Source organism: Photobacterium iliopiscarium (genome assembly GCF_003026395.1).
GTDB classification, from domain to species: Bacteria; Pseudomonadota; Gammaproteobacteria; order Enterobacterales; family Vibrionaceae; genus Photobacterium; species Photobacterium iliopiscarium.
Genome location: NZ_PYOO01000011.1, coordinates 1 through 115,343 on the forward strand (window position 1 = coordinate 1; position 115,343 = coordinate 115,343).

Here is a 115,343-nt window from a genome sequence, read left to right on the forward strand (position 1 = left end):
GAGATTATGCGGTATTAGCTATCGTTTCCAATAGTTATCCCCCACATCAGGGTATATTCCCAGGCATTACTCACCCGTCCGCCGCTCGTCAGCATTGATAGCAAGCTATCAATCTGTTACCGCTCGACTTGCATGTGTTAGGCCTGCCGCCAGCGTTCAATCTGAGCCATGATCAAACTCTTCAATTAAAGTTTTGTTGTTTCTTTCGAAACGGCTCAATAAATACTGACTTTAATACCAACTCTTTATAAATAAAGAATGTAATTTTAAAGCTTTTTATCATTTAAAAAATGATAATTAAATAACTGTGCCAAACAATCTTCTCTATAAATAGATTAGGTTATTTGTATTGGTCACTCAGTTTATTGATAAATCTTTCGACTTAACTATTCAGTGAGTGCCCACACAGATTGCATGGTCAAATTGTTAAAGAACATCCTGATTTCGTTGCTAGCCAATGACTTGCTCCGTATCAGTGAGGTCGCATTATAGAGACTTCGATCACATTGGCAAGCGTTAATTTTCAAAAATATCAAAAAAAATGCGCCTTAGTACAGACAGTAACCAAATTTTAAAGATGCGATTTAAAAGGCATCATTAATCTTCTTTTCTATACTTGTAAACTTGCATTAATGAATGGCCTATTTATAACAAAAAGATAAACACGCTGTATAAATAGAACAAAAATGTCAAAATATTCACTAAATAAGAACAAAAACACATAAATAGCAGCAATGCTTTGTTAAAAAAACTTAAATTCACACAACAATAAAAACAGTAAAAACAATTGGTAATAAAAAGGTAACTTATAAATACTAATTATTCATATCTTATTGGTATGATAAATTCCCTCATGTCATATAATGGTGACATGCGTCACAAACAAAGCTAGTCCTTATGTTAGGATTCAGCCCTTTCATTAATTGGCATTTCATTTGCCTCTTTAATTATAATTGAAAGTTATACAGGATTTTCTATGACAAACCAGAATCGCATCCTTCTGACGTGGATAAGCTTCTTATCCTATGCCCTAACTGGATCTCTGATTATCGTCACCGGTATCGTTATGGGAGATATTGCCAAGTATTTTGATTTACCAATATCAAGCATGAGCAATACGTTCACTTTCCTTAATACCGGTATTTTAATCTCTATCTTCCTTAATGTTTGGTTGATGGAAATTGTTCCCCTCAAACGCCAGCTCATTTTTGGTTTCATTCTCATGCTATTAGCAATTCTTGGCCTTATGTTTGGTCATAATATTGCTATTTTCTCTGGCTGTATGTTTGTTTTAGGTGTTGTGAGTGGTATTACCATGTCAATTGGTACTTATTTAATCACTCATATTTATGATGGCAAGGAACGAGGTTCACGCTTACTATTTACTGATTCATTTTTCAGTATGGCGGGTATGATTTTTCCTATCATTTCTGCAGCAGTATTAGCACATCACATGCAATGGTATTGGGTATACGCTGCAATTGGTGTTATCTACCTTGCTATTTTCATCTTAACCTTGATGTCTACCTTCCCTGTATTAGGAAAAGATGCGCCTCAAGAAGCGGCAACGAATGAACCAAAAGAAAAATGGGGATTGGGTGTTCTATTCTTAGCGATTGCAGCTTTATGTTACATCTTAGGGCAACTTGGCTTTATTTCTTGGATCCCTGAATACGCAACTAAAAGATTAGGCTTATCTATTAGTAGTGCAAGCCAATTGGTAAGTTACTTCTGGGGTGCTTATATGATTGGTATGTGGATTTTCAGTGTCTTGCTAAAGAAATTCGACCTTCATTATTTTGTGGTTGTTTTATCAGGCTTGGCAACAGTACTAATGTATCTATTTAATAAAGATACTGATCCACATAATCTTATCTACATTATTTCAGCGCTTGGCTTTATCAGTAGTGCTATTTATACCACTATTATTACCTTAGGCTCACAGCAAACTAAAGTATCCTCACCAAAATTAGTTAACTTTATTCTGCTATGCGGCACGATTGGTACAATGTTAACTTTCGTTGTAACGAGCCCTATCGTTAAAAACTATGGCACACATGCTGCTTTAGTTACCGCGAATGCTCTTTATGCTGCTGTGTTTGTTATGTGTGTATTAGTTGGTTTTGTTACCAAACACCGTATCAATAGTCACGATGGTCACTAATAAAAAATAGCATAATAAAAAAGCCTCATCTTTGAGGCTTTTTTTATAATCAAATAAAAGCAGCGATAAGGCTGCTTTTATTCATTCATTAATTATTGTTATTAGGACGCATTGATGGGAATAAAATCACATCACGAATAGTATGTGCGTTAGTAAATAACATCACTAAGCGATCAATACCAATCCCTTCACCTGCTGTTGGCGGTAAACCAAACTCTAGTGCTCGAATATAATCTTCGTCATACTGCATTGCTTCGTCATCGCCAGCGTCTTTAGCGTCCATCTGTGCTTTAAAACGAGCATCTTGGTCTTCTGCATCATTAAGCTCAGAGAAGCCATTCGCAACTTCACGACCACCAACAAAAAACTCAAACCGATCAGTTAAGAATGAATCTTCATTACTGCGACGTGCTAATGGAGAAATGTCAGCAGGGTAGCCAGTAATAAAGGTCGGTTGAATTAGCTGAGGTTCAGCCGTTTCACCAAAGATTTCCTCTAATAACTGACCGCAAGTCCAGAATGTTTCAACCGTTAAGCCAACTTCACGAGCAATATCTGCCATTAATTCACGATTTTTAACATCATCATAAGTTAACGCTTGAATACGTGCATTGTCTTTAGTGTAGTACTGAATTGCCGCTAGCATTGTCATACGAGTATAAGGACCATTAAACTCAATAACATGTTCACCATAAGGTAATGCGGTATTACCACAAAGATCTTTAGCAATTGAACTTAATAAGCTTTCTGTAAAATCAATCAAATCATTGTAATCAGAATACGCCATGTAGAATTCCATCATGGTAAATTCTGGATTATGGCGTGGTGATAAACCTTCATTACGGAAGTTACGGTTAATTTCAAACACACGCTCAAAACCACCAACAACTAAACGCTTTAAGTAAAGCTCAGGCGCGATACGAAGGTACATATCAATATCTAACGCATTATGGTGCGTCACAAAAGGTCGAGCAGATGCACCGCCAGCAATCGGGTGCATCATTGGTGTTTCAACTTCCATAAATTGTTGTTTGATCATGAATTGACGAATCGCAGCAACCACTTTTGAACGCATAATCATGGTATTGCGTGATTCTTCATTAATGATCAAATCAACATAACGTTGACGGTAACGTTGTTCTTGATCTGTTAGGCCATGGTATTTTTCAGGTAATGGACGCAATGCTTTAGTTTGTAATTCATACTGATCCATATTGACATAGAGTTCACCACGATCTGAACGGTGTAACTGGCCTTTCACACCAATAATGTCGCCAATATCTAACCCATGATATTGTTCTTTTAATTGTTCTTGAACTTGCTTATCTGCATAAACTTGAATTCGACCAGAGACATCTTGTAATACAAGGAATGGACCACGTTTAGCCATAATACGACCAGCGACAGCTGTTGTATAAGTAGTATTAATTAAATCTTCCTTCGATTTATTCTCGTATTCGCTAATTAATTCATTGGCTAATTTCAATCGACGAAAAGTATTAGGGTGACCATTAGCTTTGCTTGATTTACGAATATGATCAAGTTTTGCTCGACGTTCTGCAATGAGCCTGTTTTCATCAACTTCAATATCTAACATAATATGCCTTCGTCTATTAATCGTTTTATAAAATGTATGTAATCGAATATTTATTTAAAAAAAATATATTTATAATCCAATTACGGGCTTTCTTTAAAATAAATAATCACAAAATAAAAAACGTGATGAACATCACAAAATACTGTAAATTGGTTAATTATTTTATTTTCTCAATTAAAAATGAAATATGAAATTACCATTAACGCTAGAATAATAAATACCATCTATATATAAAAGCAAATAATATAGAATTAATTTCATCACAATAATTAACAGAATTAAAACAAAATGGCTTGGGTAAATTATAAAATTAATAACTGGTTATTAATCACAACAGAAAACTGTTTATATAAATCAGGGAAAAATTATATTCTCGAACCTAGAATAACTAAATTATTAGCATTTTTAGCTCAACATCAAGGTATTGTATTTACACGAGATGAATTAATTGAAAATGTTTGGGATGGTGCAGTTGTTAGTGAGCAAGTAGTAACACAATCTATTTTTGAATTACGCAAAACACTAAAAAAAATGGATGAAGATCATTGGATTATTACTATACCTAAACGAGGTTATAAACTTGATATCGACGTACAACAAATATATGTCGATCCTAATACGGGTTTTAAACTAGAAGAGTTTCACTCGTCACACGAGCATACAAATGATACTTTAATACATGCTTCGTTCCCTGCGGGCCCTATGACTCGTGCTTTTAACGAAACATCAAAAGAAACTCCGTCGGTTACAGTCAATAACTCAAATACGATCAAGTGGAATCATTGGTTTTTTGATTTCTGCATTTTAACTATGCTATTGATAACTATACTATTCATAAGCTGGAGCAATGAAAAGGTTGTTCTTCCTATCTCGGTATTAAACCCACGCTTAATTCACATTGAATCACCACCACAATCTGCAGATAATCAACTTTCTTCAATCGCTAATATAATAAAAGATTCGTTGTTTACATCTACAAATTATATCAGTAGTTTTAGCACTCAACCTAATGCGGGAAAAACACTCTCTTTATATGTAAATCAGCAACACCAACTGCATATTGAATTATTTAATAATATTTCACAAACAATTATGTTACAAAAAAACATTCATATCGATCGTAATAATGCTTACACCGTAATTAATGGTCTACTTAATGAATTAATACAATCTCTAAATTATAATCACAAAAGTATTAACAACAACCTCAGTTTTACGAATACGAATACATTATATAACTATCTAGAATTACCGAGTGCCATCAATAATGACGGCAATGCTAATATGCATTACATTGATAGCATAAATAAACTCATTAAATCGAATCCTTATAATAGTTATTTATTAGCAAAGAGATATATTGCTTATTCAATTATGCTTACTATTAATAATAAAGAAACATCTATGCCTATATTAATGAATTATGGCAAAGCATTAGAAAAAAGCATTACCAATAACCCACTATTTCTTTCTAGCGAAATATATAACGCATTAGCACTTCATAATCTTTATCAAGGTGATTTAGTTGAATCTGAACATTATTTATCACTTGCTGCATTACAATCTAAACAAAATACAGCATTAGGTTATATTTTATTAGGAAAAATAAGTCAGCTTACCCATAGAACAAAACAAGCTGATGAATTCTATAGTATGGCTATGTATTTAGATCCTTCAAAAGAAACACTACAACTCTGTGAAAAATTGGTTTTCATATCACAAATACACACATCTAAATCCACGCCTCGGCATTAAAATATAAAACGATGAAATGAACCTTTTTTGTATGTTCTATTTTTTATAACTACGGTGATTTTTAATCAAATACATCTCCTCACTATTTATATATTTCCACTCGTTTTTACTATTGGTCTGAATAATGACGTTACATAAACGATTTAATTAGTGATAACTCAACCATTATATGAATTATGAAACGATCATTATTTAATTGATAAATAAATTATTTTTTCACATACCATTTAAGCTATTGATTATTAAGGCATCAAAAATAAAATAAATTAAAAAAAAACAAAATTATTATTTTTCAATCTTTGAGTAGAAGGTTATTTAATTAACTTTCCTATCTGCTGTAGATTAAATCGAAGTTATTCGACATTGATGATAACTAAAGCAAAACATAGTCATTATCACTGTCGTTAAATATGTTTAACCACATGAAATATTATTATATTTTTTGGAGATTGTTGCATGTCATCCGATACGTCAAAAAAAATAGGCTTAGTTGCCTGTACTGGTGTTGTAGCTGGTAACATGATGGGTAGTGGTATTGCTCTATTGCCCTCGACATTGGCAAAAGTAGGTTCTATATCTATTTATAGCTGGATTATTTGTTTAATTGGCGCGTTATCATTAGCTTTTGTTTACGCTCGCTTAGCAACCAATAACCCACAAGAAGGCGGCCCAATCGCATACGCTGGTGAAGTTTCTCCTGCTTTTGGTTTCCAAACAGGTGTACTTTACTACCACGCAAACTGGATTGGTAACCTTGCAATTGCAATTACTGGGGTGTCATACCTTTCTGTGTTCTTCCCAATTTTGAATAACACTATTCCAGCGGCGATTGCTACTATTGCTTCAGTATGGATATTTACCATTATAAACTTGCTTGGTGGTTCTTGGGTAAGTCGCTTATGTACTCTAGGTTTAGTCTTAATACTAGTACCGATTGTGGGTACTGCGGTTGTTGGTTGGGGGCATTTTGATGCGACAACTTACATGCAAAACTGGAATACATCACACAGCTCAAATTCACACGCAATTGTAAGTGCAGTATTAATTACTTTATGGTCATTTGTAGGTGTTGAATCGGCTGCCGTCTCATCTGGTATGGTGAAAAATCCGAAAAAAACCGTTCCACTAGCAACCTTACTCGGTACGATTATTGCCGGTGTTATCTATATCCTATCAACCCAAGTTATTGCTGGTATGTTCCCAGCGTCTGAAGTTGCCGCTTCTGGTGCACCATTTGCACTAGCGACAACAGCAATCTTCGGAGCTTGGACTGCGCCATTTGTTGCAGCATTTACCGCTTTAGCGTGCTTTACATCTCTAGGTTCTTGGATGATGTTAGTCGGCGAGGCAGGCAAACGTGCAGCTCGTGACGGTAACTTCCCCGCTGTTTTTGGTGAAACAGACAAAAATGGTGTTGCGAAAAAAGGCTTAGTGCTTGCTTCTATCATGATGACTATCCTTATGATTGCTATCACGCTATTTAGCTCAAGTGACAGTCATGCATCTAACCTATTTGATATTTTAACCTCAGATGCAGTGTTACTAACTATGCTGCCTTACTTCTACTCTGCGGTTAACTTAATTCGTTACGAAGGTATGACAACGCGCAATGTGTTTGTAATGTTATTTGCAGGTGTTGCATGTATCTTCTGTTTCATCGCCCTTATCGGTGCTGATCCATCTGCATTAGCTGCAACTTTCGTTGTTTCACTTGCTATCTTCATGTTCTACGCTCGTAAACTTGGTTTCCGCCAACACTTACAATTAGAACAACAAGAGCAAGCAAACAAAGTCGCACAATCACACTAAATATAAATCCTCTTAAATATTATCAAGGCGCACGATTACACCTCCCAAATTGGAGTGGTGCGCCTTTGTTTACCTTGGAGATATTCAACAATGAATACCATTGCAATATTAAATAATTTAGGCGTATTTTTCAAAAAATACCCAGTACAAGAATTAGAACAAGCATTAGCAACTCGTGGTTATAAAGTTGTCTATCCAGTTGATGACAAAGATTTAATTAAACTACTTGAAATGAACCCTCGTATCAGTGGTGTTATTTTTGACTGGGATACATATTCATTAGATTTATGCCAACAAATTAACCAAATTAACGAAAAACTACCGTTATATGCATTTGCTAATGAGCATTCGACTTTAGATATTAATTTAGCGGATCTTCGCTTAAATATTTACTTCTTTGAATATTGCCTTGGTAGTGCTTCTGATATTGCACATAAAATTGAGCAAGCAACTGAAGACTACAAAGACAGTATTCTACCGCCACTAACAAAAGCATTATTTAACTACGTTGATGAAGCTAAATATACTTTCTGTACACCTGGTCACATGTCAGGTACGGCATTCAACAAGAGCCCTGTCGGCAGTATCTTCTACGATTTTTATGGTGCGAATACCTTCAAGGCTGATATTTCAATTTCAATGCCAGAACTCGGTTCACTATTAGATCACTCAGGTCCACACAAAGAAGCTGAAGAGTACATTGCGCGTACGTTTAACGCTGATCGTTCTTACATTGTGACTAACGGTACATCAACTGCCAACAAAATTGTGGGTATGTTCTCAGCACCGGCTGGTAGCACAGTATTGATTGACCGTAACTGTCATAAATCATTAACTCATATGATGATGATGACCGATGTTGTGCCAATTTATTTCCGCCCAACACGTAATGCTTACGGTATTTTAGGTGGCATTCCTAAGAGTGAATTTAGCCGCGAAGTGATTGCAGAGAAAGTAGCTAACACACCAGGCGCAACTAAACCTGGCTATGCGGTTATTACTAACTCAACTTATGACGGTTTGTTCTATAACACCCAATTTATCAAAGAATCATTGGATACTAAGTTCATTCACTTTGATAGTGCTTGGGTACCTTACACTAACTTTAACCCTATTTACGAAGGTAAGTGTGGTATGAGTGGTGAAGCAATGCCGGGTAAAGTGTTCTATGAAACACAATCAACTCATAAATTATTGGCAGCATTCTCACAAGCATCAATGATCCATGTGAAAGGTCAATTGGAAGAAGAATCTTTCAACGAAGCCTTTATGATGCATACTTCAACCTCACCACAATACGGTATTGTGGCGTCAGCTGAAATTTCTGCAGCAATGATGCACGGCAACGCAGGTCGTCGTTTAATTCAAGATTCAATCGATCGCGCTATTCGTTTCCGTAAAGAAATCAAAAAATTACGTTCAGAATGTGACGGTTGGTTCTTTGATGTATGGCAACCAGAAAACATCGATACCACTGAATGTTGGAACCTAAAACCAAATGAGAAATGGCATGGTTTCAAAAATATCGATGAAGATCATATGTTCCTTGATCCAATCAAGATCACACTGCTAACACCAGGAATGAACGAAGACGGCGAACTTGATGCTTCAGGTATTCCTGCATCACTTGTTGCTAAATTCCTTGATCAACATGGTATCGTCGTAGAAAAAACAGGTCCATATAGCCTATTATTCTTGTTCTCTATCGGTATCGATAAGCCAAAAGCAATGCAGCTACTACGTGCTCTAACTGAGTTTAAACGTGGTTATGATCGTAATATGACCATTAAGTCATTCTTACCAGCATTATTTAAAGAAGATCCTCAATTCTACACCAATATGCGTGTGCAAGATCTTGCTCAAGGTATTCACGACTTAACCGTTAAATACCAATTACCAGATCTAATGTACAAAGCGTTTGATGTGTTACCAGAAATGAAGATGACACCACATGATGCATGGCAACAAGAGCTACGCGGCGAAGTGCGTGAGATCCCATTAGCTGAAATGGTTAATGAAATCAGTGCCAATATGATCTTGCCTTACCCTCCAGGTGTACCTGTAGTGCTTCCTGGTGAAATGGTAACAGAGCAATCTCGCCCAGTATTAGATTTCCTTGAGATGCTATGTGAAATTGGTAATCACTTCCCAGGCTTTGAAACAGACATTCACGGTGTTTACAACGTTGATGGTGTATACAAAGTGAAAGTGATCAAACAGTAATATCGACTCTCGATACAACGACGATTAGGGCATGCTTTGAGCATGCCTTTTTTTTAATTATTTTGTTATCACTCTAACAAAAATGCATTCTAAAAAGGTATAAAGTGTCATATCACTGATTTTAAAGCAGAACATTGAAATGTTTAAAAAACATCTGTTAGCCTTAGCATGCATCTGTATTAGCCCTGCTGCTATTGCTAGCCCTTCGGTACCACAGTCATCAAACACTATCAGCTATAACTTGTTTCTCATTCCTAGTCATGCCGTTGATAAAACCGTATCCACCATCAGTAACCAACTTAAACAACAGCAATTGTCATCACTTTATAGCCAAGGCTTTCTGCCACATATCACCCTTTATTTAACTGAATATCCAGCTAAAAATCTCAACTTACTCAAACAACAAGCACAGCAACTGGCAAACCAATGGCACAGTTTTGATTTAACGCTAGATCACATTCAGCGTACTAAAGGAAATTGGTTAATGCTTGATGTTAACAATACACCTGAGTTACAACGATTAGCCGATACCGCAGCAATAATGGTGGCCCCACTTCGAACCATGGATCCAAAAATTCCGACATGGGTAAGCCACTATCCTGAAAAATTAGCTGCATTTCAGCGCTATGGCAGTCCCAATGTATTCATGAATTTTGAACCTCATATAACCTTGTTACCTCAAACTGATCCGCAAAAACTGACTCAATTTATGGCAAATTATGGTGCTCAGTTTCAACCTATGCATTTTAAAGCACTCGGTATTGGCATCGCCGCCGTTAATAGTAATGGTCAAGCAAAAGCAGAGATTGCAAGTTACTCGTTTCCTAAATAGCAGCCACAAAAAAAGCTTCAATCAACGATTGAAGCTTTTTTAAATGACAATATTAAAGACAAACAAAGGTAGTGATTACTCACATTCTTCTTCGTTAATATCCATTAATCGAGCTCGGCGTAATTCAGCCTCTGCCATCACTGCATTGATTTCAGCCATTAAGCCATCAATATCAGCATCAACCTCGCTTTCAATATACACACCCGTTAATTCTGTCTCTGGGGTTAATGTACCCGCTTGAAATAATGCCCACATTTCTTTGCCGTATTGAGTTTCAAGTACTTCTGGCGCATAACGACCATAATAATGGGCCATGTTATTAACATCACGCTCAAACATCCATTTAGCATTATTATTTGCAGAAGCATCTACCGCTTGGGGTAAATCAATAATTACAGGGCCTTGACCATCCACCAGCACATTAAATTCAGATAAGTCGCCATGAATAAGGCCGATACATAACATACGCTTGATATACTCTATCATTAGCGCATGATCTCGTAAGGCTTGATCTTTGGTTAACGTAATATCATTTAAACGTGGAGCGACAGCGCCATCAGCATCTGTAATCAGCTCCATCAATAACACCCCGTCAAAACAACCATAAGGGATTGGCGCACGTACATCGGCTTTTAGCAACAATGACAGTGCATCAACTTCAGCCTGCTGCCACACTTTTTCTTGCTCATCTCGCCCAAATTTAGAACCTTTTTCCATTGCGCGAGCACGACGACTATTGCGCACTTTACGCCCTTCACGGTAAGTCACCGCTTTTTTAAAGCTACGCTGGTCAATTTCTTTATAGACTTTAGCACAACAAATTTTACCACCACTGCGAACAACATACACAGAGGCTTCTTTACCGCTCATCAGTTGAGATAAAACGTCATCAATAAGACCATCTTCAACGAGGGGTTGTAATCGTGGAGGAATCTTCATTACACCTACATTTACCAGTAACTAGGAATATACCTGTTTATAATATCGCATTATCGCTAGCTGAAATTTTTTAACAAGTATTGATGAGTGGTTATTTAGTAACTAACCCATTAACCATAAAGACCAGTACAGAAATATTCGCACTAAAAAATAGAATATTAAACTTAAAAAACAATAAGATAAAACATTAAAAATACTTTATCAACAACCACTATGGTCAACGTTTTAAATATAATCAATAAATAAAGATAATCAGTAAAGGAATAACAAGGGGACTTAAACCCGCTTTCCTTTGATTGATGACAAGGTGAAAAGCGAACTTAAGAAAGTTGGAATAATGATGAGGCAAAAAAAAAGCCTCAATCTTACGATTAAGGCTTTTCTCTGAAATTTGGTGCCCGAGGTCGGACTTGAACCGACACTCCCGAAGGAAACGGATTTTGAATCCGTCGTGTATACCAATTTCACCACTCGGGCTTATGGCGGCTATTATACGTATATCGTATTGATGTGCAAGCGTTAATCCATACAATTTACCACATCAAATATTAAGCGTTGTTTTTTTAATCTTAAATGATTTTATTGATGATAATCAAACCACTACATAATAAAAGTCATGAACATATTTTGTAGCAATTTTGTGCGTTCATTCGTATTTAATTTACTGTTACACTGCCGATCAGAAGGATTTGCTTAGCCATTATGGATACTGGAACCGTCATGCAGAAAAAGAAACCGCAACACACTTCCGTTTCACACCAATACCCGAGCTTATTGCGTCGCCTCGGCGCTTGGCTCTACGATACGCTTATTGTCTCGGCTATTTTAATCATTGCAGGTGCAGTTGCGATGGCGATTGTTGCCGCTTTACTTGCTATTGGTATTCTCTCTTTAGGCGATTACCAAGATGCCAGCGACTATTTGATGTCAAATCCTACAGCAAGCATGTTATATAGCGCTTACCTTGCTATCGTTATTATTGGTTTTTATAGCTATTTTTGGACTCAGGCAGGACAAACATTAGGAATGCGAGCATGGAAACTAAAACTTCAAAATGAAGATGGCTCACCCATTAAAATCACACAAGCCCTTATTCGCATTGCAACTTCAGCATTTGGTTTAGGTAACTTACTGGCGTTTAATAATACGCGCCGTTCAATGCAAGATATCATGGCCGAATGCGAAATGGTCGTAACAGAAAAAGTACATTAAAATATAATAGCCGCGACATAAGACCTCATAAAAAAGGAGCCTCTCGGCTCCTTTTTTAATCGCTATAATTTACGTTGCAGCAAATAAATAGTGATGGCTAAAAACACCAGACTAGGCGCGAGAGCCCCAACGACCGGAGGTAAATTATAGACTAAGCTCATCGGTCCAAACACTTCATTGGAAATATAAAATGCAAATCCAAAGATAACCCCAGATAACACCCGAGCCCCCATCGTCACCGAACGTAATGGCCCAAAGACAAATGACAATGCTAATAGCATCATTACCGCAATGGATACAGGTTGCAGTGCTTTTCGCCAAAATGCGAGTTCATAACGCATTGCATCTTGCTTAGATTCTTTCAGATAACCGACATAATCATATAATCCAGACAGTGATAACTCTTCTGGTTTCACTGTAACAACCGCTAACTTATCTGGCGTTAGTGTGGTTTGCCATTTCTTAGTGTCGTAATGAGTATTGGTAATCTGTGCCTTATTGGTCATATCCGTCATAGTGACATCATGCATTGTCCAACCAAGCTTAACGTCATAAGTTGCTGTTTTAGCCGATACCACATCAAGTAATTTATCTTGGCTATTAAATTGCCAAATATTAACCACATCAATTTGGTTTTTATCATGTACGCGGCCGAGATAAATAAAGTCGTTATCATCTTTTGCCCACACACCACTTTGAACCGATAGCATACTGCCGCCACTGATCCATAACGCGCGCAGCTCACGGGCTGATTTTTGTGCTTGAGGTGCGCCCCATTGCCCCAGTAACGTCACAATGATCATTAATGGCACAGCGGTTTTCAGAGTAGATAATCCAATATCTAACTTAGAAAAACCCGCCGCTTGCATCACCACCAGCTCAGAGCTTGAAGCTAACATGCCTAAACCAATCAACGCGCCAAGTAATACTGCCATTGGGAAAAATGTCACAATATCTTGTGGCATGGATAACAACACAAAATACAAAGCTTTCAGTAGGTCATAACTGCCTTGACCGACTTTACGTAACTGCTCAACATATTTAATGATGGCAGATAATCCTACCAACGTTGATAACGTTAATGCTGATGTTGCGATAATAGTTCGGCCAATATACCAGTCGAGAATTTTAAACATTAACCACGTCTCCGTAATTTATCTTTGAGGCGTCGAATCGGTAAACTATCCCAGCTATTTAAAGCGATTGCGATCAATAACGTGCCAATATTAATCGGCCACATTCCCATCCACCCAGGAATAAAACCATCTTCAATCGCAGATTTTGCGGATGATATTGCTAGGAAATACGCTAAATAAATTAATACTGCTGGCGCTAATTTAGCAAATCGTCCTTGACGAGGGTTAACCGCAGATAACGGCACCACAATCATGACTAATAATGGAATACATAAAATTAACGATAATCGCCATTGCAATTCAGCGGTTGCCGCTAAGCTTGGATCTTTTAATAATTCAGCCGTTGTTTTCGCTTCCCAATCACGAGAGCCTTGTTTTACTTTACGTTGACCAATTAACGCTTGGTAATTATCAAACTGTGTAATGGCATAATTCAATTTAGTGGGTACACCTTCATAACGGGTACCTTGCTGTAAGTCTAACATTTGACGACCGTCAGCTTGTTCGGTAACAAAACCACGATCAGCCACCATCACACTCGGTTGTAATGAATCTTGCGCTTTTAATTGAGCAATAAACACTTTATGTAATTTGGAACCTTTGTCCGTAATATCATTAACAAATACCACCCCTGAGCCATTAGGTGCCATTTGGAATGTTCCTTTGACCAGCATATTTAAACCCGGATCAGCCTTAGCTTGATCGGTAATCTGTTCAATTTTATTTTGAGCCCACGGCGCAACCCATAATGCATTGGCGGTTGCTATCGAGCCCGTAATTAAAGCTAATGCTAATGCGGCACGAATAAGAAATTTATTCCCCATGCCAGTAGCACTCATTACCGTAATTTCACTTTCAGCGTATAAACGACCAAAAGTTAGCAAAATACCAATATATAAACTCAGCGGTAACATCAGCAATGCCATTGCTGGAATAGAAAGCCCCATTAAAGTCACAATGAGATCACTCGGAATCGAACCATCCGTCGCTTGTGCTAAAATGCGAATGAACTTTTGGCTAATAAAGACAAGAAAAAGCACAAAAAGTACTGCTAATTGGCTTTTTACTGTCTCTCTCGTCAAATACCTAACAATAATCACGCGTTATATTCCCATAGAAAACTTGTTTTTTTGATGTAATCACTATAGTTTTTGGTTAAATTAGTTATTTTTTTATCTTTCGGCTGAATGTAAGTCTGCGCTTTAAGCCTATACCGAAATCTCGGCAGAGCAAGCAAGTGTGGTATTATCTAACATTTAGCGTTAATTGTCTTTATAGGATGTTAGGAGTACGCATGGAGTTCAGTGTCAAAAGCGGTAGCCCCGAAAAACAGCGCAGTGCGTGTATTGTCGTGGGCGTATTTGAACCACGTCGCCTCTCTCCAATCGCGGAACAGCTAGACAAAATTAGTGATGGCTACATTAGCTCATTATTACGTCGTGGTGACCTTGAAGGAAAACCAGGACAGATGTTGTTATTACATCATGTTCCTAACGTATTGTCAGAACGAGTACTACTTGTTGGTTGTGGTAAAGAGCGAGAGCTTGATGAACGCCAATACAAACAAATCATCAAAAAAACCATCAGTACGCTCAATGAAACCGGTTCAATGGAAGCGGTATGTTTCCTAACCGAGTTACATGTTAAAGGTCGCGATACCTACTGGAAAGTACGTCAAGCAGTAGAAACAACCAAAGATAGCCTTTATACCTTTAACCAGTTTAAAAGTAACAAGCCAGAGACGCGCCGTCCACTACGCAAGTTAGTTTTTAATGTACCCACTCGCCGTGAGCTTTCTTTGGGCGAACGTGCGATTGCGCATGGTCTTGCTATTTCTTCAGGCGTTAAAGCCAGTAAAGACCTTGGCAATATGCCACCTAACGTTGCCAATCCTGCTTATTTAGCCTCACAGGCACGTCGTTTAGCGGATGATTTTGAAACCGTTAGTACTAAAATCATTGGCGAACAAGAAATGGCAACCTTAGGTATGACATCATACCTTGCTGTTGGCCAAGGTTCTAAAAACGAAGCCATGATGTCAGTGATTGAATACAAAGGCCATCCTGATCCTGAAACCAAACCCATTGTTCTTGTGGGTAAAGGTTTAACGTTTGATTCAGGCGGTATTTCTATCAAGCCTGGCGCACAAATGGATGAGATGAAGTACGACATGTGTGGTGCTGCCTCTGTATTTGGTACCATGAAAGCGTTAGCAAAACTGAACCTACCGATTAATGTTGTCGGTATACTGGCTGGTTGTGAAAATATGCCTGGTGGCGGTGCTTACCGTCCTGGTGATATTTTAACCACCATGTCAGGTCAAACGGTTGAAGTGTTAAATACCGATGCCGAAGGCCGTTTAGTGTTATGTGATGCATTAACCTACGTTGAGCGTTTTGAGCCTGAATGTGTGGTTGATGTAGCCACATTAACTGGCGCATGTGTAGTGGCGCTTGGTCATCATATTAGTGGCTTAATGGGCAACCATAATCCATTAGCACATGAACTTATTAATGCGTCAGAACAAGCGGGTGATCGTGCTTGGCGTCTACCGATGAGTGATGAGTACCAAGAGCAAATTGCTAGCCCATTTGCTGATATGGCGAACTTAGGTACACCAGGAGCGGGCTCTATCACTGCTGGTTGTTTCTTGTCGCGTTTTACCAAGAAATACAACTGGGCTCACCTTGATATTGCAGGTACGGCTTGGAAAGGTGGCGCGGCGAAAGGCTCAACCGGACGTCCAGTCCCATTGCTGGTCCAATTCCTACTCAATCGAGCAGGCCAAGAGATTGTCGAATAAGACACTCAGAAAAGGGCCTTTGGCCCTTTTCTTTTAGGACATTAATTTATGACTCATGCTACGTTTTATATATTAGATGATAAGCAAGATGACACTGATCGTAATTTTCAGTGGCATTTTGCTTGTCGTTGCGCAGCCATGAGTTACCGTCAAGGGTTACGAGTTTACTTACTTGCAGCAGACAAACAACAAGCAGAACAAATAGATGAATATCTATGGCAACAAGATCCCGACAACTTTATCCCTCACAATTTACTTGGAGAAGGACCAAGAGGAGGATCACCGGTTGAAATTGGTTGGCCTGGTTTACGCTATAGCGGACACCGCGCAGTATTAATTAATTTAGCCGAAATTGTCGCAAATTTTGCGGTTAGCTTTGCACAAGTGGTAGACTTTGTCCCTTGCGACGAAACGCTCAAACAGCAGGCGCGCGAGCGTTACAAGGCTTATCGCCTTGCTGGCATTCAAATTACGACTGCCAATGCTGTTATTGAGACGCCTTAATTCCACATAGAATAGAATCCTTCTAAGAGCGCTATGGAAAAGACATACAACCCACAATCAATTGAACAAGCGCTTTATCAGCGCTGGGAAGAGGCTGGCTACTTTAAGCCTCATGGTGATACATCTAAAGATGCTTACAGCATTATGATCCCGCCACCAAACGTCACAGGCAGCCTACACATGGGCCACGCGTTCCAGGATACCATTATGGATACCCTGATTCGTTGTGAGCGTATGAAAGGTAAAAATACCCTATGGCAGGTTGGTACAGACCACGCAGGTATTGCTACCCAAATGGTTGTGGAGCGTAAGATCGCTGCTGAAGAAGGCAAAACTAAACACGACTACGGCCGTGATGCTTTCATCGATAAGATCTGGGAATGGAAAAACGAATCTGGTGGCACTATCACCAAACAGCTTCGTCGCCTTGGCGCATCAGTAGACTGGGATCGTGAGCGCTTCACGATGGATGACGGTCTATCAAATGCAGTTCAAGAAGTTTTCGTTCGCCTTTACCAAGAAGATCTACTTTACCGTGGTAAGCGCCTAGTTAACTGGGATCCAAAACTACACACAGCAATCTCTGACATCGAAGTTGAAAACAAAGATGTTAAAGGCTACATGTGGCACTTCCGTTACCCACTTGCTGATGGCGTACAAACAGCAGACGGTAAAGACTACATTGTGGTTGCAACAACCCGTCCAGAAACCATGCTGGGTGATACAGGCGTTGCAGTAAACCCTGAAGATCCACGTTACAAAGATCTGATCGGCAAAGAAATCATTCTACCTATCATTGGCCGTCGCATCCCTATTTTAGGTGATGAACATGCGGACATGGATAAAGGTACAGGTTGTGTAAAAATCACCCCTGCACACGATTTCAATGACTACGAAGTAGGCAAGCGTCATAGCCTACCGATGATCAACATCCTAACTTTTAACGCTGACATTCGTGATGCGGCGGAAGTATTCACCACCAATGGTGAAGAAAGTGATGTTTACAGCACTGAAATCCCAGCTAAATACCAAGGTATGGAGCGTTTTGCAGCGCGTAAAGCTATCGTTGCTGAATTTGACGAGCTTGGTCTACTAGAAGAAATTAAAGATCATGATCTAACCATTCCTTATGGTGATCGTGGTGGCGTAGTTATCGAACCAATGCTAACCGCACAATGGTACGTTCGCGCAGCACCATTAGCTGAACCTGCTATTCAAGCTGTTGAAAACGGCGATATCCAATTTGTCCCTAAGCAGTACGAAAACATGTACTTCTCTTGGATGCGTGATATTCAAGATTGGTGTATTTCTCGTCAACTTTGGTGGGGTCACCGCATTCCAGCTTGGTACGATAACGACGGTAATGTTTACGTTGGCCGTAACGAAGATGAAGTACGTGAGAAACACAATCTAGCGCCAGTTGTGGTACTAAACCAAGACAACGACGTACTTGATACATGGTTCTCTTCAGCGCTATGGACATTTGGTACGCAAGGCTGGCCAGAAAATACCCCTGATCTTCAAACCTTCCACCCATCTGATGTGTTGGTAACCGGTTTTGACATCATCTTCTTCTGGGTTGCGCGTATGATCATGATGACCATGCACTTCTGTAAAGATGAAGACGGCAAAGCACAAGTACCATTTAAAACTGTTTACGTAACCGGTCTTATCCGTGACGAAAACGGCGATAAAATGTCTAAGTCTAAGGGTAACGTAATTGACCCTATCGACATGATCGATGGTATTGATCTTGAGTCTCTAGTAGAGAAGCGTTGTGGCAACATGATGCAACCTCAACTAGCCGCGAAGATCGAAAAAGCGACCCGTAAGACATTTGAAGCAGGTATTGAACCTTACGGTACCGATGCCCTACGTTTCACCCTTGCTGCAATGGCTTCGACTGGCCGTGACATCAACTGGGACATGAAGCGTCTTGAGGGTTACCGCAACTTCTGTAACAAGCTATGGAACGCAAGCCGTTACGTACTAATGAACACAGAAGATCAAGATTGTGGTTTCGCTACCGATAGCGTTCTTGAGTACTCAGTGGCTGACAAGTGGATTGAATCACAATTCCAACTAGCCGCGAAAGATTTTAATGCTCACATTGATAATTTCCGTTTAGATATGGCTGCCGGTGTACTTTATGAGTTCATCTGGAACCAATTCTGTGACTGGTACCTAGAGCTAACAAAACCGGTTCTATGGAAAGGCACTGAAGCACAACAACGTGCAACGCGCCATACGCTAATCACCGTACTTGAGAAGACATTACGTCTTGCGCATCCAGTATTACCTTACATCACTGAATCAATCTGGCAGAGCGTTAAGCCACTGGTTGACGGTGTTGAAGGTGAAACCATCATGAATCAGGCATTGCCTCAGTTTGATGAAGCGCAATTCAATCAAGCAGCAATTACTGACATTGAATTTGTTAAGGCATTTATCACAAGTATTCGTAACTTACGTGCAGAATACGATATCGCGCCAAGCAAACCACTATCAGTAATGCTAAAAGTTGCAGATGCTAACGATGCAACTCGTGTTGAAGCAAACCTAACAGTACTTAAATCTCTGGCTAAACTTGAAGAAGTTAAAGTATTGGCTGACGGTGAAGCAACACCTGCTTGTGCAACAGCACTTGTAGGTAAATCTGAGTTAATGATCCCAATGGCGGGTCTGATTGATAAAGATGCTGAACTGGCACGTTTAGATAAAGAAATTGCGAAAATGGCAGGCGAAATCAAACGTACTGCTGGCAAACTAAGTAACGAAGGTTTCGTTGCTAAAGCGCCTGAAATCGTAATTACTAAAGAACGTGAAAAACTAGCGGGTTATGAAGAAACACTGGTTAAACTTACCGAGCAAAAAGCAACTATTGCTGCGCTATAAGTAATCGTTAATCATATCAATAAAAACCGACGTTTCGACGTCGGTTTTTTTTATTCTACAATTTATGGCACTCAGACAAAGATAAAAAACATTCACCAACAATAGCTTTTAACTATTGGTGACATATAAAATACCAAATTTACCTATTGAACTAAGTTTGTAATACTCATTACATCAAATTAATGAGATTAACCTTATGAAGAAGACCCTTAGTTTTGCCATTATCCATTTTACCGTTGCTTTTAGTTTGGCATTTCTCTTAACGGGAAACTTTTTGATTGGTGGCTTAATCGCTTTAATCGAACCCATGGTCAATACCGTTGCTTTCTACTTCCATGAGAAAGTATGGCAAACCAAAAAGCTCATTCAAACTCAACATTCCTCACCAAGTAAAAAGACAATCAGTTTCGCTATATTGCATTTTAGTGTCGCTTTTACAGTGGTGTATTTACTAACCGGTGATTTACTGATTGGTGGCACAATGGCGATGATTGAACCCACAATTAACACATTGGCTTATTACCTTCACGAGCGAGTGTGGCAAAAAAAGCAACACCATCAAAATCCGCCTCAACAATTAATGTCGATGATGGTGTGTTTACACCATTAAGATAGCAAAAAACCCTGCTTGTTAAATGACATCACATCAATAACAAACAGGGTTTATTTACTTGTATTATTAGTTGCTAATACTATGACTTACGAATAAACAGGCGACTAATAACTTTGTTTAAGGTGATAAACCCGTAAACCTTGCACCACGTCATCATAACTTGCTGAGCCAATGTATTTAATTTGACGTTGGTGTTCTGGTACTAGCGTGAAACTTGAATCTTCAAATCGCCCTTCGCCTTCAAATTCCAAATGCACAAAGAAAGCGGGTTTACTGCTACTTAGCATCACCACTATCTCATTATTGTGCTCTGCAACTTCAAACCGTAAATCAGGACAAGCTAACTCACAATATTTAGGGCGCGCTGGAAACCACGTGTTTTCAATTAATTGCTGACCACTATGTAAATGTACATGGAAGAAACCATCTTGTTCATGGCCCTCTAAATCTTCATTTAGCCATTCCCATACGATCTTAGTTGAGTCAGCTTCTAAATATTGCGCAATTGGCTCACGATAAAGAATTTCCCCTTCCCAGCTTTGCCATACCACTTCGCCTTTTAACTCGGTATTTTTACGGCCATCATTAACGAGGTGTAATTTAAGCCCTTGTTGATCACGAGTAAACGTGGCGATTTGCGGCGCAAAGAAGCGCCGCGCATGGTAATGCAATTGTTTCCAACGGCCGCTGTATTCTAATGATGACCATGAGCTCACAGGCCAGCAATCATTTAATTGCCAAAACAACATTCCACGGTTAATCGGTTTTTGAGTACGCCAATACTCAGCCGCTGTTTTCACCGCCAATGCTTGTTGCACTTGCGATAAATACAGCATATTGACAAAACCATTTGGAAAACGAAAATAGCGGGTAAACATCTCGGTAATAACCGAATTACCATGACTGCTTTTCTGATGATTTTCAAAACTTGGCGAGCTTATATTCCAATCTTGTTCAGGTAAGAAACTCTTTACCGTTGGCAATGATGGCCAAGATTGAAATCCAAATTCAGAACAAAAACGTGGTGTAACTTGCAGGTAAGCATCAAATTCTTTACCGCTATCCCACACATCCCAACAGTGCATGTCACCCCGAAGAGGATCATGATGCCACGTATCGATAATGTCTAATTCACCGTTACATGGTGAACTCGCCCAAAAACGACGTGATGGATCTTCACGTTCAACCACCTCAGCTAAGGTACGATTGAGACGATCGTAATTAAGCAGATGCTTCTCACGATATTGACGCGATTCAGGATCACGATTAATCGCCCCTAGCACTTCATTATCACCGCACCACAACGCTAAACTTGGATGATCTTTTAAACGTCGAACTTGATATTCAACTTCTTGTTCAACTTCTGCAATAAAATCAGGGGTTGATGGGTACAGCGCATTAGCAAACATCAAATCTTGCCAAACAAGCAGCCCCAATTCATCACAGATATTATAAAAAATGTCTTTTTCATACATGCCACCGCCCCACACTCGCAGCATGTTCATGTTGGCCGCTGCGGCATCAGTTAATAAACTACGGTAACGCTGTTCACTCATTCGCGCAGGCATAGCATCCAGAGGGATCCAATTCGCACCACGGGCAGAAATAGGCACATCATTGACCATTACCACCATACTTTGGCCGTGATCATCATCTTCAGTGATTAATTCTAACTTGCGTAAACCAATTTGCTTGGTGATCGCAACACCATCAGCTTCAAGAGCCAATTTATACAACCGCTGTTTACCGTAACCCGCAGGCCACCAATGACGCGGATTATCAATGCGGAAAATAACACTGGCTTTGGTTGCTTCACGATCAAGCGTTAGACAAAAGGTTTGTCCATCAAAAGTAACCGACGCATTAGCCAGTCCTTTTTCAGAAACAACTTCATAATGTAAAGTAACCGCTAACTCACACTCTTGTTGATTCCATTTCTGTTTAGTTGCTAAATGACTAATGCGTACATGCTCAATAGGCTGTAGCACAATATCACCATAGACGCCCAAAACAGACAGACAAATACTCCAATCCCAACCACTATGAAACTGTGGTTTACGCAGCGTATTCATAAATGGAATTTGGTTATTACCCTTTGCCCACGGTACTGGGAACGGTAATTTATCTGCACGGCTTTTAGCTTCTAAATCCGCACGATGTAACACAATTTCAATGCGGTTAGTGCCAACTTGCAAACAGCTTAATACATCCACCTTATGGCGCATGAACATATTCGTAAAGTCAGCAACGGTATGACCATTAATGCGAATCTCAGCTACCGTATCAAGCTGATTTAATACCAAATCCATGGCATTACACGTCAGTTGTTCGGCAGTTAATTCAAAGTGGCGGCTGACAATCCAGTCGCACTCACCGACCCACTGAACTTTTTTTTCATTGGTTGCCCAATAAGGATCAGGGATCTCTTCGGCTGCATATAATGCCGAGTGAACATCGCCCGGCAAATCAATATGAAGGTCTTGAATTGCAGGACGTTGAATACACGCAAGCAACCATTGGCCATTAAGTGAGATTGTCATCAATCACTCCAATACTGAAGCTATTCAGTATGATTTAAATTTGTGAGGCTAAACGGAAAGATTTACACGCGTCGTGATTACAGACAGTGATCACGGGTAAATTTCTATTATATCGTAAATATCAAACGTTGATATCACAGCCAAAAAGTAGAAAAAGCCAGCAAAATGCCGGCTTTTTAAAATAGAGTGGTGTTATGACGATTTATTCTTCGTCTTCGCTCTCTTCATCATCATCTTCGTCAGATTCGAAGTAAGTACCCCAACCGTCATAATCGATGCTGTGCTTGTCAGCCAATATAATTAACTTTTCAGCTTGCTCATCAATAAGCTCAGCGTTGAGTGCTGATTCCATTACGGCATCAAAACATACAACCTTGCCGCCGCCATCTTCAGGATCAAGTTCTAGTTCTTCAGCTTCTAAAACATTAAAACCAAGTTTAAATGCTTCAACTGCCGCAGCTTCTAGTTCTTCAAATGTGTCTGCAGAGAAATGGTGCTCAATGGTGTAAAGCGCCTCTGGCTCACTGCCATCTTCAAGTAATGCGGCAATAATTTCGCGCGTTTCTTCTTTTTGCTCTGCAATCAATTCTGCGTAAGACATGGTATCACTCCACCTATGGAATAAATTTGCTGGCAAATATCGCATGGTTTGCACTCAATTACCATATGTTACGCATATGCCAAGCCTAAATTGATCTTAATCAACCGTTGGTGAATTAACATCAATGCTAAAAAAAACTGTCACAATGCATAATATTCCATGCGTATTCAGGTTATTATTGAGCAATAACCGTCGCGTAAGCCCTTCTATTGATCTTGTATCATCATTATTCGCATAGCCACCCATTTTTTTTACACTAATATCCTTCATTGAAAAATAATGCTCTCATGCTTTAATCTTAATGCGAAAAAATTGTGAACAATCGTTGAGTTAGTAACTATATTCCGCTTTAGAATCAGCGTATCCCAAGGCAAAATGAGACAGTTTATTAGCGACTTACCGCTGACATACTCAGCAATACCCGTTTTGATCATTTACGTTTATTGTTTGTTCCCTTATTTATCCATAAGTGCTTTTATCACTCATGCAGACAAACACACCTTATGGTTATCATTAACCAATGGTGCAGGAGATAACCATGACGACACACACAGAAATTAAACCAGAAAAGAAAAGCTTTTTTTCTCAATTAAAATTCCCATCGGCTTACACCATTTTATTTACGCTTATTGCTTTAGTTGCTGCGCTAACATGGGTTGTACCTGCTGGACAATATGATCGTGAAATGAATGCAGAACTCGGTAAAGAAGTTCCAATTACAGGCACTTATAAACCCGTAGAGAGCAATCCCCAAGGTGTTGTTGATGTATTACTGGCACCAATAGATGGTTTTTATAACCATGAATCTTATGAAGCCGCAGCCATTGATGTGTCATTGTTCATTTTAATTATTGGTGGTTTTTTAGGGTTGGTCACTAAAACAGGGGCCATTGATGCGGGTATTGAGCGTGTTACCGCTCGCCTGCATGGTAAAGAAGAATTAATGATCCCGATTCTGATGGGTCTGTTTGCCGCTGGCGGTACCATTTATGGCATGGCAGAAGAATCGTTACCTTTCTATACGCTATTAGTGCCGGTGATGATGGCGGCGCGCTTTGACCCCCTAGTTGCCGCAGCGACAGTATTACTTGGCGCAGGTATAGGAACACTAGGATCAACAATAAATCCTTTTGCTACCGTGATTGCATCTAATGCTGCTGGAATCCCCTTTACCGATGGCATTATATTACGCGTTATTATTCTAGCGGTGGGTTGGTTAATCTGTGTCGGTTATGTCATGCGCTATGCCAAAATGGTACGCGAAGATAAAACCAAATCGATTGTCTATGACCAATATGAACAAAATAAAGCCCATTTTTTAAGTAATCAATCTGACCAAATGCTTGAGTTCACCACCACCCGTAAAGTTATTCTGGCTATTTTTGGACTCTCTTTTGCGGTAATGATTTATGGTGTTGCTGTTGCTGGTTGGTGGATGCCACAAATATCAGCCATGTTCCTTGGCGCCTCTATTCTTATTGGTTTCGTGTCACGAATGAGTGAGGAAGATTTTTCAACCAGCTTTATTGATGGCGCGCGTGACTTGCTTGGGGTCGCGTTAATTATCGGTATTGCGCGTGGTATTGTGGTGATCATGGATCGCGGTATGATCACCGATACCATCCTAAACTCAGCCGAACACATCGTGACCGGACTCTCGGCGGTGGTGTTTATTAATGTGATGTATATATTAGAAATATTACTGTCATTTTTGGTTCCTTCAACCTCCGGACTCGCGGTACTGACAATGCCGATCATGGCACCTCTGGCTGATTTTTCAGGAGTAGGACGGGAGCTGGTTGTCACTGCTTACCAATCAGCTTCTGGTGTAGTAAATCTAGTCACACCAACATCAGCAGTAGTAATGGGTGGGCTTGCAATTGCACGCGTCCCTTATGTTCGATGGTTAAAGTGGGTCGCACCATTATTAGGTATTATTATTGTGTTTACGATGGTGGTATTAAGTATTGGTGTAATCTTAGTGTAGATTTCTAATTTACTTATCAAATCGTTGTCTGTTATTAAAGCCGCCTTTGGGCGGTTTTTTATTGCTGATGATAAATGTAGCCCCCTTGTCATGACTATTTAATGTAGGTAATGGTTAATTATTTTAATTAACACTTATTTTTTAATCTGTTCACCCCTCTATTCTTCTATTCTTCTATTCTTCTATTCTTCCGCTTATTATATTCACTATCAATAATTACATATTTAAATTTAAAAAATAACATTTACCACGGTGGGAAAATAATGAATAAGCATCACAAAAAACACTTTAAAAATTTAATTTAAAAATAAAAATAGCAGACATTTAAAATAGATAATCACATTAGATGAATATTATTCAGCGGCATTCAAACTTATTTAAAACCATAAAATGCATAATATTTCACGACAGCACAAAATACCATTAAAAAACAACAAGATAAAACAACAACAAGTCTTAAAAAAACATCAAAACCACATAATAAACCAGGCTGAATTTTTGCTTTTTCTTTGATTTTCGTTGTAAATAACCATCATAACATCGCTAAGTCATTAATAATTAAAGTGTGATAACGATCTTATACAAATAAAGCCAACCACGTAGAATCAATTACAGAAACAACATCTACTACTTATTTAACGCTTCGTAACTTTAAACATAGCCAATCATTAACAGGCATAAAAATAGAGGGATACTATTATGGGTAACTTTTATGTAGGTTCTGAAATAGGTCAACTACGCCGCGTACTTATTCATCGTCCAGAGCGTGCTTTAAATAACCTTACACCATCAAATTGCCAAGATTTATTATTTGATGATGTGTTATCCGTTGAAAAAGCGGGTGAAGAACATGATGTGTTTGCTAATACTTTACGCCATCAAGGTGTTGAAGTTTTATTATTACAAACCATGTTAAGTGCAACATTAGCGGTTCCAGAAGCAAAAGATTGGTTATTAACAACTCAAATATCAAATTACCGTTTTGGGGATACCTTTGCGAATGATATTCGCTGTTTCTTAGCTGACCTTCCTCATGCTGAACTCGCTTCTATTTTATTAGGTGGTTTAAGTTACGCCGAATTACCACTGCAATCTTCCTCTATTATGCAAAAAATGCATTCGCCTTGTGATTTTATTATCAAGCCATTACCGAATCATCTCTTCACCCGTGATACCTCATGCTGGGTGTATGGCGGTGTTTCTATTAACCCTATGGCAAAAGAAGCACGTCAACGTGAAACTAATCATTTACGAGCAATTTATCGTTGGCATCCAACATTTGCAGGCCAAGACTTCATTAAATACTTTGGCGATGAGCAAAATGCTTATGACAAATCGACCATCGAAGGCGGTGATGTTTTAGTGCTAGGTAAAGGCAGCGTGTTAATCGGTATGTCAGAACGTACCACACCACAAGGGGTTGAAGCGTTAGCCGCCAGCCTATTTAAACACGGTCAAGCCAAGCAAGTGATTGCGATGGAATTACCAAAACACCGTTCATGCATGCACCTTGATACCGTAATGACACATATGCGTGAAGATACTTTCTCTGTTTACCCAGAAGTAATTCGTAAAGACGTTCAATGCTGGAGCTTAACGGGTGATGCTTATGGCAACGTTAAAGCTAAAGAAGAAAATTATTTTGTTCACACAATAGAAAAAGCCTTAGGTGTTGATCAACTTAATCTAATTACCACTGGCGGCGATGGCTTTGAAGCTGAACGTGAGCAATGGAACGATGCCAACAATGTGTTAACCGTCAGCCCTGGCGTGGTTATTGGTTATGAGCGTAACACTTACACCAATGAAAAATATGATAAAGCAGGCATCACTGTTTTACCGATTCCTGGTGATGAATTGGGGCGTGGCCGTGGTGGTGCTCGCTGCATGAGCTGTCCAATTGAGCGTGATGGTATTTAACCCATTAGCAAAGGCTGGGGCGATGACCGACCAGCCTCCAATAAATACGGAGAGACACAGTTATGACTAAACAAACCGTTGTAGTTGCCCTTGGTGGTAACGCCTTATTACGTCGCGGCGAGCCTTTAGAAGCCAGTATTCAACGCCAAAACATTGCCACCGCAGCCAAAACCATCGCTGACATTGCGCTGCAATATAATGTCGTGCTCGTTCATGGTAACGGCCCACAAGTAGGATTACTGGCACTGCAAGGGTTGGAATATAAAAAAGTGATGCCGTACCCATTAGATGTTTTGGGATCAGAAACACAAGGCATGATCGGTTACATCTTAATGCAAGAACTGAAGAATTTACTGCCAGAACTAGATGTCTCTTGCATGCTGACTCAAATGCTCGTTGATCCACAAGACCCAGCCTTTGCGGATCCAACCAAGCCTATTGGCCCGGTGTATCAAGAAGCTGAAGCACGTGAATTAGCAGAGAAATTTCAATGGACAGTGAAAGCTGACGGTCAATATTTCCGTCGCGTAGTGCCAAGCCCACAACCTATCGGCATCGTTGAATGTGATGCTATCGAAACCCTGATCAAACGCAATCATTTGGTTATTTGTACTGGCGGTGGTGGCATTCCGGTTAAACGTGAAAACAACAAACTTATCGGTGTCGAAGCTGTGATTGATAAAGACATGTCAGCCGCTTATCTCGCCAAACAATTAAACGCCGATGCACTGCTTATTTTGACGGATGCCGATGCGGTTTATCTTGATTGGGGCCAAGCAACCCAAAAAGCCATTACTAGCACCACCCCACGCGCATTATCGCATTACAGTTTTGATGCGGGCTCCATGGGACCCAAGATTGAAGCATCGTGTGAATTTATCAAACAAGGTGGGAAATTCGTCGGTATCGGTGCGCTACATGACGGATTAAAGATTCTAAAAGGTCAAGCTGGTACAAATATTATTGCAGATAAATAGAATAACTATTCACAAACAGCAAAAAATAAGATACACATAATATTAACATTAAGCAGTATCGAGTAACTCAACCATAACATAACAAGATTCAGTCGAAGTGATACTGAACCTTAAGAGGGATACATCATGGCTTTTAATCTTCGTAATCGTAACTTCCTAAAATTAATTGATTTCACTCCTCGTGAGATTCAACATTTACTTGAACTGTCGGCTGAATTAAAAAAAGCAAAATATAATGGCTATGAGCAACCACGCCTTAAAGGTAAAAATATTGCACTGATCTTTGAAAAGACCTCAACCCGTACGCGTTGTGCATTTGAAGTTGCCGCTTTTGACCAAGGAGCTCAAGTTTCTTACTTAGGCCCTTCTGGCTCTCAAATTGGCCATAAAGAATCAATGAAAGACACCGCTCGCGTATTAGGTCGTATGTACGATGGCATTGAATACCGTGGTTTTGGGCAAGCTATTGTTGAAGAACTTGGCGCATATGCAGGGGTTCCTGTATGGAATGGTCTAACAGATGAATTCCACCCAACGCAAATTTTAGCTGACTTTCTAACCATGCAAGAGCACGGTCGCGGTAAAGCATTACATCAAATATCATTTGCTTACCTAGGTGACGCACGTAATAACATGGGTAATTCATTGATGGTTGGTGCTGCAAAAATGGGAATGGATATTCGCCTTGTCGCACCAAAAGCTTTCTGGCCTGATGCTGAACTTGTCGCTCAATGCCGTGAAATTGCCGCTGAAACTGGGGCTAAAATCACCATGACAGATGATGTTCAAGAAGGTGTTCAAGGCTGTGATTTCCTTTATACCGATGTGTGGGTTTCTATGGGTGAAGCCAAAGAAGCATGGGCTGAGCGAATCAATTTAATGTTGCCATACCAAGTTAACATGGCAATGTTAAAAGCAACGGGGAATCCGCATGTGAAATTTATGCACTGCTTACCCGCTTTCCATGGCGAAGATACCACGATAGGAAAAGAGCTTGCTCAAGCTTACCCAATGTTATCAAAAGGGGTCGAAGTAACAGACGAAGTGATTGAATCAGATCATTCAATTGTGTTTGATGAGGCGGAAAACCGCATGCACACCATCAAAGCCGTAATGGTCGCTACATTAGGTAATTAAACCGCCCCCTAATTGCGATATCTTTTAATTCTTCTGCCGCTTACTGGAGCGGCAGTTGCATATTTTTTCAAGGGCTACATTCAACTTAAACGAAAAGACTTTATTTTTCATGGTAATAAAAACAACAATAAACCAAAAACACATAAATGAAATTGCATAAAAATCCGCAGATTGAATAGTTAACGCAAACGCTTGCGCCATAAAAAATAGAAGGTATAATCCTTGCAATTTGCCTAGCAAGAGATAAAAAATGAACCTTACAATTAACACGACATTGATTCGCTGTAATTATCCGTTGGTGATGGTTTGTTATTTTATTTTTATTATTTTTCAAAAAAAAGCCTCCTTTTAATAGGGGGCTTTTTTTTGCCTAAAATTTAGTAAACAACAACCGTTTTTTAATTTAACTAAACCATCAGAGGGAAAGAAGCCATGGCTAATTCGCTGTTTAAAAAGCATATTATTTCTATACCAGAGCTTAACCGTGCTGAACTAGAGCTTATTATTGAGACCGCTGCGAGATTAAAAGCCGAGCCGAATCCGACCTTACTTAAAAATAAAGTCGTCGCCAGTTGCTTCTTTGAACCATCAACCCGTACACGCCTTTCATTTGAAACCGCTATCCAGCGCTTAGGTGGTACTGTGGTGGGATTTGATTCGCCAGGAAATACATCGTTAGCCAATAAAGGCGAAACATTATCAGATTCAGTGCAAGTCATTACCTCTTATGTTGATGCATTTGTTATGCGTCATCCCCAAGAAGGTGCGGCTCGTTTAGCATCTGAATTTTCCAATGGGGTACCGGTTATCAATGGGGGTGATGGCGCCAATCAGCATCCAACCCAAACACTGTTAGATCTGTTCACTATCCATGAAACCCAAGGTCGACTTGATGGTATTAATATCGCCTTCGTGGGCGATTTAAAATATGGTCGTACAGTACATTCATTAACCCAAGCATTATCAAAATTTAATGATGTTAAATTCTTCTTTATTGCCCCTGAAGTACTGGCAATGCCGGATTATATTTGTGAAGAGTTGGATGATGCGGGTATCAGTTACAGCTTGCACAACAATATGGAAGATGTCATTCCAGAGTTAGATATTCTTTACATGACACGGGTTCAAAAAGAGCGTTTTGATGAGTCTGAATATGTACATATGAAAGCCGCTTATATTCTAACGGCCAACATGCTAGAAAGTGCTCGTGACAATCTGAAAGTCTTACATCCACTACCACGCGTAGATGAAATCACTGTCGATGTCGATAAGACCAAATATGCTTACTTCTTCCAACAAGCAGAAAATGGTGTTTATGCGCGTCAAGCGTTACTGGCTCTTGTACTTAATGAAACTCTATAAAAAGGTGTGATGATCATGGTTAAGGAAACCCAACTAAAAGTTGAAGCAATTAAAAACGGCACTGTTATCGATCATATCCCAGCCAATATTGGCATTAAGGTCCTTAAATTATTTAATATCGATGGTACAAATGAGCGCGTTACTATCGGGCTTAATTTGCCGTCTTCTGCACTAGGTGCAAAAGATCTCATCAAAATAGAGAATGTGTTTCTCACCGAAGATCAAGCCAATCAATTGGCGCTCTATGCACCAAAAGCAACGGTTAATCAAATTGAAAACTACGAAGTGGTTAAAAAGCTCAATTTGTCACTACCTGAATTTATCAGTGCCATTTTTAAATGTCCAAATAGCAACTGTATTTCACATGGTGAACCCGTTAACAGTGGCTTTAAAGTACTGACTAAAAAATCAGATATTCAGCTAAAATGTAAATACTGCGAAAAAGTATTTTCACGTCAAATCGTCACTGAATGTAATAGCTAAATAATTATTTACCTTACCCAGCATAAAAAATATGTGCTGGGTTTTCTCTCTTTCGTTAGACCCTGTCATCTTTTATTAATTAACAGTATTCAATAACGTTAATCTGTATCACATTACTATCATTCACTAGCATTACTTCATCTTACGTTTGTTATTTGGTGATAATGGTCATATTCCCGCTATATTATAATTGTTAACATCAATATGCACCAATGCGCAACAATACAGCGACAAAAATAATCTCTCTTATCCTACCCATTATTGATCCATACATTGCCAAGGAATGACGTCAATGACCATCCAACCCCCAGCAATCGATCATAATTATTGTAATGATAATATGACATCAGCATGTAAACGCTTATTACAGCAACAAAGTTTTACAACGCAAGATGATATTCGGTTTCAATTAATTGAACTAGGCTTTCACGATATCAGTCAATCAACGGTATCACGACTATTATTACGCTTAGGCGTCGCGAAAGTACCTAACGCTGCGGGTAAAAAAATTTATTGCCTTACCGCTGAAAATGAACCAATTAAAATTAATGCATCCATTGCATCACAAATTGAATTTGTCAGTCATAACCAACTTGTTGTGGTCATTAAAACCCACCCAGGTAGCGCACAGTTAGTGGCACGATTAATTGATATGCAGCCTCATGTGGATATTTTAGGCACTATAGGCGGCAATGATACGGTAATGGTTGCGCCAAAAGACATAACTCGAATCAACCAATGCCTACAAGTAGTAAAACATTGTTTAGGGTTAAAATAGCCATTGATTACGATGATCATTAGTTGAATATACGCGTTATTGACCCCATATTAATTAACACTTAAAGGCGATTATTTTGTGCCTTTTAATGATCATTAAATAGGATAAATCATGACAAAAATTCTTCATACAGAGCAAGCACCTGCGGCAATCGGTCCTTATGTACAAGGTGTTGATCTTGGTAGCATGGTACTAACATCAGGTCAGATCCCTGTTAATCCACTAACAGGTGATGTTGCAGAAGACATCGCAGCTCAAACTCGTCAATCATTAGATAACGTTAAAGCGGTTGTAGAAGCATCAGGCTTATGTGTTGCTGATATCGTGAAGATGACTGTATTTGTTAAAGATCTAAATGATTTTGGTGCAGTAAATGAAGTTTACGGTGCATTTTTCGATGAACACAATGCGCCTTACCCTGCTCGCTCTTGTGTTGAAGTTGCGCGTCTACCTAAAGATGTAAAAATTGAAATTGAAGCGATTGCTGTACGTAAATAATCGTTAAAAAAGCGATCACGAGACTGAAATTAGTGATCGCTTTTTATGATTATAATTAAGAATAAGACTGTTCAGCTATTGCTAATACCTGCGCAAACCATGCGGTAAATAACTGCGGGGCTTGTTGTAATTGCAACTGCAACTCCGCGATAGACCACCAACGATAAGCCATTACTTCAGCAGCATTAGGTGTAAACACCAAACCGTCACCCTTTGCGATCAGCACATGATCTAACTCATGCTCAATTAACTGTTGATCCAATGTCGCGTAATAACAAAAATGACCGACATCGATTAAGTGGGTGGATAACGTAATGCCCATTTCTTCTTGTAAGCGACGAATGCCCGCTTGGCTAAATGACTCCCCTTGACGAGGGTGAGAACAACAAGTATTGGTCCACAAACCACCGCTATGATATTTCTCTAGTGCGCGTTGATGTAATAAATACTCACGCCCAGAGGGAGTATCACGATAAAGTAATACTGAAAACGCCAAATGCAATGTGCCATCACGGTGAGCCTGCATTTTTTCTTGTAGACCAAGTTCATGGCCTTGCTCATCTACTAATACTACATATTCTTCAGTCATGATTATCTTCTACTTTTATATCAAAATATTGCTTCTTGTTATTTATTAACAATAAAACAAAACAAGGACATGTTCATAAAACATGTCCTTGTTAATGACGCTCATGTTATATCTTTTAGCTATGTTTATTAAGTTTTAAATAGACATAATTAATGTTTATTTCGTTGAGCAACTTCTTGATCTAATTCTGCTAGCTTCACAGCCATTAGATCACGACTTTGGGTTAATAAGTTACGAACATCTTCTTTACCCAAGCCAACCGTCGCAATCGGCTTCATCACCTCAACGATCACAAGGCCATTATCCCAACGGTTTAGTTTTACGTTATCAGTTGAACTACAAACAATGGGTACAACAGGAACTTGAGCACCGATAGCGGCATGAAAAGCACCTGTTTTAAAAGGCAATAAACCACGCCCACGAGAACGTGTACCTTCAGGGAACATCCATACTGATACTTTATTCTTTTTAATTTTATCTACAACCTGACCAATAGTGCCAACCGCTTTACTGCGATTTGCACGATCAATGAGAATGTTACCTGTGATCCAGTATAGTTGTCCAAACAATGGGATCCAGACTAAACTTTTTTTACCTACGGTTACTGTTCGCTGCATAATTGCACCAGAAACAGTAAATAAATCATAAGTATTTTGGTGGTTAGCAATATAAACCGCTGGACCTACTTGATCAGCACCTTCAGCATAACGGATTTCAAGTTTAATCCCGACAACCCGCGACATTTTGCTAAAAAGTCGACCAAAAGTATAAACGTGTTTGGGATTACGTGGACTAAATAAGCAATAACCACAGCCAAAGACAAAAGTTACAATCGCAAAAATAGCGATCGCAATCATGCGCAAAATATAAATCATTCAAACACCCCTCAGCGTACAAGTGTGCGCCAGTATACCCACAGCAAAGAAAATTACATCTGTTATATGGATCTATAACCTAATAACCAACAACACAATCAACGTACATAACACATTAAAAACTCTCATAAAAAGAGGGTTTTATTATCTATATCATCATTATTAACTGTTCGTTAACTGCTCATCTATCGCTGTTTGCGGAGAGTCAATTTCAATATCCGTTACACGTTGTAAACCACGTGGCAGCATAGAACCTCGACGCCCTCGTTCACCACGGAAATTCTCAAGATCACTTGGTTTCAAGCCTAACTTCCGCTTACCAGCATACAAGGTAACATGGCTATCTGCGGTAATAACCGTTAAGTAAGATAAGAATTCTTCACGCGCTTTTGCTCGTGCTGATGGAATATTAATGATCTTATTACCCTTACCTTTGCCTAGTTGTGGCAAATCTTTAATTGGGAATAACAACATTCTACCTTCATTAGTGATCGCCATAATCTGATCATTATTAATATCAGCAATTGGTTGAGGAGGCAGTACTAATGATTTTTCAGGGACCGTTAATAAGGCTTTACCGCTCTTATTTTTTGATACCATATCGCTGCTCTTACAGATAAAACCATAACCAGCATCTGATGCCATTAGCCATAATTGATCATCATCAGCCATCATAACCTGACGCATATGAGTGCCCGGAGTCAGATTTAAACGACCAGTAATCGGCTCACCTTGACTACGTGCTGACGGTAAACTATGAGATTCAAGTGCATAACTACGACCATCTGAACCTAAGAATATCGCAGGTTGATTACTCTTACCTCGCGCATGGGCAAGATAATTATCCCCTGATTTATAATTAAGCGTATTAGGATCAACATCATGCCCTTTAGCATGGCGGATCCATCCTTTTTCAGACAATACGACCGTGATGGTTTCACTTGGAATTAAATCACGCTCAGTCATGGCTTTTGCTTCTGCACGCTCAACCAATGGAGAGCGACGATCATCACCATACTTTTCAGCATCGGCGATCATTTCTTTTTTGATCAAGGTATTTAAACGACGTTCAGAACCTAATAGCTTTTCAAGCTGATCGCGTTCTTTGGCTAATTCGTCTAATTCACCACGGATCTTAATTTCTTCAAGTTTGGCTAACTGACGCAGTTTTATTTCTAAAATGGCATCGGCTTGAGTCATACTCAAAGCAAAACGCGACATTAATTCAGCTTTAGGATCATCTTCACTACGAATGATCTCAATCACTTCATCAATGTTTAAATACGCCGCTAATAAACCTTCTAAAATATGTAATCGAGCAATCACTTTATCTAAACGATACTGCAAACGACGACGTACCGTATTACGACGATATTCAAGCCACTCTTTAATGATAGTCACCAAGCCTTTTACTTGTGGACGACCATCTAAACCCAACATATTGATATTTGCACGGAAACTTTTTTCTAAGTCTGTCGAAGCAAACAAGTGATTCATCAACTGATCGCAATCAATACGGTTTGTACGCGGTACAATCACGATTCGAGTTGGGTTTTCATGATCCGATTCATCACGTAGGTCTTCTACCATTGGCAGCTTTTTAGCACGCATTTGCGCCGCAATTTGCTCCAATAATTTAGCCCCTGATGTTTGATGAGGCAACGCGGTAATAACGATATCACCGTTTTCTTTATGCCAAATAGCGCGCATTTTGACGCTACCACGCCCAGTGGCGTACATCTTCTTCAAATCAGATCTAGAGGTGATGATTTCTGCTTCAGTCGGATAATCAGGACCTTGGACAAATTCCATCAATTGCTCAAGATCAGCATTAGGATTATCGATCATGTGTACCGCAGCATTCGCTACTTCACGTACGTTATGCGGTGGAATATCTGTTGCCATACCCACAGCAATACCAGTAATACCATTTAATAGGATATGAGGTAATCGTGCTGGCAACATTTTAGGCTCAAGCATAGTACCGTCAAAGTTAGGTACCCAATCGGCTGTGCCTTGGTTTATTTCAGATAATAGGATTTCTGAAAAACGCGATAAACGTGATTCAGTGTAACGCATTGCAGCAAAAGATTTAGGATCATCAGGCGCACCCCAGTTACCTTGACCGTCCACTAACGGATAACGATAAGAAAAAGGCTGAGCCATTAGTACCATCGCTTCATAACACGCAGAATCACCGTGTGGATGGAATTTACCTAATACGTCACCAACAGTACGTGCTGATTTTTTATATTTTGCAGTAGCACTCAAACCTAATTCTGACATCGCATAAATAATACGACGTTGTACTGGTTTTAAGCCGTCACCAATAAAAGGCAAGGCACGATCCATGATTACATACATGGAATAGTTTAAATAAGCGTCTTCAGTAAACTTTCTAAGTGGAAGCTGTTCAACGCCATCCATAGAGACATCAGTCATCGTGAGATAATCCGTCTTAAATAATGCGATTCGGCAAACATAACGTTTGCCGATTTAAAAATGATATATGAGGGGATGAATTATACTTCCGCCATATCGCCTTTACTTTGTAGCCAATGGCGACGATCTTCTGCGCGTTTTTTACCGAGTAACATATCCATCATTTCATTGGTTTCACTATCATCGTCAATAGTAAGTTGTACCAAACGACGAGTATTAGGATCCATGGTAGTTTCACGTAATTGCAGTGGATTCATTTCACCCAGACCTTTAAAGCGCTGCACGTTAATCTTACCGCGCTTGCCTTTTAAACGATCCAGAATGGCATTTTTTTCTGATTCATCCAGTGCATAAAAGACCTCTTTACCCAAATCGATACGATAAAGGGGTGGCATAGCAATAAAGATATGTCCAGCTCGTACTAAGGCTTCAAAGTGCTTCATAAATAAGGCACACAACAACGTTGCAATGTGTAAGCCATCGGAGTCCGCATCGGCAAGAACACAGATTTTACCGTAACGTAGACCACTTAAATCATCACTATCAGGATCAATGCCCAATGCGATTGAAATATTATGGACTTCTTCTGATGCAAGTACTTGATCAGATGACACTTCCCACGTATTCAATATTTTACCGCGTAACGGCATAATCGCTTGGAACATACGATCACGGGCTTGTTTTGCCGAACCGCCCGCCGAGTCACCTTCCACCAAGAATAATTCAGTACGGTTTAGGTCTTGTTGGGAACAGTCAGCTAATTTACCCGGCAATGCAGGGCCTGAAGCGATCTTTTTACGGACAACTTTTTTACTGGCTCGCATACGACGATGGGCATTAGCAATACAGACTTCTGCCAATAATTCAGCAAGTTGTGGACGTTCATTCAGCCATAAACTAAAGGCATCTTTTACTACACCAGAAACAAATGCCGCACATTGACGTGACGATAAACGTTCTTTGGTTTGACCTGCAAATTGTGGATCCTGCATTTTAACCGATAGCACGTATGCACAACGATCCCAGATGTCATCAGCGGTAAGTTTTACTCCACGCGGTAACAAATTACGGAATTCACAGAACTCACGCATCGCATCAAGTAAACCTTGGCGCAGACCATTAACATGCGTACCACCTTGTGCAGTTGGAATCAGGTTAACGTAACTTTCAGTGATCAGTTCACCACCTTCAGGTAACCACAATAACGCCCAATCAGCCGCTTCTGTCGCACCACTAAAGACACCTGTAAACGGTTCTTCTGGCAGTAAGGTATAGCCTTTAACACCTTCGGCTAAATAATCATTAAGACCATCTTCATAGCACCAGGTTATTGTTTCATCAGTGATTTTATTAGTAAAAACAACTTCTAAACCTGGGCATAATACCGCTTTAGCTTTCAAGTTACTTTTAAGACGAGTAACCGAAAACTTAGCACTATCAAAATATTTAGGGTTAGGCCAAAAATGCACTTTAGTACCCTTGGCACGACGGCCACAAGTACCTATCACTTCTAATTCAGAGACTTTATCGCCATTTTCAAATGCAATTTGATACACTTGACCATCACGTTTAACCGTCACTTCAACCCGATCAGAAAGGGCATTAACAACTGAAATACCTACCCCGTGCAAACCACCTGAAAATTGGTAGCTTTTACCCGAGAATTTACCTCCGGCATGCAATTTACATAGAATAAGTTCAACACCAGAAACACCTTCTTCTGGATGAATATCTACCGGCATACCACGACCATCATCAATCACTTCTAATGATTGATCGGCATGAAGAATGACTTCAACTTTATGGGCATGCCCAGCCAAGGCTTCATCGACACTGTTATCGATAACTTCTTGACCGAGGTGGTTAGGTCTTACCGTATCGGTATACATACCCGGACGGCGGCGTACTGGCTCAAGGCCATTTAGAACCTCAATGGCTCCAGCGTTATAGCTTTGATCTGTCATATCACGGAAATTTACGGGAAAATTTTACAAACAATAGTCAGTAACCCTCGCGTTGTTGTCAAGCGGGAGTCAGCGGAAAACTCACATTCAGTGAGTAGCGCCTCTTTTCTGTATAACAAAAAAGGGCGTAAACAAGCTCTATATTTTATGCTAATACGCATAACTTGATTTATAGGGTAGCCTATCTCATTGCTCAATGAACAGATAAGTCAGGTTATAAGCCTAAGAATTGGATAATGGTGGCGGGAAAACGTTCAAAATCACAAAAACCATGATCACCATTGGCTTCAATCGTTAGCCGACAGTGTGCATATTTTAATGCGGCTTGGCGATAATCAAGCACTTCATCACCTTGCTGTAATAGCACCCACAACCGTTGTGGTTGAGTAATATTAATCACTTCAAGTGCTTTCAATTGATCAATGTGTTGCGTTTCCAATACATAGTTTTCACCACTGTATGGATTTTGTTGCGGCCCAAGATAATCGACCAGTAATTGATAAGGCTTAACCGCGGGATTAACTAACACCGCAGGGATCTGATAGTGTTCACTAAGCCACGCAGCTAAATAGCCCCCCAAAGAACTACCAACAACACCAATGGTATAGTGGTCTTGGTACTGCTCAATAAGTTGTGTAAGGTATTGGCTCGCCTCAGCAGGATAACTGGGTAATTGAGGAGCAACAACCTTTATATCCGGTCGATGTTCACCACAATACGCTATCATTTGTTGAGCTTTCAATGACAATGGTGAACTATTAAAACCATGTAAATAAATCAATAACGACGGCATCAGTAACCTTCAGCGTCAAGTTTTGGTTTAAATTGATCACCACTAATGCGATGAACACTAGTCATTATACGCCCCTCTTTTGTTAGCTCTAAATAACGCCACCCCGGATTATTATGATCTAATGCAAAATCATCAGAATCAGGCATAAACTGAATACACGTTGATGGTGTCGCCAACACACGTACCCCATGATAAGTACGATCTAAATCTTGGTGAATATGACCACATAGTACCGCCTTCACTTGCGGATGACGGTCAATGACATGCCATAAACCACTATTATTGTGTAGTTGATGTTGATCGAGCCACGCACTACCCGCTTCAAGCGGATGATGATGTAATAAAATTAAGGCATGTCGATCTGGATAACGTGTCAGAGCAGCCTCTAACAATGCCAATTGTGCGGTACTTAACTCGCCATGCGGCACGCCTTGTACTTGGCTATCCAATAAAATCATTTGCCAATACTCACCCACTAATACCTGTTGTTGTGGCTTAATCTGCTCACTCGGTAAAATGGACTGCATTGTTGGTTGAAAATCATGATTACCGGGTAGCCAGAAACACGGTTGTGACCAGCGTGAGATACCGTCAGCAAAACGCTGATAAGAGTATGGTGTATGATCTTGAGAGATATCACCCGTCGCTACGATGGCATCAAAATGACGCGCAGCAATATCTACCCCAGCAAGCACGGCATGAAAACTGTCTTTGGTTGCCACACCAAGCAAAGAGCCTGAACCATTGGCAAACAAATGAGTGTCGGTAATTTGCAGAAGAACCACACTTTCGGGGTTAGTCTGCGGCAGCGAATAGGTCTGCAAAACGTCAAAAACCTTGTCTATTTTGATCAATTAAGTTCAATTAACAAACGGATTGTTTACTAAGCCCGTGGCGTAAACAATGCTTCAACCAGTCACCTAAGAAAAGGTTGACTTGATGTTTCTCATTTTTTTGGTGCATACGCAAGTTTGGATAATCATATATTGGCTTGAGTCGAGAAATCTGCTGTACAGCACACACTTCTGCGACCTTAGCATCATGATATAACCGCACCGTTAACAAAGGCGCTAAATAATCAGCGACCTTTTCACTCTCAAGCAAACCTAAGGTTATTACGGTGGTATAACGTGTTGATTCAATAATTTCCAACTGATACACATCATCACATACGAGGTATACAAGCATATCTCCAACCGTATCACTACGTGGTAATAGCGGTAAGAGTTTAGCATAATTAGTTTCATACAAGCGCATTAGGCTTGTCAAATCAACAGTATACCTTTTATTCAAATCATTCCCCTAGGATTATACGATACTTTATTTTATACCTGTCGCAAACGTTGATGATGCAATTGCAGCCATTGTAATGCGATAATTGTCGCTGCATTTTCAATTTTACCAGATTCTAACCATTGGTAAGCCTGATTTCTTGAAACAACATGTACTCGAATATCTTCTGATTCACTCGCAACCCCTTGTATCCCTTGGGCTAAACGACTATCGACTTCACTAATAAAAATATCAAGTATTTCAGAACATCCACCTGAACTGGATAAATAGCGGGATATTTTCTCTGTTTTACCCAGTACTAATCCCGACTCTTCCGTTGCTTCTCGGCGTATCACTTGTTCTGGAGACTCATCATCATGATCAAGCATACCTGCCACAATTTCTAACTGCCATGGCTGACAATCTGCCGCCAGTGCACCAATGCGAAACTGCTCAATTAATACTACGTTATCTAATACTGGATCATAAGGTAAAACCGCAGCAGCATGGCCGCGTTCAAACAATTCGCGCTCAAACTCACCACTCCAACCACCAGCAAACAACTTATGCCGTAAACGATATTTAACCATTTTAAAAAAACCGTCGTACACCGTTTTAGTTGATAAAACCTCAACATCGCTACCATTAAAAGCCGGTGATACAGGTAAACAACCTGATTCTTTCTCCATTGTTTTTCTCCATCGACACTAAATATCAATTAAAACTTAACCAATCCCCACAGAGATAGTACCAAAATTAAGTTATATTCCTTTCACTCATACTTTAAGTGTAATATTCCACTTTTAGTGTTTAAACAATTAAATATCATGTATCTTTTTGACACGCTGTTTATTAAATCGATTACAATAAGTTTATTATCGAATGTTAAAATACCGTCATTAGGTAAAACTACGTAATGATCAGTTTCAAGCAAGCCTGCTTCAGGTAAACTGACGCTTGCACTATTTATACATTCCCATTTTTGTCAGCAAGACCAGGAAAGGCGTCCATGAAAAAATTGCTTCCAATCATTATTAGCCTTGCAATTGGCTCAATTAGTCAATCAGCATCGGCTGATGATCTCGCTCAGATTTATCAGCAAGCCAAGCAAAATGATCCCCAACTTCTAAAAGCCGCGGCCGATAAAGATGCAGCTTTTGAAGCAATCAATTCTTCACGCAGTACGCTTTTGCCACAAATTAATCTTTCTGCAGGCTACAACACTTACTACCTTGATTCAAAAGAAGGCAAGGATAACGGTTTTAATGCTGGTGTGACGTTAAGCCAGTCAATATATAACCGTGCTAGCTGGGTTGGTCTTGATATTGCAGAAAAACAAGCTCGTCAAAGTGATGCGGCTTACGCTGTTACCCAACAAGGTTTGATCTTACGTGTCTCAACTGCATATTTTAATGTGTTAAAAGCGCAAGATGATTTGAAGTTTGGTGAAGCAGAAAAAGCAGCGGTTGGCCGTCAACTAGAACAAATGAAACAACGTTTTGAAGTTGGTCTATCTGCAATTACTGATGTTTATGATGCTCAAGCACAATACGATACCGTATTAGCGTCTATCATCGTTAAGAAAAATACCCTTGCAAATAGCTACGAAGAATTACGTGAAATTACTGGGCATGCTTATTCATCATTAGATCTATTGAATACAGCAACGTTCTCAGCAAGCAAGCCTAAGCAAGCGGCTGATAATCTAGTTAAAGATGCAGAAACTGAAAACTTAACCTTATTAACGTCACGTATCGGTCAAGATATTGCACGTGATAATATTTCACTAGCAGATTCTGGACACCTGCCGACCTTATCATTTGAATCTGGTTATCAATACGATGATACAAGTCGACTAATGAGCCCAGATCAAGGCAACCTAAGTGCGGGTATTAAAATTGATCTTCCAGTGTACACGGGCGGTAATACTACCTCTCAAGTAAAACAAGCCCAATATAGATACGTATCGGCAAGTGAAGATCTTGAAGCACAATACCGTTTAATCGTAAAAGACGTACGTAACTACTACAACAACATCAATGCAACGATTGGTTCAATCAATGCTTATAAACAATCTGTTGTTTCTGCGAAATCTGCTTTAGAAGCAACGGAAGCAGGTTTTGATGTAGGTACACGTACTATTGTTGATGTATTAGACTCCACACGTAGCCTATATTCTGCAAACAGTGAACTTGCAAATGCACGTTATGATTACATTCTTGCGCAATTACAGCTCAAGCAAGCGGTAGGTACACTTAACGAACAAGATGTGTTAGATATTAATACGGGTTTAATTCAAAAAAAATAATCCGTTAATTTCAACACAAAAAAAAGCGCCTTTCGGCGCTTTTTTTATGCGTAATCATCCTACAATTAACCGCGTCCACCACGAATAGCAGCAATGATTTTAGAGGTTGAACAACCATCTTCAAAATTAAGCACTAGCACTTTTCCACCAGCAGCTACCACTTCTTTACCACCTGCAATTTGTTCTGGGGTGTAATCACCACCTTTAACTAAAATGCTTGGTAAGACTTCACTGATTAATCGTTGTGGCGTCTCTTCAGTAAATGGAACGACCCAATCAACCGCCCCTAATCCTGCTAATACCGCCATACGACGATCTTCTGGATTTACTGGACGTCCAGGGCCTTTTAAACCTTTAACTGAATCATCAGAATTAACCGCAACAATTAGCCGATCACCCAATTTCGCAGCTTCGGTTAAGTAGGCAACATGACCCGCATGCAAAATATCAAAACAACCGTTAGTCATTACTACGGTTTCACCACGTGCACGCGCCGCTTTCACCGCATCAATTAATGCTGACTCAGAAATAACCCCAAAACCACTGTCTTGGCTACCATGAATTGCTTCGGTTAATTCAATCGTCGATAAGGTTGATGTACCTAACTTAGCCACCACGACACCCGCAGCGGCATTCGCAAGTTTACATGAATCAGATAATGATTTTCCGGCTGACAATGATGCCGCCAAAACTGAAATAACCGTATCACCAGCACCGGTTACATCATAAACTTCTTGCGCAAGGGTTGGCATGTGTAACGGCTCACACCCTTTTTCAAGTAAGGTCATGCCATGTTCAGAGCGAGTAACCAGCAAGGCTTCAAAATCAAATTGATCAATCAACGCCATGCCTTTTTCAACTAATTCTTGCTCTGAATTTACGCAGCCAACAACGGCTTTAAATTCAGATAAATTAGGCGTCAATAACGTTGCACCACGGTAACGTTCAAAATCGGTCCCTTTAGGATCAACCAATACCGGTAAGTTTGCTCCACGTGCCAATTGAATCATCGCTTGAACATGGACTAACGCGCCTTTGGCATAATCCGATAAGATCACCGCTTTCGCATTCGCTAGCGCAGGCTGCATTCGTTCAAGGATCGGCGCGGAATCGATATTTTGAAAACCTTCTTCAAAATCTAATCGAATCAACTGTTGACCACGGCTCATCACGCGTAACTTAGTGATAGTCGGATATTGTGCGAGAGCAACGAAATCACTACAAATATTTAATGAGGTTAACTTTTCAGTTAACGCACGCGCTGCTTCATCTACCCCAGTTAAACCGATCAATTTAGCATTGCCACCTAACGCCGCAATATTCATTGCCACGTTTGCCGCACCACCTGGGCGCTCTTCAATCTGATCAACTTTAACCACTGGCACCGGTGCTTCTGGCGAAATACGTTCAGTGGGACCCGTCCAGTAGCGATCGAGCATTACATCGCCAACAATCAATACCTCTGCTTGGTTATAATCAGGCAGCGTCAGTTTCATTTCTTTCTCCGAGAATATGGCAACGTTCGAATACTAGCATAAACTAAAATCAGGGGCATCGTGATCACAACTAAACCTGACAAGGTTCAAGCCATTGCTGCCATACCTGTTCCACCGTCTGTCGCATTCCAATAAATTGCTGCTGATCAACATAAGCGGGTAGCCCTAATAAACTTAATCGATGAATGGCATTACGCATATCACAATAAGCTTGTTGTAATTGAGCAACAGTGGCGCTATCGATAATGTCATAATCGGCCATCGAGTCAAAAATACGCACATTATCAGACCAACGCGTTAAAGCTGGTTGCTGATGGGCATAAGCCAACACTAAATATTGTGCTAAAAATTCAATATCGGTGATGCCTCCTTGGTCTTGTTTAAGACCAAACATACCCGCTTTTTTCTTACCGAGATGGGCGCGCATTTTGTGGCGCATCGTCACCACATCGTTAGCTAATTGCGCCTGATCACGAGCGACTGTTAACACTTGCTGGCGAACATCGGCAAATGCAGTTTGTAATATCACATCCCCATACACCATTCGCGCACGAACCAAAGCTTGATGCTCCCATGTCCATGCTTGTTGCTGCTGATACTCACCAAATCCATTGATTGTCGTTACTAACAATCCAGAAGCACCAGAAGGTCGTAGCCGCATATCAACCTCATACAACACCCCCGATGCGGTTCTGGTTGAGAACAAATGAATGATGCGTTGGGCTAACCGTAAATAAAACTGACGACCATCAATTTCTTTACTGCCAGTGGTATAAACATTATCGGGGCAATCATGAATAAAAACCAAATCAAGATCAGAGCCATATCCCAACTCCCAACCACCAACTTTGCCATAACCAATCACCGCAAAGCCTTTACTTTCACGCTCTAACAAATGACTTGGCTCACCATATTTAGCGGCAATTTGTAACCATGCTTGATTAACCACCGCTGCAATAATCGCTTCTGCCAGATACGTTAAGTGATCACTTACTTTCATTATAGGTAGTACACCTGCAATATCAGCGGCAGCAATACGCAATAATTGGGTTTGCTTAAACTGGCGAATCGCCTCCATCTGTTGCTCCATATCCTCTTCAGGAATACGCGCCAGATATTCACGCAATTCATCTTGGTAACTCGTGAGTTGTGTGGGTTGATATAAATGCTGCGGATCTAACAATTCATCAAGCAATAATGGATACAAAGCCAGTTGATCTGCCACCATTGGACTGGCAGCACATAATCGAATCAGTTGTTTTAGTGCAACGGGATGTTCGGTTAATAATTCAAGATAAGTGGTACGCGTCGCGATACGAATAATCAATTTCGTCAATCGCGGTAACAGCTGTACCGCATCATCACGTAACACCACTTGCGCTAAAACTTCAGGCATTAAAGTGGCTAATGCCTCACGCCCACGAGGACCTAAGGTACGTTTCGATAATTCATGCTTAAAAGCCGCTAAGTTCTGAGCTTGTAAATGTTGCTCCGGCGCCTCTAATTCAGCCAGAATACTGAGCAATACATCCTCATTGGTCACCATTGACCACATTTCATGGTATTGCGTCGCAACATCTTGCTGATTATCTTGATCATCATGACCAATAATATCGTCGAAAATGGCATGAATAGCAGCCATATGTTGTTCAGTCGTTATGACTAATGCCGCCCAATCATGCTCAGCCATTGCGCACGCTAACCGCGCTTGATCAAGGGCTTTATCTGGCAGAGTTTGAGTTTGCTTATCGTCAATCGCTTGCAATAGATTTTCTAAGCGACGTAAATGACAATACCCCGCCGTTAAAGTATCAACATCCGCTGGCGGTAATAACGCTAGCTCTTTAATTGCCGCAAGAGTCGGTAATAAACCGCGACCACGTAAACTCGGCTCTCGACCACCACGAATTAATTGGAACGATTGCGCGATAAATTCAACCTCACGAATCCCTCCGGCCCCCAATTTAATGTTATTAGTAAGACCTCGACGTCGAACTTCACTACCAATCATCGCTTTCATGCGTCGCAATGATTGAACCGCGCTAAAGTCGATATAACGTCGAAATACAAACGGTCGAAGCATTTGGCGCAAGCCTTGATATTGGCTAAAACTTTCTTTGCCCATCACTCGTGCTTTGATCATCGCATAGCGTTCCCAATCACGACCTTGTTCTTGGTAATAATCTTCTAATGCGGCATAACTCATCACTAACGGTCCGCTGTCGCCAAAAGGACGCAACCGCATATCAACCCGATAACAAAAACCATCAAAGGTGACTTGATCTAGCGCTTTGATCAATCGCTGCCCTAAGCGAGTAAAAAACTGGGCATTGGCAAGGCTACGTCGACCGCCAACCGTTTCACCGTTTTCAGGATAAGTAAAAATAAGATCAATATCTGACGAGAAATTCAGCTCTCCGCCCCCCAACTTACCCATCCCCAAAATCAGCATCGGTTGTGGTTCACCGTGGTCATTCATCGGCGTGCCCCACTCAGTGCAACACTGCCGATAAAGCCAATGGTATGCTTCCATGATCAAGGCTTCGGCCAGTTGCGACAAACTAGCGAGGCTGTGTTGTAAAGGTACCCGATGACTAAAATCTTGCCATGCAATTAACGTCATGTAGCGACGTCTAAAGTGACGCAAACTACGCATTAAACACGGTTCATCGGTTACTTGTGTTAACTGCTGACTCAATAACTCACGGTAATCAATCTCTAAGCGGCACTCTCGCTGCTCAAATAGCCATTCCAATAACGTTGAATCTTGCTGTACAGAAGTGCTAATAAAATCACTTAACCCTAACATGGTATGCAATTCTTGCTTGGCTTCACCTTGCCATAACGCCAATAGTTGCGGGTGCTTATCAGCTAATTTCTCCCATGCTAAATCTGCGGCGGCTACTACATCGCTACAATGATCAATGATTGGATAAGGTTGTGATTTTTCGGTCGCCATGCGCTGTCCCTTGAACAAGTAACTCGATAAAGAACTCTAATTTAGCATACAAAAACGCCCATCAAACGATGGGCGCTATAATTTTATCGCATCAAATAAAAGATATATTATTTACACGTTAAACGTTTCTATTTTAGCTTCTAAATCATTGGCTTGATGATGCATCTCTATTGATGTTTGCGCGAGCTCAGTCACCACACTCACAGAGCCATCCACCAACTCTCGTACATTCGTCAGATTAATATTCATCTCATCTGCCACTGCGCTTTGCTGTTCGGCTGCGGCGGCAATATGAAAATTCATATCATTAATGGCTTGAATTTGTTCAACAATCTTATTCAACTCACCACCAGCACTGGTAACCAAATTAACCCCTTGATCCGCTTCAATAACACTGCGCTCCATTAATGTTACCGCTTGTTGTGCACTTTGTTGTAACTGAGCAATCATATCTTGAATTTCCACGGTTGCTGTTTGAGTGCGCTGAGCGAGATTACGAACTTCATCCGCTACCACAGCAAACCCTCGTCCAGCATCTCCTGCTCGCGCCGCTTCAATAGCCGCATTGAGTGCTAATAAGTTAGTTTGTTCAGAAATACTTTGAATGGTCACAATCACCGAGCTTATTTTCTCAACACGGGTTTCAACTTGATTAACAGCCGCCGCTGATTGGGTAATATCATCAGACAATTGATTAATAGTGACCATGGTTCGACTGACAAACTGCTGCCCCGTTGCCGCTTGTTCAGAGGTGTTAAGGGTCGCGTTTGATGCATCACGAGCATGACCCGCCACAGTTTGTACTGTTGACGTCATCTCTGCCATGGCTGACGCTAATTGATCAATTTCAGCAAACTCTTCTTGAGAGGATTCTTTGGTTTGCTCCATCATTAATGACATCACTTCAGCTGATTGTGACAGTGCACTGGCAGCTTGACGTTGAGCAATAAAAACAGCGTTTAACTGACAACGACTTTGTTCAAGATCTCGACTTAAATCACCGAATTCATCACGACATACCATTGTTATTGGCTGTGATAAATCACACTGAGTTAATGCTTGAATACTTTGCTGGAGATAATGAATTTGACGTAGCATTATCCGCGATGCAAACAATAACACCACCACAAAAACAACCACCATCAATAACGTTTGCCACACAATTTGAATTAAATATTGCTGATAATAACCTAACGCCAAAGCATTCGATTGATAACTAATAACCGCTAATTTTAGTGCGGGTAGTTTGACAATATAGCCATAACCACCATTATCTTGCAGAGTGAAAGCTTGACTATTTTGATTGATATTATTAAGAATACGACTCAACGTTTGACCATTATCCAATGGCTGTTTTAAGTTAATAACTTGATTAAGTTTGGATTTTTCCAACATATTGTCGGTGCCATACTCAATAACATACACACGATGATTAATCAGTTCTGCGGATAATTGAGGGATATTTAACGCTGACGATTGCGGGTTGGTAGCGGCTAAGCTTGTTAGCATCAACGCATTTGATTGGGCTAATTGCTGGACTTTGTTTTGTTGAGTCGCGATAACAGATTGATAGAATAATTCAGCATCCCATAATTGTTTGCCAATTAATAACAACGTACTAAACACCATCAGTAAAATAAGTTTAGGGGTTAATTTAAGGTTGGTTAACCACTTTTCCCAAGGTTTAAACTCTAGCGTTGCCATTTATTATCTCCGTATCGCTAACGTTTACACCCTTCACATTAAAAATGATGATGTTATTCGCAAGCCAGTAATGTCACCAATTAAGCATCATTGCTCCACTCTCTATGATGCTTATCGACATTGACGGGTAAATATTTAGTCATCCCTCACAAAGATACTTTAAAACATGATCTACGCCACATGTCATGTGTGTAAATACAACAACGCCCCGCATAAAGCGAGGCGTTAATAAATTAAGACTAACTCATTATATGTAACGTATGACGATTATGGCCAGTAAGGGGTTAACTCTATACTGATCTGCCGAGTCTGATTCATGGCATGCAATAATGATTCTTCTTGACGTTGTAACCATTTTTGCATTTGCGCTAAGTCATCCCCTTCAAATAAAGGTAATAACTGTCGAATCGGTTCTAATGCGCGTAAGTCTTCTAAGCCTTGTAATAAATCTAACCATGGCATTCGAAAAGAGATTCGACGGTCTTCATCATACAAGCCTGCAAACGCAATTCCACTCATCAAATTACGCAATAAACGTGGTTTTTGATCAAGATAATCAATACGGCTAAGTTCGCGTTCAGCGGGGAAAACATCAAGCAATTCAGACCATGAACGGGTCAGCATATTATCGGCAAATACTTTCACTGGTGCGGCTAGTTTGTCGCGTGATTTATCGTCAAGAAATGGCTGCCAACCACGACCTAAAATCCAGCGGCTTAAATCTAGCAATAACCCACAGTAACGCGCAGAACGCATTAATTGGATCATATCGTCACTATCTGGTAGCTCTTGATAACGTAGCTCTAATTGCTGTTGCAACTCTTTACGGGCATTCAGCTTACGTAATACATAGGCTTTATCATCAATCAGTGCTTGAATACTATTGGCATCTTCTAACCAAGTTAGCTCGCCTTCCAACCATTGTAATTCTTGGCGTAATAAGGCACTGGCACGACGCGGAATAATACCACCAAAGGTGGCAAAAGTTTGGCGTAATAGACTCAGCGCTTGTGATATTTGCACCAGAGCTTGCGGTTCTTGGCATTCCATATAAATCTGCTCATGGTACATCCAGTGCTCTAACGCATGTTCAAGTGTATTAATGAACGCAGATTCAACCGAATCTTGAAGTGTAGTATTAACAAAAACTAATGGTTTAACCGGATCGCCTTGATAATCCGCAGCAAGTCGGTAGCCACGAGCAGCCTTGCTAAGATTACCTAATCGCATTCCACCATCAACGCATAACTCGCGCGCTAAAGTAAATAAAGCGTCAGTTTGACCCGATTTAAGTTCTAATTCTACTTCACAAATTGGCGAGCGTTTATCGTCAACACTCACTTCACCATGATCAAATGCTAATTCAATTTGGCTACCATCTGGCATTGCCACTAACCATTGCTGGCGAGTAAAATCAGTACTAAATAATGGCTGAATTTGCTGCTGAACAGCAACAATATCAAAGTCGTGAGGCCAAGCATCCTTTGGATGAAGCGCTAAGCAAGGTTCAGTGCTATTTACTTCAACATTGTATTCAGGACGCTGATGCAACCCAGCAACAACACGGCCTGCGGTTTTTAATGTTTGAACAAACACATCATCAAAACGACGAATCCGTAAACCGATATCATGCTGGCGCAATACTTGATCGGGAGTGTCAAAGTAAATGTTACCCAACTCTCGACGGCTCTGTTGCAGAATTTTAGCTGCGGAAATTTTTTCCACCAGCTGCGTTGAAAATTCTGGTAAGACAAAAAACTTCAGTTCTATCTCGGTTTCCATAGTTATACCTATAAACGGTGGCAAACCAAGGATATTTGCTTATTCACTCAAGGGCAAGTGAGAAATATCAATAAAACCTTGATCAAAACTAGTTCCACTATACTATTTAATACGTTAAAATGCGCGATTCAATGACCATCGCTCAAGATTTAGCCTTATTCGGGCGCTCTTTAGGTTGATCGGCTATGCCAGTAAATACAATAATGGGGCTCTTTGCAAAATCCCCAATCAAACCACTACAACGCCATGTTATTCGCGTAACTGAGTGTTGTGACCTGCTTATCCCGTTCTTCGAGGCATGTAATGCTGGAGACTGGGAAAAGGCGGCCGTTTTACGCGAACAGATATCGCAACTTGAAAAAGATGCGGATGTACTCAAGCGTGAGATCCGTCTGAAGCTTCCTCGTGGTCTTTTCATGCCAGTAGATCGTACTGATATGTTAGGACTGTTAACCCAGCAGGATAAACTCGCTAACCTCTCTAAAGATATCGCTGGTCGAGTCTTAGGTCGTAAGCTACAAATGCCTGCTATCATGTACCCAGACTTCGTGGCATATATTCAACGTTGCTTAGACGCGGCTGATCAAGCTCGTCGTGTAATCAATGAGTTGGATGAATTACTCGAAACTGGTTTCAAAGGCAGAGAAGTGACGCTTGTCGCCGAAATGATTAATCAGCTAGATGTTATCGAAGATGATACCGATGCTATGCAGATTGTCTTACGTCAACAATTAATGTCCATCGAAGACCAACACAGCCCGGTGGATGTCATGTTCCTGTACAAAATTCTCGAGTGGGTAGGCGCGATTGCTGATCAAGCACAGCGGGTCGGCTCACGTTTAGAAATTATGCTCTCGCGTTCTTAATAACGGGAATTTAACAAAACAAGGTTTTACAATGGAAATCCTGGCTAACTACGGCACTCTATTAATTGGAGTGGCAGCTTTTTTTGGTCTTTTGATGGCGATTGGTATTGGTGCAAATGATGTTGCCAATGCCATGGGTACCTCAGTTGGTTCAAAAGCACTTACAGTAAAACAAGCAATCATCATTGCGATGATTTTTGAATTTGCAGGTGCTTATCTTGCAGGTGGTGAAGTTACCGATACTATTCGTAAGGGTGTTATCGAAACTTCTCTATATGCAAGCCATCCTGAAACCCTAGTTTTTGGCATGATGTCAGCGCTTCTTGCTGCTGGTACATGGCTACTTGTCGCATCTTTTATGGGCTGGCCTGTTTCAACAACACACTCAATTATCGGTGCTATCATCGGTTTTGCATGTGTATCAGTTGGCACCAATGCAGTGGATTGGCATTCAATCCAAGGTATTGTGGGTAGCTGGTTAGTTACACCTTTTATTGCCGGTATATTTGCATATCTAATATTTATTAGTGCTCAAAGGTTAATCTTTGATACTGATAACCCGATGGCAAATGCAAAGCGTTTCGTTCCTGTCTATATGTTTATCACAGCGATGGTCATTGCATTGGTAACAATTAAGAAAGGTCTGAAACATATTGGTTTGCATCTAACAACGGGTGAAGCTTGGATTGCATCAATTGCTATTTCATTTATCGTTATGGTAGTAGGTTACTTCTACATTAAGCATAAATATGCTGATGACGATCTCGTGGATAGTAATGGCTATGCTGGTGTTGAAAGTGTATTTAGCGTATTGATGGTTGTTACTGCGTGTGCGATGGCATTTGCCCATGGTTCAAACGACGTAGCAAATGCAATCGGTCCACTATCAGCAGTTGTTTCAACTATTGAAAACTCTGGACAAATTGCAGCGCAAAGCCAAATCGCATGGTGGATCCTTCCTCTAGGTGGTATTGGTATTGTCATCGGTCTAGCTACTCTTGGTCATAAAGTAATGGCTACCGTAGGTACAGGCATCACAGAGTTAACACCGAGCCGTGGTTTTGCTGCTCAGTTAGCAACAGCATCGACTGTTGTACTAGCATCAGGTACGGGTTTACCAATCTCAACCACACAGACACTTGTCGGTGCGGTATTAGGTGTTGGTTTTGCTCGCGGCATTGCCGCTCTTAACCTAGGTGTTGTTCGCAACATCGTTGCATCATGGATTGTGACTTTGCCGGCAGGTGCTTTACTTGCCATCATCTTCTTCTACATAATACAAGCAGTATTTAGTTAAAGAGTGGCAGAGTTCAAAGAGAGAGGTCTCCCCCTCTCTCTTTTCTTGCTCCCTTCCTACAAAGCCCTTACTATCCACGATCTCTAACCATTTCAGGTTCATCAAGGATTCGATAGTGAAGCACTTCATAAGCTTTTTTTTGTTCTGTTTTACACTAATTAGCCCGATAGCTAATGCTGAACAAGCCCATTATATTTCTGACAACTTATTTACATACCTATTAAAAGGCCCTGGCAGTCAATACCGTATTGTCGGTAGTGTTAATGCAGGCTCACCCGTTACATTATTAGAAAAAGATAACGGTTATAGTCGTATTAAAGATGCAAAAGGTCGTACTGGCTGGATTGAATCTAAGTTCATTTCAACCGATGTTGCGTTGCAAGAACGTCTGCCCGTACTTGAAACAGAATTAACCACTGTCAAAGCCAAGCTAGCAGAAGCACTCTCTACAAATGATAATAAACACAGTGATTTAAATAGTGCTTTGGCTCAACGTAATAGTCAGATTAGTACATTAGAAACACGTAATACGCAATTACAAAACGAATTAACTATCGCTCAAGATGAAGTACGTAGCTTACGTGCAAAAATTGACACTCAAAAAGATGACTTATTAATGAAATGGTTTACTTATGGCGGTCTCGTCGCGGGTGTCGGTTTGCTATTGGGATTACTATTACCCCATATCACCCCCCGTCGCCGTAAGCGTGCGAATGGTTGGGCATAAACATTCCTAAATAACCACGCATGTTATTATAAAGATGTCAGGTATCAATAAAAAAGGCAGCCAATTGGCTGCCTTTTTTGATTTTCACTTCGCGTTAATTACCATTCAGATAGCGCTGGCATACTAATTTCATAGCCATCAAACGTTAAGATCACATCGCGAGATTCAATCTTAACTAACTTAACCCCAGGAGCGATGATATCGCCCTGATGGCGCTCATGACCATTAACCTTAACCCACCTTTTCGTCGGTGTAGAAGAGTAAATATGTTGGTTAAAATTCATCTTTGGTAACTGACGTTGCACTGTGTTTGGCAATAAACCAATAGGAATAACGTTACTTTTAGGTGCCTTAGTTACCGTTGAATGAGGCTTGATTGCATTACGATCAGCGCTACTACGATCAACCTCGCTATCTTGATATTGTTCGTCATCAGTCGCCACTATTGCTGATTTAAGTTTAGCGGCAATATCTGGTGATAAACCAGATAAATCAAGATTATCTAACTGATAAGGATCATGGGATGCTGATACCACTTTAGCGGTATGTTGAACCGTTTTTAACGGCTGATCATCACTCGGACCAAGATCTCGGTCTTGCTCTCGCGGTTCAATATTATATGTCTCAGCATTTGAAGATGACTGATACGCAGGAGAAGCCACATATAAACCATCACTAATTGGTAACGGCTCCGTCACCAGATCAGGATATGTCATAAAGGTCACATCCGTATTCTTACCCTTTGTATTTACATCTAATGCCTGCGGCTTCGGTGCTTGTAACACTGACACTGGTAACACGGTAGTGACTAATAGATCTTGATCATCAGCCACTATCGTTACACCGTTGGCGTGTTGTTGATAAACTTTATAAGCCACAATCGAAGCTGCGGGTAATAACGCAATAATAATCGGCATCACCCACTTAACTCGCGATTTTTGCGCCTTAACAGCACGCATTGGATGGACAATTTTAACGGTCTCACCGTTATCATCACCACGGTTAGATCGCATCGCATTATTTTTATCTGATTGTTTTAATGCCGTTAATAACTGAGACATTAGACTTGCTCCGGTTGTAACGTAGGTCCTGGCAGACTCAGTGCAGAATCAAGGATCATTAAGGTCATGGGGCCAGCAATACCATCCGCAGTAATATCTTGCGCACGTTGAAAACGACGTAATTTATCAAGGATCGTTTGATCAAAATAACTAATCTGTGACCCATTATCGCCTAAGAAAGTATTTAATTGCTGATTTAACCATGCGACTCGTGCGCCACTTTGACCAAAACGGATCGTAGTTTTATCACCTAGAGGTGGACGCCATAACAAACTAAAGTGGCCACTCCAACGCGCTTCAAACCATGCAGGTGTCACTGAAATACGTTGTTTATCCAACAGTAACTCAATTCGATTACTCGTAATCGCATACACAACCGCATAAAAAGGCTGCTGCTGGCCATCTTTAAGGGTCACGATCACCGGACGATTAATCAACCCTAATCGCGTTAATGTTGTTGAACCTGAAAAACACGTCAATGCAATGCGAGAGCTTGTCGCGCACGTTGCTTGATTTAATGCGGTATCAAAGCCCCATAATTGATATAGACTTTGCATGGCGTTACGTTGATTACGACTGTCATTAATAGCGGTCAGTAATCGAGTTTCAGTACTGACTACGGCCTTTTTTAACGGTGCAGCCACTTGTGAAGAAGACGCAGAAACCAAAGATTGTGTCGCTGTATGGGCTTGAGGCCAATATTGCCACGCCACCGTTGCCATTACACCACACAATGCCGCTGCTATTGTCCATGGCAACCATGTTAAACGTGAACGTGACGAAGCCACTGATGGTACTTGCCAACTCAATATATCTTCGCAGGCTTGAACCGCCATTGCTTTGGTCACACTGTGAACGCCACCCTGACAGGCTAACTGCATCGATTTATCGCACACCAAGTTAATTAACCGTGGCACACCCTGAGTTTGTTTAGCGACATAATTGATAATACTTGCATTGAATACTGGATATAAACAATCAACCGCATTAAGACGGTAATGAATATATTCACTGACTTCCGTTTCGGTCAATGGCAGCAAATGGTAACGGGAAGTGATACGTTGTGCTAATTGGCGTAAGCGTTCTTGTTGTAATAGCTGCTGTAATTCAGGCTGGCCAATCAAAACAACTTTTAATAATTTACGGCTATCGGTTTCTAAATTAGTCAATAATCGTAATTGTTCTAGCACATCAGGCATCAGGTGTTGCGCTTCATCGACTAACAATAGTGTCTGCCGACCCGCAGCATGATTAGCAATAAGATGCTGATAAATAATATCGGTTAATTGCTTGAAACTGGCTTCGTCGCGATAAGATAGCCCTAATTCATCACAAATAGTGGCCAATAAATCATGCGATGATAACGCCGGATTGAGGATCACAGCCACTTGCGCTTGTTGCGGTAATCGTGAAATCATCGCCCGCAGTACCGTTGTTTTTCCTGTCCCCACTTCCCCTGTTAATAAGCCAAAACCACCACCATCGGTGAGTCCTGACAACATATGCGTTAACGCTTCTCGATGACGCTCACTGAGGTAAAGAAAACGGGCACTTGGTACAATAGAAAATGGGGCTTCATTTATGCCAAAAAAATCTTGGTACATATCTATACTCTAATACTTAAAATCATTTGGGAATAAATTATCGATAACATCATCAACAACATAAAAATACTTAGTACTGACAAACTCTCATTGCTGAGCGATATTTGTTATCATGATGACATCAACAAACCAGTGTATATTGGTTAACAAAATAATACCGATTAACATTATCATGCTGTGATAATGGTGACTTTTTTATTGTGACTTACAACTATTAGCCCAGCGTGGTATTAAGGAGTCTTCATTGCAAACCTATCTTGTCGGTGGTGCTGTTCGCGACACTTTATTAGGCTTACCTATAACAGATCAAGACTGGGTTGTTGTTGGCACCACACCAACGGCCATGCTTGAATTAGGTTATGAGCAAATTGGCAGTGATTTCCCTGTTTTTCTTCATCCTCGAACCAAACAAGAATATGCCCTTGCACGTACCGAGCGTAAATCAGGCCATGGTTACACTGGCTTTACCTGTTATGCCGCAGCTGATGTTACCCTCGAACAAGATCTATTACGACGAGATTTAACCATCAATGCTATTGCCCAAGATCAACAGGGACAACTCATCGACCCTTATCATGGTCAATATGATCTCAAACATAAGATCTTACGTCACGTTTCACCCGCATTTAGCGAAGATCCATTGCGAGTATTACGCGTTGCCCGTTTTGCCGCACGCTTTGCCCACTTAGGCTTTACCATTGCCGCTGAAACCATGGCATTAATGCAAGAAATTGTGGTCAGTGGTGAATTAGCCAACTTAACCCCAGAGCGAGTATGGCTTGAGTGGCACAAATCACTTTCAAGCAATGATCCACAGGTCTTTTTAAGCGTATTACGCCAATGTGGTGCTTTAGCGGTAATTATGCCTGAAATCGATGCTCTATTTGGCGTACCACAACCCGTAAAATGGCACCCTGAAATCGATTGTGGCATTCATACTCTACTCGTAGCAAAACAAGCCACTTTACTCAGTGATGATACAATCATTCGTTTTGCAGCCCAAGTGCATGATCTTGGCAAAGCACTCTCTCCGAAAGATGATTTACCCCATCATAAAACCCATTGTCGTGACGGTATCAAACCGATTAAACAGTTGTGTCAACGGATCAAAGTACCCAATGATTATCGTGATTTAGCGCTGTTAGTGTGCGCTCAACATACCAAGATCCACCATGCCCAAGAAATGCGCGCCAGTACCTTTATTACTATTTTTGATCAAATAGACGCATGGCGAAAACCACAACGTATTGAACAACTTGCCATATGTTGTCGTGCAGATGCTCGTGGTCGTTACAGTTTCGATACGACCGCATACCCACAAGCGGATATCATTATAGCGGTGTTTGATATTGCTCAAGCAGTCCCTGTCGCACCTATTATTGCCGCAGGGTTTATTGGCGCTGAAATCAAACAGCAATTAGCGCAAGCTCGCGCCCTCGCCGTTGATGAATATTTACAACGCACTCGAAACTAATACGACAAAAAAAAGCCGACATCCATAATGTCGGCTTTTTTATCACACGTTTATCTGAAATTATTTTGACAATAAAAACAAGATCAAACCAACACCTAAAATTAAACGATAGATAACAAACGGCGTCATACCTAAACGGGTCACTAATTTTAAGAACACGTGAATACATGCATACGCACTAATAAATGAAACCGCAATCCCAATACTGAGGTTACTAACATCAATTGATTCAGGCCCCGTCACTAATTTAAGCCCTAAATATCCGCCCGCAAGCAAAATAATAGGAATCGACATTAGGAATGAAAATCTTGCTGCTGCTTCTCGTGTAAAGCCTAAATATAAAGCGGCTGTCATGGTTGCACCAGAGCGAGATGTGCCAGGAATAATGGCTGCTGCTTGAGCTAAACCAATTAAAACAGCACTTTTCCATGTGGTTTGGTATTCATTATCAGTTTGCTTAGCATGTTTATCAACCCACCATAACAGCAAGCCAAAAATAATGGTTGTACAAGCAATAACCCACGCAGAACGCAAATACATCTCAATGAAATCTTTCATCAACAAGCCAAAAATACAGGCTGGAATCGTTGAAATAACAATCATCCATGCCAATTTAGATTCAGCATTATGTTGACGCTTGAAAATTGAAGCTAGCCATGCGCTAAGAAGCGTAACAACTTCTTTACGGAAATAAATCATTACCGCTAATAACGTTCCCACATGCACTGCTACATCAAATGCCAATCCTTGATCTGACCATCCCAATATTTCTGACGGTAAAATAAGATGGGCAGAACTCGATACAGGTAAAAACTCTGTTAATCCCTGTAACAGGGCAAGCATAATCGCTTCAAAGTGACTCATTCATTATCCTTAATTTAGGTTGTATCCATTGCTGTGAGCAATAGTTCGCTCGATATTATTCAACAGGCCATAATGACTGTTGAGGTGAAAAATTTTGCCATAACTCAGCAATCGTCTGTTGTTGCCCTGGAATAACTAACTCAGGACATAACTCACTCATTGGCCATAGCACAAAAGCAAATTTATACAGATCAGATCGCGGTATTATAGGTGAGCACTCACTGATGACATTACCATAAAGTAAAATATCTAGATCAATGGTACGGCTTTGATTTTTTTGGGTATTTTCAGGTCGTCCCAATTGACGTTCAATGTTTTTTAATGATTGTTGCAGAGTAGCTAATGACAATGACGTTTTTATTTCAATGACACTATTAAAGAAGTTATCACCATTAAAACCAACCGGTTCCGCTTCAAAAATACGTGACATGCGCCATGAATCAGCCAACTGTGCCACCGCTTCTACTCCAGCAGGTAAGTAATGTTCGCGATCAATATTGCTGCCAATGCTGATATAAGCAGTGATCACTACTTGATGCCTCGTTCAATTTGAACCCCAACCCCACTCGCATTAGCAATGGCGCTCGGTTTAGTTACTCGCACTTTAATCCATGGCACGGCAAAGCGCGTCATGATCAAAGTAGCAATATCTTCTGCAACACGTTCAACTAATAAAAAACGGCCTTGAGTAATATGTTCGGTAACCGCTGTACAGACCTTTGAGTAATCTAACGCTAAATTAACATCATCAGCGATGGCGGCAGGACGATTATCGTGAGCCATCTCTAAATCTAATACTAATTTTTGCTTAATTTTTTGTTCCCAGTCATACACTCCAATAGTGGCGATAACTTCAAGTTGTTCTATAAATACCGTGTCCATATTTAATCGCTAATTTTGATAGAGGTCGGATACCTAATACACACAAAAACGCGTATTATCAGGTTATATAAGTTAGCGTAGATACATGCTAACAGGTCAACAACATATTGAATGCTGACCATAATCGTGACTATATCACAGCCATAAACACGCTGATATTTATCAGCACCAATATTGATAAAGATAAGATCCAGCTAACACTTAGCGGCAACAAACAGTTCGACTTATCTTTCAAATAACCGGGATATTGCATGACACCATTAGCGTTACTGATGATCATTGCGGCTTATCTATTAGGATCAATTTCAAGTGCAGTATTAATTTCAAAACTGTACCACCTTCCCGATCCTCGAACCCATGGTTCACTCAATCCAGGCGCGACCAATGTACTGCGTCTCGGAGGCAAAACAGCCGCAATATTAGTTTTGGTTGCCGATATTCTAAAAGGCATGATCCCCGTTTGGTTAAGCTATTTTTTTGGTTTAAATCCTTTTTTACTCGGTATCATAGGTATCGCCGCTTGCCTCGGCCACATCTACCCGATTTTTTTTCATTTCCAAGGTGGCAAAGGAGTCGCAACAGCACTTGGCGCATTAGCCCCAATCGGCTGGGATCTTAGTGGCAGTTTAATTATTATTTGGATATTCTCACTAACACTAACGGGCTATTCTTCCTTAGCATCATTAATTACCGCCCTTGTTGCACCACTGATGACATGGATGGTAAAACCCGAATATACAATGCCCGTCGCGATGCTTTCTTGCTTAATTATCTTCCGTCACCAAGACAATATTCGCCGCTTACTCGATGGTGGCGAAACAAAAATATGGCAGAAATTTGCCCGAAAAAGTAACGAAAAGCAATAAAAATGCAGAAAAAACCACAAAAAAAGCGAGAACATATGTTCTCGCTTTTTGTTTGGATTAACGCATAATCACTATTAAGCAATAGGTTGCAATTGATCGATAGGCCAACGCGGGTAAACCTTCACCCCAAGATCCATCAATTCATTATTTTTTAGACGTTGCATACCAGCATAAGCAATCATCGCGCCGTTATCCGTACAAAACTCAGTTCGCGGATAGAACACTTGACCATGCATACCTTTCATCATGGTTTCAAGCTGTTGACGTAATGCTTTATTAGCACTTACACCACCGGCAATTACTAGGCGCTTATAGCCCGTTTGCTTTAGTGCACGCTTACATTTAATCGCTAACGTATCGACAACTGCATCTTGAAATGCATAAGCAATATCGGCGCGAGTTTGTGGATCATCATCATTGCCACGAATCGTATTCGCCGCAAATGTTTTCAAACCTGAAAAACTAAAATCAAGCCCTGGGCGGTCTGTCATTGGACGCGGGAACTTAAATCTCCCCGGAGTACCTTGTTCTGCCATTTTGGACAGTCGTGGACCGCCTGGGTAATCTAAGCCCATCATTTTAGCCGTCTTATCAAATGCTTCACCCGCCGCATCATCAACAGACTCACCAAGGATCTTATAATCACCAATTCCACGCACATCGACCATCATCGTATGTCCGCCAGAAACCAACAATGCTACAAAAGGAAATTCCGGTGGATTATCTTCCAACATCGGAGCCAATAAATGGCCTTCCATGTGATGCACAGCAACCGCAGGTAAATCCCATGCATACGCCAAACTACGGCCGATGGTCGCACCAACTAATAACGCACCAACAAGACCAGGTCCAGCGGTGTAAGCGACACCATCAAGATCTTCTGGCGTTAAGCCCGCAGCCGCTAATGTCGCAATGATTAAAGGGATGGTTTTTTTAACATGATCGCGCGATGCTAACTCAGGCACCACACCGCCGTAATCGGCATGTAACTTTACTTGACTGTAAAGTTCATGTGCCAATAAACCTTTTTCATCATCAAAAATTGCGATACCTGTTTCATCACAGGAGGTCTCAATGCCCAATATACGCATAACAGCCTCTATATTATTCGGGGACCTAATCTAAAAAATCAGTCTAGTTTCAATAACAACCGATAATTTATACAGGTTTATAAGGGGGTAATTAAGCGCCATGTTACCGCTGTTAACACAAATTAACCAGTTCATAGGCGTAGAATGCTTTACAAATACCCCCAAATCAGATTAGAATTTCGCACCATTTTAATCATCTGACACTTTGAACGTCAGTATTAAACCGAATCACTCTGAGGTGAGTATTACATGCCAGTAATCAAAGTACGTGAAAACGAACCGTTTGACGTAGCACTACGTCGTTTCAAGCGCTCTTGCGAAAAAGCAGGTATCCTTTCTGAAGTTCGTCGTCGTGAGCACTTCGAAAAGCCAACAACTGTACGTAAGCGTGCTAAAGCAGCGGCAGTTAAGCGTCACCTGAAGAAATTGGCTCGCGAAAACGCGCGTCGCGTTCGTCTGTACTAATCGTTAGATTATAAAACAGAAGGATCGCGTAATGACTCTTATTGAACGTCTTAAAGGCGAACAAATAGCGGCGATGAAGGCGAGAAATAAACCTCGTCTTGGTGCCATCCGTTTGGTACTTGCTGCAATTAAACAACGCGAAGTTGACGAAAAGATCACTCTTTCTGACGACGACGTGTTAGTAGTATTGACCAAAATGGTGAAACAACGTCGTGACTCTGTAGCGCAGTATGAAGCTGCAGGCCGTCAAGACCTAGCTGATATTGAGCATGCTGAAATCAGTGTTCTAGCAGAATTTATGCCTCAACCGTTAAGTGAAGATGAAATCTCTGCTTTGCTGGATGATGCTATTGCTGCAACAGGCGCTGTCAACATGCAAGATATGGGCAAGGTTATGGGCGTACTGAAACCGCAAATTCAGGGTCGTGCCGATATGGGGATTGTTAGCAAGCTGGTGAAAATCAAGCTAGGCTAATCACTCCTCTTATTCTGCAACAAGCCGTGCTATTCTTTTAGAATGCGCGGCTTGTTTGTATCTGACAATCCTCATTTTTAACGGTCTAACCGTTACACTCTTTTTGTTTACTCTAGGTTGTTTGCTTTGTTATGGCAGGAAAAATACCGCGTTCATTTATTGATGATTTAATCTCTCGACACGACATTGTCGATGTTATTGACGCGCGTGTAAAACTCAAGAAACAAGGTAAGAATTTTGGTGCCTGTTGCCCCTTCCATAATGAAAAAACCCCCTCTTTTTCGGTAAGCCAAGAAAAACAGTTCTATCATTGTTTTGGGTGCGGCGTTCATGGCAACGTACTTGATTTCGTGATGGAGTATGATCGACTAGAATTTGTCGATGCCATTGAAGAGCTTGCTTCACAATTAGGTTTAGAAGTTCCACGTGAAAACGATGGTACCAATGCACCTCGAGGTCCAAAAGCGGCGGATAAACGTAATTACTATGAACTCATGGGCCAAGTGTCACAGTTTTATCAGTCACAATTACGGGCGCAGGATGCTCAGATTGCGGTAGATTATCTCAAAGGACGTGGTTTATCGGGTGATATTGTAAAAAAATTCAATATCGGTTTTATTCCCGATCAGTGGGACATGGTACGTACTCGCTTTGGGCGGGATAATGAATCGCAAAAAGCACTTGTTAATACAGGAATGCTGATCGAAAACGACCAAGGTCGTCGTTATGATCGCTTTCGTGGGCGAGTGATGTTTCCGATCCATGATCGCCGTGGACGTGTAATTGGTTTTGGTGGTCGAGTATTAGGTGATGGTACCCCTAAATATCTTAACTCCCCTGAAACAGATATTTTCCATAAAGGCCGTGAGCTTTATGGTTTATATGAAGTATTACAAACCCATCGTGAACCTGAAAAAATCATGGTGGTTGAAGGCTACATGGATGTGGTTGCACTAGCGCAATTTGGGGTCGATTATGCAGTCGCATCGTTGGGAACAGCAACGACAGGCGATCATATTCAGAGTCTATTCCGTCAAACCAGCACCGTTGTGTGTTGTTATGATGGTGACCGTGCTGGACGTGAGGCGGCATGGCGAGCAATGGAACAAGCATTGCCCTTCTTAACCGATGGCCGCCAATTGAAATTCATGTTCCTACCCGATGGCGAAGATCCAGATTCATGTATTCGCGCCGAAGGAAAAGCACAATTTGAACAACGTCTTGATGCAGCCACAACATTATCTGATTTTTTGTTTAATAGCTTAATGCTCCAAATTGACACCAGTAGCCGTGAAGGTAAAGCGAAGCTAACCACACTCGCCGTTCCCTTAATTGATAAAGTACCGGGTGGCACTCTACGACTATACTTACGTGAGTTATTAGGGAAAAAACTCGGTTTACCCGATGAAACACAGTTACAACAATTGCTATCAAAACATGGTCAAATCACTAAAGCTGTCGGCCAAATACAAATTAAGCGTACGCCAATGCGAGAAGTTATTGCCCTACTGATTCAGCACCCGCACTTTGTGCAACAGCTTGAATTTGATATGGACGCATTTACAGGTATTGAGCTCGCGGGATTAAATTTATTGCTATCGATAGTTGATAAATGCCGAAACAATCCCAATATTAGCACTGGACAGCTTTTAGAATATTGGCGCGGCACCAAGAATGAAGCCATGATGGCTCGGCTTGCTGCGTGGGAGCTACCGTTGTCAAATGATGAAGACAACAGCCTCGATGTATTTTTAGACGCAATGGATAAAATTATTATTCAATGCGTTAATCAACAAATTGAACAGTTGCAGACTAAATCAAGAACTGTCGGCTTATCAGTCGAAGAAAAGCAGGAATTACAATCCTTATTATTGGATCGTCCTGCCTAATAAGTAGTCAACAATTAAGAAATTTGTTATAATGACTGGTTTGCAACTCTGCATACTAAATTATCACTCAGACCCGAAGTTGGATACCGTCTATGGAGCAAAATCCGCAGTCACAGCTAAAGTTACTTGTTGCTAAAGGCAAGGAACAAGGCTATCTGACCTACGCCGAAGTAAATGACCACCTACCAGAAGATATTGTTGATTCTGATCAGGTTGAAGACATTATTCAAATGATTAATGACATGGGTATTAAGGTAGTTGAAACTGCCCCAGATGCCGATGAACTCATGATGACTGAAGATAATGCCGACGAAGACGCCATTGAAGCAGCGGCGCAAGCATTATCAAGCGTAGAAAGCGAGATCGGTCGCACAACAGACCCTGTGCGTATGTACATGCGCGAAATGGGTACGGTTGAACTACTTACTCGCGAAGGCGAAATTGATATCGCAAAACGCATTGAAGATGGTATTAACCAAGTTCAATGCTCAGTTGCTGAATACCCTTCAGCGATCGCTCATTTACTTGAGCAGTTTGACAAAGTTGAAGCCGATGAACTTCGTCTAACTGATATCATTTCAGGCTTCGTTGATCCAAACGAAGAAGCTACCGCAGCACCAACAGCAACACACATTGGCTCAGAGCTAAGCGAAACTGATCTTGAAGATGAAGATAAAGATCTTGAAGACGGTGACGACGACGACGATGCGGAAGATGAAGAAGAAGACGATGGTAGCATCGACCCAGAATTAGCGCGTGAAAAGTTCTTAGAACTTCGTCACTCCTATGAAAAAATGGCATTAGCCATTAACACTAACGGTCGTCAACACGCTACAACCGAAATTGCAGTTGAAGAATTGTCAGAGATCTTCAAGCAATTCCGTCTGATTCCAAAGCAATTTGATCGTCTAGTTAGCTCACTACGTGACTCTATGGATAAAGTACGCACTAACGAGCGTCTTATCATGCGTATGTGTGTTGATAACAGCAAAATGCCAAAGAAAACGTTCATTAGCTTATTTGCAGGTAATGAATCAAACAGCGATTGGATTGATACCGCGCTTAACTCAGGCAAGCCGTACGCTGAACGTTTAAAGAACTATGAAGAAGATCTTCGTCGTTCAACGTTAAAGCTACGTATACTTGAGCAAGAAACGGGTCTGTCTATTGAGCGAATCAAAGACATCAGCCGTCGTATGTCAATCGGTGAAGCGAAAGCACGCCGTGCGAAAAAAGAGATGGTTGAAGCAAACTTACGTCTTGTAATTTCTATCGCTAAAAAGTACACCAACCGTGGCTTACAGTTCTTGGATCTAATCCAAGAAGGTAACATCGGTCTAATGAAAGCCGTTGATAAATTTGAATACCGTCGTGGTTACAAGTTCTCAACTTACGCAACATGGTGGATCCGTCAGGCAATCACACGTTCAATCGCTGACCAGGCACGTACTATTCGTATCCCTGTACACATGATTGAAACCATCAATAAATTGAACCGCATCTCACGCCAGATGCTACAAGAGATGGGCCGTGAGCCATTGCCAGAAGAATTGGCTGAACGCATGCAAATGCCGGAAGACAAGATCCGCAAAGTACTGAAGATTGCTAAAGAGCCAATCTCAATGGAAACCCCAATTGGTGATGATGAAGATTCACACCTAGGTGATTTCATTGAAGATACAACACTTCAACTTCCAATGGATGCTGCCACTGCAACTAACTTGCGTGCGGCAACTAACGATGTACTTGCTGGGTTAACGCCTCGTGAAGCAAAAGTACTTCGTATGCGTTTTGGTATCGATATGAATACCGACCACACGCTAGAAGAAGTAGGTAAGCAATTTGATGTTACTCGTGAGCGTATCCGTCAGATCGAAGCAAAGGCATTACGTAAATTACGTCATCCAAGCCGTTCAGACGTACTTCGTAGTTTCCTTGACGAATAAGTAAACGCAGTAACATTATAAAAAAAGCGAGCCTTGAGCTCGCTTTTTTATTATCGATAATAATGATATTAAATAGTGAATAGACACACAACATTGTTCTAACTGTTGAAAAAGTAAACGATTCTTTAACGTTAATCACTAGACAAGTGTGACACCATCCCCTATAATTTGTCGCATATGGCCCCTTAGCTCAGTGGTTAGAGCACGCGACTCATAATCGCTTGGTCCCCAGTTCAAGTCTGGGAGGGGCCACCAAATTCGAAAAAGCTGAAGTATTTTTACTTCAGCTTTTTTTCGTTTTAGCACCATAAAAAACATATCCCCCACGACACACTCTCTAGATCACAACGAAAAAATTATAATTAACCCACTGACGTTTGATAAATAACAAAACTTTATTTTTATTTTTCCACATAATCATCATTTTGATGTCACACACTGTATCAACAATGAACAGCTATATCTCAGGGTGCTAAATGGTGGAATATCTGCTATAATCCTGCGCTTGAATATTAGGGCTACAATCAATGTTATAATGGCATTTATCTACTTGTTCAATAATAACAACAATATATTCAATGCCGCTTAAGATTACCTAGAAATAAACTTTACAAAAGCGCACTAACGCTTTTTTAAAGTAATATTTAAAGCGTTTTTTATTTATTCATTACTCACTATTCGATAGCAACAGTACGTTGATTACCTAATAATGATTAATGTTAATTTTCCCTTGGGTAAAAAGTTCTTCCGGAGAGTATCCTCAATGAAAAAGACCAAGATCGTATGTACGATTGGACCGAAAACTGAATCTGTAGAAATGCTTACTAAACTAGCTAACGCTGGTATGAACGTAATGCGTCTTAACTTCTCACACGGTGACTTCGAAGAGCACGGTCAGCGTATCACTAATCTACGTGAAGTTATGGCTAACACAGGCAAAGAACTAGCAATCTTGCTAGATACTAAAGGTCCTGAGATTCGTACTATCAAACTAGAAGGTGGCAATGACTTCACTCTAGTAGCTGGTCAAGATTTCACTTTCACAACAGATACATCAGTAATCGGCAATCAAAACTGTGTGGCAGTGACTTACCCTGGTTTTGCTAAAGATCTAGCAAAAGGCAACATTATCCTAGTAGACGATGGTCTAATTGAAATGGAAGTGTTGGAAACAACAGAAACTGAAGTTAAGTGTAAAGTACTTAACAGCGGTGACCTAGGCGAAAACAAAGGTGTTAACCTTCCTGGCGTTTCTGTAAAACTTCCAGCTCTTGCTGAAAAAGATAAAGCTGACCTTAAGTTTGGTTGTGAGCAAGGTGTTGATTTCGTTGCTGCATCTTTCATCCGTAAGGCTGAAGACGTACTAGAAATCCGTGCGCTATTAACAGCAAACGGCGGCGCTAATATTCAGATCATCTCTAAGATTGAAAACCAAGAAGGTGTTGATAACTTTGACGCTATTCTTGAAGCATCTGACGGTATCATGGTTGCTCGTGGTGACCTTGGTGTTGAGATTCCAGTTGAAGAAGTTATCTTTGCTCAAAAGATGATGATCGAGAAGTGTAATCGCGCTCGTAAAGTTGTAATCACTGCAACACAAATGCTTGATTCTATGATCAAGAACCCACGTCCAACACGCGCAGAAGCGGGTGATGTTGCTAACGCAATCATGGATGGTACTGACGCAGTAATGCTTTCTGGTGAATCAGCTAAGGGTAAATACCCAATCGAAGCTGTAACTATCATGGCGAAAATCTGTGAACGTACTGATAAAGTTCTTAAAGCTGAGCTAGGTTCACGTCTAGATAGCCCACGTCTACGTATCACTGAAGCTGTATGTAAAGGTGCCGTTGATACAGCAGAGAAACTAAACGCTCCGCTAATCATCGTTGCAACTGAAGCAGGTAAATCTGCTCGTTCAATCCGTAAGTACTTCCCAACAGCACGTATTCTTGCTGTAACAACTAATACTAAGACAGCAGCTCAACTATGTCTTTCTAAAGGTGTTACACCTGTTGTTGTTGATGCAATCGAAAGTACTGATGCATTCTACCTATGTGGTAAAGAACTAGCATTAGAAACTGGCATTGGCGCTAAAGGCGATATCGTAGTAATGGTTTCTGGCGCACTTGTTGCTTCAGGTACAACTAATACTGCATCTGTTCACGTACTATAATTGTTCGTAAATAGAGATTAAAAAAGGGAGCTACGGCTCCCTTTTTTTTGTTTATAATTTCTCATCTGTATAACGACAACCATCGTATTTATTTATAATACGCTGAACATTTATAAATCATTAATCATTTAAACAACACTTCTTAATCATTTTATAAATCAATGCAGTATAATAGTTATATTCTTACTGCGAATCCATTCTAATCATAGTTTCTCCCTCTCTTTAGTGTTTAAGCAATAAACAAAGCCAGTTATACTCCTTATCAATAGGTACTAATACATTCATGACTTTTACAAAAGTTGTGTTTAAATAGTGTCGAATAAATATAACAATAAAAGAGGGAAACCGTGTCCAGTCCTACGCAAACGAATAAAATCATGGAGGTCATACGACAAGATATTTTACTTGGTAAATTGACGCCAGGACAAAAACTTGTTGTTGCCGATTTGAAAGAACATTATCAGGTTGGTGCATCACCTATTCGTGAAGCTTTAGTCCAATTATCGTGGAAAAAATATGTTAAATTTGCACCACAAAAAGGTTGCTGGGTAGCACCTATTTCAGTGGAAGAACTAACAGATCTTTTTAATGCTCACCAATTAATTTCACATGAATTGTTAAAAAAAGCTATTTTGCAAGGCGATGAAGCTTGGGAACTCAACATCCTTACCAGCTACCATAAATTAAGCCGCCTAAATCCAACCTCTGATAATGCTGATCTCTCTGAATGGGAGCAACGCCATGGCGATTTTCATATTGCGATTCTATCAGGCAGTAATTCACCCGTATTACTGGATCTTTACCTTGATATTTATGATCAACTTAAACGTTACCGTCATATTTGGTTAAGCCAGTCTCGTGATAGCGAAAATCGTTATCATGATGGCGGTGAACATGAAGCGTTAATGAAAGCAGTTTTAGATCGTGATATTGAGTTGGCACAAAAAATAATGAATGAGCACTCAAAAAATGCGGTTAGTTCTGTGAGTCCTTATCTCTAGTTTTATCAAGATAATTAAATAACAAAACCCATGCTACATTAATTATGTCATGGGTTTTTGTTTAATCGCTAAGCTTATACCTTTAAAGCGCGTTCACCACGAGCGAGACCGACCACACCACTACGTGCAACTTCAATAATATCAGTCGCCTCACCGACCGCAGCTAAAAAAGCATCTAATTTCTCACCGGTTCCGGTCACTTGAATGGTATAAATCTGACTAGTCACATCGACAATTAAGCCTCTAAAAATATCAGCGGTACGTTTCACTTCGGCTCGCGCAAAACCACTGGCTTTTACCTTTACTAACATCAGTTCTCGTTCAATATGATCAGCAGCCGTGACATTGCTCACCTTCAAAATATCAATTAATTTATGTAGTTGCTTTTCAATTTGCTCATACGCAGCTTCATCTTCAACATGAGTGGTTATATTTAACCGTGATAAGGTAGAATCATCAGTTGGAGCAACGGTTAATGATTCAATGTTATAGCCTCGCTGAGAAAATAATCCCACCACCCGTGAAAGTGCCCCTGGCTGATTTTCAAGCAATACTGAAATAATTCTACGCATTAAGTTCGCTCCGTTTTACTTAACCACATATCACTCATGGCACCACCACGAATCAACATCGGATAAACATGCTCTGTTTCATCGACACTGATATCAATAAAAACTAATTTATCTTTCAATGCCAATGCTTGTCCTAATTGCTGATCAAGTAACTTAGGATCAGAAATACGAACCCCTACATGCCCATAAGCTTCAGCGATCGCGGCAAAATCAGGCACAGAATCCATATAAGACTGAGAATGGCGACCTTGATAAATCATATCTTGCCATTGCTTTACCATGCCTAGAAAACGATTATTAAGGTTAATGATTTTCACCGGAATATCGTATTGCAATGCCGTCGACAGTTCTTGAATATTCATTTGAATACTGCCATCTCCTGTCACACACACAACCTCAGCATTCGGTAATGCAAATTTAACCCCCATTGCCGCAGGTAAGCCAAATCCCATGGTGCCAAGACCACCAGAATTAATCCAACGTCGAGGTTTATCAAACGGATAATATAAGGCAGCAAACATCTGATGCTGGCCTACATCTGAGGTGACATACGCATCACCATCAGTAAGACGATATAACGATTCAATCACTTGCTGCGGCTTGATGCGGTCGGTAGTGGTGTCATAACGTAGACATTGACGCTGACGCCATGTCGCTATTTGCTGCCACCATGGTTGTAACGCAGCGTGATTATCAATGTCGTCTTGCTCATTGACTAACTTGAGCATACACGTCAGTACAGTATCAGCAGAGCCTACAATGGGAATATCAACCGCCACCGTTTTTGATATCGATGATGGATCAATATCGATGTGCATAATAGTCGCATTAGGGCAGTATTTTTCAAGATTGTTGGTAGTCCGATCATCAAATCTAACCCCGATGCCAAAAATAAGATCGGCATTATGCATTGCCATGTTAGCTTCATAGGTACCATGCATACCTAACATACCCAAGCATTGCTCATGTGTTCCGGGAAAAGCGCCAAGTCCCATTAACGTATTAACCACCGGAATATGTAAGCTTTCCGCTAATGCCATTAATGGCTCACTACAGTTAGACATAACCGCACCACCACCGACATAGAGTACCGGTTGTTTAGCGGTTAATAAGGCTTTGACACCCCGCTTAATTTGACCTTTATGACCTTGCGTTGTCGGATTGTAAGAACGTAATGTTATCGACTCAGGATACTGATAAGGGTAGGTTTCGGCTGGGTTAAGCATATCTTTAGGAATATCAACCACAACAGGCCCAGGGCGACCACTGGCAGCGATATAAAACGCTTTTTTTATAATGGTGGGAATATCTTCAGATTTTGTCACCAGAAAACTGTGCTTTACAACAGGACGTGAGATCCCAACCATATCGCACTCTTGAAAGGCATCATTACCAATCAAGTTACTCATTACTTGGCCGGACAAGACCACGAGTGGGATCGAATCCATATAAGCGGTAGCAATACCGGTGATCGCATTGGTTGCCCCTGGGCCTGATGTGACAAGGACAACTCCAACATCCCCAGTTGCTCTAGCATAACCATCAGCCATGTGCACAGCGGCTTGCTCATGACGTACAAGCACATGTTCAATATCACTTTTTTCATGTAAAGCATCATAAATATCAAGAACCGAGCCTCCGGGATAACCGAAGATATGCTTAACGCCTTGATCGATCATTGAACGAACAATCATCTCTGCGCCAGACAACATTTCCATATTTTGTCTCCAGATCGATAAAACATAGTTAGGGCTTATTTTTAGCCTAATAAAAAACATGAATTTTCATGCTATGTTTATCATGATTGCAACAACAACCACGAATAACTGCAATAACTTTAACGCTTTTGCAGCATTCATTGCTAGAGCAAAAGACAAGTTTACGGTTTATATCTATCGGAACTAAAATTGTTAATGCTTTATATAGATCTTAATAAGCTCTGTACTACCAACGACTATTATTTGGTACAAATACAGAATATCCCTCTTTGCTCAAATAAAAAAAAAGAAGCCTTAAAGGCTTCTTTCTTAAATATAAGCAAAAAATAGATTAGTCGTCTTTTTGTTGCGCTTTTTTATGGCTTTCTTCGTACATATGTTCAATCTCTTTATGGTAACGATCTTGAATCACTTTACGACGTAATTTTTGTGTTGGTGTTAATTCACCTTTATCCATTGAAAAGGATTTAGGCAACAATGTGAATTTTTTCACTTGTTCAAAACGCGCTAAGTCTTTTTGTAACTCAATCACACGTTTTTCAATTAACTCAACGATTTGACTATGCTTAACTAATTCCATGCGATCTTTATATTTAATATTAAGCTCGCGTGCATGTTCTTCCAGTGTTTCAAAACAAGGCACAATCAATGCTGATACGAATTTACGGGTGTCAGCAATAACAGCAATTTGTTCAATCAGATGATCTTTACCAATCGCCCCTTCAATCACTTGTGGTGCAATATATTTACCACCCGATGTTTTCATTAATTCTTTGATACGGTCTGTAATAAACAAGTTACCCTGCTCATCGATATAACCCGCATCACCCGTTTTAAGGAATCCATCATCAGTAAAGTTATTAGCGGTCTCTTCGGGCATATTGTAATAACCACGCATAACCATCGGACCGCGAACTAAAATTTCGCTATCTTTACCAATTTTAACTTCAGCACCAGGCATTGGCATACCGATCGAATCAGGGTTATAACAACGATCATCCCAACAAGAAACTGTCGCTGTTGTTTCTGTCATACCATAGCCTAACTTCACGTTAACGCCCATGGCATGGAAAAAACGGCCAATTCCCGCATCCAATTTAGCACCACCACATGGCATGCACTTAATATTGCCACCCAGTACAGCACGTAACTTCGATAACACCATTTTATCAGCAAGGTTATAGCTTTTTTGTAATAACCATGATGGTTCACGACATTGCTGACGGGTCAGTGACATTCTTGCGCCCATGTTCACAGCCCAAGTAAAAATCATCTTTCGATAAAATGGCGCTCGAGCAACTTTATCATGCACACCTGAATATATTTTTTCATAAACACGTGGTACCGCTGACATGTAATTAGGCTTAACAGTAACTAACGCTTCTTTAAGCTTATTGGTATCTGATAAATAACAGTTAATCACACCACGGTGTAAAACATAGAATGTCCAAGCACGTTCAAAGACATGTGACAAAGGTAAGAAACATAATGAAGTATCGCCTTCATCTAATGCTAAGCGTTCATCATGGGCCATAATTTGTGAAGCAACATTCGCATAATCAAGCATCACCCCTTTTGGAGTACCTGTGGTGCCTGACGTGTAAATTAGGGTTAATAAGTCATCCATCGCTAAGTCATTAAGACGAGTATCAAGCTCTACTTGATGCGCTGAAGTAGCCGTTTTTAAAAAATCAGCATAATGACAAACTAACGGGTGCTGCGGTAATTCAACATCATCAGTTAACGCGACAATACGTTCTAAATTCGGACATTGATCAGCAATAGCCACCGCAATATTTAACTGTGCTTGCTCACCAACGAATAGAACTTTTACATTAGCGTCATTAATAATATATGCTGATTGCTGAGGCGTATTGGTTGGATAAATAGGCACAGTAACACAGCGATTATATAGCGAAGCAAAATCAGCAACCGTCCAACGAGGCATATTATTAGCGAAAATACCGACTTTATCTTGTACAGCTAAACCTTGATTTAGTAACGCCAACGCCAATTGTTGAATTTTTTCACCAAAATTATTCCAGCTAATATCCTGCCACTCACCATTAACTTGATGACGTAAAGCAGGACTGTCGCCTAAGCGCGCAATTTGCTGACGAATACGGTGAACAATATGGAAATCATGTTGTGCCATAAGTACTCTATTTTTTTAGCTTACACTTGTAAGCTGATTTGAGAGATGCAGTCTACAATTCAGCCTTTAAAAAGCCAACTATAATGAATATTAAATTATAGTTTCTGATGACCAAGATCACTCTATACCTGCTTACTTATTGTCTTCAATGACTTTTTAAATAAACAATAAAAGTGTAAGGATCTATAAATAACATGGTCTCATAACAGAAAAAGAACTTAAATAATCTACGGGGAAATAGAGCCTTTAAATATCATGAAGATAAAACCTCATAACGCCAGCCGTGCCGCTAACAACAGCACATAATATGATTTTATTTTCACAAAAAAAAAGGCCAGCATTTGAGCTGACCTTATAATAACGCTATATAAACTATTAGCTGGTCAGATCACCACAAATAGCCATTAATTGATCACGCATCCAGATATTACCTTTATCTTTCTGTGTTGATTCATGCCAGCTTAGGTAACCCGTGATTTTTGCATTTACAAAAGGTAATGGCAGTACTTTTATTTGTAAGTTTTCAGCCGATGCTTCAGCTAACCAACGCGGTGCAACTGCAATTAATTCAGATTGGCTAACGACAAACATAATATCGTTCAGACTTGCACCTTGATAAGCGTCCTGACAATTTGTTTCACTATGATTATAAATATCATCAGCAAACATTTTTACATCAGACACAGATTTTAACACTGCATGCATTTCATTACTGAATTCATCAGCAGAAATACTGTCACCAATACGAGGGTGATTATTAGCAGCAATAGCCACTAATTCATCACAAAATAACTCTGTGCTACAGAAACCATCTTCATCAAAACGGGTATAGTCAATCACGAAGTCAACTTCTTGATAACGCATTTTTTCTGATAATTCAGCATCAACTTCAGCTTCTAGTTGCAGTTGAATATGTGGTGCTTGTTCGCGCATGGTTGATAATACAGTTGGTGCAAAACGCATATCTGAAGGGCTACAAATTGCGAGTTTAAAAGTGCGGCTTGATGTTGATGGCGCAAAAATAGAGCAAGGTAATTCATTTTTTACCAATTGCAATGCTTGACGTAATGGACCAAACAATTGTTTAGCACGTTGCGTTGGTTGAATACCACGGCCATGACGAATGAAAAGATCATCATTAAACATCACTTTTAAACGCGCAACCGCATTACTTACTGCGGGTTGCGACATACCTAAATTCTGTGCTGCACGAGTAATGTTTTGCTCTTGCATGACGGCATCAAAAACAGTTAATAAATTAAGATCAACACTACGAAGTGTAGATTCCATACTATAATTATCAACTGCAGCAACTGAAGTAGTCGTTCGGCTCATGTATACCTCTAAATATAATTATTATTGGTGCATCGAAACGCTATACTAAATTAGACATTAATTTTTTGTTGTCTACAGTGTCTGCTTTAGATGCCCTTGTTGGGATACCGCAAGTATCAACCATATAGATTGATGTAACTAATAATAGAAAATAAGACAATATGAACAACCACAGATTTAATTATAATTCAGAAATATGATTTGTTAATAATCATATAGTTACACATCAAAGCACCTCTTTTTAATTTAATATAAATAAAATAATCATTAATAAAATAAGATAAAATCCTGTTTTAATTTCAAAGATTATCATTTATTTTCAAATATAAATTCACAATGGGAATATTATATGCTTATTATATATTTACACCATGTATATATAACCCACTTTAAAACCCTCATGTATAAATATAATAACTAATAACAATTATTAAAATTAATAACTATTATTTAAATCCTCCACCAAGAAACATCACTGTTAATTATTTCTTTACAATAAAGCATAATTTTTATGTACGTGTTTTTATCCATATCTCAATTCAATTTTCTCCTGTCCAGACGACACACGTTCATTAAAAGTATAAAAAAAATACAATTTTTGGTTGACCTATAGCCCGTCTATTTGATATTCATTTGTTAACAACATTCATTGGAATCTTTAATAAAATGAAAACACCTTTCTATCTCCTCTTAGCTTTACTCCTCATCGTGACGTAATCACGCGGGTTGCTATCGAGTGGGAAACACCACTAAAGATTTCAAAACCCGCGCAAGCAAGCGCGGGTTTTTTCATATTTTGACCAGCGCAAGTGAATGCGGAACGTAGCCTTATACAGGCCCACATATAAAAGTAAAAGGATGTCACGATGAACAATCAGGTCATTATTTTTGATACTACTTTACGTGACGGTGAACAGGCTTTATCAGCCAGCCTAACCGTCAAAGAAAAATTACAAATTGCTTATGCTCTTGAACGCTTAGGTGTCGATGTTATCGAAGCGGGTTTTCCGGTGTCATCCCCCGGTGACTTTGAATCAGTACAAACCATCGCAACCCACATCAAACAAAGTCGAATATGTGCCTTAGCGCGCGCAGTTGAAAAAGACATTGATGTTGCCGCTGAATCATTAAAGGCAGCTGAAGCATTTCGTATCCATACTTTTATTTCAACCTCTACCGTCCACGTACAAGATAAACTACGCCGCAGCTATGATGATGTAATACAAATGGGGATCGCCGCGGTTAAGCGGGCGCGTAAATACACTGATGATGTTGAGTTCTCATGTGAAGATGCAGGACGAACTCCGATTGATAACCTCTGCAAAATGGTGGAAGCCGCGATTAAAGCGGGCGCAAATACGATTAATATTCCCGATACTGTTGGCTATACCCTGCCAAGTGAATTTGGTGGCATTATCACCCAACTTTTTAATCGCGTACCAAATATCGATAAAGCCATCATCTCGGTGCATTGTCATGATGATCTCGGCATGTCAGTCGCCAATTCAATGGCTGCCATTCAAGCAGGCGCCCGCCAAGTCGAAGGGACGATTAACGGCTTAGGTGAACGTGCTGGTAATTGCGCCCTTGAAGAAATAGCAATGATAATTAAAACCCGTCAATCACTATTGGGGGTCCACACTAATATCAAACATGACGAAATCCACCGCACCAGCAAAATGGTTAGTCAGTTATGTAATATGCCGATTCAAGCCAATAAAGCTATTGTAGGCAGTAACGCTTTTAGCCACTCGTCAGGCATTCACCAAGACGGCATGCTAAAAAATAAAAACACCTACGAAATCATGACCCCAACGTCAATTGGCCTTAAAAATCAGGCATTAAATCTGACCAGTCGTTCTGGCCGTGCTGCGGTGAAAAGTCATATGGACACCCTCGGCTACACTGAACATGAATATGACCTTGATAAACTGTATGCGGATTTCCTTAGCCTTGCCGATCGTAAAGGCCAAGTATTTGATTATGATCTTGAAGCCTTAATGCATTTTTCTAATCTGCGTGATGAAGATGACTTTTTCAAAATAAACTATTTAAGCGTCCAATCTGGCAGCGTAATGGCAACCACCAGCATTAAGCTTCAATGTGGTGATGAAGAAAAATGTGAAGCCGCTGTCGGTAATGGTCCGGTAGATGCCTTGTATCAATGCATCTACCGCTTAACTGGGTATGAGATTGTATTAGACAAGTTTGATCTTACCGCCAAAGGGGAAGGTGAAGATGGTTTAGGCCAAGCGGATATCATTGCTCATTACAAAGGCCGTAAATACCACGGCACGGGTCTTGCGACAGATATTGTTGAAGCGTCGGGTCAGGCTCTGATCCACGTTATCAATAGTATTTATCGAGCCGATCAAATAGCAACGATAAAACAACAACATAACCACTAACGTTATTCATTGACGAATTTAATTTTATTTTTAGTACATTATGGAGAGCACCCACCATGGCAGGTTCATATAATATAGCAGTACTACCCGGTGACGGTATTGGCCCCGAAGTGATGCAACAAGCTCACAAAGTCTTGGCCGCCGTCCAACAGCAATTTGATATAACCCTTGAGTGTCATCAGTTCGATGTTGGTGGTATTGCGATTGATAATCATGGTTGTCCCTTACCGTCCATCACCCTAAAAGGCTGTGAAGCCGCTGATGCGGTATTATTTGGCTCTGTCGGTGGCCCTAAATGGGAACACCTCGCCCCTAATGATCAACCTGAGCGTGGCGCACTCTTACCGCTGCGTAAGCACTTTGAATTGTTTTGTAACTTACGTCCGGCACAAATCCACCGTGGCCTAGAACACTTTTCCCCTCTACGAGCTGATATTTCTGAGCGAGGGTTTGATATTACCGTTGTACGTGAACTCACTGGCGGTATTTACTTTGGCGAGCCCAAAGGTCGTGAAGGCGAAGGCGCACAAGAAAAAGCCTTTGATACTGAAATTTATCACCGCTATGAGATTAAGCGCATTGCTAAAATAGCCTTTGAATCTGCGCGTTTACGCTGTAAGAAAGTCTGCTCCATCGATAAAGCCAATGTACTACAAAGCTCTATATTATGGCGTCAAGTGGTCGAAGAAGTAGCCGCGGATTATCCTGATGTTAGCTTGAGCCACATGTACATTGATAACGCCACCATGCAACTTATCAAAGATCCATCGCAGTTTGATGTGATGCTATGTTCCAATATCTTCGGCGACATTATTTCCGATGAATGCGCCATGATCACCGGCTCAATGGGCATGTTGCCATCTGCAAGTTTAAACCAACAAAAATTTGGTCTCTATGAACCAGCCGGCGGTTCAGCGCCTGATATCGCAGGTAAAAATAGTGCTAACCCCATAGCCCAAATTCTATCAGCAGCCTTGATGTTACGGTATAGCCTTGGTGAAGAAGATGCGGCTCGTGCAATAGAAAAAGCGGTAGCGCAAGCACTAGAAGCGGGGCAACTAACGGCAGATTTGGCGGGTAATAACATCGCCCTGACCACCAGCGAAATGGGTGACAAAATCGCCGCCTATATTCAACATGCATAAGGAACAGCATAATGTCGAATAACACTCCGTCAACGGCAACATCAGCCAAGACACTTTATCAAAAAGTCTATGATGCCCATGTGGTAGTAGCAGCGGCTGGCGAAAACCCAATCTTATATATTGATCGTCATTTAGTGCATGAAGTGACCTCACCACAGGCATTTGATGGGCTGCGCGAACAAAGTCGTCAAGTTCGCCAAGTAAATAAAACTTTTGCCACCATGGATCATAACGTTTCCACTCAAACCAAAGATATTAACGCCAGTGGTGAAATGGCACGAATCCAAATGGAAACCCTAGCAAAAAATTGTGCTGACTTTGGGGTTACCCTTTACGATCTGAATCATAAATATCAAGGTATTGTCCATGTTATGGGGCCAGAACTCGGCATTACCTTGCCCGGAATGACCATTGTTTGTGGGGACTCACATACCGCGACACACGGCGCTTTTGGGGCACTCGCATTTGGTATCGGCACCTCTGAAGTTGAACATGTGTTAGCGACCCAAACTCTTAAACAATCTCGCGCTAAAACCATGAAAATTGAAGTCAAAGGAAAAGTAGCAGCGGGCATTACCGCAAAAGACATCGTGTTAGCGATTATCGGTAAAACTACCGCTGCTGGAGGCACTGGCTATGTGGTGGAATTCTGTGGTGAAGCGATCACGGATCTGACGATGGAAGGTCGTATGACGGTGTGCAATATGGCGATTGAATTGGGTGCTAAAGCAGGCTTAATTGCTCCAGACCAAACCACTTTTGATTATATTAAAGGCCGTAAATTTTCGCCTCAAGGTGCCGATTTAGACGCAGCCATCACTTATTGGCAAACCCTCGCCAGTGATAACAACGCAGAATTTGATGCTATCGTCACTTTAGATGCCACCACAATAAAACCGCAAGTCACATGGGGCACCAACCCCGGTCAAGTGATTGCCGTTGATGATCCGATCCCAGCCCCTGAAAGTTTCAGTGATTTAGTAGAGCAAAAATCGGCTAGAAAAGCCTTGGCTTACATGGGACTAGAACCACATAAATCATTGTCTGATTATGCTGTCGATAAAGTTTTTATCGGTTCTTGTACCAACTCTCGCATCGAAGATATACGTGCAGCCGCCGCGATTGCCAAAGGCCGCAAGGTCGCAGCTAACGTCCAAGCCTTAGTCGTACCTGGTTCTGAGCAAGTCAAAGCTCAAGCAGAACAAGAAGGCCTTGATAAGATCTTTATTGAGGCAGGTTTTGAATGGCGACTACCGGGATGCTCTATGTGTCTTGCAATGAATAATGATCGCTTAGGCCCCCAAGAGCGATGCGCATCCACCAGTAACCGTAACTTTGAAGGTCGTCAGGGCCGAGATGGTCGTACCCACTTAGTCAGCCCAGCAATGGCGGCGGCGGCGGCATGTGCAGGACACTTTGTCGATATTCGTCAACTTGAGCCGCTATCGGCATAATAAGGACATAACTATGACAGGCTTTACTCAGCATACAGGATTGGTAGTACCGTTAAATACCGCCAATATTGATACCGATGCCATTATTCCAAAACAGTTTCTTCAAAAAGTAACCCGTACTGGATTTGGACAACATTTATTTCATGACTGGCGCTTTTTAGATGATGGCGGCCAACAACCTAATCCCGATTTTATAATGAATGCTCCTCGCTACCAAGGTGCAACCATTTTACTGGCACGAGAAAACTTCGGCTGTGGATCATCACGTGAACATGCTCCGTGGGCCCTTGCAGATTACGGCATTAAAGTGATGATCGCCCCCAGTTTTGCTGATATTTTTTATGGCAATTCGATCAATAACCAAATGATCCCTGTTCGTCTTACCGATCAACAGGTTAATGAATTATTTGAATTTGTAGAAACAACCGTCGCCGCTGAGATCACCGTTGATCTAAAAGCAATGACAGTAAATGCCAATAACAAACAATATCCATTTGAAATTGACGAATTTCGTCGTCATTGCTTGTTAAACGGATTAGACAACATCGGCTTAACCCTACAACACCAAACCAAAATTGCTGAGTATGAGGCGAATATTCCCACTTATCTTGCTTAGGTCATCTGTTCAATAAAAAACGCCTGTGAGTAAACAGGCGTTGATTTATGACCTCACTCTTTACACTGCAATAAACCCAGCACCATAACGGTCTTGATCATTCTCTTATCTTTATAAACAGGTTATTTATGCGCATAATGTTGAGCTTGTTACTCATTTTCTGGTCACTGAATATTTTCGCAGCACCAAAGGCCAATCTACTGCCTTATTGGCAAGATCAAGTTACCACCAATCAACAGGATATTGATCATCAGCAATGGCAACAGTTATTAAATAAATATCTGGTTGTAGAACCACACCAAACCCTATTTCGTTACAGCGCAGTGACTCCTGCCGATAAACAAAAATTACATACTTACATCTATCAACTGAGCCAGCTTGATCCTCGCCAATATAATCGTAATGTTCAATTTGCTTATTGGGTTAATCTTTATAATGCCCTTACCGTCCAATTGATCCTTGATAATTATCCACTCACCTCAATTACTAAACTCGGTGGTTTTTTCAGTTTTGGTCCATGGGATCAACCCATTGTTACTATCATGAAGAAAACCCTAAGTTTAAATGACATAGAACATCGTATATTACGTCCGATCTGGCGCGATCCTCGTATTCATTATGCGGTCAATTGCGCCAGCTTAGGGTGCCCTGACTTACTACCTCAAGTCTTTGACAGCCATCAGCTTGAGCAGCAACTGAATACTGCCGCCAGCCGTTTTATTAATAGTAATAAAGGGGTACATACCAACTCAAAGCAAACGACCTTATCATCAATTTATGACTGGTATAGCGTTGATTTTGGTAATAGACAGGCTTTATTACAGCATATAAATCATTATCGACTGCATAAAAAAATCAATGGCGATAACATCAAATTTGATTACAACTGGTTGTTAAATCAGAAGCTATAACTTAACGCTAGTTACGGGTACAATACTCGCGTTCTCATTGGGGAGCCATTAGGCTGAGATTGTTGTTATTATCTTGATTGATATAGCAGAACCCATTGAACCTGAACCAGGTAATGCTGGCGTAGGAATTGAGAAACGCACTGGTATTTCACCACTGCCAATCTGCTATTACAGCATGATACTAAAACCTCTCAAGCCTGTGCCGCTCTCTCTTTTTATTTTGTTTGCAGGATGCTGACATCAGGAGCGCATAGTGAAAATCCGTTATACACTTTTACCGTTAATATCAATGTCGTTACTCTCAAGTAACGTTTTTGCCGCCGATAACACCCTTAATGTTTATACCTACAGCTCGTTTTCATCAGAGTGGGGACCGGGGCCGATCATCAAAAAAGCCTTTGAAGCCCAATGTGACGGTTGCAAGGTTAACTTTGTTTCGTTAGAAGATGGCGTTTCTATTTTAAATAGAGTCCGTTTAGAAGGTAACCGCAGTAAAGCTGATATTCTGTTAGGGCTCGATAACAACCTCATGACCGAAGCCAAACAAACGGGGTTATTAGCCAAGCAACAGGTTGATCTTAGTAAACTCACCCTTCCAAAAGGCTGGCACGACGATACCTTTATTCCTTACGATTACGGCTACTTTGCGTTTGTTTATGACAACACCAAATTACCCCACCCGCCAACCAGTTTAAAAGCGCTGGTTAACGATCAAAACATCAGTGTGATCTACCAAGATCCGCGCACATCAACCCCGGGTCAAGGGCTGATGTTATGGATAAAATCAGTGTACGGTGATAAAGCGACTGCCGCATGGCAACAACTTGCTAAACACACAGTAACGGTAACAAAGGGCTGGTCAGAAGCTTACAGCATGTTCCTTGATGGTGAAGCCGATATGGTGTTGTCATACACCACCTCACCGGCTTATCACATTATGGAAGAGCACAAAAACCAGTATAAAGCGGCTAACTTTAAAGAAGGCCATTACATGCAAGTTGAAGTCGCAGCCAAAATGAAAAACAGCCCGCACCCTAAACTGGCAAATCAATTTATGCAGTTCATTGTCAGTGATAGGTTTCAATCTCAAATTGCGACCCACAACTGGATGTATCCTGTCACCAAACAACCACTGCCCGCCGCATTTAATCAATTAACGGTGCCAGATAAAGCATTAGAATTTAGTGCTGATGAAGTGGCTCACAAGCGTAAAGCATGGATTCGAGAATGGCAGCAAGCGCTGACCCAATAATGGCATACCGCTGTGAATAAACGTGTAACTCAATTATTGCCCGGACTATTAAGTGTCGGGCTTATTCTATTACTGGTGATCGCCGCGATCACCAGCCTTATACTTCATGCTGGACAATGGCAACTGAGTAGCTTATGGCATGATCCTTATCTACGTCATGTGACGCGATTTAGTTTTTACCAAGCCTTGCTGTCTACTTTACTCAGTATTGTGCCTGCAATTGCGATTGCTTACGCACTATCACGACGCAATTTTATAGGTAAACAACTGTTATTACGTTTGTTTGCTATGACTCTAGTGATGCCTGTATTAGTGGCGGTGTTTGGCTTATTAGCGATCTACGGTAAAAGCGGCATCATTAGTCATGGATTAAGCTGGCTCGGATTACCCCGACTCAATATTTATGGTTTAAGCGGCATTTTGCTGGCGCATGTGTTTCTCAACTTACCATTAGCCGTGCGCTTTTTACTCCAAAGTTTAGAATCAATCCCTCATGAACAGCACCAATTAGCCGCCCATTTAGGCATTACTGGTTGGCATAAATTTAAACTTGTCGCTTGGCCTCGACTACGCCAACAATTACCCCATGTAGCCGGGCTTATTTTCATGCTGTGCTTTACCAGTTTTGCGGTGATCATGTCACTGGGTGGCGGCCCTAAATCAACCACCATTGAACTTGCGATTTACCAAGCAATTCGCTACGACTTCGATCTTGCAACTGGTGCGATTTTAGCGCTATGGCAAATGTTACTTTGTGGCGGATTAGTGTTACTGAGCCATCGCTTTGCTAAACCATTAGCAACCTTTAGTGCCTCTGTGGGTAAAAATGTGGTTAATTATCAAGATAATTGGCGGGCAAAATGGTGGGATTGGAGTTGGATCGTGGCTGCAATATTACTGGTGATCCCGCCAATTATTGCCGTTTTTGTTGCTGGGTTAAACCGTCAATTACCGCAGTTATTACAACAACCTGCACTGTGGCATGCGGTCGCTAATTCACTTGAAATTGCGGTCATGGCATGTAGCTTAGCGGTTGTTTTGGGGGTGATGATCTTACTCGCAAGTCGACAATTACGCTTAAATAAACAACGTTTGAGTGCCGATAGTATTGAAATGATCGGCACCATTATTTTAGTTACTCCAGGGCTAGTGTTAAGTACCGGTATTTTCTTATTACTGCGTCAATATACCGATGCCTATGGCGCTGCTTTTTGGGTTGTGGTGGGAGTTAATGCTTTAATGGCACTGCCTTATGTGATCAAAACCCTTAGCCAACCAATGCTGCATATTGCTCAACAATACAATATGTTATGTCATAGTTTAGGCATGCGTGGTTGGTCTCGATTACGGCTTGTAGAATGGCGAGCACTGCGTAAGCCTATCGCACAGTCATTGGCTATCAGCTTGGTATTGTCGCTGGGTGATCTCGGTGCAATTGCTTTGTTCGGTAGTCAAGATTTTCAAACATTACCGCTGTATTTATTCCAATTAATGGGTAGCTATCGCATGGATGGTGCTGCTGTGGCTGCATTATTATTGTTATTACTCAGCTTAGGTTTATTCAGCGCTATTGAATATTGCTTCCAGCCTCGGCGCACCAAAGGCAAACACCATGCTTGATATCAACCAATTATGTTATACCTATCAACCTCAACACCAGCATGAACACCCTATGCCGTTAAGCTTTAACTTTACCCTTCAACAAGGTGATATTGCGGCGTTAATCGGTCCAAGTGGTGCGGGGAAAAGTACCTTATTGGCGCTTATTGCGGGATTTTTACAGCCTGATAGTGGTGAAATTTGTATCCACCAGCAATCAATTATTACGCTTGATCCTGCTCAACGCCCCTTATCAATGCTGTTTCAAGAGCATAATTTATTTCCGCATTTAACGGTCTATGAAAACATTGCTCTTGGCGTTGATCCTCGTCTTAAATTAAGTCCCCAACAACGCCAACAGGTACATGATGCAGCGGAAAAAGTGGGGTTAACGGCGTATTTACCCCGCCTGCCCGAGCAGCTATCAGGCGGACAGCGGCAACGGGTGGCATTAGCGCGCTGTTTAATTCGACAACGGCCTTTATTACTACTTGATGAACCGTTTTCGGCGCTTGATCCTGCGTTACGTAACGACATGCTACAGCTGGTACAGCAACTGGCTCAACAGCAAGCCATCACCGTATTAATGATCACTCATAGCCCTGATGATGCTAAAAAAATCGCCAATAAATGCATTTTTATTGATAACGGAGAAGTAAAAGCATTTGGGGAGACTGATGTACTATTAAACCATCCCCAACAACCAGACTTACGTCATTACTTAGGCTTAGCGTAATAACGGCCATAAACAAAGCCGAGCTCAGTATGTTATCCCTAGAGCTCGGCTTATATTATTAAAACAACAACGATGAACTTAAAGATTTTCTTCCGCAAATTCTGCTAAACGACTTCGCACCACACCATTAATATAAATATTGGCGCTACCCTCAAAGTGTTTAAACCGTTCAACAATGTAAGTTAATCCTGATGTTACTGGTGATAAATAATTGGAATCAATTTGTGCCAAGTTACCCGAGCACACCAACTTAGTTCCCTCACCACAACGGGTAATAATGGTTTTAATCTGTGATGCCGTTAAATTCTGACACTCATCGAGCAATACAAATGCATTTTGAATTGAACGACCGCGCATAAAGTTAATTGATTTAAATTGAATATTGGCTTTGTCAAAAATGTATTTCATTGAACCTTCAGTACACACATCATGTTTATGTAACGCTTCCATGGTATCGGTGACTGCTGCCAACCACGGCAACATTTTTTCTTCTTCAGTGCCGGGTAGAAAACCAATAGATTCTGCGATTTCAGGGGTATTACGCGTAACAATGATCTTGTCATACATGCCTTTTTCTATCACCTGTTCTAACGCTGCCGCCATCGCTAAAATGGTTTTACCACACCCAGCAGGGCCGGTTAAGATCACCAAATCAATGCTAGGATCAAGCATTGCATCCAACGCCATACCTTGATAAATGTTTTTAGGGTGTACCCCCCATGCTTGACGATGCATTAAGCGATCATAACTAATGTCTTTAATGGTGACGTCTTCACCATCAATGGCTTTAATTCGTGCAGCAAAGTCCTCACTGTCATCCAATAGATATTGATTAAGATATGGATTATCAAATAACTCTTTCGGTAACGTATGTAAGGTTGAACGACCCCGATTTTCAGAATGACACTCAGCAACATTGTCCCAGAAATTACCGTTATAACGGTGAAAACCTTTGCTGAGTAAAGCAACATCATCAATCAATTGATCGGAACGGTAATCATCAACATTCAACACCCCAGCCCCTTTGGCTCGTAAGCGCATATTGATATCTTTGGTGACTAATACTACGCTTCTAGGGGCATATTTTTGCTGAAGGAAAAGAACACTATTAAGAATACGGTTATCACCCGCTTTATCACTAAAGGCATGTACCGTTTGTTTGACTTCATAATCAGCAAAAATAGCGATCGTGCCATTATGTGGAATCTGATCATTAAAAGGAATACCCGCTGAAATTTGTTCAGGGGTCGCATCGTGAAAGATATTTTCAAGGGCGCGAATAGCAACCCGCGCATCACGTGAAACATCACGCTTACTGTCTTTAATACGATCTAATTCTTCCAGTACCGTCATCGGAATCACGACGTCATGCTCCTGAAAAGAAAAGATAGCGAGAGGTTCATGAAGCAGAATATTTGTATCAAGTACAAACAGTTTCCGTTCGGCATTGTCCATAAGCACCTCCTTGGTAGGGCGAACAACAATAAACTTGGCTATCACTCTTTTAGCTTACGTCAAAATTAACGTTTGTGTTAATTACCGTATTTATAACGATCAGCGTTCATAACAATTAAAGCATCTATTGATTAAACTAAAATGACATTAATACTCACGCTTCTTTTACACACTTTCACCGTGACCTTAATCACATCATGCAGTAACATGACTCCCCCATTTTGAATTATGCGTATGTCATATTATTCATCTATGCATTTAGTTTTATTATAGACGATAAACAGACAACGCGAATTATAACATTTTCCTTTATATCAAATAATTAGAAGGTTTTTAGCACTATGCCATTTGCTTTGGGTCAACGTTGGATCAGTGATACAGAAAGTGATTTAGGTTTGGGCACAGTCGTCGCTATTGAGCCACGTACTGTTAGCTTGATGTTTCCAGCATCAGATGAAAACCGTTTATACGCTCGACATGATGCACCAGTTACCCGTGTAATGTTCAATGTTGGTGATGTGATTGAAAGCCACGAAGGCTGGTCGTTAAAAGTTGAAGCGATCGAAGAAGATAAAGGAATTATCACTTATATCGGTACCCGTATAGATACCGAAGAAAGCGATGTCGCGTTACGTGAAATATTTTTAAGCCATCAAATTCGTTTTAATAAACCGCAAGATAAATTATTTGCAGGTCAAATCGATCGTATGGATCGATTTGCATTACGTTACCGCGCGCTAAAAAATCAATATGAACAACTAAAAAGTCCATTACGTGGCTTATGTGGTATGCGTGCAGGCTTAATTCCGCACCAGCTTTACATTGCTCATGAAGTCGGTCGTCGTTATGCACCACGCGTTTTACTTGCGGATGAAGTAGGTTTAGGTAAAACCATTGAAGCGGGCATGATCATCCACCAGCAGGTGCTATCTGGCCGTGCTGAACGTATTCTGATTTTAGTCCCTGAAACCCTACAGCACCAATGGCTTGTAGAAATGATGCGTCGCTTTAACCTTCACTTTTCTATTTTTGATGAAGAGCGTTGTGTTGAATCGTTGGCGGATGCGGCTAACCCATTTGATACTGCACAATTTGTATTGTGTTCACTTGATTTCCTACGTAAAAGCCGTCGTCGCTTTGAACAAGCATTAGATGCTGATTGGGATCTATTGATTGTCGATGAAGCGCATCACCTTGAGTGGAGTGAAGAGCGCCCAAGCCGTCAATACCAAGTCGTTGAAGCGATTGCTGAAAAAACCCCTGGCGTATTATTGCTAACCGCGACCCCAGAACAATTAGGCCGTGAAAGTCACTTTGCTCGCTTACGCTTATTAGATCCTGATCGTTTTTATGATTATGAAGCCTTTGTTGAAGAAGAGCGTCTATACGAACCCGTTGCCGATGCTGTATCTCAATTACTTGCAGGTGAAAAACTTAATAGCGATGCTAAGCAAACCTTAATCGAATTGCTTGCAGGTCAGAATGTTGAGCCAATGATCACTGCGATTGAAAATGCAGTTACAGCCGACGACGCAGAAGCCCTTGAAGCACGTCACGAATTGATCCGTAACTTAATGGATCGTCATGGTACTGGCCGCGTATTATTCCGTAACACCCGTTCGGCAATCAAAGGTTTCCCTAAACGTCACCTTAATATGTATCCACTGCCGATGCCAAATCAATACAGCACTGCGATGCGTGTTGCTGGCATGATGTCAGGCAAACTAAGCATTAACGAAAAAGCAATTAAGCTGCTTTATCCTGAAGATATCTATCAAGAGTTTGAAGGTGAATCAGCCACATGGTGGAACTTTGATCCTCGCATTAACTGGCTGTTAGATATGCTAAAAGCCAATCGTAATGAGAAAGTATTGGTGATCTGTTCTCGTGCTCAAACTGCATTAACGTTAGAGCAAGCCCTGCGTGAGCGTGAAGGTATTCGTGCCACCGTGTTCCACGAAGGGATGTCAATCATTGAGCGTGATAAAGCGGCGGCGTATTTTGCGCAAGAAGAAAGTGGCGCACAGGTATTGATCTGTTCAGAGATTGGTTCAGAAGGCCGTAACTTCCAGTTTGCTAATCAACTAGTGATGTTCGATTTACCGAGCAACCCTGACTTGTTAGAGCAACGTATTGGCCGTTTAGATCGTATCGGTCAACAACGTGAAATTGAAATCCACGTACCGTACCTTGAAGGCACTTCACAAGCGTTATTGGCACGTTGGTTCAACGAAGGCTTAAATGCGTTTGAAGAAACCTGCCCAACGGGTCGTCCTGTCTATGAAGCAGTATGTGAAGATTTAATTACGCTACTTGCCAGTGATAAGCAAGACAGTGACGCACTAGAAGCGGTGATCACTCAAAGTGCTGCGCTACATAACGAACTCAAAACTAAGCTAGAGCAAGGTCGTGACCGCTTACTTGAAATTCACTCCAATGGTGGCGAAGCTGCTCAGCAATTAGTGGAACAAATTAGCAGTAAAGATGGCGACACTAACTTAGTCTCTTTCGCACTAGGCTTATTTGATACGATTGGCCTTAACCAAGACGATAAAGGTGAAAATGCGATTGTAGTAACACCATCAGAACATATGATGGTTGCAAGCTACCCAGGCTTACCTTATGACGGTTGCACCATCACTTTTAATCGTAACACCGCACTATCACGTGAAGATCTGCACTTTATCAGCTGGGAACACCCAATGATTCAAGGTGGTATCGAATTACTATTGAGTGAAGGCGTTGGTACGACTGCGGTTTCATTACTGAAAAATAAAGCATTACCTGTCGGCACGTTATTATTAGAACTGATTTACGTGGTTGATGCACAAGCACCAAAGCAATCAGGTATTGGACGTTTCTTACCGAAAACACCGATTCGTATTCTACTTGATAGCAAAGGTAACAACCTTTCTGCCAATGTTGAGTTTGAAAGTTTTAACCGTCAGTTAAGCCCGATTAACCGCCATTTGAGCAGTAAATTAGTTAACTCAGTGCAAAAAGAAATCCATACGCTAATTGCCCATGCTGAACGCGAAATTGACAAAGAATTAGTCACTATTCGTAGCCAAGCACAAGCCGAGATGGAAGCCACATTACAAGCTGAACATCAACGTTTACTGGCATTAAAAGCTGTCAATCCAAACATTCGTGATGACGAGTTAGAGTTAATCGAAACCCAAATTTCAGATTTAACCGATTACATCGCCAAAGCGCAAATTCAATTGGATTCATTACGTTTAATTGTTGTTAGCCATAACTAATTACTAATGTTTTCATCATGAATATTTAGCCGCCAATTATATGTTTACTACATTTAATCGGCGGCTTTTTTATGGCTATAACATTATAGACATACCAATTTTAAGATATTCATATTAGTATGCTGACCAAATTTTTCACTCTCACCGACGAGCGCATCATGAAACCATTGCCAGTGTTGAACTATAATCCGCCTACCGATCCTTGGTTAGACACTCTTTTTATTGATAGTGATATTATTGCCGTCAACAAACCATCAGGTCTGCTCTCAAATCCAGGTCGTCAGCCTGAGCACTATGACAGTGTATTTGCGCGCGTATTAGCTCAATATCCTCAATCACAAATTGTACATCGGTTAGATATGGGCACCTCAGGCTTAATTGTACTGGCATTAAATAAAGCCGCTGAACGTCATTTCAAAGCACAATTTCGTGAGCGTGAAACCAAAAAAGTGTATTACGCACGAGTCTGGGGACAGATGGAACATGATACGGGTACGGTTGATTTGCCACTAATTTGTGACTGGCCCAATCGTCCTCGTCAAAAAGTCTGTTTTGATGACGGCAAACCATCAGTGACTCACTATGAAGTATTAAGTCGTGATGAAAACAGCACCTTAGTGCGCTTATTACCAATTACTGGCCGCTCACATCAATTGCGCGTACATATGCAAGCACTAGGACACCCCATTTTAGGTGATAAATTCTATGCTAACGATGAAGCGATTGCCGCATCACCACGACTGTTATTGCACGCAGCAGAGCTAACATTTACCCATCCAGGGACTGATGAGCCAATGCATCTTTTTGCACCGTGTGAGTTTTATCCACAAGCACCAACCCAAACAATTTACCCATAAGCGGTAGGCTTCTTTCACAATGAATGCTAGCGTAAAGCCTGCATTCATTGTTTATTGAGACGACCCATGGAAACCATCGTTTTTCTTGATCATGGCACTATTCCGGCACACATTAGTTTTCCTCGTCCCGCTTTCTGCCACCAATGGCATCAACACGACACAACCACACCATCACAAGTAATTGCACGCCTACAACAGGCTACGATTGCAATCACCAATAAAGTTATCCTCAATAGTCAGGTTCTGGCCCAGTTACCACAACTTAAATTTATCGCTATTGCCGCAACAGGGACTAACAACGTCGATCTCGACTATTGTCACAATCACAATATCAAAGTCGCCAATATTCAAGGCTATGCCACTCGCTCGGTACCTGAACATGTTATCGCGATGATCTTTGCCCTCAAACGCAATCTTGCAGGCTATCAACAAGACATCACTAACGGTGAATGGCAACGTCAGCAACAATTTTGTTTTTTCACCCATTCCATTACTGATGTCGCAGGATCAACCTTAGGGATCATGGGTAACGGCAGTTTAGGTCAAGCCGTTGCAACGGTTGCTAAAGCCCTCGGAATGAACATTCTATTTGCCGAACATGCAGGGGCAACCCAATGCCGTGATGGCTACCATCCCTTTGAGCAAGTTCTGCGGGAAGCTGACATCATTAGCTTGCACTGTCCACTGACAGCAACCACTAAAAATATGATTGCCGCGCCACAATTGGCACTGATGAAATCAAGCGCAATAATTATTAATACCAGCCGTGGCGGTCTGATTAACGAACAAGCCTTAGTGGATGCGCTACTCTCACGCCAAATAGCGGGTGCGGGTATCGATGTGTTTACAACCGAGCCCGCATTACCGTCAAATCCTTTAATCGCTCATAGTCAGTTACCAAACCTGATTTTAACGCCTCATGTGGCGTGGGGATCAGACTCTGCCATTCAAACATTAGTGAATCAATTGATTGATAATATTAATAGCTTCCATCAAGGCACCGATAAAAATCAGCTCTAATCTCAAATTTTAACCACAAAAAAGCGAGCATTGCGCTCGCTTTTTTTATTACGGTTCAACCATCGTTTCCGTTAGTTGACTATTTAAAGCCTTTTTCTTTACGGATCAAATCATAAGCCGCTTGTAACTCTTGGGTTTTTTGCTTAGCGATTTCCATCATTTCTGGTGGTAAACCTTTTGCTGCTAATTTATCCGGATGGTGTTCATTCATTTGTTTACGGTAAGCACGTTTCACTTCTTGTGCTGACGCTTCATCATTAACACCCAACACATTAAACGCATCGGCTAATTGATCGCGAGTGGGTGGCGCTTTAAAACTACCGCCTTGCTGCTGATGATAACCGCCTTGTTGAAAACGGAATGCGGCTTCTTGCATTTGCAAACGTTGCTCTAATTGCGCTTCTGAGAAACCAAGATAACGGGCAATAACATGCAATAATTCACGCTCTTTCGGATGTAACTCACCATCCGCAAACGCGGCTTGAATTTGAAGTTCTAAGAAAAACTGTAATAGATCTGCACGCCCAGCACGGCTACGAACGCGATTAAGGGTTTCTTCTAGGGGGAAATTATCTTCTTTACCATTACGAAATGCATTTTGCGCTTGGCGACGAGACTCACCCTGTAGACCCATACGATCCATAATCGTACTAGCGACACGAATTTCGTTTTCAGTGACGCGACCTTTGGCTTTAGCCATGTGCCCCATGGTGGCAAAACAAGCATTAAAAAACTCTGCTTGGCGCTCGGCACTAGTGGCATTCTTACCACCAAAACCGCCAAAACCACCATTCATTTGGCGGGCATACGCTTTATCAAATTGATGACCAATAAATAAGCCAATTAAAAAACCTATATATTTAGGGCCAAGTAATATTCCCAGTAGAGCACCGAAAATTTTTCCCCATATACCCGTTCTCTGCATTCTATACTCTCTGGTAGTTCGTTAATTTTTTCACTGTTTACCCAACAGCATGCGCTGAAAAGATGCCGTCGCGTTAAATTTGCATTATGATAGCTGTCATTTATCGGGAATGCTTGTAAAAAGCGCAACAATTCGCCTTGCACCAAATTGATACAGGAATGTTGAATTAGATGTCACTTACCTCTCACAGTTTACTAGCCACAATGATTAGCTTAGCCCTTTATGGCCCAGCAATGGCAGCTGACATTACCTCTACAAGTGGTGATAGTCACAACCAAAAAACCATTGCCAATCCTGCTAATAATGCAATTAATGGTAACAAAAATCCAATTGCGATGGTACGTGGTGTCTGCATCCCGGAAAAAGATCGCAAACAAGATACCAATAACGAACCGATCCATATCAGTGCTAACCGTGTTGAAGCGCAACAAAACAAAGCCGCAGTGTATTCTGGTGATGTCGTAGTGAAACAAGGCACGCGGACGATTATTGCCGATAAAGCAACCTTACAACAACCCACCAACATTGTTACCGCTAATGGCAATGTTTTCTATCAAGATGGCGGCATGGATATCGATGCTAAAAGCTTAACCAGCAATCTTGATACCAAAGATGCCCAAATGCATGATGCGGTCTATCAAATGACCTGTCAGGCAGGCCGTGGTGACGCTAAATTAATTGAACGCCGCAATGTTGATGGCACTCAGTTTTACAAGATGACAGATGGTACGTACACCACCTGTCCAGATAACGATAAAAGCTGGCGTTTTGCCGCAGGTAGTTTAGATCGTGATGGTGACTCACCATTCGCGGATCTGTATAACGCCCGCTTTGAAGTCCTTGATGTACCTGTTTTTTATCTACCATGGTTACGTGTTCCAGTCACCGATCAACGCCTTACTGGTTTTCTATATCCGTCAATTAGCTACGGTTCGAAAAACGGTATGGAGTTAGAAACACCTTTTTACTGGAACATAGCTCCCAATTACGATTTAACTTTTACCCCTAAGTATATGAATCACAGAGGATTACAGTTAACCTCTGAGTTCCGTTATTTGTCTGATTTTGGTCAAGGTAAAGTAATCGGTGAATATTTAGGTCACGATAAAAAATACCAAGACTACGATAAACGTTGGGGTTTCCAATGGACACACAGCGGTATTATCGATAAAAACTGGTTGCTGAATATTGATTACAGCAAAGTCAGTGACGCACAATATTTTGATGACGTTGACTCAATTATTGGTCAGCGTGAAGATAATAACTTACTACAAACGGCATCATTGGCTTATCGTAATGATAATTGGGACACCAACTTAATGGTGCGTGACTTCCAACCACTAACTGAAAGTGGCCAAGGCACGCAATACCGTTTAATGCCTCAATTATCAAGCACTTACTACAAATCAAATTTACCTTACGGTTTAGATTTTAGTTTACCAATGAGCATCAGTAAATTTGATACTGATGATAGATCCAAGCCGACAGCAGATCGCGTAACAGTAGAACCAACATTAACCTTGCCGTATGCAACACCTTGGTGGTCAGTCACCACCCAAGCTAAATTAATGTATGCCCATTACAATCAACAATTTGATGTTCAGGCGAACCCAGATCTTAACACTCTCGACAAAACAGCAAACCGTACGGTGCCAGAGTTTAGAGTCAACAGTAGCTTGTATTTTGAACGTGATACATCAATCATGGGCGAACATTACACTCAAAGTTTAGAGCCACAGCTACAATATTTATACGTTAAAAATGTTGATCAAAGTGGCATCTATAACCCCGTTAATTATAACGGTGGCGGCTATGATTCAACCCGCTTACAACAAGACTATTACGGTCTATTTAGCGATCGTACTTATAGTGGTCATGATTACATTGCGCCAGCTAACCAATTTACGGTCGGTGCCACAACGCGTTATTATGATGCAAACTTTAAGGAACGTTTTACCCTTTCATTGGGTCAAATTTTCTATATTGATAAACCCGTCGCTGATGGCACTGATGCAAAAAGCTATTCTGCAACTGCATTAGAAACCGAATTCAATCTTGATGATAATTTATTCTTCAAGAGTGCAATGCAATATGATTCAAGTGAAAATGAGGTTCAACAAGGCAGCACTGCGGTTGAATACCGTAATGGTCGCGTTTTTGTCCAACCAAGTTATCGCTATGTATCCAGTAGTTATTTAACCAAATATGTTGAAAACCCTAACATTGAAGTCAATGGTAAGCGTGATGGTATTTCACAATTAGGTCTCTCTGCTGGCTTCCCTATTAACGATAATATTGATATTACTGCGGATTATTTCCAAGATATGAATGTCAATAAAATGCTAGAGAGTCGCGTAGGCTTAGTGTACCGCTCAGCATGTTGGATGATAGGTTTAAGCTATAATCGCTATGCAAAAGATCCATTGAACCAAGATTTTACCGAATACGACAGCAATGTTAGTTTCTCGTTTAGTCTCCTTGGGCTTCAAGGTGCGCGACCATTTGGTCAAACATCGGCAGATGATGGCGGCAATATTCTGGGTTATGCAGACCCATTTACACTTAAAAATTAATGATCGTGGCGATAATACATATCGCCACTCAACATGACGGACTATAAATGAAAAAGTGGAAATATTCGGCGCTAAGCGTAATGCTCATGGGTATGACTGCAACAGCAGTTGCGGCACCTCAACTGCAAGAGTTAAATCAAATTGTCACCACAGTGAATGATGGCGTTATTTTACAAAGCGACGTTAATGCGATGTTGAAAACCGTCCATCTTAATGCTGCGGCAGAAGGCCAACAACTGCCTCCTAACAATATTTTACGCCAGCAAGTGATGGACAAACTGATCATGGAAAACTTGCAAATCCAGCAAGCACAACAGCTGGGTTTACGCATTGATGATAGCCAATTAGATCAAGCCGTTGCTGATGTTGCTAAACAACGTAAAATGACCGTAGCGCAATTGCGTCAAGATTTAGCCAGTGCGGGTATTAGCTACCCTATGTTCCGTGAACAATTACGTAACGATATGCTAGCCTCTGAAGCACGTACTATTATTGTCCGTAAACGCGTCAATATTCTTCCCCAAGAAGTTGATAGCTTAGCGGCACAATTAGCAAAACAAACCCAACAAAATGTGCAATATAACATCAGTCAAATTCAAATTGCAGTTGACGATGGTGCAGATAAAGCCACCCGTGAAAAAGCCAAACAAGAAGCAGATAAAATTTATGCCGAGCTAAAACAGGGGGCTAATTTTGCTGAACTGGCTTACCGTTATTCAAAAGGTCCTAAAGCCCTAAAAGGTGGTGAGTGGGGTTGGATGAGCAAAGAAGAAATGCCTACTATCTTTGCTGACCAAATCAAAACCAGTAGCAAAGACAGTGTCATCGGTCCTTTCCGTAGCGGCGTTGGTTACCATATTTTAAAAATTAATGATGTTAAAGGCATGCCAACCGTTTCAGTGGTTGAAGTGAAAGCACGTCATATTTTAATTAAAACATCTGTTATTTTAAGTGATGCCGCCGCTAAAAAAGAATTACAACAAATTCGCCAAAAGATCATCAGTGGTAAAGAAACCTTTGCTGCCGCTGCAAAACAATACAGTGCAGATCCTGGTTCTGCGGCTAACGGTGGTCAACTAGGCTGGCAGGTACCGTCAATCTATGCGCCTGCTTTTGAAAAAGAAGTAGAAACATTACCTATTGATCAAATTAGCCAACCGTTTAAATCTCAATTTGGCTGGCACATTGTTGAAGTTGAAGGCCGTCGTAATGTCGATCGCACCGAAGCGGCATTAAAAAATCGTGCGGCTCAAATCCTATTTAATCGTAAGTTTAATGAAGAAGCACAAACCTGGTTACAAGACCTACGTGCTGGCGCATATATTGAACAAATGAATAAGGTAAATAATGGCTAATAACAAGCATATGACTAACACACAACGGATTGTTATCACCCCAGGTGAACCGGCCGGGATTGGCCCTGATTTAGTCATTGCCTTGTGCCAACAACCTTGGCCGCACCAACTTGTCATTTGTGCTGATGCGCAGGTTATGGTAGAACGTGCGGCTCAATTAGGTTTACCTTTAACCATTTTACCTTATCAACCCGAGCTAACCGCTCAGCCGCATCAAGCGGGTACAATGACAATAGTTCAGGTTGATAGTGCCGTTAAGGTTGTCTGTGGGCAACTTAACGAGCAAAATGGTCTCTATGTATTAGCGACACTAGAGCGTGCAGCCTTAGGCTGTATGAATGGTGAATTCGCAGCGGTTGTTACCGGCCCCGTTCATAAAGGGATAATCAACCGCGCTGGGGTTTCTTTTAGTGGTCACACTGAGTTTTTTGCGCAGCAATCAAATACAGCGCAAGTTGTTATGATGCTCGCAACGGAGGGTTTACGGGTTGCTTTAGTGACAACTCATATTCCTTTAAATTGTGTCGCAAAAGCTATTACAGAGCCTCGACTTAAGCAAGTTATTCGTATCTTGCATGCTGATCTAGTAACTAAATTTGGCATTGAATTCCCTAAAATTTATGTTTGTGGACTCAATCCTCATGCCGGTGAAGATGGCTGTTTGGGCATGGAAGAAATTGATACCATTGCTCCAACATTAGAACAACTACGTCAACAAGAAGGCATGGATCTGATCGGACCGTTACCGGCTGATACCATCTTTCAAGAAAAATATTTAGCTAATGCCGATACGGTGTTAGCCATGTATCACGATCAAGGGTTACCGGTGCTGAAATACAAAGGCTTCGGTAAATCTGTCAACATTACGTTGGGACTTCCCTTTATCAGAACTTCAGTAGATCATGGTACCGCACTGGAACTCGCAGGTACTGGGCAAGCAGACATAGGTAGCCTTCGGACAGCGCTATCCCACGCCCTCGAATTGGTAGAAAAACAAGCATGAGCAGCGATCAAGTCCACTTAGGTCACCGCGCGCGTAAGCGCTTTGGCCAAAACTTTTTAAAAGACCCATATATTATTGATGGCATAGTGTCAGCGATTAATCCATTACCAGGCCAAAACTTGGTAGAAATTGGCCCTGGCCTTGGTGCAATCACTGAATATGTTGGTAAGTTAGTTGATAAATTTACTGTTATCGAACTTGACCGAGATTTGGCTGAGCGTTTACGTAATCACCCAGATTTAGCATCAAAATTAACGATTCACGAAGGCGATGCAATGCGCTTCGACTTTACGCAACTTATTCAACCGAATAACAAACTGCGTATCTTCGGTAACTTGCCTTATAACATTTCAACACCATTGATGTTCCACATTTTTGAATTCCATAAAGACGTGCAAGACATGCACTTTATGCTTCAAAAAGAAGTGGTGAATCGTCTTGCCGCAGGCCCTGGTAGTAAAGCTTATGGTCGTCTAACGGTCATGGCACAGTACTACTGTAAAGTAATGCCTGTACTTGAAGTGCCGCCAGAATCTTTTGTGCCAGCACCAAAAGTAGATTCAGCCGTAGTACGTTTAACGCCATATGAAGTATTACCGTTCCCATGTACTAACCGTAAATGGCTAGATCGTGTGTGTCGTGAAGGCTTCAACCAGCGTCGTAAAACAATTCGTAACTGTTATAAAGGCTTGTTCACTCCAGAACAACTTGAAGCGCTAGGGGTTAATCCTGGCCATCGCCCTGAAAACATTACAGTTGAACAATTTGTTGCTATGGCGAATTGGCTTGACGCTAATTTCCAAAAAGAAGAGCAATAACGTTATCGCGCATTCACAACCGCGCATATAACATCAGAACCCTGTGTAACATGTCACGTGTTAGACAGGGTTTTCTTTATTTATCAGCTAACAATACTAAAATGAGAATAAATCATCAGCAAAGGATATTGCCTGTGAGTATCTCATCACCTCCTACCATCAAATGCCACATTGTCACTCATTACTTAGCCGAACAATCACAACCAGAACTGCAACGTTATGTTTTTTCATATACCATCACCATTAAAAATTTAGGCAGAGGCAGCGCCCATTTACTTAAGCGGTATTGGTTAATCACTGATGCTAATGCTAAAAAATTAGTGATTGAAGGTGAAGGCGTTATTGGGCAACAACCTCATATTAATGCTGCGGATGAATTCACTTATACCAGCGGTACTATTATCGAAACGCCTGTGGGTGTTATGCAGGGTAAATACACCATGGAAGATGATGCTGGTAATATCTTTATGGTCGAGGTGGCACCATTTCGACTAGCAATGCCGAACATTCTTCATTAACCTAATGCGACTAATTTCATGTTAATTAACGCATTGATAATGGGAGCACCATGGCAACTTATCTTGTTGGGGATATTCAAGGCTGTTTACCCGATTTAAAAAAATTATTAGCACAAGCCAATTTCGATCCTCAAAACGATCATTTATGGCTTGCTGGCGATCTGGTTGCGCGCGGGCCTGAGTCTTTAGAAACATTACGCTTTGTAAAAGCATTAGGCGATCATGCTACGGTAATTTTAGGCAATCATGATCTACATTTACTGGCAGTATCTCATCAACTCGCACGCGCAAAGAAAAGCGACAATATCCATCAGATATTTAGCGCTGAAGATGGCCCAGAATTACTTAATTGGTTACGCCACCAGCCATTATTAGCGGAACATCCACACTATCCACTAGTGATGGTACATGCGGGTATCACACCACAATGGACACTTGAACAAGCACGTCAACATGCTCAAGAAGTTGAACAATTACTTCAGTCTGATGATTACGTGTGGCTATTAAAAAATATGTATGGTGATGGTCCTGATTGGTGGCAAGAGGATCTTTCGCGCTTAGAACGGCTACGATTTACGATCAACAGTTTTACGCGAATGCGATTTTGCGATCCTCTCGGTCGATTGGATATGCACTGCAAAGTACAACCCAACGATCCCGCTGCTGGAAATTTGATCCCTTGGTTTGATGTTCCGCGTGCTCAACCAGTAGGTAAAACCATTATCTTTGGCCATTGGGCGGCATTAATGGGCCACCAAGATGAACACTGTATTGGTTTAGACACTGGCTGCGTATGGGGCAATAGCTTAACCATGCTACGCTGGGAAGATCGACAACGATTTGTGACAGAGTGCCCGCTTTACGCCTGATCGGTCGTTATAAAAATGCCGACAATCATTTGTCGGCATTTTTGATATCAACAAAACAACCTTAACTATGATCGTTCTAGGATCACAAACTCCATCGCATACGCATTTTTATCATCGGCATCATAATGCTGATTTTCAACACGATGCCAATGATCACCCCACTCAGGAAATTGCGTATCACCGCCATCAATATCAGCATCAATAAAGGTTAAATATAATCTATCCGCTATCGGTAAACACGCTTGATAAATACTACCGCCACCAATGATCATTAGCTCAGGCGCATCACCTGCGGCTAATTTTGCAGCCGCCATATCACTAACGACAGTGATCCCTTCTGCATAAAAATCAGGATTACGGCTAATAACAATGTTTAATCGTCCCGGTAATGGTCGTCCAATTGATTCAAAGGTTTTACGTCCCATCACTATCGGTTTACCTAGCGTGCAATGCTTAAACCATGCAAAATCAGCGGGTAAATGCCATGGCATGCTATTGTCTTTACCAATGATCCGTTGGTGAGCCATTGCAGCGATCATACTGATCTTCATTTTGCATCTCCATTTACGTTGCCAGTATTCGTCTTGTCATTCTGTCGTAGTTATACCACAGGACGATGGCGATAGAACAATAACCCTGGCATCGCTAATCCAATTGCTAATGCAGCCACAATAAATATCGCTTTCAATACGTTATCGATCATCAATCCCCATAAAGCTAGCGAAAAGCCACGGTGATTAATTTCAACAATAGCAATCATGGCTTTAAAGGCAAATACCCCCGGTACCATTGGGATCAATGCAGCAACAGTAAACACTTTCGGATGGGCTAAAAAGCGATGTGACCAATGCACACCGATCATGCCGACTACCGTCGCAGCCACAAAAGTAGACCACTCGATCGACAGTCCCCAGTGCATCAATAGAAACCGTGTTCCATGACCAATTGCACCACCAATTGCACAATATTTTAAGGCTTTTTGAGGGACATTAAACACCAATGCAAACCCCAATGCAGGGATCATCGCCAGTAACATATCATTCAGTAACGCTAACATTAATGTCATAGTAACCACCCCCAAACACCCAGCACATTCATCGCGGCGATAATACCCATACAGGTTGATAAGGTTAATAAGGTTGCCTTTGTCCAACGGGCTAATCCCATGCTTGGAAAGCCTTTTACCATGTCAGCTACGGCATTAATTAATGGAAAACCAGGCACTAACATCAGTACCGATGAAGCCATCGCTAAAAAGGGTTGCGCACCTATATTATACACTTCACCAAGACCTGAAATGAGCGTGGTTACAAACGCTGTCACCCCGAAATTAAGCAGTGGATTAAAGTGATAACTGGCAATTTGTTGGCGGACATACATCCCCACAGAAGAGGCGCAAAAAGTCAGTAAAAACACAGGCCAATCTCCCCCGGCTAAACGACTAAATGCCGCACAGGATAAGCCAATCATAACCACCACTAACCAGCGATTATAACGTTGCGTTTTGATGTTTTCTAAGCGGTACTGAACATCATTCTCATCCAATAAACCCCGCTCAACAAGAATACAAATCCGTTGAATATCGGTCACTATTTGCATGTTGATACCACCGTCTTGGCAACGTCGAGTGGTGGTAATACAACAACCTAAATGGCGAGTACTGATCACCATTGAACTGGCTGATAATGACACTTCAACATGTTCAACACCAAGCGCAAGTCCCAATCGGCGAGTAACATCCATAATAACGGTACTCTCAGCACCATGTTGTAATAACCGTTGTCCCGCCGCTATTGCCAACCGAGTCACTTTCCGTTGCTGAGCCTCACTTAACGGGAGTAATACGCGATCCATGTCGATATCCATTTACAATCCATTATAAAAAACAGTTCAGATATACCTAGCATACCTAACCCACTACCACGCGTGTTGATTAAGCACAAAAAAAAGCCACACCTCAATGGTATGGCTTCTTATGCATGTCGCTCGATAATGGCTTATGGCTTATAGATGATTTCTACATCGTAATCATCTTCGTTCCAGTCATCCCAATCATCATCGTCGTCTTCATCCTGAACTTTCTTAATTTGTTCAGCGTGGTAATCATCCCACTTAAAGTCGACTTTATCTTCTTTCTGCTCTTCAATTTCATACTTAACACGAGGCAATGCTTCGATAGCAGCCATCAGATCATAAGTCAGCTCTTTAGTACCAATGCGATTTAACGCTGAAATACTATAGTGTTGGCCTTCCCATGCTAATGCTTCAAGCACTTCATTGATCTTTTCTTGTGCTTGTTCTTCGTCAAGAAGATCAGCTTTGTTAAATACGATCCAACGTGGCTTATTGCCTAGTTTATCGCTGTATTGCTCAAGCTCATTGATAATAGTAAAGGCATTCTCTACTGGATCAGAACCATCTGCTGGTAACAGATCAACCATGTGTAGTAACACACGACAACGCTCAAGGTGCTTCAAGAAGCGAATACCCAAGCCAGCACCGTCAGCAGCACCTTCAATTAGACCGGGAATATCAGCAACAACAAAACTACGCTCTGCATCAACACGTACCACGCCCAAGCTTGGAACAAGGGTAGTAAACGGGTAATCCGCTACTTTCGGCTTAGCCGACGATACAGCGCGAATGAAGGTAGATTTACCCGCATTAGGTAAACCTAGCATGCCCACATCAGCTAAAAGTAGAAGTTCTAGGCGTAAATGACGAATTTCACCTTTACTACCCATACTTTTTTGACGTGGTGCACGGTTTACAGATGATTTAAAGCGAGTGTTACCTAGGCCGTGGAAACCGCCTTTAGCCACCATTATTTTCATACCATGTTCAGTAAGATCGGCAATTACTTCGCCAGTATCTTCATCTATAGCACGTGTACCTACAGGCACAGTTAATACTTCATCCTCACCGCGTTTACCGGTACAGTTACCGCCACGGCCATTTTCACCGCGTTCAGCGGCATGGAAACGCTCAAAACGGTAATCAATTAGTGTATTGAAGTTTTCATCAGCATACAGGTAAACATCACCGCCGTCGCCGCCGTCGCCGCCATCAGGGCCGCCACGAGGAATGTACTTTTCAGTACGAAAACTTACTACACCATTACCGCCATCACCGGCATCGGCGCGAATAACCGCTTCATCTATAAACTTCATTTTTTTCTCCGCACTGTGGCGTTTAACATACTGCGATGAGGGCATTTAGCACATATCACCGCGTAGTAATTATTTCATGGACCTTGACTATTTGCTTGGGCTAATAAACTTATGGCCTATAGCACAACAAACAGCGCCACCTACCACAACTATAGCACCGAGATAACCCCATATATTCAAAGAGGCTGTCGTAACATATTGTGGCCAAGCCAAACTCGCAAGATCGACAAATAATATCGTAAACAAAGGAGCCAGTGTAATCACTGCACTCACTTGTGATGCTTGCCAACGTGACATTGCTTCTGCAAATGCACCATAGCCAACAAGCGTATTAATACAACAGAATAACAACATCCCTAATTGGCGGTTATCCATTGCGAAAATTTGTTGTGGTTGTGCCATTGGGGTCAGTATTACAGCACAGATAACATAAATCATCAGTAATATTTGTGCTGATGAAAATTGCCGTAATAGCCACTTCTGGGCCAGACCATAAACGACCCACACTAACGCGGCAGTAACAGCAAGGCTAACACCTACAGTATAGCCAGAAAAACTGGTAAACAGCTCAATAAGCCGTTCATTAAAGAATAAGATCAAACCACCAATCAGAGCAATTACACCCACAACTTGATGTCGACCTAATTTTTCTTTAAATACCCAAGCACTCGATACTAACAGCATCACTGGCGCTAATTGGATAAGAACTTGTACAACGTGAGAGTTTAAATATTTCAATGAGCTGTTATACAGCACAAAGTTCCCTGCAAGACCTAAGCTGCCGATGATTAACACCACACAACCCATGCGCCCAAGATTTGATATGATTGGTAATTTCTTACGCCACATTAAAAAAAGGCCTAAGCCAAATGCCGCGACAATAAAGCGGTACCAAACAATCGTAAAAGGATCCATCACTTCTACGGCTTGTTTCATTGCAATCGGTAAAGCGCCCCAAAAAACGGCGGTTGTCATTGCAAGAAAAAAACCAATCATAGGGCTGCGATCAATCATAAACCCTCCAGATATAAAAAGCCCCGCCAAAAAGGCAGGGCTTTAATATTCGTGTCGATTCTGAAAATTATTCAGCGTCGATAGATACGAATTTACGGTTTTTAGGACCTTTAACTTCAAACTTCACTTTACCGTCAGATAGAGCGAATAGAGTATGGTCTTTACCTAGGCCAACGTTTGTGCCAGCGTGGAACTTAGTACCACGTTGACGAACGATGATGTTGCCTGCTAATACAGACTCGCCACCAAAACGCTTAACACCTAGGCGTTTGCTTTCTGAATCACGGCCGTTATTAGTAGAACCGCCAGCTTTTTTATGTGCCATCTTTAAATTCTCCTGTTATTAAGCGCTGATGCCAGTAATTTTGACTTCAGTGAACCACTGACGGTGGCCCATTTGCTTACGAGAGTGCTTACGACGACGGAACTTAACGATTTTAATCTTATCGCCACGACCGTGAGTAACAACTTCAGCAGTTACTTTACCGCCAGTTACAAATGGTGCGCCTACAGATACTTCTTCGCCATTAGCTACTAAAAGTACTGAGTCAAATTCAATGCTAGCGCCAGTTTCAGCATCTAGTTTTTCTAAGCGTAAGGTTTGGCCTTCGCTTACACGGTGTTGTTTACCACCACTTTGGAAAACAGCGTACATGTCTTACTCCGCTTCTCCGCATAGGCCATTTGCCACGTCTAAAATGGGCAATGGGTATGCGCTTAATCTTGTCATCAATAGGGCGCGAATGTTACGCGAAAAGAGACTTTGTGGCAAGCCATTCTCGAAAGAAAATTGGTGAAAAGCTACCCAACACAAAAACTGTTTGAAATAGCTGTATTTGAGGTTATGACGATATGGTTATTTTAGTGTAAGATTCACGTATCAATTCGAAATATTTTCCGCCCTACGCGGCTAACAATCTTGCTGGACGTATAATGGATTTTAAAGCTATCCAAGCGCTCACCGCCAACGATATGGCGGAAGTCGACGCGAAGATACAGGCGCAACTGAACTCAGATGTCGCCCTGATTAATCAACTCGGATTCTACATTGTAAACAGTGGTGGAAAACGTATTCGCCCTATGCTCGCTGTATTAACAGCTCGCGCACTTGGCTATGACGGTGATAAACACATCACAGCCGCTGCTTTTGTTGAATTTATTCACACTGCCACATTACTTCATGATGATGTGGTTGATGAATCAGATATGCGTCGAGGCAAAGAAACTGCAAACGCCGCTTTTGGGAATGCCGCTAGTGTGTTAGTGGGTGACTACATTTATACGCGCTCATTTCAGATGATGACAAGCCTAAGATCCTTAAGGATCCTTGATATCATGAGTGAAGCAACTAATGTGATCGCTGAAGGTGAAGTGTTGCAGTTAATGAACTGTAATGATCCTGACACCACAGAAACAAGCTACATGCAGGTGATTTACTCAAAAACGGCCCGTTTATTTGAAGCATCAACTCAAATAGCCGCAATTATTGCTGATGCCTCAGCGGAAGTTGAAGTTGCACTGCAAGAGTATGGTCGTTATCTAGGTACCGCTTTCCAGTTAATTGATGATGTTCTTGACTATGTTGCCGATGGCAAAGAAATGGGCAAAAATGTTGGCGATGATCTTGCAGAAGGTAAGCCGACATTACCGTTACTTCATGCAATGCACCATGGCGATCAAGCACAAGCAACAATGATTAGAGACGCGATTGTACATGCTAATGGTATGGATAAACTTGATGCTATTTTAGCTTGTATGCATCAACACGGCTCATTAGAGTACACCCAACAACGTGCTGAACAAGAAGCACAAAAAGCCATTGCCGCACTAGCCCCTATTGCTGAGTCAGATTATAAACAAGCTCTGATTACGCTTGCTCATATGGCTGTACAACGTAAAAAATAATCACCTCCCCCTTTTATCAAAAACCTGTCTTTTTAATGGCAGGTTTTTTTTACCTCATGTCCTATACCAATACCTAGAGTACGATCAACCATGATCTATACTATAGCTATCACACCAATTTTATGAGCTATAGACCAAGAAGGCGATCATGGATATTAATCATTTAACAACGGGTATGTGGGTAGAATCTCATCACGGGGTAGGAAAAGTGATCGGCATAGATCATCAATATCATTCGGCGATCATTGAACACGGTCAAGATCACCAATTACAGTCGATTGACGTTGCTGATCTTATCGAACAGCCTCAACTTCATAATGGCTGTGAACGCTATTATTAACATTCGTACTCTTTAGAACATAAAAAAGCGGCTTTAATTTTAATTAAGCCGCTTTTTTTATGCTTACTTTTTTAAACTTAGTAGAACCACGACTTATTTAGCCGCAAACTCTTCACCAAGTGCGATATCTGCACGTAATGTCTCAAGCATACTTTCTAAGGCATTTTGTTCAAACGCACTTAATTTACCGTAATCCATTACTTCTTCAATACCCTCTTTACCCAATAGTACAGGTTGAGCGAAGAAACGAGTATGCTGACCATCACCTTCAACGTAAGCGCATTCAATTACACCTTGCTCGCCTTGTAATGCACGTACCATAGCCAAACCAAAGCGACATGCCGCTTGCCCCATAGATAACGTTGCAGAACCACCACCGGCTTTAGCTTCTACAACTTCAGTACCTGCATTTTGAATACGTGGTGTTAGCGCTTTCACTTCATCTTCAGTAAAGCTCACACCGTCAACTTGTGATAACAATGGTAAAATTGTCACACCCGAGTGGCCCCCAATAACAGGAACACGAATATCACACGGTGAAACACCTTTAAGTTCTGCAACAAACGTTTCAGAACGGATCACATCTAACGTTGTAATACCAAACAGCTTACGCTTATCGTATACACCCGCTTTTTTTAATACATCAGCAGCAATTGCAACCGTGGTATTGACCGGATTTGTAATAATACCAACACAAGCGGTTGGGCATACTACTGCAATTTTTTCAGCTAATGATTTTACGATTCCTGCATTAACATTAAATAAGTCAGCACGATCCATTCCAGGTTTACGCGCAACACCTGCAGAAATAAGTACAACATCAGCACCTTCCAGTGCGGGTGTTGGATCGTCCCCACAATACCCTTTAATTGCTACGGGTGTTGGGATATGACTTAAATCAGCCGCAACACCGGGTGTTACTGGCGCTATATCATATAAAGCAAGATCTGAGCCTGCAGGTAAGCGGTTTTTCAATAGCAATGCTAATGCTTGACCAATACCACCAGCCGCACCAATTACAGCAACTTTCATGTTCGTTCTCCTTTACGATAGAAGTATCTTTATTGACGTGGGTACAATCTAATCCAGTTAATAATCGTAGTAACTGAATAACAATCCATGGACGTTATATTAAGCGAAAAAAAAATACAATCATCTCCGACTCGCTTTGCGAAGTAACGCAGAATCCCATAAAAATGCACTCAAATGCTTTTATCAGACAAATAAATTATAAATTTAATCATGACTATGTTTTAGACCTATTCAATTAATTAGTTATGATAAAACAATGACAAGAGTCACAATAAAAATTTTTATGTATACCAAAAATACGATTTCACATATTTATTTTGATGCACTTTGTTTGCCAGTGAGTCACAGGTTATGCAAAAATGGTTTACCTCGTCCCTGTAGATAATATTTACTTATGCGAAATTCAGACAAACAAGAACGTTTAGTTAAAGCATTTAAATTAATTTTAAAAGAAGAAAAATTCAGTTCTCAAGGTGAGATTGTTGAAGCGTTGAAAGCACAGGGTTTTGATAATATTAACCAATCAAAAGTCTCTCGCATGCTAACAAAATTCGGCGCAGTACGTACTCGCAATGCCAAAATGGAAATGGTGTATTGCTTACCGATTGAACTTGGCGTTCCAACAATCACTAGTCCATTAAAAGAATTAGTGATGGAAATTGGCTTTAACAGCGCATTAGTTGTGATTCATACTGGCCCTGGCGCAGCACAAGTCATTGCTCGTTTACTTGACTCATTAGGTCGAGCAGAAGGGATCCTTGGCGTTGTCGCTGGTGATGATACTATTTTTATCACACCAACAAATAATATCACTACAACTGAGCTTCACGAGACAGTATGTGATCTATTTGATTATAGTAACTAATCAATAATTAGGGTCTATCTCACTGTTATAGCATTAAATAAATGCTCAAGAAACATAGACCCTGAGTTTTAGTACCATTCCAATTAATTAAAAATACTCAGCTATTTTTATGATGGTTGACGTTGATCATACCCCCAACGCGGCACCAGTCCTTGCTCTATATTTAAATGATCTAATATTCGCGCCACCATAAAATCAACCAAATCATCAATGGTTTGTGGTTGATGATAAAACCCCGGAGCCGCAGGCATAATCGTCACCCCCAGTTGCGATAACTTAAGCATATTTTCTAAATGAATACTTGAGAATGGCGTTTCTCTGATCACCAGTAATAATTGACCGCGTTCTTTGATAACGACATCTGCCGCCCGTTCAAGCAAGTTATTTGACATACCATAAGCCACAGATGCCAACGTCGATGCCGAACAAGGACAAATTATCATTTGCTTTGGTGCCGCAGAACCAGATGCTACCGGTGAAAACCAATCTTCTTTACCGCAAACGACCAATTTTTCAGCTGGACACTGTAAATGTGCGACTAATTGTTGCTGTGCCGTATCAGGAGCCGCTGATAATTTAAGTCCATGTTCAGTGGCTAATACCACTCGAGCAGCAGATGAAATCAACAGATAAACCTGATAATCTGCCGCCAATAAACATTCAAGCAAACGCAAACCATAAGGAGCACCAGACGCACCCGTCCATGCTAATGTTATCTGTTTATTTTTCATTATTTCTCACTTTATTTTGCTGTTAATGCGGCTAATAATTTGTCATGAATACCACTAAAACCACCATTACTCATCACTAAAATCGTATCACCTGATTGAGCGGATTCAACAATATTAGCCACCAGCGTATCAATATTATCACTACAAAATGCAGGTTGAGGACATTGATCGGCAATTTCCTGCACTGACCATGGAATATTATCTGGTTGAAATAAAAACACTTCATCCGCAGCATGTAATGCAGGCGCTAAATCGTGTTTATGGACTCCTAATTTCATCGTATTTGAACGCGGTTCAAGCACGGCAAGAATACGAGACTGATCCAATTTAGCTCTTAACCCACCTAATGTTAATTCAATAGCCGTTGGATGATGCGCAAAATCATCATAAACCGTAATGCCATTAACCTCGCCTTTATATTCTAATCGACGCTTAGTATTGATAAATTTAGCTAATGCCTCACACGCTAAATTTGCCGTTACGCCAACATGTCGAGCTGCTGCAATCGCCATTAAAGCATTATTGACATTATGATCGCCCACTAATGCCCAATCAACAGTACCGACTAATTGATCATCAAGATAAACATCAAACACACTGCCATCCGCCAGCTTTTTATCGGCACGCCAATGGCCATCATCACCGATATATTCCAACTCACTCCAGCATCCCATAGCTAACGTCTCATCGATATTTTTCACTCCATGTGGCGCTAAAATACGTCCATTACTTGGTACTGTTCGTACAAGATGATGGAATTGACGCTGAATAGCTTTTAGATCATCAAAAATATCAGCATGATCAAACTCAAGGTTATTCATGATCAATGTGCGAGGTTGGTAATGAACAAACTTCGAACGTTTATCAAAAAAAGCACTGTCATATTCATCGGCTTCAACAACAAAGAACATACTTTCACCTAGGCGAGCAGAAATGCCAAAGTTTCCAAGTACTCCGCCCACTAAAAAGCCCGGTTGATAACCACAATCATCTAGTACCCACGCTAACATACTTGCCGTCGTCGTTTTACCATGTGTTCCAGCCACCGCCATTACCCAGCGATCTTGTAATAAATAATCATGTAGCCACTGCGGACCTGAGGTATAACGTAAATTATTATTAAGCACATATTCAACACATGGATTACCACGGCTCATGGCATTACCAATAACGACTAAATCAGGCGCTGGTTTTAATTGTTCAGGATCATATCCTTGAATTATTTCAATACCTTGAGACTCAAGCATGGTACTCATTGGTGGGTATACATTGGCATCAGAACCCGTCACTTTATGACCAAGTTGAGTCGCTAATGTGGCAGCGCCTCCCATAAATGTTCCACAAATACCTAAAATATGAATATGCATACTGCTGTTTCCATCCTTAAATTTTATTAATGTCACGCTTTGACGTTACTTCGTTACCATAAAAAAGATCTTTATATACAATTCTTTATATAACAAAAAATACTGTGAGGCATTAGCACTCATTACACATTGAGATCCAACAAGTATACAACTGAACCTACATCATCTTATGACAACATAATGCAAGGATTGTTTATGACCGATATTAGAACGCTTGGTGAATTTATTGTCGAGAAACAGAGTGATTTTCCTCATGCCAGTGGCGAACTATCCTCACTACTCGGCTCGATAAAACTAGCGGCTAAAATCGTAAACCGCGAAATCAATAAGGCCGGATTAGCCGATATAACCGGATCCGTTGGTGCAGAAAATATTCAAGGTGAAGAACAACAAAAACTCGACCTTTATGCCAACGATAAATTCAAAGCTGCATTAGAAGCGCGCGATCAAGTGTGCGGCATTGCCAGTGAAGAAGAAGATCTAGCGGTTAGCTTTAAGCGGCAGTTAAACCGAGATGCTAAATATGTAGTGCTAATGGATCCTCTTGATGGCTCATCTAATATCGATGTTAACGTATCCGTTGGAACAATTTTCTCTATTTATCGTCGTATATCACCCGTAGGCTCACCAGCCATTGATGCCGACTTTCTTCAACCCGGCCACCGCCAAGTCGCCGCGGGTTATGTTATCTATGGTTCATCCACCATGCTAGTTTATACCACAGGTAATGGCGTCCATGGTTTTACTTATGATCCCTCACTGGGTGTATTTTGCCTCTCTCATGAAAATATGCAAATTCCTGTTGATGGTAATATTTACTCCATCAACGAAGGCAATTATATTCGTTTTCCATTAGGCGTTAAAAAATACATAAAATATTGCCAAGAATATGTACCACAAGATAACCGCCCCTACACATCACGCTATATCGGATCTTTAGTTGCTGATTTCCATCGTAATTTATTAAAAGGCGGCATCTACCTTTACCCAAGTACTGCCAATTATCCCAATGGGAAATTACGGCTATTATATGAATGTAATCCGATGGCATTATTAATCGAACAAGCTGGCGGACGAGCAACAGATGGCCAACAACGTATTTTAGATCTCGTGCCAACCGAGTTACATCAACGGGTACCTTTTTTTGTTGGCTCAACCAATATGGTCAACAAAGTAGAAGCCTTCCTTCACGAAATAGATGAATAACAACCACTAATATTCAAGGTGGTATTAACCACCTTGAGATAACCAATAATGTCTCCAGCCATCGTTATTTCCTCAACGACGGTATCATGGTGGTGGTTGTGTTTAATATCAATCATGATAACCTCAACATATGCAACATTTAACTAACATAAAAGAGGACTATTCATGAGTTTAAATAAAGTCACAGCAGGACAAGATCTTCCTCACGATATTAATGTGATTATTGAGATTCCAGCCAATGCTGATCCTATCAAATACGAAGTCGATAAAGCCAGTGGTGCCATATTTGTTGATAGATTCACCTCAACACCGATGTTTTACCCATGTAACTATGGCTATATTAATCACACCCTTTCCCTTGATGGCGATCCAGTTGATGTATTAGTGCCAACCCCATATCCATTACTTGCAGGCTCAGTGATTCGCTGTCGTCCTATTGGGGTATTAAAAATGACAGATGAATCAGGTGAAGATGCCAAAATTGTCGCCGTTCCTCATAGCAAACTCAGTTCAGAATATGATCATATTCTGAATATCGATGATCTTCCAAGCTTATTGAAAGCACAAATAGTCCACTTTTTTGAACATTACAAAGAATTAGAAGCTAACAAGTGGGTCAAAATTGATGGTTGGGAAAATGTAGCGGCAGCAAAAGAAGAAATCATCACCTCATTTGAACGTGCACAAAAATAGCGATCAACGTCAATGAAGCAGATACTAAAATATAAATTATTAATAACCATACTTAGTCTTACGGCTATAGTGCCAATAAGTTATTCCCAGAATGTTTCTGTACAACAATTTTGGCAACTACAGCAACAACAACCACATGTCATTATCGACGTTAGAACACCAACCGAGTTCTCACAAGGACATCTCACTTCGGCTATCAATGTCCCTTATCAAGATATTGCAACCATAATGACGGCCTATAAAGATAAAGATCAACCGATCTTACTGTACTGTAAATCAGGTCGACGAGCAGAAATAGCAGCAACAACGTTACAAGAGCGAGGATACACCGCAGTATATAATGGGCGTAATTATCAAGATCTCAAAGCAACACAACCACATCCAATCCCATAATAACATGATAAAAAAAGCCCGATTATCACTAATCGGGCCTTTCATTATCAGTGTACAGACGCTAAAGCATCAGGTTGTGATTAATTAAATTCAAATTGGTAAAGTAAATCCACGGTCTGATCAAGACCAGAAACTGCTTCAACATACAGATTCCGCAATAATCGATAGCGCAAAGTAAATTCATCTACTTGGTTAAAGATACCTACCCCATACTTCACTTGTAATCCAGGAGCAATATAACCACTGATCGTCACTTGCGAATCATCACCCGCCCCCGACGTTGATAAGCTAAGATCTTTAACGCCCACAGCCTCACCAACATCACCGACTAATTGACCACTTTGTGCCAAGCCAATACCAATCAATGCCGTTGTCATGGCGCTGTTACTACCATCGGAGTTTTCAGAATCAAGATTCTTACCCGTTAGAATATATGACAAGGCATTTTGTTGCGGCATCGCGGGATCTGAGAAGATATTTACTTCAGGTTTATCAGCAGGGCCCGTAACACGCACACCAGCAATCACATCATCTTCAACATTATCTGGATCTCGAATCGCTTCGATAGAAAGATAAGGTTGTTCTGCTGGACCATTAAACAAAATTTGTCCTTTACGGATCAATAATTCTTGTCCTAGTGCGCGGTAGTACGATCCTTTAGCAATATTGACTTCACCATAAATCATCGGTCCTTTACCTGCTTGGCGGACATTTAAATCCCCCAACAAACCTGCTTTTAAGCCAAAGGCAGACAATTTAACATCATCGCCAATATGAACAAAAATATTGGTTTTAATATCAAATGGTACTTCTGGTTTTTCTTTTAATGGCTGCATGTCATCTTTTAAGATCACTTGATCTTTTGATACTCTCACCGCTGATTTAGGTAACTGATTAACTGTAATTCGTCCCCACGGGATACCGATTTTTCCGGTAATTTCAGCCATTGTTGGTGATGCTTCAATGGTTAAATCTGGCGATACCTTCAATGCAACCATTGGTGGTACACTTACTTTTAACTCTTTACCGTTAATGTTCAGCTTCGTTTTCCAAGCCTTCATATCCTGCCAATCACCAGTACCCCGCAGCAATAACTGTCCATCTGGCGTATAAATATTACCCATTAGAGTGGCGTTATAACCATTAAAGGCTAGTTTAATATCTGCATTTTTAATATCTAATGGTACTTTACGTCCTGTTGCCTCTAGCTTAGACACTTGTAATAAGCCATTAACCGCAGGATGTAAGATAGGGCCGGTCACTGTTAAGTTCGTATCAACTTGACCATCAAACTTATGATAATCTTTGATCATCGGTTCAAGGAATCCGAGGGTAAAACGATCAAGCTTAACATTGGCATTGATCTGCTTATCACCTTGCAGATTAGTGATCTTTGCGCGACCACTTAAATCACCATTATTTTTAATCGCAACTAACCAATTCGCATTTAATACATTATCTTGCATATCCGCATTAACGGTCACTTTATCCCAGCCTAACGTTAGCGGTTGTTCATCACTACTGATCTGTTGGCTAAAACCACCAGCAGGCATAATGATATTCGCTTTTAGATAAGGCGCTGTTTTAGGTGACCATTTAGCATCAACATTCGCACCTAATTCACCCGTCAGTTTTAATTCTGGCGGTAAGAACGGTTTTAACAAATCAAAGTTAAATTTACGAATAGCTAACTGCGCCTGACCTGACGTTCCGGCACTAAGATCATTAGTTAAGCAAATACCCGCTTGCCCTTGTTGCCAACAATGGGCACCAACAGTTGCCATCGCTGTTTTAAGATCATAGCGAATCAAGGTCGGATGATTCAATACCCAGTTACCAACAGGTGTACTAATATCACCTTTAACTAACGTACCTTTCCAGCCCATTTTCTTATTAAAGTCACCATTGATCAATATATTAGCACCAACAGGTTCACCTTTCGCATTAACACTTAAACTGTGTTGTTGCTCAGTACCTTTAAATAAGATCTTAAGATCATCAAGGGTTGTTGTGCCATATTTACCTTTAGCAGCGGTTAAACTAACATCCGCCTTCATATCAGGCAAAGGGGTCACATTACCTTTAAGATCAAACGATGCTAAGCTTGCTAACTGCTGCCACCCTAAATCATTACCTTGTAAATCAAGCTTAATATCCGGAGTCGCCATACTGCCCGATAACATTACATCACCATTAACAGCACCGTGAAGGCCTTTTAATGATTTTGATAAATTTGGCGCATCAATATTAGCAACCATATTCCATGTTTTATCTAGCTGGCCTTTCACCACCAGTCCATTAGGACCATGTTTTAATGTTAGCCCTGGTGTATTTACTCGAAGTAAATCACCTTTACCATTAGCATCAGATGCGTCTAACTTACCAACCAACGTTAACGCTTGTTTCATGATGGTGCCGTTAACTGCCAACTGTGGCA

General features: G+C 40.9%; 95 protein-coding genes, 2 tRNA genes, 1 rRNA gene and 1 riboswitch (1 of these 99 running past the window's edge). Of the genes, 54 read left to right on the plus strand and 44 right to left on the minus strand.

Annotated features, from left to right (window positions below; genetic code table 11):
- Positions 1 to 188 (minus strand): 16S ribosomal RNA (locus C9J51_RS14705); the annotation flags it as partial.
- A gap of 788 nt (positions 189 to 976) precedes the next feature.
- On the opposite strand from C9J51_RS14705, the gene tsgA reads away from it, so the two are divergent.
- Positions 977 to 2,164 (plus strand): MFS transporter TsgA, encoded by a 1,188-nt coding sequence (tsgA, locus tag C9J51_RS14710; protein ID WP_045038884.1) that lies wholly within the window; start codon positions 977 to 979, stop codon positions 2,162 to 2,164.
- Positions 2,165 to 2,252: 88 nt separating this feature from the next.
- Here tsgA and lysS read toward each other — a convergent pair whose 3' ends face one another.
- Entirely contained in the window at positions 2,253 to 3,761 is a 1,509-nt protein-coding gene (gene lysS / locus C9J51_RS14715; protein ID WP_045040937.1) for a lysine--tRNA ligase, read from the minus strand.
- 288 nt (positions 3,762 to 4,049) lie between these two features.
- Between lysS and C9J51_RS14720 the strand changes: the two genes are divergently transcribed.
- The 4 genes from C9J51_RS14720 (at position 4,050) to C9J51_RS14735 (ending at position 10,380) form a co-directional block, all read left to right on the plus strand.
- Positions 4,050 to 5,516, plus strand: a complete 1,467-nt coding sequence (locus C9J51_RS14720; RefSeq protein WP_107237496.1) for a winged helix-turn-helix domain-containing protein — start codon at positions 4,050 to 4,052, stop codon at positions 5,514 to 5,516.
- 456 nt (positions 5,517 to 5,972) lie between these two features.
- Entirely contained in the window at positions 5,973 to 7,325 is a 1,353-nt protein-coding gene (gene cadB, locus C9J51_RS14725; RefSeq protein WP_045038881.1) for a cadaverine/lysine antiporter, read from the plus strand.
- A 90-nt stretch (positions 7,326 to 7,415) separates the two neighbouring features.
- Entirely contained in the window at positions 7,416 to 9,548 is a 2,133-nt protein-coding gene (gene cadA / locus C9J51_RS14730; RefSeq protein ID WP_045038880.1) for a lysine decarboxylase, read from the plus strand.
- 139 nt (positions 9,549 to 9,687) lie between these two features.
- On the plus strand, positions 9,688 to 10,380 hold the full coding sequence (locus C9J51_RS14735) for a 2'-5' RNA ligase family protein (RefSeq protein ID WP_052668280.1): 693 nt from the start codon (positions 9,688 to 9,690) through the stop codon (positions 10,378 to 10,380).
- Between the two features lie 75 nt (positions 10,381 to 10,455).
- On the opposite strand, the gene C9J51_RS14740 is transcribed toward C9J51_RS14735, so the two are convergent.
- Both C9J51_RS14740 and C9J51_RS14745 read right to left on the minus strand, forming a co-directional pair.
- Complete coding sequence (locus C9J51_RS14740; protein ID WP_045038879.1) at positions 10,456 to 11,319, minus strand: PA4780 family RIO1-like protein kinase; 864 nt, start codon at positions 11,317 to 11,319, stop codon at positions 10,456 to 10,458.
- 392 nt (positions 11,320 to 11,711) lie between these two features.
- A tRNA-Leu gene (locus C9J51_RS14745) sits at positions 11,712 to 11,796 on the minus strand.
- Positions 11,797 to 12,039: 243 nt separating this feature from the next.
- Here C9J51_RS14745 and C9J51_RS14750 point away from each other — a divergent pair.
- Positions 12,040 to 12,531, plus strand: coding sequence for an RDD family protein (locus tag C9J51_RS14750; protein WP_045036429.1), 492 nt, complete (start codon positions 12,040 to 12,042; stop codon positions 12,529 to 12,531).
- Positions 12,532 to 12,593: 62 nt separating this feature from the next.
- Here the strand turns inward: C9J51_RS14750 and lptG are convergent, their stop codons facing one another.
- Both lptG and lptF read right to left on the minus strand, forming a co-directional pair.
- Positions 12,594 to 13,667: an LPS export ABC transporter permease LptG gene (gene lptG, locus C9J51_RS14755; protein ID WP_045036401.1), complete on the minus strand. Its 1,074-nt coding sequence runs from the start codon at positions 13,665 to 13,667 to the stop codon at positions 12,594 to 12,596.
- Positions 13,667 to 14,767 carry an LPS export ABC transporter permease LptF gene (lptF, locus tag C9J51_RS14760; RefSeq protein ID WP_045039645.1) on the minus strand — a complete coding sequence of 367 codons (1,101 nt, stop codon included), beginning with the start codon at positions 14,765 to 14,767 and terminating at the stop codon, positions 13,667 to 13,669. Before lptF ends, lptG begins: the two co-directional genes overlap by 1 nt.
- Positions 14,768 to 14,961: 194 nt before the next feature.
- On the opposite strand from lptF, the gene pepA reads away from it, so the two are divergent.
- The 4 genes from pepA to C9J51_RS14780 all read left to right on the plus strand — a co-directional run bounded on the left by pepA (position 14,962) and on the right by C9J51_RS14780 (position 20,479).
- Entirely contained in the window at positions 14,962 to 16,470 is a 1,509-nt protein-coding gene (pepA, locus tag C9J51_RS14765) for a leucyl aminopeptidase (RefSeq protein ID WP_045036399.1), read from the plus strand.
- A 48-nt stretch (positions 16,471 to 16,518) separates the two neighbouring features.
- Entirely contained in the window at positions 16,519 to 16,974 is a 456-nt protein-coding gene (locus tag C9J51_RS14770; protein WP_045039646.1) for a DNA polymerase III subunit chi, read from the plus strand.
- 33 nt (positions 16,975 to 17,007) lie between these two features.
- On the plus strand, positions 17,008 to 19,869 hold the full coding sequence (locus C9J51_RS14775; RefSeq protein WP_045036397.1) for a valine--tRNA ligase: 2,862 nt from the start codon (positions 17,008 to 17,010) through the stop codon (positions 19,867 to 19,869).
- A 196-nt stretch (positions 19,870 to 20,065) separates the two neighbouring features.
- Positions 20,066 to 20,479: a DUF2061 domain-containing protein gene (locus C9J51_RS14780; protein WP_045036396.1), complete on the plus strand. Its 414-nt coding sequence runs from the start codon at positions 20,066 to 20,068 to the stop codon at positions 20,477 to 20,479.
- A 107-nt stretch (positions 20,480 to 20,586) separates the two neighbouring features.
- Here the strand turns inward: C9J51_RS14780 and C9J51_RS14785 are convergent, their stop codons facing one another.
- Positions 20,587 to 23,022 carry a beta-mannosidase gene (locus C9J51_RS14785; RefSeq protein WP_045039647.1) on the minus strand — a complete coding sequence of 812 codons (2,436 nt, stop codon included), beginning with the start codon at positions 23,020 to 23,022 and terminating at the stop codon, positions 20,587 to 20,589.
- A gap of 202 nt (positions 23,023 to 23,224) precedes the next feature.
- On the minus strand, positions 23,225 to 23,623 hold the full coding sequence (gene rraB / locus C9J51_RS14790) for a ribonuclease E inhibitor RraB (RefSeq protein WP_045039648.1): 399 nt from the start codon (positions 23,621 to 23,623) through the stop codon (positions 23,225 to 23,227).
- Positions 23,624 to 24,161: 538 nt separating this feature from the next.
- Here rraB and C9J51_RS14795 point away from each other — a divergent pair.
- The 8 genes from C9J51_RS14795 (at position 24,162) to C9J51_RS14830 (ending at position 32,765) form a co-directional block, all read left to right on the plus strand.
- Positions 24,162 to 25,610 carry a YfcC family protein gene (locus C9J51_RS14795; RefSeq protein ID WP_045039649.1) on the plus strand — a complete coding sequence of 483 codons (1,449 nt, stop codon included), beginning with the start codon at positions 24,162 to 24,164 and terminating at the stop codon, positions 25,608 to 25,610.
- 699 nt (positions 25,611 to 26,309) lie between these two features.
- Positions 26,310 to 27,530: an arginine deiminase gene (gene arcA / locus C9J51_RS14800; RefSeq protein WP_045039650.1), complete on the plus strand. Its 1,221-nt coding sequence runs from the start codon at positions 26,310 to 26,312 to the stop codon at positions 27,528 to 27,530.
- Positions 27,531 to 27,592: 62 nt separating this feature from the next.
- Positions 27,593 to 28,507 (plus strand): carbamate kinase, encoded by a 915-nt coding sequence (arcC, locus tag C9J51_RS14805; protein ID WP_045036391.1) that lies wholly within the window; start codon positions 27,593 to 27,595, stop codon positions 28,505 to 28,507.
- 126 nt (positions 28,508 to 28,633) lie between these two features.
- The gene (locus tag C9J51_RS14810; RefSeq protein WP_045036390.1) at positions 28,634 to 29,644 is read left to right on the plus strand and encodes an ornithine carbamoyltransferase; all 1,011 of its coding nucleotides are present in this window, start codon (positions 28,634 to 28,636) and stop codon (positions 29,642 to 29,644) included.
- Positions 29,645 to 30,076: 432 nt separating this feature from the next.
- Complete coding sequence (gene pyrB / locus C9J51_RS14815; RefSeq protein WP_045036389.1) at positions 30,077 to 31,006, plus strand: aspartate carbamoyltransferase; 930 nt, start codon at positions 30,077 to 30,079, stop codon at positions 31,004 to 31,006.
- A 15-nt stretch (positions 31,007 to 31,021) separates the two neighbouring features.
- On the plus strand, positions 31,022 to 31,489 hold the full coding sequence (gene pyrI / locus C9J51_RS14820; protein ID WP_045036388.1) for an aspartate carbamoyltransferase regulatory subunit: 468 nt from the start codon (positions 31,022 to 31,024) through the stop codon (positions 31,487 to 31,489).
- A 292-nt stretch (positions 31,490 to 31,781) separates the two neighbouring features.
- The gene (locus C9J51_RS14825) at positions 31,782 to 32,267 is read left to right on the plus strand and encodes an arginine repressor (protein ID WP_231579372.1); all 486 of its coding nucleotides are present in this window, start codon (positions 31,782 to 31,784) and stop codon (positions 32,265 to 32,267) included.
- Between the two features lie 111 nt (positions 32,268 to 32,378).
- The gene (locus C9J51_RS14830; protein WP_045036386.1) at positions 32,379 to 32,765 is read left to right on the plus strand and encodes a Rid family detoxifying hydrolase; all 387 of its coding nucleotides are present in this window, start codon (positions 32,379 to 32,381) and stop codon (positions 32,763 to 32,765) included.
- A 55-nt stretch (positions 32,766 to 32,820) separates the two neighbouring features.
- On the opposite strand, the gene idi is transcribed toward C9J51_RS14830, so the two are convergent.
- The 8 genes from idi to nudF form a co-directional block, all read right to left on the minus strand.
- Positions 32,821 to 33,354, minus strand: a complete 534-nt coding sequence (gene idi, locus C9J51_RS14835) for an isopentenyl-diphosphate Delta-isomerase (RefSeq protein ID WP_045036385.1) — start codon at positions 33,352 to 33,354, stop codon at positions 32,821 to 32,823.
- A 149-nt stretch (positions 33,355 to 33,503) separates the two neighbouring features.
- Complete coding sequence (locus tag C9J51_RS14840; protein ID WP_045036384.1) at positions 33,504 to 34,229, minus strand: 1-acylglycerol-3-phosphate O-acyltransferase; 726 nt, start codon at positions 34,227 to 34,229, stop codon at positions 33,504 to 33,506.
- Positions 34,230 to 34,391: 162 nt separating this feature from the next.
- The gene (gene parC / locus C9J51_RS14845) at positions 34,392 to 36,671 is read right to left on the minus strand and encodes a DNA topoisomerase IV subunit A (protein ID WP_045039651.1); all 2,280 of its coding nucleotides are present in this window, start codon (positions 36,669 to 36,671) and stop codon (positions 34,392 to 34,394) included.
- An 80-nt stretch (positions 36,672 to 36,751) separates the two neighbouring features.
- Entirely contained in the window at positions 36,752 to 38,635 is a 1,884-nt protein-coding gene (gene parE, locus C9J51_RS14850) for a DNA topoisomerase IV subunit B (RefSeq protein WP_107275232.1), read from the minus strand.
- Between the two features lie 214 nt (positions 38,636 to 38,849).
- Positions 38,850 to 39,428: an esterase YqiA gene (gene yqiA / locus C9J51_RS14855; RefSeq protein ID WP_045039652.1), complete on the minus strand. Its 579-nt coding sequence runs from the start codon at positions 39,426 to 39,428 to the stop codon at positions 38,850 to 38,852.
- Positions 39,428 to 40,252 carry a 3',5'-cyclic-AMP phosphodiesterase gene (cpdA, locus tag C9J51_RS14860; RefSeq protein ID WP_045036380.1) on the minus strand — a complete coding sequence of 275 codons (825 nt, stop codon included), beginning with the start codon at positions 40,250 to 40,252 and terminating at the stop codon, positions 39,428 to 39,430. The genes yqiA and cpdA overlap by 1 nt, the downstream gene beginning before the upstream one ends.
- Positions 40,253 to 40,292: 40 nt before the next feature.
- Positions 40,293 to 40,721: a DUF1249 family protein gene (locus C9J51_RS14865; protein WP_082064154.1), complete on the minus strand. Its 429-nt coding sequence runs from the start codon at positions 40,719 to 40,721 to the stop codon at positions 40,293 to 40,295.
- 32 nt (positions 40,722 to 40,753) lie between these two features.
- The gene (gene nudF, locus C9J51_RS14870) at positions 40,754 to 41,389 is read right to left on the minus strand and encodes an ADP-ribose diphosphatase (protein ID WP_045039653.1); all 636 of its coding nucleotides are present in this window, start codon (positions 41,387 to 41,389) and stop codon (positions 40,754 to 40,756) included.
- Between the two features lie 320 nt (positions 41,390 to 41,709).
- Between nudF and tolC the strand changes: the two genes are divergently transcribed.
- Positions 41,710 to 43,008, plus strand: coding sequence for an outer membrane channel protein TolC (tolC, locus tag C9J51_RS14875; RefSeq protein WP_045036377.1), 1,299 nt, complete (start codon positions 41,710 to 41,712; stop codon positions 43,006 to 43,008).
- 65 nt (positions 43,009 to 43,073) lie between these two features.
- Here tolC and hldE read toward each other — a convergent pair whose 3' ends face one another.
- The 4 genes from hldE to C9J51_RS14895 form a co-directional block, all read right to left on the minus strand.
- Positions 43,074 to 44,504: a bifunctional D-glycero-beta-D-manno-heptose-7-phosphate kinase/D-glycero-beta-D-manno-heptose 1-phosphate adenylyltransferase HldE gene (gene hldE / locus C9J51_RS14880; RefSeq protein ID WP_045039654.1), complete on the minus strand. Its 1,431-nt coding sequence runs from the start codon at positions 44,502 to 44,504 to the stop codon at positions 43,074 to 43,076.
- Between the two features lie 70 nt (positions 44,505 to 44,574).
- The gene (glnE, locus tag C9J51_RS14885; RefSeq protein ID WP_107250582.1) at positions 44,575 to 47,463 is read right to left on the minus strand and encodes a bifunctional [glutamate--ammonia ligase]-adenylyl-L-tyrosine phosphorylase/[glutamate--ammonia-ligase] adenylyltransferase; all 2,889 of its coding nucleotides are present in this window, start codon (positions 47,461 to 47,463) and stop codon (positions 44,575 to 44,577) included.
- A gap of 111 nt (positions 47,464 to 47,574) precedes the next feature.
- Positions 47,575 to 49,167: a methyl-accepting chemotaxis protein gene (locus C9J51_RS14890; RefSeq protein WP_045039655.1), complete on the minus strand. Its 1,593-nt coding sequence runs from the start codon at positions 49,165 to 49,167 to the stop codon at positions 47,575 to 47,577.
- Positions 49,168 to 49,434: 267 nt separating this feature from the next.
- Complete coding sequence (locus C9J51_RS14895) at positions 49,435 to 50,949, minus strand: CYTH and CHAD domain-containing protein (RefSeq protein ID WP_045039656.1); 1,515 nt, start codon at positions 50,947 to 50,949, stop codon at positions 49,435 to 49,437.
- Between the two features lie 185 nt (positions 50,950 to 51,134).
- On the opposite strand from C9J51_RS14895, the gene C9J51_RS14900 reads away from it, so the two are divergent.
- The 3 genes from C9J51_RS14900 to C9J51_RS14910 all read left to right on the plus strand — a co-directional run bounded on the left by C9J51_RS14900 (position 51,135) and on the right by C9J51_RS14910 (position 53,839).
- Positions 51,135 to 51,815, plus strand: a complete 681-nt coding sequence (locus tag C9J51_RS14900; RefSeq protein ID WP_045027941.1) for a TIGR00153 family protein — start codon at positions 51,135 to 51,137, stop codon at positions 51,813 to 51,815.
- Between the two features lie 31 nt (positions 51,816 to 51,846).
- Entirely contained in the window at positions 51,847 to 53,112 is a 1,266-nt protein-coding gene (locus C9J51_RS14905) for an inorganic phosphate transporter (protein ID WP_045036373.1), read from the plus strand.
- Positions 53,113 to 53,227: 115 nt separating this feature from the next.
- A complete protein-coding gene (locus tag C9J51_RS14910) occupies positions 53,228 to 53,839 on the plus strand; it encodes a TIGR04211 family SH3 domain-containing protein (protein ID WP_045036372.1) in 612 nt (203 codons plus the stop codon).
- A gap of 98 nt (positions 53,840 to 53,937) precedes the next feature.
- Here the strand turns inward: C9J51_RS14910 and C9J51_RS14915 are convergent, their stop codons facing one another.
- On the minus strand, positions 53,938 to 54,900 hold the full coding sequence (locus C9J51_RS14915; RefSeq protein WP_045039658.1) for a general secretion pathway protein GspB: 963 nt from the start codon (positions 54,898 to 54,900) through the stop codon (positions 53,938 to 53,940).
- Positions 54,900 to 56,504, minus strand: coding sequence for an AAA family ATPase (locus C9J51_RS14920; protein ID WP_045036370.1), 1,605 nt, complete (start codon positions 56,502 to 56,504; stop codon positions 54,900 to 54,902). The genes C9J51_RS14915 and C9J51_RS14920 overlap by 1 nt, the downstream gene beginning before the upstream one ends.
- A gap of 244 nt (positions 56,505 to 56,748) precedes the next feature.
- Here C9J51_RS14920 and C9J51_RS14925 point away from each other — a divergent pair, with 244 nt between their 5' ends.
- Positions 56,749 to 57,978: a multifunctional CCA addition/repair protein gene (locus tag C9J51_RS14925; protein ID WP_045036369.1), complete on the plus strand. Its 1,230-nt coding sequence runs from the start codon at positions 56,749 to 56,751 to the stop codon at positions 57,976 to 57,978.
- Between the two features lie 60 nt (positions 57,979 to 58,038).
- Here C9J51_RS14925 and C9J51_RS14930 read toward each other — a convergent pair whose 3' ends face one another.
- Genes C9J51_RS14930 through folB form a run of 3 tightly spaced genes read right to left on the minus strand, consistent with a single transcriptional unit; the run spans position 58,039 to position 59,724 of the window.
- The gene (locus tag C9J51_RS14930) at positions 58,039 to 58,842 is read right to left on the minus strand and encodes an undecaprenyl-diphosphate phosphatase (RefSeq protein ID WP_045036368.1); all 804 of its coding nucleotides are present in this window, start codon (positions 58,840 to 58,842) and stop codon (positions 58,039 to 58,041) included.
- Between the two features lie 55 nt (positions 58,843 to 58,897).
- On the minus strand, positions 58,898 to 59,371 hold the full coding sequence (gene folK, locus C9J51_RS14935) for a 2-amino-4-hydroxy-6-hydroxymethyldihydropteridine diphosphokinase (RefSeq protein WP_045036367.1): 474 nt from the start codon (positions 59,369 to 59,371) through the stop codon (positions 58,898 to 58,900).
- Entirely contained in the window at positions 59,371 to 59,724 is a 354-nt protein-coding gene (folB, locus tag C9J51_RS14940; RefSeq protein WP_045036366.1) for a dihydroneopterin aldolase, read from the minus strand. The genes folK and folB overlap by 1 nt, the downstream gene beginning before the upstream one ends.
- A gap of 251 nt (positions 59,725 to 59,975) precedes the next feature.
- On the opposite strand from folB, the gene plsY reads away from it, so the two are divergent.
- A complete protein-coding gene (gene plsY, locus C9J51_RS14945; protein ID WP_045036365.1) occupies positions 59,976 to 60,590 on the plus strand; it encodes a glycerol-3-phosphate 1-O-acyltransferase PlsY in 615 nt (204 codons plus the stop codon).
- Positions 60,591 to 60,664: 74 nt separating this feature from the next.
- On the opposite strand, the gene tsaD is transcribed toward plsY, so the two are convergent.
- Positions 60,665 to 61,681 (minus strand): tRNA (adenosine(37)-N6)-threonylcarbamoyltransferase complex transferase subunit TsaD, encoded by a 1,017-nt coding sequence (gene tsaD / locus C9J51_RS14950; protein ID WP_045036364.1) that lies wholly within the window; start codon positions 61,679 to 61,681, stop codon positions 60,665 to 60,667.
- A 249-nt stretch (positions 61,682 to 61,930) separates the two neighbouring features.
- Between tsaD and rpsU the strand changes: the two genes are divergently transcribed.
- The 7 genes from rpsU to C9J51_RS14985 all read left to right on the plus strand — a co-directional run bounded on the left by rpsU (position 61,931) and on the right by C9J51_RS14985 (position 69,633).
- Positions 61,931 to 62,146 carry a 30S ribosomal protein S21 gene (gene rpsU, locus C9J51_RS14955; RefSeq protein ID WP_005301411.1) on the plus strand — a complete coding sequence of 72 codons (216 nt, stop codon included), beginning with the start codon at positions 61,931 to 61,933 and terminating at the stop codon, positions 62,144 to 62,146.
- Between the two features lie 31 nt (positions 62,147 to 62,177).
- Positions 62,178 to 62,621 carry a GatB/YqeY domain-containing protein gene (locus C9J51_RS14960; RefSeq protein WP_045036363.1) on the plus strand — a complete coding sequence of 148 codons (444 nt, stop codon included), beginning with the start codon at positions 62,178 to 62,180 and terminating at the stop codon, positions 62,619 to 62,621.
- 131 nt (positions 62,622 to 62,752) lie between these two features.
- Positions 62,753 to 64,510: a DNA primase gene (gene dnaG / locus C9J51_RS14965; RefSeq protein WP_107237507.1), complete on the plus strand. Its 1,758-nt coding sequence runs from the start codon at positions 62,753 to 62,755 to the stop codon at positions 64,508 to 64,510.
- A 92-nt stretch (positions 64,511 to 64,602) separates the two neighbouring features.
- A complete protein-coding gene (rpoD, locus tag C9J51_RS14970) occupies positions 64,603 to 66,456 on the plus strand; it encodes an RNA polymerase sigma factor RpoD (RefSeq protein WP_045036362.1) in 1,854 nt (617 codons plus the stop codon).
- A 179-nt stretch (positions 66,457 to 66,635) separates the two neighbouring features.
- Positions 66,636 to 66,711, plus strand: a tRNA-Ile gene (locus C9J51_RS14975).
- A 508-nt stretch (positions 66,712 to 67,219) separates the two neighbouring features.
- Complete coding sequence (gene pykF / locus C9J51_RS14980) at positions 67,220 to 68,632, plus strand: pyruvate kinase PykF (RefSeq protein ID WP_045036361.1); 1,413 nt, start codon at positions 67,220 to 67,222, stop codon at positions 68,630 to 68,632.
- Positions 68,633 to 69,009: 377 nt separating this feature from the next.
- The gene (locus C9J51_RS14985) at positions 69,010 to 69,633 is read left to right on the plus strand and encodes an FCD domain-containing protein (protein WP_045036360.1); all 624 of its coding nucleotides are present in this window, start codon (positions 69,010 to 69,012) and stop codon (positions 69,631 to 69,633) included.
- A gap of 74 nt (positions 69,634 to 69,707) precedes the next feature.
- Here C9J51_RS14985 and ilvN read toward each other — a convergent pair whose 3' ends face one another.
- From ilvN to leuO, 4 genes are all read right to left on the minus strand, one after another.
- A complete protein-coding gene (gene ilvN, locus C9J51_RS14990) occupies positions 69,708 to 70,205 on the minus strand; it encodes an acetolactate synthase small subunit (RefSeq protein WP_045036359.1) in 498 nt (165 codons plus the stop codon).
- Entirely contained in the window at positions 70,205 to 71,923 is a 1,719-nt protein-coding gene (locus C9J51_RS14995) for an acetolactate synthase 3 large subunit (protein ID WP_107237508.1), read from the minus strand. The genes ilvN and C9J51_RS14995 overlap by 1 nt, the downstream gene beginning before the upstream one ends.
- Before the next feature lie 331 nt (positions 71,924 to 72,254).
- On the minus strand, positions 72,255 to 74,078 hold the full coding sequence (locus C9J51_RS15000; protein ID WP_045036357.1) for an AMP-dependent synthetase/ligase: 1,824 nt from the start codon (positions 74,076 to 74,078) through the stop codon (positions 72,255 to 72,257).
- Positions 74,079 to 74,453: 375 nt separating this feature from the next.
- A complete protein-coding gene (gene leuO, locus C9J51_RS15005) occupies positions 74,454 to 75,413 on the minus strand; it encodes a transcriptional regulator LeuO (RefSeq protein ID WP_045039660.1) in 960 nt (319 codons plus the stop codon).
- 866 nt (positions 75,414 to 76,279) lie between these two features.
- Here leuO and leuA point away from each other — a divergent pair.
- The 8 genes from leuA (at position 76,280) to thiQ (ending at position 85,534) form a co-directional block, all read left to right on the plus strand.
- Positions 76,280 to 77,821 carry a 2-isopropylmalate synthase gene (leuA, locus tag C9J51_RS15010; protein ID WP_045039661.1) on the plus strand — a complete coding sequence of 514 codons (1,542 nt, stop codon included), beginning with the start codon at positions 76,280 to 76,282 and terminating at the stop codon, positions 77,819 to 77,821.
- 56 nt (positions 77,822 to 77,877) lie between these two features.
- Complete coding sequence (leuB, locus tag C9J51_RS15015) at positions 77,878 to 78,966, plus strand: 3-isopropylmalate dehydrogenase (RefSeq protein WP_045039662.1); 1,089 nt, start codon at positions 77,878 to 77,880, stop codon at positions 78,964 to 78,966.
- An 11-nt stretch (positions 78,967 to 78,977) separates the two neighbouring features.
- Positions 78,978 to 80,420, plus strand: a complete 1,443-nt coding sequence (gene leuC, locus C9J51_RS15020) for a 3-isopropylmalate dehydratase large subunit (RefSeq protein ID WP_045039663.1) — start codon at positions 78,978 to 78,980, stop codon at positions 80,418 to 80,420.
- A 13-nt stretch (positions 80,421 to 80,433) separates the two neighbouring features.
- A complete protein-coding gene (leuD, locus tag C9J51_RS15025; RefSeq protein ID WP_045036352.1) occupies positions 80,434 to 81,036 on the plus strand; it encodes a 3-isopropylmalate dehydratase small subunit in 603 nt (200 codons plus the stop codon).
- A gap of 128 nt (positions 81,037 to 81,164) precedes the next feature.
- On the plus strand, positions 81,165 to 81,947 hold the full coding sequence (locus tag C9J51_RS15030) for a DUF547 domain-containing protein (protein WP_045036351.1): 783 nt from the start codon (positions 81,165 to 81,167) through the stop codon (positions 81,945 to 81,947).
- 28 nt (positions 81,948 to 81,975) lie between these two features.
- Positions 81,976 to 82,092, plus strand: a riboswitch (TPP riboswitch).
- 144 nt (positions 82,093 to 82,236) lie between these two features.
- Positions 82,237 to 83,199 (plus strand): thiamine ABC transporter substrate binding subunit, encoded by a 963-nt coding sequence (gene thiB, locus C9J51_RS15035; protein ID WP_082301456.1) that lies wholly within the window; start codon positions 82,237 to 82,239, stop codon positions 83,197 to 83,199.
- Between the two features lie 12 nt (positions 83,200 to 83,211).
- Positions 83,212 to 84,819: a thiamine/thiamine pyrophosphate ABC transporter permease ThiP gene (thiP, locus tag C9J51_RS15040; protein WP_045039664.1), complete on the plus strand. Its 1,608-nt coding sequence runs from the start codon at positions 83,212 to 83,214 to the stop codon at positions 84,817 to 84,819.
- The gene (gene thiQ, locus C9J51_RS15045; RefSeq protein ID WP_107237511.1) at positions 84,812 to 85,534 is read left to right on the plus strand and encodes a thiamine ABC transporter ATP-binding protein; all 723 of its coding nucleotides are present in this window, start codon (positions 84,812 to 84,814) and stop codon (positions 85,532 to 85,534) included. Before thiP ends, thiQ begins: the two co-directional genes overlap by 8 nt.
- 78 nt (positions 85,535 to 85,612) lie before the next feature.
- On the opposite strand, the gene C9J51_RS15050 is transcribed toward thiQ, so the two are convergent.
- The gene (locus tag C9J51_RS15050; RefSeq protein WP_045039665.1) at positions 85,613 to 86,989 is read right to left on the minus strand and encodes a PhoH family protein; all 1,377 of its coding nucleotides are present in this window, start codon (positions 86,987 to 86,989) and stop codon (positions 85,613 to 85,615) included.
- Positions 86,990 to 87,330: 341 nt separating this feature from the next.
- Here C9J51_RS15050 and rapA point away from each other — a divergent pair, with 341 nt between their 5' ends.
- From rapA to C9J51_RS15065, 3 genes are all read left to right on the plus strand, one after another.
- Positions 87,331 to 90,252, plus strand: a complete 2,922-nt coding sequence (gene rapA, locus C9J51_RS15055; RefSeq protein ID WP_107275233.1) for an RNA polymerase-associated protein RapA — start codon at positions 87,331 to 87,333, stop codon at positions 90,250 to 90,252.
- Between the two features lie 158 nt (positions 90,253 to 90,410).
- Entirely contained in the window at positions 90,411 to 91,109 is a 699-nt protein-coding gene (gene rluA / locus C9J51_RS15060) for a bifunctional tRNA pseudouridine(32) synthase/23S rRNA pseudouridine(746) synthase RluA (protein ID WP_045039666.1), read from the plus strand.
- Between the two features lie 66 nt (positions 91,110 to 91,175).
- A complete protein-coding gene (locus C9J51_RS15065) occupies positions 91,176 to 92,129 on the plus strand; it encodes a D-2-hydroxyacid dehydrogenase (protein WP_107275234.1) in 954 nt (317 codons plus the stop codon).
- Positions 92,130 to 92,208: 79 nt separating this feature from the next.
- Here C9J51_RS15065 and djlA read toward each other — a convergent pair whose 3' ends face one another.
- Positions 92,209 to 93,054: a co-chaperone DjlA gene (gene djlA / locus C9J51_RS15070; protein ID WP_045039667.1), complete on the minus strand. Its 846-nt coding sequence runs from the start codon at positions 93,052 to 93,054 to the stop codon at positions 92,209 to 92,211.
- Between the two features lie 170 nt (positions 93,055 to 93,224).
- Here djlA and lptD point away from each other — a divergent pair, with 170 nt between their 5' ends.
- From lptD to C9J51_RS15100, 6 genes are all read left to right on the plus strand, one after another.
- Entirely contained in the window at positions 93,225 to 95,627 is a 2,403-nt protein-coding gene (gene lptD / locus C9J51_RS15075; protein WP_045039668.1) for an LPS assembly protein LptD, read from the plus strand.
- Between the two features lie 47 nt (positions 95,628 to 95,674).
- Entirely contained in the window at positions 95,675 to 96,982 is a 1,308-nt protein-coding gene (gene surA, locus C9J51_RS15080; protein ID WP_045036343.1) for a peptidylprolyl isomerase SurA, read from the plus strand.
- A gap of 10 nt (positions 96,983 to 96,992) precedes the next feature.
- On the plus strand, positions 96,993 to 97,985 hold the full coding sequence (pdxA, locus tag C9J51_RS15085) for a 4-hydroxythreonine-4-phosphate dehydrogenase PdxA (protein ID WP_045036426.1): 993 nt from the start codon (positions 96,993 to 96,995) through the stop codon (positions 97,983 to 97,985).
- Positions 97,982 to 98,803 carry a 16S rRNA (adenine(1518)-N(6)/adenine(1519)-N(6))-dimethyltransferase RsmA gene (gene rsmA / locus C9J51_RS15090; RefSeq protein ID WP_045039669.1) on the plus strand — a complete coding sequence of 274 codons (822 nt, stop codon included), beginning with the start codon at positions 97,982 to 97,984 and terminating at the stop codon, positions 98,801 to 98,803. The genes pdxA and rsmA overlap by 4 nt, the downstream gene beginning before the upstream one ends.
- A gap of 101 nt (positions 98,804 to 98,904) precedes the next feature.
- On the plus strand, positions 98,905 to 99,321 hold the full coding sequence (apaG, locus tag C9J51_RS15095) for a Co2+/Mg2+ efflux protein ApaG (RefSeq protein WP_373455647.1): 417 nt from the start codon (positions 98,905 to 98,907) through the stop codon (positions 99,319 to 99,321).
- A 50-nt stretch (positions 99,322 to 99,371) separates the two neighbouring features.
- Positions 99,372 to 100,190, plus strand: coding sequence for a symmetrical bis(5'-nucleosyl)-tetraphosphatase (locus C9J51_RS15100; RefSeq protein ID WP_045039671.1), 819 nt, complete (start codon positions 99,372 to 99,374; stop codon positions 100,188 to 100,190).
- Between the two features lie 65 nt (positions 100,191 to 100,255).
- Here C9J51_RS15100 and folA read toward each other — a convergent pair whose 3' ends face one another.
- The 7 genes from folA to rplU form a co-directional block, all read right to left on the minus strand.
- Positions 100,256 to 100,741, minus strand: a complete 486-nt coding sequence (gene folA / locus C9J51_RS15105; protein ID WP_045039672.1) for a type 3 dihydrofolate reductase — start codon at positions 100,739 to 100,741, stop codon at positions 100,256 to 100,258.
- 50 nt (positions 100,742 to 100,791) lie between these two features.
- Positions 100,792 to 101,256: a threonine/serine exporter family protein gene (locus C9J51_RS15110; protein ID WP_045038642.1), complete on the minus strand. Its 465-nt coding sequence runs from the start codon at positions 101,254 to 101,256 to the stop codon at positions 100,792 to 100,794.
- Positions 101,253 to 102,056, minus strand: a complete 804-nt coding sequence (locus C9J51_RS15115; RefSeq protein ID WP_244907477.1) for a threonine/serine exporter family protein — start codon at positions 102,054 to 102,056, stop codon at positions 101,253 to 101,255. The genes C9J51_RS15110 and C9J51_RS15115 overlap by 4 nt, the downstream gene beginning before the upstream one ends.
- A 131-nt stretch (positions 102,057 to 102,187) precedes the next feature.
- Complete coding sequence (gene cgtA, locus C9J51_RS15120) at positions 102,188 to 103,360, minus strand: Obg family GTPase CgtA (protein ID WP_045038641.1); 1,173 nt, start codon at positions 103,358 to 103,360, stop codon at positions 102,188 to 102,190.
- Between the two features lie 87 nt (positions 103,361 to 103,447).
- Positions 103,448 to 104,374 (minus strand): DMT family transporter, encoded by a 927-nt coding sequence (locus C9J51_RS15125; protein ID WP_107237518.1) that lies wholly within the window; start codon positions 104,372 to 104,374, stop codon positions 103,448 to 103,450.
- Positions 104,375 to 104,441: 67 nt separating this feature from the next.
- Positions 104,442 to 104,699, minus strand: a complete 258-nt coding sequence (rpmA, locus tag C9J51_RS15130; RefSeq protein WP_036796188.1) for a 50S ribosomal protein L27 — start codon at positions 104,697 to 104,699, stop codon at positions 104,442 to 104,444.
- Between the two features lie 18 nt (positions 104,700 to 104,717).
- Positions 104,718 to 105,029 (minus strand): 50S ribosomal protein L21, encoded by a 312-nt coding sequence (rplU, locus tag C9J51_RS15135; protein WP_045028003.1) that lies wholly within the window; start codon positions 105,027 to 105,029, stop codon positions 104,718 to 104,720.
- A 278-nt stretch (positions 105,030 to 105,307) separates the two neighbouring features.
- Here rplU and ispB point away from each other — a divergent pair, with 278 nt between their 5' ends.
- Complete coding sequence (ispB, locus tag C9J51_RS15140) at positions 105,308 to 106,279, plus strand: octaprenyl diphosphate synthase (RefSeq protein ID WP_045039673.1); 972 nt, start codon at positions 105,308 to 105,310, stop codon at positions 106,277 to 106,279.
- Positions 106,280 to 106,427: 148 nt separating this feature from the next.
- Positions 106,428 to 106,619, plus strand: a complete 192-nt coding sequence (locus tag C9J51_RS15145; protein ID WP_045038638.1) for a hypothetical protein — start codon at positions 106,428 to 106,430, stop codon at positions 106,617 to 106,619.
- A 93-nt stretch (positions 106,620 to 106,712) separates the two neighbouring features.
- Here C9J51_RS15145 and mdh read toward each other — a convergent pair whose 3' ends face one another.
- Positions 106,713 to 107,651, minus strand: coding sequence for a malate dehydrogenase (gene mdh, locus C9J51_RS15150; RefSeq protein ID WP_045038637.1), 939 nt, complete (start codon positions 107,649 to 107,651; stop codon positions 106,713 to 106,715).
- Positions 107,652 to 108,045: 394 nt separating this feature from the next.
- Here mdh and argR point away from each other — a divergent pair, with 394 nt between their 5' ends.
- Positions 108,046 to 108,516: a transcriptional regulator ArgR gene (gene argR / locus C9J51_RS15155; protein ID WP_045038636.1), complete on the plus strand. Its 471-nt coding sequence runs from the start codon at positions 108,046 to 108,048 to the stop codon at positions 108,514 to 108,516.
- 107 nt (positions 108,517 to 108,623) lie between these two features.
- On the opposite strand, the gene C9J51_RS15160 is transcribed toward argR, so the two are convergent.
- On the minus strand, positions 108,624 to 109,247 hold the full coding sequence (locus tag C9J51_RS15160) for a flavin prenyltransferase UbiX (RefSeq protein WP_045038635.1): 624 nt from the start codon (positions 109,245 to 109,247) through the stop codon (positions 108,624 to 108,626).
- 11 nt (positions 109,248 to 109,258) lie between these two features.
- Positions 109,259 to 110,614, minus strand: coding sequence for a UDP-N-acetylmuramate:L-alanyl-gamma-D-glutamyl-meso-diaminopimelate ligase (gene mpl / locus C9J51_RS15165; RefSeq protein ID WP_107275235.1), 1,356 nt, complete (start codon positions 110,612 to 110,614; stop codon positions 109,259 to 109,261).
- A 195-nt stretch (positions 110,615 to 110,809) separates the two neighbouring features.
- Between mpl and fbp the strand changes: the two genes are divergently transcribed.
- A complete protein-coding gene (fbp, locus tag C9J51_RS15170; protein WP_045038633.1) occupies positions 110,810 to 111,820 on the plus strand; it encodes a class 1 fructose-bisphosphatase in 1,011 nt (336 codons plus the stop codon).
- Here fbp and C9J51_RS19715 read toward each other — a convergent pair.
- Entirely contained in the window at positions 111,802 to 111,936 is a 135-nt protein-coding gene (locus tag C9J51_RS19715; RefSeq protein ID WP_258179647.1) for a hypothetical protein, read from the minus strand. The two genes, fbp and C9J51_RS19715, sit on opposite strands and share 19 nt — an antisense overlap.
- Before the next feature lie 49 nt (positions 111,937 to 111,985).
- Between C9J51_RS19715 and ppa the strand changes: the two genes are divergently transcribed.
- Both ppa and C9J51_RS15180 read left to right on the plus strand, forming a co-directional pair.
- A complete protein-coding gene (ppa, locus tag C9J51_RS15175) occupies positions 111,986 to 112,513 on the plus strand; it encodes an inorganic diphosphatase (protein ID WP_045039674.1) in 528 nt (175 codons plus the stop codon).
- A 12-nt stretch (positions 112,514 to 112,525) separates the two neighbouring features.
- Positions 112,526 to 112,906: a rhodanese-like domain-containing protein gene (locus tag C9J51_RS15180; RefSeq protein WP_045038631.1), complete on the plus strand. Its 381-nt coding sequence runs from the start codon at positions 112,526 to 112,528 to the stop codon at positions 112,904 to 112,906.
- 80 nt (positions 112,907 to 112,986) lie between these two features.
- On the opposite strand, the gene tamB is transcribed toward C9J51_RS15180, so the two are convergent.
- Positions 112,987 to 115,343 carry the 3' portion of an autotransporter assembly complex protein TamB gene (gene tamB, locus C9J51_RS15185; RefSeq protein ID WP_045039675.1) on the minus strand. It continues 1,405 nt past the right edge of the window, so the window shows 2,357 of its 3,762 coding nt (coding positions 1,406-3,762); the start codon falls outside the window, past its right edge; the stop codon is at positions 112,987 to 112,989.

Coding starts and splice junctions, on each gene's coding strand:
- C9J51_RS14740 (WP_045038879.1), bottom strand. CDS start 11,319: ATGAAGATTCCTCCACGATTACAACCCCTCGTTGAAGATGGTCTTATT.
- C9J51_RS14890 (WP_045039655.1), bottom strand. CDS start 49,167: ATGGCAACGCTAGAGTTTAAACCTTGGGAAAAGTGGTTAACCAACCTT.
- leuA (WP_045039661.1), top strand. CDS start 76,280: ATGAACAATCAGGTCATTATTTTTGATACTACTTTACGTGACGGTGAA.
- yqiA (WP_045039652.1), bottom strand. CDS start 39,428: ATGCCGTCGTTATTGATTTATTTACATGGTTTTAATAGTTCACCATTG.
- cgtA (WP_045038641.1), bottom strand. CDS start 103,360: ATGAAGTTTATAGATGAAGCGGTTATTCGCGCCGATGCCGGTGATGGC.
- ispB (WP_045039673.1), top strand. CDS start 105,308: ATGGATTTTAAAGCTATCCAAGCGCTCACCGCCAACGATATGGCGGAA.
- C9J51_RS14825 (WP_231579372.1), top strand. CDS start 31,782: ATGACCATCCAACCCCCAGCAATCGATCATAATTATTGTAATGATAAT.
- arcA (WP_045039650.1), top strand. CDS start 26,310: ATGGGTAACTTTTATGTAGGTTCTGAAATAGGTCAACTACGCCGCGTA.
- rpmA (WP_036796188.1), bottom strand. CDS start 104,699: ATGGCACATAAAAAAGCTGGCGGTTCTACTAATAACGGCCGTGATTCA.
- tolC (WP_045036377.1), top strand. CDS start 41,710: ATGAAAAAATTGCTTCCAATCATTATTAGCCTTGCAATTGGCTCAATT.
- C9J51_RS15125 (WP_107237518.1), bottom strand. CDS start 104,374: ATGATTGATCGCAGCCCTATGATTGGTTTTTTTCTTGCAATGACAACC.
- plsY (WP_045036365.1), top strand. CDS start 59,976: ATGACACCATTAGCGTTACTGATGATCATTGCGGCTTATCTATTAGGA.
- leuC (WP_045039663.1), top strand. CDS start 78,978: ATGTCGAATAACACTCCGTCAACGGCAACATCAGCCAAGACACTTTAT.
- C9J51_RS15180 (WP_045038631.1), top strand. CDS start 112,526: ATGAAGCAGATACTAAAATATAAATTATTAATAACCATACTTAGTCTT.
- C9J51_RS14915 (WP_045039658.1), bottom strand. CDS start 54,900: ATGTCTCAGTTATTAACGGCATTAAAACAATCAGATAAAAATAATGCG.
- fbp (WP_045038633.1), top strand. CDS start 110,810: ATGACCGATATTAGAACGCTTGGTGAATTTATTGTCGAGAAACAGAGT.
- thiB (WP_082301456.1), top strand. CDS start 82,237: ATGTCGTTACTCTCAAGTAACGTTTTTGCCGCCGATAACACCCTTAAT.
- rraB (WP_045039648.1), bottom strand. CDS start 23,623: ATGTCTTACGCAGAATTGATTGCAGAGCAAAAAGAAGAAACGCGCGAA.
- C9J51_RS14840 (WP_045036384.1), bottom strand. CDS start 34,229: ATGATTTATATTTTGCGCATGATTGCGATCGCTATTTTTGCGATTGTA.
- parE (WP_107275232.1), bottom strand. CDS start 38,635: ATGACAGATCAAAGCTATAACGCTGGAGCCATTGAGGTTCTAAATGGC.
- C9J51_RS14795 (WP_045039649.1), top strand. CDS start 24,162: ATGACGACACACACAGAAATTAAACCAGAAAAGAAAAGCTTTTTTTCT.
- rsmA (WP_045039669.1), top strand. CDS start 97,982: ATGAGCAGCGATCAAGTCCACTTAGGTCACCGCGCGCGTAAGCGCTTT.
- C9J51_RS14895 (WP_045039656.1), bottom strand. CDS start 50,949: ATGGAAACCGAGATAGAACTGAAGTTTTTTGTCTTACCAGAATTTTCA.
- lysS (WP_045040937.1), bottom strand. CDS start 3,761: ATGTTAGATATTGAAGTTGATGAAAACAGGCTCATTGCAGAACGTCGA.
- ppa (WP_045039674.1), top strand. CDS start 111,986: ATGAGTTTAAATAAAGTCACAGCAGGACAAGATCTTCCTCACGATATT.
- surA (WP_045036343.1), top strand. CDS start 95,675: ATGAAAAAGTGGAAATATTCGGCGCTAAGCGTAATGCTCATGGGTATG.
- djlA (WP_045039667.1), bottom strand. CDS start 93,054: ATGCAGAGAACGGGTATATGGGGAAAAATTTTCGGTGCTCTACTGGGA.
- glnE (WP_107250582.1), bottom strand. CDS start 47,463: ATGGCGACCGAAAAATCACAACCTTATCCAATCATTGATCATTGTAGC.
- rpsU (WP_005301411.1), top strand. CDS start 61,931: ATGCCAGTAATCAAAGTACGTGAAAACGAACCGTTTGACGTAGCACTA.
- C9J51_RS15030 (WP_045036351.1), top strand. CDS start 81,165: ATGCGCATAATGTTGAGCTTGTTACTCATTTTCTGGTCACTGAATATT.
- rpoD (WP_045036362.1), top strand. CDS start 64,603: ATGGAGCAAAATCCGCAGTCACAGCTAAAGTTACTTGTTGCTAAAGGC.
- leuB (WP_045039662.1), top strand. CDS start 77,878: ATGGCAGGTTCATATAATATAGCAGTACTACCCGGTGACGGTATTGGC.
- C9J51_RS15000 (WP_045036357.1), bottom strand. CDS start 74,078: ATGGCACAACATGATTTCCATATTGTTCACCGTATTCGTCAGCAAATT.
- C9J51_RS15110 (WP_045038642.1), bottom strand. CDS start 101,256: ATGACATTAATGTTAGCGTTACTGAATGATATGTTACTGGCGATGATC.
- C9J51_RS14995 (WP_107237508.1), bottom strand. CDS start 71,923: ATGGAAATGTTGTCTGGCGCAGAGATGATTGTTCGTTCAATGATCGAT.
- hldE (WP_045039654.1), bottom strand. CDS start 44,504: ATGAAACTGACGCTGCCTGATTATAACCAAGCAGAGGTATTGATTGTT.
- cadA (WP_045038880.1), top strand. CDS start 7,416: ATGAATACCATTGCAATATTAAATAATTTAGGCGTATTTTTCAAAAAA.
- C9J51_RS14780 (WP_045036396.1), top strand. CDS start 20,066: ATGAAGAAGACCCTTAGTTTTGCCATTATCCATTTTACCGTTGCTTTT.
- leuD (WP_045036352.1), top strand. CDS start 80,434: ATGACAGGCTTTACTCAGCATACAGGATTGGTAGTACCGTTAAATACC.
- argR (WP_045038636.1), top strand. CDS start 108,046: ATGCGAAATTCAGACAAACAAGAACGTTTAGTTAAAGCATTTAAATTA.
- C9J51_RS15050 (WP_045039665.1), bottom strand. CDS start 86,989: ATGGACAATGCCGAACGGAAACTGTTTGTACTTGATACAAATATTCTG.
- arcC (WP_045036391.1), top strand. CDS start 27,593: ATGACTAAACAAACCGTTGTAGTTGCCCTTGGTGGTAACGCCTTATTA.
- pykF (WP_045036361.1), top strand. CDS start 67,220: ATGAAAAAGACCAAGATCGTATGTACGATTGGACCGAAAACTGAATCT.
- C9J51_RS15145 (WP_045038638.1), top strand. CDS start 106,428: ATGGATATTAATCATTTAACAACGGGTATGTGGGTAGAATCTCATCAC.
- mpl (WP_107275235.1), bottom strand. CDS start 110,614: ATGCATATTCATATTTTAGGTATTTGTGGAACATTTATGGGAGGCGCT.
- rluA (WP_045039666.1), top strand. CDS start 90,411: ATGAAACCATTGCCAGTGTTGAACTATAATCCGCCTACCGATCCTTGG.
- cadB (WP_045038881.1), top strand. CDS start 5,973: ATGTCATCCGATACGTCAAAAAAAATAGGCTTAGTTGCCTGTACTGGT.
- mdh (WP_045038637.1), bottom strand. CDS start 107,651: ATGAAAGTTGCTGTAATTGGTGCGGCTGGTGGTATTGGTCAAGCATTA.
- folA (WP_045039672.1), bottom strand. CDS start 100,741: ATGAAGATCAGTATGATCGCTGCAATGGCTCACCAACGGATCATTGGT.
- C9J51_RS14750 (WP_045036429.1), top strand. CDS start 12,040: ATGCAGAAAAAGAAACCGCAACACACTTCCGTTTCACACCAATACCCG.
- C9J51_RS14920 (WP_045036370.1), bottom strand. CDS start 56,504: ATGTACCAAGATTTTTTTGGCATAAATGAAGCCCCATTTTCTATTGTA.
- pepA (WP_045036399.1), top strand. CDS start 14,962: ATGGAGTTCAGTGTCAAAAGCGGTAGCCCCGAAAAACAGCGCAGTGCG.
- tsaD (WP_045036364.1), bottom strand. CDS start 61,681: ATGCGTATATTGGGCATTGAGACCTCCTGTGATGAAACAGGTATCGCA.
- rapA (WP_107275233.1), top strand. CDS start 87,331: ATGCCATTTGCTTTGGGTCAACGTTGGATCAGTGATACAGAAAGTGAT.
- thiQ (WP_107237511.1), top strand. CDS start 84,812: ATGCTTGATATCAACCAATTATGTTATACCTATCAACCTCAACACCAG.
- nudF (WP_045039653.1), bottom strand. CDS start 41,389: ATGGAGAAAGAATCAGGTTGTTTACCTGTATCACCGGCTTTTAATGGT.
- tsgA (WP_045038884.1), top strand. CDS start 977: ATGACAAACCAGAATCGCATCCTTCTGACGTGGATAAGCTTCTTATCC.
- C9J51_RS14735 (WP_052668280.1), top strand. CDS start 9,688: ATGTTTAAAAAACATCTGTTAGCCTTAGCATGCATCTGTATTAGCCCT.
- pyrB (WP_045036389.1), top strand. CDS start 30,077: ATGGCTAATTCGCTGTTTAAAAAGCATATTATTTCTATACCAGAGCTT.
- ilvN (WP_045036359.1), bottom strand. CDS start 70,205: ATGCGTAGAATTATTTCAGTATTGCTTGAAAATCAGCCAGGGGCACTT.
- C9J51_RS15100 (WP_045039671.1), top strand. CDS start 99,372: ATGGCAACTTATCTTGTTGGGGATATTCAAGGCTGTTTACCCGATTTA.
- C9J51_RS14775 (WP_045036397.1), top strand. CDS start 17,008: ATGGAAAAGACATACAACCCACAATCAATTGAACAAGCGCTTTATCAG.
- C9J51_RS14930 (WP_045036368.1), bottom strand. CDS start 58,842: ATGAGTCACTTTGAAGCGATTATGCTTGCCCTGTTACAGGGATTAACA.
- C9J51_RS14960 (WP_045036363.1), top strand. CDS start 62,178: ATGACTCTTATTGAACGTCTTAAAGGCGAACAAATAGCGGCGATGAAG.
- C9J51_RS19715 (WP_258179647.1), bottom strand. CDS start 111,936: ATGATTGATATTAAACACAACCACCACCATGATACCGTCGTTGAGGAA.
- pyrI (WP_045036388.1), top strand. CDS start 31,022: ATGGTTAAGGAAACCCAACTAAAAGTTGAAGCAATTAAAAACGGCACT.
- folB (WP_045036366.1), bottom strand. CDS start 59,724: ATGGACACGGTATTTATAGAACAACTTGAAGTTATCGCCACTATTGGA.
- pdxA (WP_045036426.1), top strand. CDS start 96,993: ATGACTAACACACAACGGATTGTTATCACCCCAGGTGAACCGGCCGGG.
- lptG (WP_045036401.1), bottom strand. CDS start 13,667: ATGTTTAAAATTCTCGACTGGTATATTGGCCGAACTATTATCGCAACA.
- parC (WP_045039651.1), bottom strand. CDS start 36,671: ATGACTGATGTCTCTATGGATGGCGTTGAACAGCTTCCACTTAGAAAG.
- C9J51_RS15160 (WP_045038635.1), bottom strand. CDS start 109,247: ATGAAAAATAAACAGATAACATTAGCATGGACGGGTGCGTCTGGTGCT.
- dnaG (WP_107237507.1), top strand. CDS start 62,753: ATGGCAGGAAAAATACCGCGTTCATTTATTGATGATTTAATCTCTCGA.
- C9J51_RS15115 (WP_244907477.1), bottom strand. CDS start 102,056: ATGGATATCGACATGGATCGCGTATTACTCCCGTTAAGTGAGGCTCAG.
- C9J51_RS14830 (WP_045036386.1), top strand. CDS start 32,379: ATGACAAAAATTCTTCATACAGAGCAAGCACCTGCGGCAATCGGTCCT.
- rplU (WP_045028003.1), bottom strand. CDS start 105,029: ATGTACGCTGTTTTCCAAAGTGGTGGTAAACAACACCGTGTAAGCGAA.
- C9J51_RS14785 (WP_045039647.1), bottom strand. CDS start 23,022: ATGACAATCTCACTTAATGGCCAATGGTTGCTTGCGTGTATTCAACGT.
- C9J51_RS14770 (WP_045039646.1), top strand. CDS start 16,519: ATGACTCATGCTACGTTTTATATATTAGATGATAAGCAAGATGACACT.
- C9J51_RS14905 (WP_045036373.1), top strand. CDS start 51,847: ATGGAAATCCTGGCTAACTACGGCACTCTATTAATTGGAGTGGCAGCT.
- lptD (WP_045039668.1), top strand. CDS start 93,225: ATGTCACTTACCTCTCACAGTTTACTAGCCACAATGATTAGCTTAGCC.
- C9J51_RS14720 (WP_107237496.1), top strand. CDS start 4,050: ATGGCTTGGGTAAATTATAAAATTAATAACTGGTTATTAATCACAACA.
- C9J51_RS14900 (WP_045027941.1), top strand. CDS start 51,135: ATGCCAGTAAATACAATAATGGGGCTCTTTGCAAAATCCCCAATCAAA.
- idi (WP_045036385.1), bottom strand. CDS start 33,354: ATGACTGAAGAATATGTAGTATTAGTAGATGAGCAAGGCCATGAACTT.
- leuO (WP_045039660.1), bottom strand. CDS start 75,413: ATGAGCCGAACGACTACTTCAGTTGCTGCAGTTGATAATTATAGTATG.
- C9J51_RS15065 (WP_107275234.1), top strand. CDS start 91,176: ATGGAAACCATCGTTTTTCTTGATCATGGCACTATTCCGGCACACATT.
- apaG (WP_373455647.1), top strand. CDS start 98,905: ATGAGAATAAATCATCAGCAAAGGATATTGCCTGTGAGTATCTCATCA.
- C9J51_RS14985 (WP_045036360.1), top strand. CDS start 69,010: ATGGAGGTCATACGACAAGATATTTTACTTGGTAAATTGACGCCAGGA.
- C9J51_RS14810 (WP_045036390.1), top strand. CDS start 28,634: ATGGCTTTTAATCTTCGTAATCGTAACTTCCTAAAATTAATTGATTTC.